This window comes from Pacificibacter marinus (genome assembly GCF_018860505.1).
In the GTDB taxonomy this organism is placed as follows: domain Bacteria; phylum Pseudomonadota; class Alphaproteobacteria; order Rhodobacterales; family Rhodobacteraceae; genus Celeribacter; species Celeribacter marinus_B.
On the sequence record NZ_JAHKPU010000013.1, the window covers coordinates 1 to 115343 of the forward strand.

Genomic DNA, 115343 nt, shown 5'->3' on the forward strand with positions numbered 1-115343 from the left:
AGGGACAGTCCCTCATCGCGACAGGTCCATTACCATTCCAATTCCAGAGCTGAATCTTCACGGCATAGAACTCGACTAAAGCAGATTGATACTGAGGTTAGTTCGTTGGTCGAAAAAGTTGCTCGAACTCAGCTCGAGGAGGCAGCTCAAGCTATTGAAACAAGGATCGTGGAGCTGCGCTCTGAAACCGCCCTTATGGAGGAGAAATTGTCCAATCGGATCATTCCAGAGGGGAATTTCGAGAAAATGTTCGAACTTTCCATGAAATACCACTCAAGCCCTCGGGAAATATGGGAAAACGGTTCCTACGAACTCAAGAGAACAGTACTTCGGTTAGCATTTTCAGCACCCCTGACGGAATCGCGAGAAATAGGACTTCGAACTACAGAAACCACCTTACCGTTCAAGGCGTTACACTTTCTGTCAAAGTCTGAAAGTAATATGGTGCACCCAGATGGATTCGAACCATCGGCCTCTGCCTTCGGAGGGCAGCGCTCTATCCAGCTGAGCTATGGGTGCCTTGGAAATCGGTATAGGCGAAGGGTTTGGGGGGTGCAAACGGTTTTCGCACAGCCCCCTGAAATCATATTTAAGCAAACAAATCGTGGCACAGTTCAAGCGCTGAAACCAAGGTGTCGACATCGTCTTTGCTGTTGTACATCGCAAAGGACGCGCGACAAGTCGCAGTGACCCCCAAGTGTTCCATCAATGGCATAGCGCAATGTGACCCTGCGCGCACGGCAACGCCGCGTTTGTCCAGCACCGTTGACAGATCATGCGCATGAGCACCCTGCATGGTGAAGGAAAAGATTGCGCCTTTGTCTGGCGTTGTGCCTTGAACCTGCAACCAATTGAGGCTTTGCAATTTTGCGCTGGCATATGTGGCAATTTCGGCTTCGTGTTTGGCAATATTATCCATGCCAATCCCCATCAGCCAATCCAAGGCCACCCCCATGCCAATGGTTTGCACGATCCCAGGCGTGCCCGCTTCGAACTTCATCGGCGGTTTGTTGTAGGTAACAGTGTCGCGCGCAACCACATCGATCATATCACCACCGCCCATAAAAGGGCGCATCTCGGCTTGGCGATCAGGATGCACATAGATGGCACCTGATCCAGAGGGGCCGTAAAGCTTATGGCCTGTAATGGGATAAAAATCACAACCGATGTCTTGGACATCAACAGGGCCATGCACAGAGCCTTGCGAACCGTCCACCAGCGAGGCGATGCCTCTCGCGCGCGCGGCTGCACAGATGGTTTTCACATCGACCCGCGTGCCAGTGACATTGGACATCTGCGTGATGGCGACCAATTTGGTTTTTGGTCCCATCGCATTGATCACCGCTTGGGCATCCAAGCTGCCATCCATGTCGCAATCGACCCATTTGATCACAACGCCAAGACGTTCGCGCAAGAAATGCCACGGTACTATGTTCGCGTGATGTTCAAGCACAGAAATCAGGATTTCGTCACCCGCTTGCAGGCGCGGCATGGCCCAGCTGTAGGCGATCATATTGATGCCCTCAGTGGTGCCTGAGGTAAAGATGATATCGTCTTCGTGCGGCGCGTTCAAAAAGGTCTTAACAACGTCGCGCACGCCTTCGTATTTGTCGGTCGCAAGGTTCGACAAAAAGTGCAACCCACGGTGAACATTGGAATATTCTTCCGCATAAGCCCGGGTGATCGCGTCAATCACAACCTGCGGTTTTTGCGCCGATGCCCCGCTATCGAGATAGGTCAAAGGCTTGCCGTTGATCTTGCGTGACAGGATCGGAAACTGTGCGCGGATGGCATTTACGTCATACATGAGGGGCCTCTTTCGGGAAGGCAACTTCGACAAGTCCCAAGCCCCAGAATAATGTAAAAGCAGTAAAGGCAATCAGGCCGACAAGCGTCACGCCAGCCCCTGCCCCAAGAAATCCAACGCACAACCCGTAAAGCAACCACAGTGGCGAGGCCGCCAAAAGCGCCCAAAATGTCGCCATGCGGGCCTCGTAAGCAGATTGTTTTCCACCAACAAGACGCAAGACAAAATGCAGAGCAATCGCCAAAGCATAAAGCACCAAAGGCATGATAAAGACCCATGCCAAAAGCGCGCCTCCGACCATCATGTCCAAGTCTTGGCCTTGCTCAAAAGCCTCACGAGACAAACGCGGCCATTGCGCCACAAAGATGAGGCCGCAAGCCAACACCACTGTGATCAATGCACCGCCTTCATTGACCTCAGGGCCAATGCGATGGCGCAACACCGCGCGCGGGGCGCGGTAATTGCGTAAGATATCAGAGACGACGCCCATAGACTTATCCTTTGCGGCGTGCGAGCCATGCCTCAAGACGTTCTAAAACGTTTGCTGCAATGTCTTCACGTGCGATTTCGTCGATGGCTTCGGCCAAAAAGGCCAAGGTCAACAGATCTGTGGCCTCTTGGGTGCCAACGCCGCGTGATTTGAGGTAAAACAGCGCCTCTTCATCAATCGCGCCAGTTGTGGACCCGTGCGAACACACAACATCATCGGCGTAGATTTCAAGTTCAGGTTTTGCCAAGAACTGACTGTCATTATCCAACAAAAGCGATTGTGAAATCTGATAACCGTCTGTTTTTTGCGCGCCGTCTTTGACCAAAATCTTGCCTTGGAACACGCCCGTTGCACCGTTGCGTAGCACTTTTTTGAACACCTGACGGGACTCGCAGCGTTCTGCATCATGGGTGATAAACACCGTGTCATCGTGCAAAAATGCGCCATCGCCCATGCAAACACCGCCGACATGTGCCTGTGAATCGTCGCCCAAAAGTTCAAGTACAACTTCGTTGCGCGTTAAAATACCATTGGCTGTCATGGTGAAGGATTTGAACAAAGCGTTGGCGCCAACGCGGCCAAAGATATGCGTCGCGGCACGGCGTTCATGATCACGCCCTTGCGCACGCACATGGTGGAAAGACGCGCCATCAGCAACGTCGACCTCAAGCACTTTGTTGAAACGCGCAGCCGCTGGACCGTTTTCCAACAAGGTCAATTCAGCGCCTTCTTCGAGTTTCACAAGGTTATGCAAAATCGCGTCCGAAGTCTCATTGGTATGTGTATAGATGATCGAAATCGGCTTAGCGACTTTACCAGTGACACGGATAACAACGCCATCGGTCGCAAAAGCCGTATTCATTGCCGCCATTGGACGCTCGACCGGTGTTTGACCCGCCGCTTCAAGAACGCCGTAGCTGTCCTTGGCCCAATGGATATCAGCGTTTAACGCGTCTTTAAGCAATGACACCTCAACACCTTCGCCTGCCAGCTCATCCGATGCCGTAGCGTCAAACACACCGTCGACGAAGACGATTTTCAAACGATCAATAACGTCAAAGATCGGCGCCTCGGTGGTGTTAAAAACCTCTGCTGGTGTTGGTACAGCCGAGGTCAAGGTCGCAGGATCGGTCCATTTCCAATATTCATCGCGTTTGGTGGGCAAGCCCATGTCAAGCAAGCGTGCCAACGATTGTTGGCGCAAATCAGTGGCCCAAGCCGCGCTCGCAGGAAGCGCTTTGCCGTCAAGACGGGCCGCCGTGTCATCGCATTTGCGTTGTTTCATTTGTGCGCGTGTCATTATGAATTCTCCTGCTCCGCAAGCAGATCAGCATAGCCATTGTTCTCGACTTCCAAGGCCAATTCAGGGCCTCCAGATTTGATGATACGGCCATTGGACATGATGTGCACGTAGTCTGGTTTGATGTGATCCAACAGGCGTTGGTAGTGTGTGATCACCACGAAAGAGCGTGTGCCATCGCGCAACGCGTTCACGCCTTCGGCCACCAATTTCATCGCATCAACGTCCAAACCGGAATCGGTTTCATCCAAGATGCAAACCTTTGGCTCAAGCATCGCCATTTGCAAAATCTCGTTGCGCTTTTTCTCACCGCCGGAAAAGCCGACATTGACAGGACGTTTGAGCATATCCGCGTCGATTTTCAACGCTTTGGCTTTCTCGCGCACGATTTTAAGAAACTCACCCGCGCTCAGTTCTTCTTCGCCGCGTAATTTGCGTTGCGAATTCACTGCGGTGCGCAAAAAGGTCATGTTACCAACGCCCGGGATTTCCACAGGGTATTGGAATGCCAAGAAAAGGCCAGCCGCCGCGCGCTCTTCTGGTTCCATGTCAAACAGGTCTTCACCGTTAAGTGTGGCAGAGCCTTTGGTCACTTCATAACCATCACGGCCTGACAGGACATAAGAAGTCGTAGATTTACCAGAGCCGTTCGGCCCCATGATCGCATGTACTTTGCCGGGCTCGACCGTCAGATTCACGCCTTTGAGGATTTGCTTTTCTTCTTCTTCAAGTTTGACGTGTAGGTTTTTGATTTCTAACATTTATCTATCCTTCATACGGAAAGGCCCGCACGACAGTATCCAGTCGGCAGGCTCAGTTGTGCGTTGTGGGTGAAAGCGTGATCTTGTGCGACGTCAGTCGCAGGTGAACACGCGAAATAAGCGGGACTGTAAGCTGTTACAGACCGATGTGACGAATATACAGAGCCAGACAGGTGCCAACGACCATAACCTGTATCACGGCTGAGCGCAGTCCTTTGGACATCAATGCTGCGCACGAAGGTGCGGCCATCGCGTTCTTTGGCGTTATTTTGCGGGATGTCGCTGCGTTGGAGGTCTCGCCCACATGAACAACGCCACAAGTGTTTGCGCCCTTTGAATCGATCCGAGACAGGCGATCCGCGAAGGCTTGTTTTTGCTCTGGCTGCATCTGTGGTCTTTCCTCGGCTGTTCCGTAACACGTTACAGTTGACAGGTTGCGAAGAAATTAAGGATAGAACGCGGCAGTCATCGGGCAAACTCGTGTCGGCAAACCTTGACGTTGCGTTAGTGTCTGCCGGCACATGTGTTGTTAGATATGAATTTCGCGACCACGGAAAACCAAAGTCCCCGGCTCGGTCGTTTCGGTCACATGTCGAACCCATTCGCTTGAAAACAGGCGCGTAAACGGCCCCGGAAATTCGTGCACGATGTTGTGCATCGTTATCAAAGCCAACAAAATGCCCGCGCATTGCGCGCCCATTTGCCGAATGGCGGACAAAGACACCAGCTCGCGCAGCAAAAAGGCGATTGCGATGGCCAATAGCGCATCCACGGTGACATCTAAATTCGCGGACAGGTTGACGCCGATGGCCCCTGTCATCTGAAAATGTATGTAACGGGCGATCATCGCGGACAGCGCGCCCATGGCAACAGCCAAGATCACCGATAGAAACGGCGTCCATGGCGCTGGTTTGTCCAAATTGGCCCCGTAAAATTCCTGACCTTTGTCCGACGCATCTTGGCGCTCCAACATCGTTTGGATGCGTTCGTTGCGCTCCATGCGCGGGGACTTCGACGGTCCAACTCCGGCACGCTGAACGCGTGTAACCTGAGCAACGCGGGCGATGCGTCGTTGAAAATCTATTTTCTGGTCCATAAACATGACCTCTCCCATACAGTAACGAACATATGGTTACTGAAAGATTATGGCGAGAGGTGGGCGCGACCATTACATTTTTATGGGATTGCGAGAACATGTCTGAGACTTAGCCAATCACGAGCCGCAAAATCACGACAAAGGCCCAAGAGGCCATGGAGGCAAGGAAAGCTGTCGCGAAAACAGAATCACGAAATAATCCATCGCGATTGCCCTTGTTGGCACGAATGCTCAACCCGATGACGACACCAAGAAACACGCCAATCGCGACGCCAGACGATTTCATCGCAACAAGAGACAGAAGTTCAGGGGACATATTCATAGCCTCACTTTAATTGACGTTGCCAACGGATTGCGTGGTGGTGATGATCATTTAGAAGTCTCACTCTTTGACGAAACAACATCGCGGCGGTGTTTGAACACAGCAAAAACCGAGACGATAACAAAATAGATGGCCGCAAATTTAAAGGCTGTTGGCAAAAAACCATCGTTCACACGCGCAAGATAAGATTGCTCAGAGCCGTTCAGCGAAATAGCTTCTAAAAATGGAAATAAGCACCCCAAAATCAGGGAGCCCATCCACGCTTCACGAAACCGTTTGCTTTGGAAAAACGACATCTCAGTATCTTCCTTTGCCAAAGAGACAAAACAGGCCCGTGACAATCACCGAAAGCAACGTGGTTTTCATCATGCCTTGGGCCTTTCAATCCAGTTTTTACCCTACAGAACCTTCAAGAGAAATCGCGACCAAGGCCTGCGCTTCCATCGCAAATTCCATCGGCAAAGCTTGCAAGACTTCTTTACAGAACCCGTTGACAACCAAGGCCACAGCCTCTTCTTCGCCCATGCCACGTGCGCGGCAGTAGAACAGTTGATCGTCATCCACTTTCGATGTCGTCGCCTCATGTTCAACGCGTGACGAATTGTTGCGCACTTCGATGTAGGGCACTGTGTGCGCACCACAATTGGACCCGATCAGCAAGCTGTCACATTGGGTGTAATTGCGCGAATTTTTCGCCCGCGGGTGCATGGTGACCTGACCACGGTAAGTATTTTGCGCTTTGCCCGCAGAAATACCCTTGGACACGATCCGCGACTTGGTGTTTTTGCCAAGATGGATCATTTTTGTGCCAGTATCCGCCTGCTGCATATTGTTTGCGATGGCGATGGAATAAAATTCGCCCTGAGACTCATCGCCGCGCAAAATGCAGGACGGGTATTTCCACGTCACGGCTGATCCGGTTTCCACTTGGGTCCACATCACTTTGGACCGTGCGCCACGACAATCAGCGCGTTTGGTCACAAAGTTATAGATGCCGCCTTTGCCCTCTTCATCGCCAGGGAACCAGTTTTGCACTGTCGAGTATTTGATCTCGGAGTCTTCCAACAAAACCAATTCCACCACAGCCGCGTGCAATTGCGCGACGTCGCGTTTTGGCGCGGTACAGCCCTCAAGGTAGGACACGTATGATTTCTCATCCGCGATGATCAATGTGCGTTCGAACTGGCCAGTGTTTTCCGCATTGATACGGAAATACGTGGACAGCTCCATCGGGCAGCGGGTGTTTGGCGGGATGTAAACAAAAGACCCATCCGAGAACACAGCAGAGTTAAGCGTCGCATAATAGTTGTCGGACACGGGCACAACCGTGCCGAGGTATTTTTTAACCAGTTCAGGGTGCTCTTGGATCGCCTCAGAAATGGAACAGAAAATCACACCCGCCGCTTCGAGTTCTTTTTTGAACGTCGTGCCAACAGACACAGAATCCATTACAGCATCAACAGCCACGCGGCGCTCGCCATCCGCAGGCACGTCGCCTGCGCCTTCTACGCCTGCCAAAATGGCTTGTTCTTTCAACGAAATCCCAAGTTTTTCGTAGGTGGCCAAAATCTTTGGATCGACCTCGTCCAACGACTTTGGCTTTTCGGTCATTGATTTCGGACGTGCGTAGTAATACTGATCCTGAAAATCAATCTCGGGATAATCCACCATCGCCCAATCGGGTTCTTCCAAGGTCAACCAACGGCGATAGGCCTCAAGACGCCACTCCAGCATCCATTCAGGTTCGTTGTTTTTCTCGGAAATCAACCGCACGATATCCTCGGACAGGCCTTTGGGGGCATATTCCATCTCGATATCGGTTTCCCAGCCGTACTTGTAAGCGCCGCCAAGCGCTTGCACCGCATCAACTGTGTCTTGCTCAACGCCGTCTTTGACTTGGACTTTGTCTTTTACCGATGTGTCATCCATGCGGATCACTCCTTCAAGTGCGTATCTATCGGGCTCTGATGGCCCATTTTATCTGTGCGGCACCGCAAGCGGGCCATATTATTCTCAAGCTGCGCGCTGTTTCCAGCGGTCATAGGCGTTCAGCCATGCATTGGCAAACCGCTCGATCTCATCTGTTGTGGTCTCAGGTCCCAAAGACACCCGCATTGCGCAAGAGGCCTCCAAGTCCGAGTATCCCATTGCACGTAAAACGCGGCTGGATTTCACCTTGCCACTGGAACAGGCTGATCCTGCCGACACGGCAAATCCTGCCAGATCCATTTGCATCACTTGGGTTTCGCCTTTCCAATTGGGCGTGATGACGCTCAATGTATTGGGCAGACGTTTTACATCTTTCCCAACACATGTGATGCCGTCGGCGCCATCTTCAAGCCGCGCTTGCAGCAGATCGCGCCGCGTGGCCACCTGATCCCAAACACCATCTGCGATCAGTTTCGCGCTGGCCTCAGCCGCAGCACCAAACCCGACGATCCCAAGCAGGTTTTCAGTGCCAGAGCGACGCCCCATTTCTTGGCCTCCGCCCAAAATCTGCGCTTTAACATCCAGACCTTGTTTGAGCACCAAAGCGCCAATACCTTTGGGACCACCGATTTTATGCGCCGAGATCAGCGCCATGTCGCAGCCCAACCAGTTGAACGCAATGGGCAGCTTTCCAAACCCTTGGGTCGCATCCACCACCGCAAGGCCCTCAGGTAGGTTTTGTACAATTCCACTTTCAGAATTGGCCAGTTGCAATGCAGTTTCTGTTCGATTTGTGCAAGTTACTGCACCATTTGCATCAACAGCTAAGTCCGTTTCACACCAAGACGACACCGCCTCATGTTCCACATCAGCGCAGTGCATCGCGCGACCAGCGAGCGCCAAAGCCGCAGCCTCAGTCGCGCCTGATGTGAACACGATATCAGCAGAACTGGCCCCGAAAGCGTCAGAGACTTGTCCACGCGCCTTTTCAATCAAGCCCTTGGCAAGGCGTCCTTCGCCATGCACAGACGACGGATTGCCCACCACATCCATGGCGGCAATCATCGCCTCGCGAGCGGCCAGACAGAGTGGCGCAGTGGCGTTGTAATCCAAATATATGCGAGGCGCGCGCGCCATTATTTGCTCAGGTCCTCTGATACCAATTCTTGAGCTTGCGCCTCGACCGCAGCCTTGCTGTCATCCACCACTTCGACAAAGTTCGGCACCGCAGGGCATGGGCGCAAACCGTTGCCAGTGATGTCGGACAAACGGGTTTGATGCAAAAAGACATAAACATGTGCTGAAAGCCCTTCCCACAACCTGTTGGTTACCGATTGGGCACGACTGCCAGACACGCCACCTGACGCCCCTGCCCCTGTGTGCATTGCAGATACGGTTTCATCCACAGCCTCAAGTATGTCCGAGACGCGAATATCAGACGGCGATTTCGCCAGCTTATAGCCGCCACCAGGCCCACGCACAGAAATGACAAGTTCGGCGCGGCGCAGTTTGACAAACAACTGCTCTAGATAGGGCAAAGATATATCTTGGCGTTTTGAGATCTCGGACAAAGACAGCAACGCGCCATCATTTTGAAGCGCCAGATCAGCCAAGGCGACCATCGCGTAACGGCCTTTTGTGGATAACTTCATATCTCGATCTCCCAATCAAAGGTGTCGCAAAACGCGATTCACCCGCTCCAGCTCAGTACCTTGCCCCATATTTGCGGTGATTCCCCCGCAAAACGGGTAATTCTTGAGCAAAATCATTGACGTTAGCGCTTTGGAGCCTTAACTCCAATGCAACTCGTATGCCCTAAAAGAGCAGTTAGTTTAGAATGCTTCTAAAGTTCCTGATCTTATTCGTCAACTATAGCTGGACAGAGCATTTAACACGAGCACAAAACGACACCCCATAATGGATGTCCCAGCCCGTTCCACATATGAGTGGTGGCGCAGCTGACAAGACATCTAAGGAGACAGGGACCTCAATGCCCGAAGTGATTTTTCCCGGCCCAGAAGGCCGCCTCGAAGGCCGCTACCACCCACAACGCGCCAAAGATGCCCCCATCGCGATCATCTTGCACCCGCACCCCCAGTTTGGCGGCACGATGAACAACCGCGTCGTGTACAACATGCATTACGCCTTTCACAAAATGGGCTTTACTGTATTGCGATTCAACTTTCGCGGCGTTGGCCGGTCGCAAGGTGAATACGATCAAGGCATCGGCGAATTGTCTGATGCGGCCTCTGCGCTCGATTACCTGCAGTCGTTGAACCCGAATGCGAAACATTGCTGGGTCGCGGGCTTTAGCTTTGGTGCTTGGATCGGTATGCAATTGTTGATGCGCCGCCCCGAGATCACCGGCTTTATCTCTGTGTCGCCCCCCGCCAATATGTATGATTTCTCGTTCTTGGCCCCGTGCCCAGCTTCAGGTTTGATCATCAACGGCACAGCCGACCGCGTGGCGCCCCCCAAAGACACCCATACGCTTGTGAATAAATTGCACGAGCAAAAAGGCATCACCATCACCCATCAAGAACTTGAAGGGGCTGGCCACTTCTTTGAAGACCCGCATATGGAAGAGATGATTGGCAACGTTGACACATACGTGCGCCGCCGTTTGACCGAAAATACACGTTAAGGACTACTGCTATGGGGATCATGGACGACCTATCGGACGATCTTGCAAAAGACGCTATCAAAGCGATGGATGTGATCGGCGATGAACAGTTTATCCAGCAGGTGTCCCAAGTGATTGGCGCGACATCGACCACCACACAAGAGGCGTTTAACACCGCCGCGCGTGTGCGTTTGGCCGAACGTCGCGCCCGTGACTATATTTTGCAACGTGTGAAAGAACATAAAGCGGGACAGGCCCCAACCGCCCCGCCCCCAAGTGCGGAAGATGACTTTGAAGTCTAACCTAAAAGATCTGGCGCGTCTCAATGCGCAATTCGCGTTTTTGTTAGAAGCCGACAAACTCAAAACAGTAGACCGCGCCAATCAAGTGATGGATCGGTCTCGGTTTGAAAACTCTGCTGAACATTCATGGCACGCGGCCCTTTTGGCGGTGCTCTGCGCGCCTTTGGCGGGTGCAGATGTTGATTTGGCGCGCGTGATTGACATGTTGATCTTGCACGATATCGTGGAAATCGACGCAGGCGATCATCCAATTCATATCACCCACAACCCCAAAGATATTGAGCTGGCCGAACAGGCTGCCGCTGCCCGCATTTACGGGCTGTTGCCAAAGGATATCGCAGATCACTATCTCGCGACTTGGCGCGAATTTGAGACCATGCAGACGCCAACTGCGCGCTTTGCCAAATCCATCGATTTCCTCGCGCCAGCTTTGCAATGCCTCGGTGCGCAGGTGCAACTGGATGAAGAACGCGAGATTGTGGAGCACAATCTCTATCATGGCCGAGCGTCCAAAATCAAAGATCTCTTTCCTGCGCTTTATGAATTTACATTGGCCCTGTTTGAAACCCGTGCGACCGATCCAGTGATGGACCAGCGTTACGCATTTTGGTGTGAAGCAGACCGCCTGAAAAAAGTACTGCGCGCCACGCCGATTTTGGATGGGACACGCCCTGAAAACTCAGGCGAACATTCTTGGCATGTGATGCTTTACGCACTGACCTTGACCGATCAAGCCCATGGTACGATTGATGCATCACGCGCGATTATGATGATGCTTTTGCATGATATCGTCGAAGTGGACGCAGGCGACACGCCTATCCATGGTGCCGTGACAGCAGAGGCGCAACAGGCGCAAGAAGTCGCAGAAATCAAAGCCGCAGATCGCCTATTTGGGCTATTGCCAAGCGATCAAGGTCAAAACCTGCGCGGCATTTGGGAAGAGTTTGAAGCGGCACAGACGCCAACGGCGCTCTACGCCAAATCCATTGATCGCGCGCAGCCCGTTTTGCACAATTTGGCAAATGATGGCGGGTCTTGGCGCGATTACGATGTGAAACTGAGTCAACTAGATACTCGTGTTGGCGATAAAATCACCCGTGGTTGCCCAGCCCTTTGGCCCTTCATTCGCGCCCGTGTGGAACCTTGGTTTACCGCCCAAAACGCACTTTAATACAGTGCGTTTTAGACTTGTTTTAGCGCAGCCTTAAAGGCCGTAGATACCGCTGAATTTCTCTTCTAGATAATCCAACAATGGCACTTCCGTGGGCTCGCCCCCGCAGGCATGCACAATCGTGTCATGTGGTGTGCGCAGGCCCCCATATTGCTGCACGTTTTCGCGCAACCAATCTGTCGCAAGAGACGTGTCCCCTTTGGCCAAAGCCGCATCGATGCCAGAAACCTCATCACGCATGGCTTTGTTCAAACAGCCCGCATAGACGTTGCCCAATGAGTACGTGGGAAAGTAACCAAACAGCCCCACAGGCCAATGCACATCTTGCAAACAGCCATTCGACACTTTGTCGACCTTGACGCCAAAATCGGCTTCGAACCGCGCGTTCCAAGCCTCAGGCAGGTCTTTGATCTCCAAAGCGCCAGAGATGATGGCGCGTTCCAGATCAAAACGCAAAAGCACATGCAGGTTGTACTGAATTTCGTCGCTCTCGGTGCGGATATAGCCTTGGGTGACGCGGTTCACAGCGGCGTAAAACTCTTCGGCACTGTCGATCCCGAAATCACCAAAACTGTCGCGCATTTTGCCATACAGGTATTCCGTATATGCCCTTGAGCGGCCCAACTGGTTCTCGTAAATCCGCGATTGGCTTTCATGCACGCCCATCGACACGCCTGCGCCAAGCGGCGTGAACAGATGCGCATCATCAATGCCTAGCTCGTAACAGGCATGGCCGACTTCGTGGATTGTCGAATACAAACAGTTGAACGGATCATCGTGAGATGTACGCGTGGTGATGCGCGAATCCGAACCAGAGCCGCTTGAAAACGGATGCACGGCTTTGTCGATACGACCGCGATTGAAGTCATAGCCAAAGCTTTTCGCGACCTCATGGGTCAGCGCCATTTGCGCCGCTTCATCGAAGGTACCGCTGACGCCCTTGGGTTGATCAGCGCCCAAAACCTTATCACGTAGCGCGCTGAGACGCGGGCGCAAAGCACCAAACATTGCAGACAATTCTGCCGCTGTCGCGCCTGGTTCATAGTCTTGCAGCATCGCGTCATACAGATCGCCGCCATCGGCTAAAGCCGCCGATTCTTCGCGTTTGAGCGCCACAACGCGTTCAAATGTCGGGGCAAAATGGGCGAAATCGTCATTGGCGCGCGCCTCTGCCCAGATGCCTTGGGACAGAGATGTGACCTTAGCAATTTCAGTGGCCAAATCGGCAGGCACCTTGGTGTTGCGCGCATAAGACCGCTTGATATGGCGCAGGTTTGCAGCTTGCACCGCGTCCAATGTCACGACATCAATCGCCGCCAGCCAATCACCAACACGTGGATCAGTGCGCCGTGCATGCAACACTGTTTCCATGGCAGACAGTTCTTCGCTGCGTTGGGCTGCGGCACCTTCGGGCATAATGGTTTCTTGATCCCAGTTGAGCCGCCCAGCAACAGAACCAAGCGCCTCTGTGGTTTTTTGAAACGCCATTAAGTCAGTATATGCGGTCATAATCAGGATCCTCGAACAGATTGGGTTTTAGGGTATTGGCTCAAGAACCGCGCCCGCAAGACTGATACAAACAAGGCCACGGCCCCGATTTGATGCGCAAGGCCCAGATGCATTGGCGCGCCATGCAGAACTGTGACGATGCCCAAAGCCACCTGCAAGAACAGGATGGCAGCCATCATATTAAAGGCCGCAGCCGTGCTGCGATTGGCTGATTTACGCGCGTGCAACCAAACGGTCAGCCCATAAATGAACACGACATATCCCATCATCCGATGCATGAATTGCACAAGACCGGCATCTTCAAAGAAATTGCGCCACATCGGCGTCAAGCTTAGCGGATCAGGTGGCAAAAACTGCCCGCCCATCAATGGCCAATCGGTAAACCCGCGCCCAGCATCAATACCCGCGACCAAAGCCCCCAGCAGAATTTGCAAAAACACCATATGCAGCATCCCTGTGCCTTTGGTGAACAGCTTGGCATCACGGTTGCGTCGCGCTTGCATGAGTTCGCCCTCAGACTGGCTGAGTTGGAACACGTACCACGCGATGAACCCAAGAATCACAAAGGCCAGCCCAAGATGGGTTGCCAGCCTGTAGGACGCCACATCCAAACGATCACCGGTCAAACCAGAGGACACCATCCACCAGCCAATCGCGCCCTGAAGTCCGCCCAAAGCGCCGATAAACAGCAGTTTTTTTGTCCAACCCGTGGGGATTTTACGCGCGAGCGCAAAGCCTGCAAAGCCGAGGAACCAGACAAGTCCAATGGAGCGGCCCAATTGGCGATGCCCCCATTCCCACCAATAGATCGCTTTGAATTCGGACAAAGACATACCAGCATTTTGCAATTGATATTCTGGGATTTGTTTGTATTTCTCGAATTCTGTACCCCAAGCCTGCGCATTCATCGGCGGCATAGCACCCGTGACGGGTTTCCATTCGGTGATCGACAGACCGGAATCCGTCAAACGCGTCATGCCCCCCACGGCGATCATCACCATGACCATCGCAAACAAAATCAACAGCCAAGCGCGGATGCCTTTGCGTGCGCCGGATTTTCCTGTATCGATCAGGCCACCTTTGGGGGGTGAGACAGGCTTTGTATCTGCGCCGACCTCTTCAAAAATGCTGCGTTTCGATGTTGGTTTTTGAGCCATGCGATGCGCCCCTATATGTGCGGTGTTTGCATGGGAAACTAGGCAGCACCCCGCCCAAGGGCAAGCACATCCAGACGTCAAAAGACGCTTTGACGCGCTTAAATTTGAAAAACTATCCCTTGAACGCGCATATCGCGGGTCTAGCGACCCGAACCACGCTCTTTCCAGCGCTTCATTTGGCGCATCATCCCATGCATCATCTGCACATCCATCTTGGTCATCGGCATCCGCGACCACAGATTGCGCAGGTTCAGCTTCATGCTGGTGGCTTTGTCTTCGGGGAAAAAGAACCCTGCTTGATCCAGCGTGTCCTCGTAATGATCGCCGAGCTTTTCCATCTCGACATGCCCTGCCCATTCGGTGCCCGCCATTTCCACCACTTCAGGGACGATGTCAGCGGTTTGGCGACGCCATTCATAGGCCGTCAACAAGACACATTGCGCGAGGTTCAAAGACGGAAATTCAGGATTGATCGGCACGGTGATCAGCGCATTGGCATGGACCACGTCCTCGTTTTCCAATCCTGCCCGCTCAGGCCCAAACATCACGCCAACCTTGCCCCCGTTGGCCATAATGGCGCGGGCGTGTTCCATGGCGCGTTCAGGCGACATCACAGGTTTGGTGATGTCGCGCATCCGCGCAGTGGTCGCAAAAACATAATCACAGTCAGCCAAAGCATCTGGCACGGTGTCAAACATGCCCGCCTCGTCCAACAGACGCCCCGCGCCAGAGGCCATGGCCACGGCTTTTTGATTGGGCCAGCCATCACGCGGATCAACGATGCGCATCCGGTCCAAACCGAAATTCCACATTGCGCGCGCAGCCCCGCCGATGTTTTCGCCCATCTGTGGGCGCACCAGAATGAATGCAGGTGTGGGACCGGACAGATCGAAGTCTTGGGGCGTATCGGACATGAGTTGAACTTTCTTGGTCGTAGCTTGATTGCGGCATGAGATTACAGCAAAGGGGCCTGCGCGTGATAGGCGCAGATCGCCAAATGCGCAAGGGACAGTGACTGTGCTCGGTGAGCGGTATACGACACGTGCAAAGCCTTCCACACAAAGACTAAAGCCGCTATATCAAAACAAACGTCAAAGGAGTCGCCCATGTCCGATCACTCAGATCAATCCGAAGTGCCACAAATCTATCTGCTGACTCCCGCCGCTTTTGATGTGCAGACATTTCCTGCGCTTTTGGCGCAAGTTCTGGATGATCATGATGTTGCTTGTGTGCGTTTGGCTTTGGCCAGTAAAGATGAAGTTGAACTTGGCCGCGCCGCTGATGCTCTGCGCGAAGTTTGTCATGCGCGCGATGTGGCGATTGTCATCGATTCTCACGTGGCTTTGGCCGAAAAGCACGGACTTGACGGGGTGCATTTGCTCGATGGTGCGCGCTCGGTGCGTGATGTGCGTAAAACGCTTGGGACCGATGCTATTGTCGGCGCCTTTTGTGGCGCCACGCGTCATGATGGCATGACGGCTGGCGAAATTGGCGCGGATTACGTGGCCTTTGGTCCGGCAGGCACCAGCGGCCTTGGCACAGGTGTGCAAGCAGAAAAAGAGCTGTTTGAATGGTGGTCTTTGATGATTGAAGTGCCGGTTGTCGCCGAAGGCGCTTTGGACATAGATACGATCAAAGCCTTGACGCCACACACTGATTTCTTTGCCATCGGCGATGAAATTTGGACGAAAGACGATCCAAGTGCGACATTGGGTACATTGATCGCAGCTATGAGCTAAACGATCGAACCGCTTAATTTTCAAGATATTTTTATATAAAGGCCCCTTTAACGGGGTCTTTTTCGTGTCAGCTATCGCTTTAGACGTCTTTAAACTTTTCAGCTATTTCAGGCAGACCTGAGCGCACAGCTTTTTCGCATAGAAACGCCATGTCTTTGCGATTTGGCACGTCTTTCACGGCGATAGGCTCATGAAACGTGACCATGATCGCCCCCTGTTTGCGGGCTTTCAAAAACTTAATCAAAGACGGCGCAAATTCCATTTCGCCCCACCAGCCGTAAAAGCGTGGATCGGCCCCCGCAGGCGCAATGTATTGTACGGTGACCGGCTGGATAGAGACCTCATCACGCAGCTCTGGCGCAAAAAAGGCCGCAAACAACGTGGGTTTAAACGGCAAAACCCGCAAACCATCGGTTGAAGTGCCTTCGGGGAAAAACAACAATTTATGCCCCATGTGCAAACGTTTCTCGAACAGTATCTTTTGACGCCCTGCCTCTTTGCGATCACGCGCAATAAACACAGTGCCACAGGCACGTGCCAAAGGACCAATACCGGCCCAATTGGCCACTTCGTCTTTCGAGACAAAAAATACATCTTGGCAGGCATTCAGCGTAAAAATATCCAACCAAGAGGAATGGTTTGCCACCACTGCGCCTGGGGCAGACATAGGCGTACCGCGCGTCTGCAATGGGATTCCCATTATCTTTAGAGCTGCGTATGACACAAAGCGCGGGAAAACCGACGACCAAGGTCTACGCGCGCCCACGATCAAGCGCTCGATGCCTCTTGTGAGCATCATCAACGGTAGGCATACCAATATTAACAAGACGATCGGCGCACCGCGCAACACAGCCCGCAGCCCATCGAAGCGCTCACATGGCGGTTCAACAGGCGGCACGGAACTGTTCCAAAGTGGTGATGTCATCGAATGCGCTCGCGGGTGTACATGTCTTTTTGGCGTGGCGACACCTGCGCGATATCCAAGATCAAACACACATCGATGGTGTTAAACGCATGATCAATAAAGGCGCCCTCGCCCACCGTACCGCCCAAACGCAGATAAGCTTTGATCAGCGCAGGCACCTGTAGCATGGCAGATCGTCGGTCGATTTTATCTTCAGGGATCAGATCCATGTTCTCAAAGGCGCCCTCGACGGTGCGCACGCGCAAGTCTTGCGGCGCAAGGTGGCGATGATGCAGCAAGGACAGGGGTTCTGCCAGCTTCGCCATATCTGTGCCATGAAAGGATGCCACGCCGAACAACACATCAAACCCACCTTCAAAGACGTATTTCGCGAGGCCCGCCCACATGTGGTACAACGCTGTGCCACCACGATATTCTGGGGCCACACAAGAGCGACCAAGTTCCAACAGACGTTTGCCTGAGGCTTTGAGCACGCTCAGATCATATTCAGACTCTGTATAGAACCCACCGATTTCAATAGATTTTTCATCAGTTAAAAGACGATAAACCCCTACGCATTGCTCAAGCGGATCATCAGAGCGCGATTTATCGATCAACATCAAATGATCATAAACAGGATCAAACTTATCCGCCTCAAGCTGAGCCTCATGATCGACCATTGCGCCGTCAGAGCCAAGCTCTTCGACAAACACCCTATAACGCAGGCGTTGCGCCGCGCGTATATCTTGTGTGCAGGTTGCAAAGCGCAGTTCGAACTTGTGATCGAGTTCACTCATTTGGGGTCTTTTTTAAAAGGAAGAGGTGGGCGGTTTCTACGGCGTTCGCGGTATCAATGCAACACAGCTTGCCCAAGGAACGCCCCTATACACCTTTAGGTTGCAAAAAATTTCAACACAACGCCCAATAAGTGTCAGCCTGTATCAACGAAACCTTAACCATGACGAGATTAATTAAACACCGGAAGGAGAGCGACGCGACGACTATCAATAACAACTTTGCCAACCTGTGCGAACATCACTGTCAGTTTGCCATTGATATTGGATTGAACCTGCCCCTCGCCCCAATCCTCACAGTTCGGATGGCGCACGATCTGACCTGGTTCAAGCATAGCATTTAAATCGTCCATCGCAGTACTTTCCTATGTTAGCCCCACTTTTGGAGACACAATGACCAAAAAATTGACCCGCGACATCGCCGCCATGATCGGTTCTCGAATCTGCCATGATCTTATCAGCCCTGTCGGCGCGATTTCCAATGGCGTTGAATTGCTTGGCATGTCTAGCGGCCCCACCAATCCCGAACTCAGCCTTATCGCGGAAAGCGTCGACAATGCAAACGCACGTGTAAAGTTTTTTCGGATCGCTTTTGGCATGGCGTCTTCTGGCCAAGTGACCGGTCGTATGGAAATGGTGTCGATCTTGCAAGCTTTGGAAACCGCGCGTTTAAAATACGAGTGGCATCCAGAAACCGATATCTCGCGCGACGAAGTTAAACTCGCGTGTTTGATGGTACTTTGCATTGAAACCGCGATGCCGCGTGGCGGGGTGATCAAAATCGGCAATGATAATGGCCAATGGTGCATCGATGCGCGCGCCGACCGTCTGGACCCCTCTCCTGACTTGTGGGCTCGATTGGGTGCCACCGCCACCGCAGATGGTTTAAAACCATCAGAAGTTCAGTTTATTTTGGCCCCACTGCAGGCAGAGCTGCTCAACAGACACATCACGGCCCAAAGCCAAGAAGGTATGTTGCGCCTCATGGCCTAACCCCGTTTGTGTCCCGTGATCTTGTCCTCCCCAAGGTCACACAAAAGGCGCGCCCTCCAGCGCGCCTTTTTATATTCAGAAAAGACAGGGGTTTGTCAGATCATTTGCGCGTTGCGCCGTCCGAGGTCACCAAATATTTGAACGAAGTCAATTGCTCAGCGCCCACAGGGCCGCGCGCGTGCATCTTACCTGTTGAAATACCGATCTCGCCGCCCATCCCAAACTCACCGCCATCCGCGAATTGCGTCGAAGAGTTGTGCATCAAAATCGCGCTATCAATCCGCTCAAAGAACTTGGCAACATTGTCAGCCGTCTCGGAAATGATGCAGTCGGTGTGAGATGACGAATACTGATGGATATGCGCAATAGCGCCGTTGATATCGTCAACAACCTTGGCCGCAATGATGGCATCAGCGTATTCACAGCCCCAGTCGTCTTGGGTTGCAGGCACAACGCCCGCAATGGATTGCAAGGTCTCGTCACCACGCACTTCGATGCCAGCTTTCATCAATGCTTGGATCACATCCACACCAAGAGTATCCGCTAAGTCTTTATGAATAAGCAAACATTCTGCTGCACCACAAATACCTGTGCGGCGCGCTTTAGCGTTGACCACGACGTCCATCGCTTTTTTGGGATCGCTTGAGGCATCCATGAACACATGCACGATGCCCTCTAGATGCGCAAACACCGGCACACGCGCTTCGCGTTGCACAAGACCCACAAGCCCTTTACCGCCGCGTGGCACGATCACGTCGATATAATCTGTCATCGACAGCATTTCACTGACCGCCGCACGATCACGGGTCGGCACACGTTGGATGGAATCGGCAGGCAGGCCTGCTTTGACCAACCCATCGACGAGACAGTCGTGGATCAAGCCTGAGGAATGAAAACTTTCAGATCCACCGCGCAAAATCACCGCATTGCCCGCTTTCAAACATAAAGCCCCTGCATCGGCAGTCACATTGGGGCGCGATTCATAGATCACACCGATAACGCCCAAAGGCGTGCGCGTACGTTTGATGTGCAAACCAGAGGGCATATCCCATTCAGCAATCACATCGCCGACAGGGTCTTTTTGCTCTGCTATGGTGCACAAAGCCTCTTTGATCCCAGCAATGCGATCTTCGGTCAGCAACAACCGATCCAACATCGCATCACTCAGGCCCTTGTCCCGACCAAAGACCATGTCTTTTTCGTTTGCAGCAAGGATTTCATCACGGCGGGCCCAAATGGCCTCTGCCGCGCCGATCAAGGCCGCGTGTTTGGTTTCGGCTGTTGCATAAGCCAATGTCGATGAAGCCGCTTTGGCCCGTTTGCCGATGTCTTGCATCAGTTCGGTTATGTTAACGTCTTTAGTCATAACACCATATCATCCCTATGAATCATTGCGGCTCGGCCTGAGTGACCAAGGATCGCTTGAATATCTTGTGTCTTGGCCCCTTTGATGGCCTGGGCTTCGTCAGATGTATACCGCGTCAGTCCAAGTCCGACACGAACCGCATCTGGCCCCACAATCTCAACAGGTTCACCACGGCCAAATTGGCCCGACACCTCAGTGACACCTGCAGGCAACAAAGAGTTGCCCTTGTTCAACGCATGGATCGCGCCAGCGTCCACTACCAAAGTCCCTTTGGGTTTCATCGCGCCAATCCAGTTTTTGCGCGCCCTTTTGGGATCAACAGACGGTAAGAACCATGTTGCCGTCGCCCCATTGTCCAATGCCTGAAGCGGACGGTCAACAGCCCCTTGGGTGATGGCCATCGCACAACCGCCCGCCATCGCCGTTTTGGCAGCTAAAATCTTGGTTTTCATCCCGCCCTTGGACAGACCTGAAACGGGATCGCCAGCCATATTTTCGATTTCAGGCGTAATTTCAGAAACCTGCGCGATGTGTTTTGCCGTTGGGTCTGTATTCGGATTGGCGGTGTATAGCCCGTCGATATCAGACAAAAGCACCAAGGTATCAGCGTCGACAGTGACCGCGATTTGCGCTGCCAAACGATCATTGTCGCCATAGCGAATTTCATCGGTGGCAATCGTGTCGTTTTCATTCACGACCGGTACAACACCAAGCGCCAAAAGCGCCTCAAGAGACGCACGGGCGTTCAAATAGCGGCGGCGATCTTCGGTGTCGTCCAATGTTAAAAGCACCTGTGACGCGATGATGCCATGCGCATCAAACGAATCTTGATACGCCCGCGCAAGACGAATTTGCCCCACTGAAGCGCAGGCCTGTGATTGCTCAAGCGGCAGGTCTTTGACGGGCAATTTCAGCACGCCACGCCCCAAAGCGATAGAGCCAGAAGACACGATGATCACATCCATGCCACGGGCCTTAAGCATCGCCACATCTTTGGCCAAGCCCGTCAGCCAAGCTTTGCGAAGATCACCGGATTCGACCAGTAAGGCCGATCCGATTTTTATGACAACGCGTTTTGCATCTTTTAAGGTCGCCACGATGTTTCTTCCTCATCGCCTCCGTCGGCTTGTTTGGTGCGCAAACGGTCCATCGAAATCTCAGCCTTTAATGCCCGCAACACTGTATCCACCCCGTCACGACTGACGCCGGACATGGTATACACGCGTCCGCCTGACGCTTTTTCAAGTGCTGCTGTTTTCTCGGCAATTTCTTCTTCGGTCAAGCTGTCAACTTTATTGAGCACCGTGATGCGCGGCTTGTCACCCAGCTCATCGGCGTAATTCGAAATCTCGCCAATGATCACGTTGTAATCATGGGCCACATCCTCAGATGTGCCATCCACAAGATGCAACAGCACAGCGCAGCGCTCAACGTGACCAAGGAACAGATCGCCAAGTCCACGCCCCTCAGAGGCGCCTTCGATCAGCCCCGGAATATCGGCGACCACAAATTCTGTATTGTCGATCCCCACAACACCCAAATTCGGGTGCATGGTCGTGAACGGGTAATCGGCCACTTTGGGACGTGCATTTGATGTCACTGACAAAAACGTCGATTTACCGGCATTTGGCATGCCCAAAAGCCCCGCATCCGCGATCAATTTCAGGCGCAACCAGATCGTGCGATCGATACCCTCTTGCCCCGGATTTGCGGTTCGCGGCGCTTGGTTGGTCGAAGATTTAAAGTGCAAGTTGCCCCAACCGCCGTTGCCGCCTTTGATCAAAACGATCTTTTGGCCAACTTCGGTGATGTCAAACAAAACAGTTTCTTGGTCTTCATCCATGATTTCAGTGCCCGCAGGCACCCGCAGATAGATGTCTTTACCGTCTTTACCGGTGCGATTGCTGCCCATGCCGCCCTGCCCGTTTTGGGCAAAGAAATGCTGCTGGTAGCGAAAATCAATGAGGGTGTTGAGACCGTCAACGGCTTCAACAATAACGCTGCCGCCGCGTCCGCCATCACCGCCATTTGGACCACCATATTCGATGTATTTCTCACGCCGAAACGATACACAGCCGTTGCCGCCTGAGCCGGATCGAATGTAAACTTTGCAAAGATCGAGAAATTTCATGTGGTGATCCTTTCAGATCGAAGACTTAGCCTGCGTTGGCGGCAAATTCAATGTGCCTTATGCGCGTGATAGCGCGTGGGCGTAAGGGTTAAAATGCGCGTTTTCACCTCTTTATCCCGTGCTTTCGAGAATTTACAGGTGATTTCGCGCGGCTCAAAGCCCAAGGCGGTCAGAATGGCCTTTGAACCCGTGTTGCCCAAAAAATACGATGAGGTCAGCGTGTCGCCATATTGCCCCATCCAATGATCAACGACCGCATTGGCCGCCTCAGACATGTATCCCTGACGCCAAAACGGTTGCCCAAGCCAATAGCCGAACTCGGTACCGACTTCGACACAGCCCATAAATGCACCAGTGTCGCGCGAAGTAATCGCAAAGCGCCATGGGTTGCTCAGCGCGCCGATATACCAATGTGCCTCGACAATCGAATAGGGAAAGCTGACGCGCGTCAACCAGCTGCTCACGTCAAGATTGTTGAGCAGGCGCACAAGATCAAGCGCATCATCGCCCCGTAAAGGGCGCAGGATCAGTCGTTTGGTGGTTAATATTTGGGTCATCGGGGTCGTCCTTGGTTTTGGCGACCCCGTTTTGGCTCAAGGGGTCAGTCGAGCTTGCACACATAGGTCCATGTCGGGACCCGCGCGCCGCGTGAGACACTGAAGGTTTCAGCATCTCCAAGGTATTCAAAGCCTGCATTTGTTACAACGCGGGCCGAGGCTTGGTTGTCTTGGAAAATCTCGGCGAACATGGTTTTGTCCCCCAAAGGATTTGCTGCAACCAGTGCCTTTAGCGCCGATGACGCAATGCCAGTGCCCCAAAACGACGGAGCGACCCAAAAGCTGACCTCGGATTGGTCGCGCTCAAGCGGCTTCAACTGCATCACGCCCAGAACTTCGGACAGGCCCGCGGCCTCGCCATCGATGATAAAGGTGTGCAATGGCACAGCCGGATCAAGAGATCGCGCGATGAAGGCCTCAGTCGCCCCTGGTGGCAATGGGTGCGGTAAAGACCGTGACGCGTTCGCCACGCGCTTGTCGCTGGCATAGAGTGACAACAGCCCCACATCAGAGGACTTCGGGCCACGTAAAGTAAACCGGTCAGCCTCAATAGTGTCTTGTGTCACTTTCAAATCGCGAACGATGGTGTGATCTAATTTCATATCTCTCCTCCTCGAAGAGTACCTCAAAACAACGCCACCCCTCCCAAGGGGCGCCTGCGGCGAAGGACGTTTTCACATAGCCGTATAGCTAAGCAATTTTAACATTCGTTAACGTACTTGGTGTGGCAGGTAAAAAATCACAAGCCCCACACAGAAAAAGGGACCGGCCCGAAGGCCGATCCCTTGAATTTTAAACCATCAAGGTCGGCTTATTCAGCGGCCTCTGCCACTGGAAGCACAGAGATGAAAGTCCGTTTTTTCAAGCCCTTGTGAAATTTCACAGCGCCGTCAGTCGTTGCAAAGATTGTGTGATCTTTGCCAAGGCCAACGCCTTCACCTGGGTAGAATTTCGTACCGCGTTGACGCACGATGATGTTGCCTGCGATTGCAGCCTGACCACCGTAGAGTTTAACGCCGAGACGACGACCAGCTGAGTCGCGACCGTTGCGGGATGAACCGCCTGCTTTTTTATGTGCCATGGTGTGCTCTCCTTAACTCTACTTACTTCGCCAAAGCTTTGGCTTGATCAATCCAACCTTCGCGCTCGATACGGCCTTTGAAAGACAGTTTCTCGCCGAATTCTTCAACGTCCGCTTCAGTCCAAGCTGCAACTTGAGCAAAGCTTGTCACGCCAGCAGCGTGCAATTTTTTCTCAAGAGCAGGACCAACGCCTGACAGTTGTTTCAGATCGTCTGCGCCAGCGGCCGCAGGGGCAGCTTTCGGAGCAGATTTTTTAGCAGCCGCAGCTTTTGGAGCAGCAGGTGCGCCAGAACCGTGGGCTTCTTTACGAGCAAGGCTTGCACCGATTGCCGCTTTCACGCCAGATGCGTCCGCACCTGTTTCAAGGATATCCGTGATGCGCAACAATGTAAGCTGCTGACGGTGACCCTTGGTACGCTTGGAAGAGTGCTTACGACGACGCTTAACGAAGTTGATAAGCTTTTCGCCTTTGATCTGGTCGATCACTTCAGCTTGGACGCCAGCGCCCTCTACCAAAGGGGCACCAACAGTGGAACCCACCATGAGAATCTCGTTGAACTGGATTTTTTCACCAGCTGCGACAGCAAGCTTTTCTACACGCAAAACGTCACCGCTTTGGACTTTGTATTGCTTACCGCCAGTTTTCAGAACTGCGAACATGCAGTCGTCCTTTCAATATACCCGCGTTTTTTGGTCCCTTTGCCAATCAGTTGCCCGATAAGCGCCAGCGTTTGTTACCTCAAACAGCGCGTCCCTCTGTGGGGACGAGATTATCTAAACCCATTGACTGGGGCCTATCTTGCGACAGGGTTTTCCCAAAACAATAGCGCTCGGTCGTACCTATGGCACGCCAAGTGGCGCGTGTATCAAGAATCTCATACTATAAGTCAAGCTGCGATTGGGTTTATTGCCGTGCTTATTGCTTAAAACCGTACAAAGCGCCTTAGATCACAATTCTTGCCCATCAAACGTCTGGATCAACAGCGCTGTCCCTGCGCCAAGCCCGCGCGCAAGATCGGCATAGACATTGTCGAAAGCCGTAAAGACAGCCGTGTTCAACGCCCGCCCAGCATCCGATTTGCCAAAGTCGATGTAGGCATCAAATTCGTCTTCATCAAGTGGCTGATAGGCCAAGGCGGAAAACCCGTAGACCCATTCCATCACCTGCGCGCGAGCTTCTGGTTCGCCAGCCCAAACCTCGCGCATGATATCTGCCTCACTCAACCCCATACCCTCTTGGGCCCCAGCGCTGAAACCTCGAAAATAGGCGATATCAGAATTCATCGCACCAACGACATTCAACTCGATCAAATCATTGGAGGTCACATAATCTTCGATCAATTGCGCGCGCTGACTTTGGGGGTCCAGCTCTTCCCACATATCGCCAGCGGCACTCAGCACCGCATCATCTGTGATCGCCTTGCGTGCATCCAGCTCAAGATCAGCAATTTCGCGCCCCAGATCGCTTTCATAAAATGCTACGATAGGATCCAAATCGGTGCGACCAAAAGCTGTTTCCAACTCAATACGAAAGGCCTCATGCATCGCTTCCTCGTTATACAGCTTGGAGATCATACTGTCCCAAGCATAGCGCGGCATACCGAGATCGATATCGGGGGTGTCGTCAGCCATACTGCGCCCCTCGTCCGCCAAAAGCGCGATCACTTCGGGAAACTTCATCAAATTCATCAAGCGATCAATCGGCGCGGCAGCCAAGGGCGCGCTTGTTATACACCAAAGAACAACCGCCCCCCCAAGAGACCGCACAGAGATATCGCTAAGCTTCGCAGCGTTAAGATTGAGCATGTCCGCCCCTTCTAAAATGAATTTATGACCAATAGGTAAGCAAGCTCGGGCTCTTTTCCAAGGGTCGTGGCCATTTCTTACAAGAGCACACAATATAGTGAAACTCTTCTATGTGATTGATGCAAACAAGTCCTGAACAACGCCAATTCGCGAAAACCTCTTGCACCGGCATCACAGCAGCGCTAATCACCCGCCACCACACCACCGCGGAGAGGTGCCGGAGTGGTCGAACGGGCCGGTTTCGAAAGCCGTTGTGCCTTTACGGGTACCCAGGGTTCGAATCCCTGTCTCTCCGCCATTAACTTCTAAATCAATGACTTAAGGATTCGAACAGCAAGTGTGAGACAAAGTTGAACACACGTTCATGAAGCTGTCAGCCTACCTTTTCCATCAAGACACAGCGTCTGCTATTTCAGGTGGCCATTGCCTATAGCTGTGGATACCTCTCGTAGGTCTCTCAAGGTATCGCTAAGAACCAAATGTCCTGATAATGCTAACGATCTCGCCCGAGATATTGCAACCTGCGGGTGATTGGTTCGGGATAACAAGACGCTGGCAAGGCTCAGGCAAGATCAGATGCGGTTGATCTAAAGAAAGTCTTGCTCGCCCTACCCGCCATCCGCAGCACGAGACCTGAAACCCGTGACCTGTCGCGCACAGAAGCCATAGCAGTAACGGGTGTTAAGAAGATCACAGGTAAGACTGTCAGCAACTATATCGGCACATACCGTCGTTTTTGGCACTGGGCTAGAAAAGTCTCGTCGCATTCGAGCGAAAGGTGGCTTAAACGAGAATTTGGAGCAGCACTAAAACGCAACAGGTCCAATACCCGCAACGACAGTCGTTCGGCGCAGGTTTTGGCCTTCGGCGAAAGACGGGAATGTGAAAAAGGCCTTAAATGGCAGTTGTGCTGACATGAGAGCACTGCCATTCTTATAGACATAGCTATGAGGAATAATGATGCTCATTAAAGTTGGTGATGCCCGCACCTCAACGATCGATCTGGTTCTGGCAGGCCTTTTGTCGTCGGTCGCCGGCGCCCTGAACGCCGTTGGCTTCCTGATCGCGGGGTCGTTCACCGCAAACATGACAGGAAACATCTCGGCATTTGCTGACCACATTGCGAATGGCGCGGTCTCTGTTGCGTTTTCTTTTTTGGGGCTGGTTGTCGCCTTTATCTGCGGCGCAGCTATGGCAGCCCTAGCAATTCAAGCTGGCGAAAGACGGCATGTCCGCTCAGTCTATGCGTTCGCAATTGCCGCAGAGGCCATCATACTTGTGCTGGTCGGCGCCACACTTATTCTGTCATCGACCGCAAGGCCCGAAATCTTTCTGGTCATTGCTCTCAGCTTTGTTATGGGGCTTCAAAACGCTGTGACGACGATGATTTCGCGGGCACGGGTCCGAACGACCCATGTGTCGGGAATGGCGACAGATATCGGAATAGAATTGGCGGCCTTGGTCGGAGGGGAAGCATCGCGGCGCGAAGCTGCGCCAAAGCTCTGGCTGCACAGCCTGACCCTTGCCTGTTTTGCCGGCGGCGGTTTTTGCGGCGCGCTCTTGTTTCAATTTATCGGAAGCTGGCTTTTTATATTGGCCGCACTCCTATTACTGATCATCGCCCTGCCAGAAGCCTTTCGCGCACACCGGACCTGAGCATTCCAACAGGGCCGTTTGTTGCCCGTGGACAAACGATTGGTTCAGGCCTTTGATGCGCTGGTTTTATAGGTAAGAGACGGCATCGAGATATCAATTCGTCGCCCTAAGGCTTGAACAGCTGACGTCAAATGCGTGGCAATATCCGGAACCGTGTTGGGCCGCACTGCCGTCTCAAACAGCGCGAGGGTTATTGCAGCGATCGGGATGCGCGGCTCACTTATGCACACAGGCGCAGAGAGTTCCAAAACCGAATGCACATTGGGGTTGGGCGACAAGATATAACCCTGAGTGTTAAACTGCCCCTCAAGCGTTTTCAGTTGTTTCAAATCAGCCTGTTGCAGGGTCTCGGTTGATTTGTCCTGTTGCCCTGCCAGCAAGCAAGCTGCGGTTCCCGACCCTGCGAGATCGGTTCGAAAGCCGACTTGCAAAGACAGACCATAACTTTTTTCTGCATCGTTATTTGCGATCACCAACATCTGATTTTCATCCAAAACGGATAAATGGGTTGAAAGGCCTGTGTCGCTGGAAAGCTGTTTCAAATAGGGGCTGGCAATCTCTGCCAATCGGCTATTGAAAGACCGCGGTGAGCCAATGACGGACATTCTGTCGGTCAACGTAAAGGTGTCACGATCAAATCGTTGGATATACCCGCGCTCTTCCAAAACAATCATCATTCGAAAAATTTCGCTCTTGGATCTATCTATCCCTGCCGCAACTTCAGACAGTGTCGGCTTGAAATCAATGAGCGACAGGAACTCAAGAATATCCAACCCTTTTTCTAGGGCAGGAGCAGAGTATTTCTGGAGTTTTCCATCATTTTTAGTCACGCGCCGCTTTAACCACTCTTGTCGTTTATCTTGCCGTCTATCGCCAAATAAAATAACCGAGATGGCCAGAAAAACCTCCAGCCATCTCAAAAGGCCTATTACTTCAGACCGTTACGCACAAGTATTTCATCCGCGTTCTCAGGCGTAATCGCCTCAGTTCCCATAACGATTTTAGCGGGCACCTCTTCGCCAGCGAGATGTTTCAACGCTTGACGCAACCCTTCTGCACCCGGTGTCGGATACAAGAATGTTGCAGCCAATTCGCCATTTGAAACCCAAGTCACGCCCTCGCCTGGCAGACCGTCAACACCTAGGAAGATGATATCATCGGCACGTCCTGCATCTTTTGCCGCAAGATAAGCACCGTATGCCATCGGATCGTTATGACCATACACCATATCGATGTCTTCGTAATTGCGCAGGGCCGTTGACATGATGTCATAGGCTTGGTCCTGTTTCCAATCACCAGACTGACGATCCAGCAAGAAGGTCACGCCCTCCTCGCCCTCAAAGGCGGCATGGAAAGGATCCGAACGCTCGAACGTTGCCTGAACACCAAGCCCTCCGAAAATTTCGACGATATTGCCTTGTGCCTTGCCTGCGCCGCCAAGAAGTTCCAGCGCGTATTCGCCAGCCGCCACACCAATCAGCGAGTTGTCACCACCGATCCACTGCACAAATTTGTCAGTGTCAACGTTGCGATCCAAGACAAACACAGGAATACCCGCGTCGGTCGCTTGCTCAACGATACCTGTTAGGCCCGCAGATTCCTTTGGTGAAATCAGAATCGCGTCAACTTCTTGACGGATAAAGTTTTCCATATCTGCGACCTGCTTGTCAGTCCGGTCATTTGCATCTGCAATTAACAACTCGACATTGTCGTGCAACTCAGCTTCGGCGCGCAGGTCTTTATTGAACTGGACGCGCCAAGGTTCAGCTGTCGTGACCTGACTGAAGCCAATCACATAGTCTTGTGCGACTGTGGCTGTTGCGGTGAGTGTGGTTGTCGCCAACAGGCTTGCGGCCAGTATGGCCTTGCCAAAAGATCTTCTTTCCACGAGGTTCCTCCCTATCATGGATGCAGCACGATTGCTGCGTTTGGTGATTGCTCCGATCCCTGATGCCGTCCAAATGCAAAGGGATCGGGGCGCTTTATTGCTTGCTCAATTTATGTTTGAACCAAGCGAACGTCCCATCAATGCGGCCTTCTTGCAGCAAAACGGCCGCCACGATGATGATCCCTTTCAGGATAAGTTGTGTGTTACTGTCGATGTTATTGAGTTGCAGAACATTGCTCAGGAACCCGAAGATCAACACACCGACAAGCGTGCCTAAAATCGCGCCGCGCCCCCCCATCAGGCTTGTCCCCCCAATGACAACCGCCGCAATCGCGTCCAGCTCTAAGCCGATACCCGCATCCGGTTTCCCTTGCCGAAATTGTGCAACGTAAAGCACGCCAGCGAGTGTCGCCAAGGCACCGGCAATGGAATAGGTCGCAATCTTGATCCGCCCCACATCAATACCAGCAAGCCGCGCAGCTTCTTCGTTGCCCCCGATGGCCAACAAGTAACTCCCGAATGTCGTCAATCGGGTTAACATGAAAAAGAACAGTAATACGCCCAAGAATATGACACCTGGGACTGGTAAGAACCCCCAAAGCAAAGTGCGTAACACCTCAAAGCTCTCAGTTGCGTTGCTGCCTGTATACACGGGATGTACTGCGGTATCTTGACCTGCGACAACCCGCGCCAAGCCCAAGGCGCCGACCATCATCGCCAAGGTGACGATGAACGGTTGCAAGCGTCCGTAGACGATGATTGCCCCATTCATTGCCCCCATGATTGCGCCCACACAAGGGACAGCGATCAAAACAGCAAGGACACCAAATTTCGGCGCCATTTGCCCCGCAAGCCAAATCATAACAAGCGCGCCAATGGCGGCAGCGATGCCGATAGATGTGATTTTAGTGGCCTGTGACGGCGCGTACTCTTGTGATCCCTTACCTTTGTGTTTCAGAATAAAAAAGATCAACGAAAAGGCACAAAATGCTATGACAACACCAGTCGCGGGGATAGCAAACGTACTGGCAGCCGTCCAACCAGATTGCGTCAGAAGCATCGCGCAGATAACTGTTCCAAGCGCCATGAGCGACCCCACGGATAGGTCGATACCTGCGATAAAGATGACCATCGTCATCCCAACCGCAACAATACCAGTGACAGAAACCTGACGCAGAACATCCGTCAAATTGCCGATCGATAGAAAAATATTGTTGCCCTTTGACGTCATGGGCGATGTCATTGCCCCAAAGGCAAGCAAAACGATAAGACCCCAGTATAATTTTGTGCGGGCCAATACCTTTAACAGCACACCCGCTAGGGATGACGACTTCATGTTTTCGGTTTCGGAGGCGTTTGTTATGCTCATTTTATTCATCTCTTTCACTCAAACCGCATCGCAAGTTCTTTGATGGACTCCACAGACATTTCGTCGGCGGTCAGTTCACCTGTTATGCGCCCCTCGCAGAGCACAATCATTCGATCACAAACGGCGAGGTATTCAGGGATTTCAGAACTCACAAAAAGCACCGACAATCCGCTATCCGCCAATTTTCCAATCAAGTCGTAGATTTCTTCTTTGGCCCCAATATCAATGCCGCGCGTCGGCTCATCCAGCAGCAGGACATTTGGATTGGTCGCAAGCCACTTGCCCAAGACAACCTTTTGCTGATTGCCGCCGCTCAAACGCCCAACAATATGATCGGGTCCCTGCGCGGCAATCCGTAATTTTTCAATCGCCGATTTTGCCTCGACTGCTTCCATGCTGGGGGACTTCAATCCAAAGCGTGTTTTAAGTGGCAAGAGTGGCAAGGCTATGTTGTCGCGAATATTGCGTTCCAACAAAAGCCCGTTTCCCTTTCGATCTTCCGTGATTAAGGCAAGACCTGCCGCGACGCCTGCCGCAGGTGTACTGGGCCAGACATGGTTGCCGTTGATTGTGATCTGCCCTGACGCTGGCAGCCCGCGTGCCCCGAACAGCGTTTCAAGCAACTCTGTCCGGCCAGCTCCAAGCAATCCCCCAATCCCAAGAACTTCACCTTTGCGAAGCGAGAACGAGACATCCTCTAAAAGGATGCGGTCGCCTTGTTTCAACATCATATCTTCGACTTGCAAAACCACCTGAGCACTTGGGAGTGTCTTGCGCTCAACCGATACGATTTCAACCGACCGGCCGACCATCATTTCCACCAGTTCAGCGGGGGTTGTTTCAGAGACACTCTTTGAGCTGATCATGTCACCATCACGCAAAACGGTCACCTTGTCAGAGATTTCAAAAACTTCATCCATGCGATGCGAGATATAAATAACGGCCACGCCCTCAAGCGCCAAGTCGCGCACGACCTCCATCAAAATGTCCGCTTCGGTTTGAGACAGCGCCGATGTCGGCTCATCCATGATCAGAACCCGCGCATCCATAAGCAAGGCGCGAGCGATCTCGACGAGTTGCTGTTCGCCCACCCGCAAATCTTTGACCGGCTTGTCCACATCAAGGGTAAAACCGAACCGCGCCAGAGCAGATTTCGCTTTCTCGCGCAAACTTTTGCGATCAATGAAAATGGAATTACGGACAGGCTCATGCCCTAACATCACATTTTCTGCGACGGTCATTTCAGGCACGAGGCTCAATTCTTGATGCATGATCACAATGCCGTGCGCTTCAGCCTCGCGCGGCGACATCAGTGTCAAAGCCTCACCGTCGATTGTCATCGTGCCACTGGTTGGCTGTTGGACGCCACTGATAATCTTAACAAGCGTGCTTTTGCCCGCGCCATTTTCGCCCATCAATGTATGGATTTCGCCGCCGACGATCTTGACCGAGACGTCGCGCAGAACAGACACATCGGAAAACGTCATTCCGATGTTAAACAACTCCATCTCAACCTTGCTTTCAGCAGGCTCTGCCGCTGCCCGAACAGCGGTTGTCGAGTCTAACATTTTCCCTCCCAAAGCGCTCTCCCTGCGCCTCCGTTTCATATACAAAACAATTTCACATACAAAGCGCTCCTGTCAAGAGAGGATAAAAAAACAAAAAGAACCGCACGCCTTTTAAGCCTACACCAAGGGATGGAATGACAATTAAGAGCTTGATAAGTATAAGTTATATGTCAGAATATCGAAATTAGATTTACATCCAAAAAGCGTTAACTTCTGAAATATCAAGGCACATTCATGCACAGTTACATATTTCACCACAACTAAAGTTCGTTGATACAAAATGTAAAACAAGCGCGAGCCAAACATCTATTTCTACGACGATTTGCTCATAATTCCCGTAGCAGCTCGGCATCACCTATATTAATATCGCTAAAATATCCGTTTAAATCAGGGTCTCGTTGGCAATAAAAAAGGCCGCAGAAACCTGCGACCTTTTCATTTAAGCATTGCTGAAAAACTAGATATCTTTGACACACACTTGTTTTTGCGTGCCCAGTTTTTCGATCCCAAGCTCAACAACATCACCTTCTTTCAGGTATTTCGGCGGGTTGAAGCCCAGGCCAACACCAGGAGGTGTACCTGTAGAAATGATGTCACCAGGGTGCAACGTAAAGAATTGCGACAGGTAAGAGACCAAGAACGGCACACGGTAAACCATCGTGGACGACGAACCATCTTGCATACGTTCGCCGTTAACATCCAACCACATGTGTAGATTGTCAAAATCGCCAACCTCGTCAGGCGTGACCAACCAAGGGCCAGTTGGGCCGAAATTATCTGACGATTTGCCCTTGGACCACTGACCGGAACGCTCAATTTGATATTCGCGTTCGGACACATCATTGATCAAGCAGAAACCTGCAACGTGGTCCATCGCATCGGCCTCGTCCACGTATTTGGCTTTTTTACCGATCACAAAGCCCAACTCGACTTCCCAATCCGTTTTGGTCGAGGCGCGCGGAATGATGATGTCATCGTTCGGGCCACAAATCGCTGAGGTGTATTTCGCGAAAATCACTGGCTCAGGCGGCACTTCCAGACCAGATTCAGCAGCATGATCGGCATAGTTCAGACCGATACAGATGAACTTGCCAGTGCCACCAACACAAGCGCCATAACGCGGATTGCCTTCAACAAGCGGCAATGTGGTTGGGTCGATGTCTTTGAGCGCGCTCAGATTCACCAAAACGTCACCCGCGATATCAGCCACATGTGCCGACAAATCACGCAACGCGCCGTCTGCGTCAATCATCCCAGGTTTTTCAGAACCGAGGTCCCCGTAACGTACAAGTTTCATAGTTTTTCTTCCTCAAATAGTCGTCTTTTAAGCGGTCCAGCCGCCATCGATGATGTGCTCTTGGCCCGTGGTGAAATTCGAATCGTCCGATGCGAGATAGGCCACAAGGGCTGCGATTTCTTCAGGTTTGCCGATGCGCCCCATAGGTTGGCGTCCGATAAAGGCGGCCAGTGCGCCCTCATAATCGCCGGTATCTTTCAGGCGTTGGTGCAAAGACGGGCTGTCCACTGTACCGGGGCAAATCGAATTACAGCGAATGCCTTGTGTCACGTAATCCGTGGCAATCGCGCGTGTCATGCCTGCAACTGCTGCTTTTGACGCGCTATAGGCCAAACGGTTTGCGGGGCCAGTGATCGGGCCCGCGACCGAAGACATATTGATAATTGATCCGCCGCCGTTCTCCAACATCGCAGGCAAAAAGGCTTTAATCATGCGAAACTGGGCTTTGGCATTCAATTCGAATGCAAAGTCCCATTCATCTTCGGGTGTGTTCAAAATATCGCCAGAATGCACGATGCCGGCACAGTTGAACAACACGTCAACCGCGCCCAAGTCCTGCGCCAAAGCCGTAACGGCATCACCATCCAAGACATTCAAAACACGCGCATCGATTCCATCAACGGTGTTTAGATCTGCCACAAGATCTGCGTTGATATCGGTGGCAATCACTGTCGCCCCCTCAGCGGCCATGCGTTCAGCCGAAGCCCGCCCGATCCCTTGGCCAGCAGCAGTCATGATCACGCGCTTGCCGCCTAAACGGTGTTGTAAATTCATAGAAATCTCCCTTTTCAAAACGCACAACAGACGTCAACCTGTGATGCATCACTTTGGTATACCATTTTGAAGGCGAGATAATCAGATCGCCGCAATCTTGTCCATGCAAAGCGAAAGAAATCATCAAAAATGGCGAAACTAAAAGGAATGACCCTAGGACAAGACTTACAGGTCAAAGAACCCCAGATCGAAAGGCACATCCAGTACAGCGCCATCCAAAGATGTCAGCTGCAGCCCCGTCTTGGACGGCGACACCTTACCAACGCCAGCCCATCCAACGGGACGCGGCACAACAGCAATCGCATGACGGACTTGGGTGCGCAAATCTGGGCGCAGTGTCAAAGTGGTCGCTGCGCCCTCACGTGCAATCGGATTGTCACTTGCGGCTTCATCAAGCGTTGCAGCCCCAGCGCAACAGCCGTCTTCAATCCCCAGAACGCCCGTGTGCCGTCCGCTCCACGGCGCGTAATCGCGCCCGCCGTTGGATTGCCACATCATTGTCACAGGCATCACGCGGGGGTCTTTGATGAACAGCACGATGTCATCTTCGGCAAAACGCGTCACTGCGGTCCAGCCAAAATGCGCGTTATCCGCCTCAACCAGCGTCACGAAATCCTCATGACCTGTCTCAGACGGGTAGCGATGCAAATCGATATAGCCACCATCCGCGCTTGGAAATGCGGACAGATCCGTGGCGCGTGCGGGATACCCGAACCGATGCGCCTCCTCCAACGGGGCTTGCGGTGTGATCGCAGCCTTCTTGGGCGAAAATCCGATATGCCCACCCGCCACCAGATGCAGCATGGGATGATGCGAAAACGTCAAAGCCCCCTGCCCGCCAGTGATGACATGTGCTTGATATAAAACAGAATGTCCTGCAATCACACGTAATTCTTTGGTGACACGCGCCCCAAAAACATCGCGGTTCAGCGCAAGCTTTAGCACCGCCATATCATCGTTTTCAGCGCGTAACACTGGTGACCATTCGGAATTTGCCGTCCAGCCGTGGGGCGGAATATCTGCGATCCCTGAACCACCAAAAGGCGCACAAAAGAAATCGCCCGCCAGATGCGCGTCTACTGGGGCTTCGGCCTTGTGCGCGGCATCCGTGCCGACCCAATGCGCAGTGTGCAAAATATCGCGCCCAGACACTGAAAGCGTGCGAATATTGCCAATAGAAGCGTCCAGTGCGACAGAGACGTCACCTGCCCCGATGCGCACCCAATCATCCATGCCCTCAGCCCTTAAACCCAGTTGCAACAACAAATTTTTCAGAACTGTCCGACCGTGATGCTGGCGGTTTGACATGCATCACTTTGGTAAAACGCTGTTTGAGAACCCTTTGCAAATCGCCCTCAGCCCCGCCCGCAAGCACCTTAGCCACGAACGTTCCACCCTCTTCCAACACGTCGAACGCAAAATAGGCAGCAGCTTCGCACAGCGCCATGATGCGGTTGTGATCGGTTTGTTTGTGACCAGATGCAGAAGCCGCCATATCGGACATCACAACATCTGCCGCGCCGCCAAGCCATTTTTTGGTTTTAATATCGGCATCATCTTCCATGAAATCGAGCTGGTGGATTTCTGCGCCCGCAATCGGTTCGACCTGTTGCAAATCGACCCCCAAAACAAAGCCGATGCGTTTGCCTGACTTTTCACCCAAAGCGTTCACACGTTTGACAGCGACCTGACACCAGCCTCCCGGCGCACAACCCAAATCCACCACCCGCGCGCCTGGCACGAGAAAGCGGAATTTGTCGTCCAGCTCAAGGATCTTATAGGCCGCACGGCCACGATAGCCATCGGTCTGGGCGCGTTTCACGTATGGATCGTTCAACTGGCGCTCAAGCCAAAGCGTAGACGACAGCTTGCGCCCGCGTGCGGATTTCACTTTCACCCGCAGGTCACGTTGGCCGCGCCCAGATGATTTCTTGTCAGCCATGTTCATAAATTCCCGTATTTGGAGGCCTTATAGCAGCAACGCATACCAATAGGAAAGCACAGGGTTTGGCCCAAAGATCACGTTTTGGGGCATAAATGTCGATTTTGTCGCCGGTTCAACACTGATGAACCCAATTAAATAGCTTTAACGGGCCAGCGTAAAAGCCTAGCCACGCGCAGCGACTTGCAACTCTTTAGCACGCTTAGGCGAGACACCAAGGACGGCTTCGATCTGATGCAACAGCTCGTCTTCCTCATCGTGTTTAACACCATCGGCATAAACCACGGCCCAAAGCGCGCTCAATGTGGCTTCTTTTTCATGCGCACTGATTGCGTCTTTGACGATCTCTGTCATCTCGGCCGTGTCTGGCATCTGGGATTCCAACTTTTCGCAGGACGCCCGCAGTTTAGCAGCCTCGATCGGGTTCAAACCAAAACGCTGCGCCAAGACCTTATCGATCACTTGAATTTCTTCGAATAGAATCTTTTTATCAGCCTTGGCCGCCCGCACCAAAAGCGCCCCCATAGCGTGCTGGGCATCTGCCTCTGGCAGTGGTGTTTGATAGGTTTTCGCATGACCAAGAAGCGAGAGCAGGTTTTCGAACATAGTGCGTCTTCCAATTCAATGATGATGCCACGCTAACAGCGCGCCGCAGATCATGCGAGCAAAATGTCGCGCATGTGATGTTGCGTCACCCACGTCTCGATACCGAACAGGCCCGAAAGCGAATAAAGGTGACGCAGATCAGTTAATCAAAGGCTTTGAGACGTTTGAGTAAGCTTGAGGTGTCCCAACGACCACCGCCCATTTTCTGCACGTCTTTGTAGAACTGATCAACCAAAGCCGTAACCGGTAGGCTTGCACCTACGTCATCGCCTGCTTCCAAACAGATCGCCAAATCTTTGCGCATCCAATCGACAGCAAAGCCGTGTTCATAGTGATCGGCCAGCATGGTTTTGTGACGGTTGACCATCTGCCAGCTGCCAGCCGCGCCACCAGAAATCACATCGACCAAAGCCTCACCATCAAGACCGGATTTTTCCGCCAAATGCAGCGCCTCGGACAGACCTTGAACCAAGCCAGCGATGGCGATTTGATTGCACATCTTGGCGGTTTGTCCTGCGCCAACCTCGCCCAAACGCTTAACAATTTTGCCGTAGGCTTGCATCACAGGTTCTGCGGCAGCGTAATCAGCATCCGAGCCGCCACACATCACAGACAAGACACCATTTTCAGCCCCAGCTTGGCCACCAGAAACGGGCGCATCGACATAACCAATGCCCATCTCAGCTGCCACGGCTGCCAATTCACGGGTCACCTTGGCGGAAACTGTCGTGTGATCCACAAAAATCGATCCTTTGGACATGCCAGAAAAAGCCCCATCTTCCCCTAAGCAAACAGAGCGCAGATCCTCGTCATTGCCCACGCAGGCCATCACAAAATCGCAACCTGCTGCTGCTTCGCGTGGCGTCGGTTGTGCGGCCCCTTTATGGGTGTCCGCCCATGTTTGCGCTTTTGCGGGGGTGCGGTTGAAGACGGTCACGGAATGATTGGCGGCGACCAAGTGCCCCGCCATCGGAAATCCCATAACCCCAAGTCCCAAAAATGCTACAGTCGCCATGGCTTTTTTCCTCTGACTATATGTGGTTTAACGCGTCACGAGTCCTAAACCACAGGACCGCCGCGTTCACAATAAGCAGGTCTGCACAGCCCATGGCACTTTTCTTCAAATGGCTTTTTCGCATCGTCACAGGCGTCACTATTCTGGCCCTGCTCGGCGGATATATGGCCTATTATCTCGGGTCGCGGTCCCTGCCCGATTACAGCGCCCCATATCAGGTCAGCGGCATCACGGGGCCAATCGAAATTGCCCGCGACACTGCCAATGTACCGCATATCTTTGGCGAAAACGACGCGGATGTATTTTACGGTCTTGGCTTTGCCCATGCCCAAGACCGTTTGTTTCAGATGATGTTGTTGCGCCGCACAGCCCAGGGCAAACTGTCCGAAGTTTTTGGCGAGCGGACAAAAAACACCGATATTTTGATGCGTCGCTTAGGGGTTTATGACGCGGCCATAGCCTCTGCGCCCCTGCAAACGCCAGAAACCACAGCCGCACTCACAGCCTACGCGCGTGGCGTGAATGCGTGGATCGGCGAAGTGAACAAAGGCGCGATGGGGCGCGGCGCACCTGAATTTTTCCTGTTTCCATCTGAAATATCATATTGGCGTCCCGAGGATTCCATCGCTTTGTTGAAACTTGTGGCGCTTCGGTTGTCGGATCATATTCCTACCGAAGTTCTGCGTGCGCGCACGTCTTTGATGCTGCCGGCTGAGCGCGTCAAAGACATCTTGCCCGATGCCCCCGGTGCGCCAACGGCACTGCTGGACAATTTTGCCAGCCTTTTCCCCGATGTGTCACCATTTACGCCTGAAGCGGGCGTTGATTACGCCATGGCAGGGTTCAATGCATCCCCTCTTGGCGGCGCATCAAACGTCTGGGCGGCTTCCCCAGACCGTGCAGCCTCTGGCGCATCTTTGATGGCCAATGATCCGCATCTTGGGTTCAGCGCCCCCGGCGCATGGTATTTGGCCCGTGTTGAATTGCAAACAGGCGGTGTCATCGGCGCGACCATTCCTGGCATTCCCTTTGTTGTGGCTGGGCGCAAAGAGGCGCTGTCATGGGGCATCACTTCGGCCTATACCGATGACGCTGATCTGTTCATCGAACAGGTGAACCCGAGCGCACCAAACGAAGTTATGACGCCTCAGGGTTACAAAAAGATGATCAGCAAACAATCGATTTTGCGGATCAAAGACCAAGCGCCCGAAACCTTGACGCTACAATGGACAGACAACGGACCGGTGCTGCCACAGACGGCCTTTGATCTGAACACGATCACTCCGAATGGCTATGTCGTGTCAGTGTCATGGACGCCTTTGGCCCATGACGACACCTCACTGTCTGCCTTGATGCAATTGATGCAATCAGACACCGTGACCCAAGGGATCGAAGCGGGTCGTGGCTTTGTCGCACCAGCTCTCAATCTGGCATTAGCCGACCCCGATCACATCGCGCAAAAAACCATTGGCCGTGCACCCATTCGGGATGTGTCGCACCAAAGCCAAGGCCGCATTCCGTCACAAGGATGGGTCGCGACCAACCAATGGCAAGGGTTTCGTCCCTATGACGATCTGCCGTTGTTCTCTCCGACCTCTGGCGGGATCATTGGCAATACAAATAACAAAACCACCGACGCGGCCTTTCCTGATCATTTGAGTTTTCACTGGGGCGACACGCAGCGCATCGAACGCTGGAAACGTTTGATGCAAAACCGCGAAGTCCATACCCGCGAAAGCTTTATTGAGGCGCAAAACGACATCGTGTCTTATTCTGCGCGCTCTTTATTGCCACTGGTCGCTGCGGATTTATGGTTCACCGGCGAAGCTGCGCCTGAGGGCACGCCAGAACGCCAACGCCAACGCGCCTTGAGCCTCTTGGCAGAATGGAACGGCGAAATGAACGAACATTTGCCCGAACCCTTGATCTATTACGCGTGGATGCGTGCGCTCCAAGATCGCCTGATCCGCGACGAGCTTGGCCCGCTTGCTCATGCCTATACCCATATCGAACCTTTGTTTATCGAGCGCGTTTACCGCGATATTGGCGGGGCCTCAGTTTGGTGTGATGTCTTGCAATCGGCCGCCACAGAAACCTGCGCCAATATCGCCAGCCTTGCCTTGGATGACGCTTTGCTTTGGGTTGGCGAGACCTATGGCACGGCCTTGGAATCGCTGCGCTGGGGCGATGCACACACGGCTCAGCACACACATCCCGTGCTTGGCAAAGTGCCCTTCGTCAAATGGTTCGTCAACATTCGCCAATCCACGTCGGGTGGCGACAACACGCTGATGCGCGGCGTCACCGCAGGCATAGGCGATCAACCTTTTGCCAATGTCCATGGGGCAGCTTACCGTGGCGTGTATGACTTCGCCGACCCCGACAGTTCTGTGTTTATCACCGCAACAGGTCAATCGGGGCATCCGCTATCGCGTCACTATGATGATCTGGGCGAACTGTGGCGGCGCGGGGAATATGTGCCTATGACGTTGGACCCGACACTCGCCCGCGCCGCAGGGGTCGGCATCACGCATATTTTGCCCGAAGATACCGTCAATCCGTAAAGAACGCCAACCGGCACGCTTTTTCAAAGTCTGGAACCGCTCATGACACACACCTCACCCAAGGTGCAGCTTTTTGCCCTAGATGGTCACGGCGCCGCGCGCGCGGCTGATTTGCAAGAATTTTCTGTCACGCCAGAGTCCACTGATGCAGGCGTATTTGGGTTTGCATGGGTGTATTGCGGGACAGATCGTGACGCCGCGGCGGCTGAGTTGGCGCTGTTTCATCTGGACCATTTTGTCATCGATGCTTTGACCGCTGATGAGACCCGCCCACGCTGCACGGTCCACGGGGACGGCGTCATCATCAACCTGCGCGGCGTGAATCTGAATGACGGGGCAGACCCAGAAGACATGATTTCTGTGCGTCTTTGGGTCGAAAAAGGCCGTATCATCAGTGTTTGGAAACGCCCATTGAAAGCCATCGCCGATATGTTTGACGCCATGGAGCGCGGCAAAGCGCCAGAGACGCCGGGGGATTTCATCGCCAAACTGTCGTTGCGCCTGTCTGATCGCGCCGAACCGATCGTTGCAGCATTGAATGAAGAAATCGACACTTTAGAAGACACGCTCGCGGATGGACCCCTGTCTGAAGCGCGCCGTACGCTGGCCGATATTCGCCATACGGCAACGGTGCTTAGGCGCTATATGTTCCCGCAGCGCGATGCCCTGACCACGCTTGAGATCGAAGATGTCTCGTGGCTTTTGCCGCAAGATCGCAGCCGTATCCGCGAGGCCGCAGACCGCGTAACACGCATGGCTGAGGAATTGGACGCCATTCGAGACCGCGCGCAAATCGTGCAAGATCAGATCATGGATCAACGCGCCGAAGCCATGAACAGGCAGATGTTGTTGCTATCGATCGTGGCGGCAATTTTCTTGCCGCTGGGGTTGCTTACGGGTCTTTTGGGCGTCAATGTTGGTGGAATTCCCTTGGCGAAAAACCCTTGGGGCTTTGCCATTGTCTGCGTCATCTTGGGCGTGGTCTGCGCGGGGCAAATTTGGTTGTTCAAACGGATGAAGATGTTTGACAGCTGACCTATGCGTTATAAAAATCGCCACCAATTACACGAAAGAGACTGCGATGTTCGACAGTGCTTGGAGCAAACTCAGATACTATGCCAGCACTTTCATATCCATCTGTCTGCTGTTTGGTTTTATTGGCTATTGGGGCTATGACATTCGCGCGGGCGGTTCCATCGGATCTTCCAGTCGCTTTATTCTATTCCGCTGGACGGCAGAGGGCGCGCAACTGCTGTCGGACAGTTATGGCCACCTGTTTGTGGAACATGGTATTATGGGCTTGGCTTTGGCTCTATGGGGCGGCGCCTGCGCCTATGTATGGTGCACGGGTTTCTTTTAAAACACGTCCATTACAATTTCTCAACGCCACCCCAAAAAATCCGCGAGCTACTTACAGCTCGCGATATTCTTTTTCTTGGCGAGGCGTCCATAGAACCACGACTTCATAGCCGTTCTCTGTCGCCTCTTCGGATTCCAGAATTTGCTGTTCAAACAGCCAAGCGCGTTTTTTGCCCTCAGAGTATGGGATCGTGAATTCGCGGCGGATTTTTTCTTCTTCAAAAAACCTCGAAATCGCAGCCAAAAGTTCGGGCACGCCCTCGCCTGTAATCGCAGAGATCGCAAATTTGTCGTCCTCAACTTCTGCACGGGCCAAACGCGCCTCACGCGATTCAGCGTCCAACAGATCGATTTTGTTCCAAACCTCAAACATCGGCGCATCTTCTTTGATGCCCAGATCGTTCAAAATCGTACGCACATCTAAAGCCTGCTCATGGGTCTTTTCATGCGCAATATCACGCACGTGGATGATCAAATCAGCGTCGAGCACTTCCTCAAGCGTCGCACGGAACGAGGCCACAAGCTGTGTCGGCAATGACGAGATGAATCCCACAGTGTCTGACAGAATGATCTCGCGATCTGTGCCGCCTTGTGGGGCGTCCAAAACAACGGAGCGCATGGTCGGGTCAAGCGTGGCGAATAACATGTCTTTGACAAAGACATCTGCGCCCGTGACCTTATTGAAAAAAGTCGATTTTCCAGCATTGGTATAGCCCACTAAGGCAACAATCGGAAACGGCACTTTGGCACGCGAGGCGCGGTGCAATTCGCGGGTTTTGACAACCTTTTCAAGCTGCTTGCGCAACCGGTTCAAGTGGTCATCAATGGCACGTCTGTCGGCCTCGATCTGGGTTTCCCCCGGACCGCCGACAAAACCAAGTCCACCACGTTGACGCTCCAAGTGGGTCCAAGCGCGCACCAGACGCGTGCGCTGATAGCTTAACGCCGCCATTTCGACCTGTAACACACCCTCACGGGTGCGGGCACGATCAGAGAAGATCTCAAGGATCAGGCCGGTGCGATCCAGAAGCTTGACGCCCCACTCTTTTTCAAGATTGCGCTGCTGGGCTGGACTAACAGGCCCATCCACAAGCACGAGGTCGATTTCGTTTTTTTCCAAACGCAGGCGCAATTCTTCGATCTTGCCTTTGCCAAACAACCAACCGGGTTGCAACTTGGGCAGGCGCACAATCTCCCCCCCGATGGTCTCAAGAGACGGCAAAGCAGCGGCCAAGGAAACAGCTTCGGCGAGACCCGATGCAGGATCACGCCGATTGCGGTCGGATTGAATGTCTGGGTGGATCACCCAAGCCCGCGTGAGCGGCTTATCATGTTCTTGCAAGGTTTACTCTTCGCCGTCGTACAGGTTGATGGGCGTTGATGGCATGATCGTCGAAATGGCGTGTTTGTAAACAAGCTGAGACTGGCCATCACGGCGCAAAAGTACACAGAAATTGTCGAACCAAGTGATGACACCTTGAAGTTTCACACCGTTGATTAAAAAAATTGTAACTGGTACTTTAGCTTTACGAACATTGTTTAGAAATGCGTCTTGCAGGTTTTGCTTATCGGCGGCCATGTCTATTTGCCTTTTTTCTTGCGCTTTTGTTGCGAACTACCTCTCTGACGGCAGCACTTTGGCCTACGTTCGCAACATGTTGAGCCGAATGTCAAGATTTCACCCCTCCTAAATCGTTAACCTGTTCCCAAATCGTCGCAATTATTGTCCACTTGGAACAAATCATGAAGATTTCAAAGCTTAGCGTCGCCAAAATTCGGGGTTTAGCAAGGCAACAATCGCCAACATTTCAAGCCGTCCCAGCACCATAGTGGCGGCCAAAATAGCTTTTGGGATCGTGCCCAAGTCTGCATAGCTTAGGGGAGCTTCGGCAGCAAAATAGACAAGCGGTCCAGTGGTCGTCAGCGCGGACACAGTGAACACAGCCGCGGCTTCGAAATGCAAACCAAACAATGACAGCGCCATCATCACAACGGCAATCGTCAGGGCAAAGAGCATGAAATAGACCCAAGCCACATAGGCACCTTGACGGCGCAATCGACGCGCAGTGGCGCCCGCACCGCCAACAGAGTTCGGCGAGATCATCTTTTCAATCTCACGTTCACCGTGACGTACCAAAGCATACAGGCGCAACAATTTCACGCCGCCCGCCGTGGTGGCGACACCGCCGCCAAACACAGCCAAGCCGAACAGCAATACCCCAGGGGCTTGCAGCCCAGACCACAACCGCGCGGCATCCCAACTGCTGCTTTCAAATCCAGTGGTGGTCAAAAATGACATCACCATAAAGGCGCTGCCCCACAAAGCTTGCAACGAGGCAATCACATTGCTTTGCTCGGACACGCCCAAAGCACCGCTCCAGTGGCGCAAGAACAAAACAATCGGCAAACCGACCAGTAACACCAAAGCGATTTTCATTTCTGAATCGCGTAACAACGGTTTTACGTCATTGCCAACTTGATCAACGGTGAAGGTTTTACGCGACAAGGCCAGACTTAAAAAAGCAAAGACGAGAAGCTCGGCGCCAAAATTAGAGTGACCTTCGACAAAGCCGCCGACGGGCGAAATACCAGAGGTCGCCATTGTAGACATCGCGTGACACAGTGCGACAAAAGGCGTGGCTCCCGTCATCGCCAAAGCGAACCACAACACCAAAGTCAGGCCTAAATAGACGGGAAAAAGGCGTTGTGTATACCGCGACAACCGCTCAGGTCCAGCAGCCACACGCACTATTTGCGAGGCCCCTGATGTGACCACATTGCCTGTGGCCGGCGCACGTGCAGAAATGACTTCGAAACCACCCAAATTGAGTGGCGCCAGCACGGCGATGGCCGTCACCCAAGCGAACAATCCCCCAAGCCAGCCCACAATTGCAATCCAAAGATGCACCGTTGTCGGCAGGCGATTGGGATCTTCAAACACGGTGGCCCCTGTTGTGGTCAACGCGGACACCATTTCAAAATAGGCGTTGAAAAAGGTGGTGTTGGGAATGGCTTCTGAGAATGGCACGGCCAACATCACGGGGAGCACAGTGTAGGCTGCCAAAAGCACCAAAAGCTGGTTGCGCCCTTCGCGGTCTCGATCCTTGCGGGTGTCACGATCTTCTGTGTCCTCGCCGCGAAACCGCGCTATCGCGACCAAACAGGCCAAAGTGCCAAATAAAATGCCGGAGTAAAAGAACGACCGCGAGGCCAAAAACTGTGACACCAGCCCACCATAAATGGCAGGCAGCATCATCGCGCCAGAGCAGATCAACATCAGTTGAACAAAGAACGGCATACGCGAGAAACGGTTCATTAGAAGTAATCAATCGAAACTTGCAAAAGGCGTTCCACTTCTGGGACATCTGCGACCAAAGAGAATAATGTAATCACATCGCCCTCTTCGATACGGGTCTCTGCTGAAGGCTTCATGTATTTGTCGCCACGCATAACAGCCCCGATCAAAACGCCCTCTGGGAAATCGATATCGCGAATGTGACGGCCAGACAAAGGCGAGGTTGACAAGACTTGTGCCTCGATCACCTCAGCTTCGCCATCGCCGATGGAATAGACGTTGCGCACACGGCCGTGACGGATGTGGCGCAAAATCGACGACACAGTTGTCGCACGCGGGTTGATATATGCGTCAATGTCGAGCGCCGTCAAAACCGGCACCAAAGACGGATCATTCACTAGACAAATCGCCATGGCACAGCCCGCTTGTTTGGCGCGCACAGCCGACAACATGTTCACTTTATCATCGTCGGTCACACATAAAACAGCATCAGCACGTGCGATACCTGCTTCGGTCAAAACCTCGTTGTCCAAAGCGTCCCCGTGCAACACAATCGTGCGCTCAAGGGCATCGGCGGCTTTTTCTGCTATGATGCGGTTTTTCTCAATCACCTTCGCGCGTACACGTTCAGTACGCGCCTCAAGCGCTTGAGCGACCCCCAGACCAACGTTGCCACCGCCCAAAATCACCACGCGCTCTTGTTTGCGATTGGTCTTGCCGAAAATTTCCAAGGACCGTTTCAGATCCTCGGAATGGGCAAACAAATAGACATCGTCGCCTGCATAGAGCTGATCGTCGGCGTCGGGCGAAAACAAAGAGCCTTCACGCCGCACGCCGACCACGATGGCCCGCAGGGTCGAAAACAGATCGGTCAATTCACGCAAAGAGGTGTTGAGAACGGGACAGCTTTCATCGAGCGAAATCCCTATCAACTGTGCCACGCCGCCAAAGAACGCTTGTGTGTCAAAGGCGGCAGGTGCTGCTAGGCGACGCAAGGCGGCTTCGGCCACTTCTTTTTCAGGTGAAATCACCACATCGATAGGCATGTGATCACGGCGATACAGATCAGAATAGATCGCGGTCAAATAAGATTGCGCCCGCAATCGTGCGATTTTGCGCGGCACGTTGAACACCGAATGCGCCACCTGACAGGTGACCATATTAACCTCATCCGAATGGGTGGCAGCGATGATCATATCCGCATCGCGCGCCCCTGCTTTGTCAAGCACATCTGGGTAAGACGCAAAGCCCTCGATCCCTTGGACGTCCAGCGTATCCGTGGCACGGCGCACCAAGTCGGGATTGTTATCCACAACCGTAACATCGTTCTTTTCGCCAGACAGCTGGCGTGCGATTTGCCAGCCGACTTGGCCAGCGCCGCAAATGATGACTTTCATCGCATCATCCCTTGTTGTTCACGCCTTGGTTCTCACACCTGTCGCGCATGGTCAACGCTTGTCCGGTCCCCGTAACGCGTTCCAATCGAACCTGAGGGTTATTCGACCTCTTCAGGTACATAAGCGACACGACCGCCTGATTTATTGCCAGTGACCACACCCAAGGATTTCAACTTGCGGTGCAACGCAGAGCGTTCCATGCCAACAAAGGTCGCTGTGCGTGAAATATTTCCACCGAAGCGATTGATTTGAGTCAGCAAATATTCGCGCTCAAACAATTCACGCGCTTCGCGCAGCGGTAGGGTGGCGATGCTTGGTGACAAGATAGACCGCCCGTCGTCTTCGCCTTGGGCCGCTTGTTCCGGCAGCTCGTCCGCTGAAATGTCTTCGGTGCTGTCGCCCAAGATCAACACACGCTCGATCACGTTTTTCAACTGACGCACATTGCCAGGCCAAGCCAATGTTTGCAGCATCGCTGTGGCATCGCTGGACAATTTGCGTAAAGGCAGGCCTTGGAATTTATTGAACTGCTCGATAAAGGCTTCGGCCAGAACGGGAATATCTTCGCGGCGTTTTTCCAGCGCGGGCACCTCGATCGGGACCACATTCAAACGGTGAAACAGTTCCTCGCGGAAATTACCCAAAGCGATTTCTTCGGCCAAATCGCGGCTGGTGGACGAAATAACCCGCAAATCGACTGAGACTTTTTCAGTCCCGCCAACACGCGTGAACCGTTGATCCACCAAAACCCGCAGTATTTTGGATTGGGTGCCCGCAGGCATATCGGCCACTTCATCAAAATAGATAACGCCGCCATTGGCCTGTTCCAACAACCCTTTTTCAACACCTTTTTCGGGCGTTTCGCGCCCAAACAGAACATCTTCCATCCGGTCGGGTTCAATCGTGGCCGAGCTAACCGTGACAAAAGGGTAGCCCCCGCGATCAGAATGGGTGTGAATGAACCGTGCAGCCACTTCTTTACCAACGCCAGCAGGCCCTGTGAGCATAACGCGGCCATTGGATTTGGTGACTTTCTCAAGATTGGATTTCAGCTGTTTGAACGCAGCCGATCCTCCGATCATATCAACCTCGCCACCGTCTTTACGTTTGAGCGCGGTGTTTTCGCGGCGCAAGCGCGAGGTCTCCATCGCACGGCCAACAACAACCATCAACTGGTCGATGTTAAACGGCTTTTCGATGAAATCATACGCGCCTTGCTTGATCGCAGCGACTGCAATCTCGATATTGCCGTGGCCAGAGATGATAATGATCGGCACCTCAGGATGTTCGCGTTTGACATGTTTCAGGATATCGATCCCGTCCATGTGACTGTCTTTCAACCAGATGTCCAAGACCATCAATGACGGCACGGCTGCGTCGATTTCGGCCATACAGGCTTCTGCATTCGCGGCCAAACGGGTCTCGAACCCTTCATCACGCAAAATGTCCCCAATCAACTCACGAATATCGCGTTCATCGTCGACGATTAAAATATCAGACATGCCCTACTCCCACTCTACAATCACACTGCAAGCTTTTCTTTTACTTGATTTATCTCAGGAACCAACAAATCCAACTTTACGGTGGCGCAGGCTCCTATACGCCCCGATGGGTCCAAAGGCACGCCATCACTTAGCGTGAGCGCTCCCCCGTGTTCATCGATAATCTTTTTCACAATCGGCAATCCCAAACCTGTGCCCTTATCACGTGTGGTCACGTAAGGTTCGAACAGGCGAGATCGATCTTCAGGCAATCCAATACCGTTGTCGGTGATTGTGATGATTGCTTGGCCGTTATCCTCTGACATCGCCACGCGAATAACTGGCCTATACCCCATTGGCAGGCCGCGTTCGCCAAGACCTTCAATCGCTTCTCCTGCATTCTTGATCAGGTTCGTAAGCGCTTGTCCGATCATTGTGGCGTCCACTTCAGCCACGGCCATAGCGGGCACGATCTGGGTTTCAATGGAGACGCCAACTTGCGCATTGCGCTGCAACAGCACCGCGCCGTTGACCAGTTCCACCAAATCTTGCTCGCGCCGCTCCGGGCTTGGCATGCGGGCAAATTTCGAAAACTCATCAACAATACGGCGCAAATCACCAGTCTGGCGCACAATCACCGAGGTGTATTGCTCCAACGCCTCGCGATCCTCTTCGCCCATGCCCTTGCCAAATTTGCGCAAAATCCGTTCAGCCGACAATTGAATGGGCGTCAAAGGATTCTTGATCTCATGTGCGATGCGCCGCGCCACATCGGCCCAAGCCGCCATACGTTGCGCACTGACCAAATCAGTCACGTCATCGAAGGCCACAACATAGCCCTCAAGCGCGCCATCAACATCCCGCCTACGCGCAATCCGTACCAACAGGCTTTCTTGTGCCTCAGAGCGGATCAAACGAATTTCATCTTGCACAACTTCGCGTCCATGATCCTGCAAGGTTTGGAACAATGGTCCAAATTCTGGCACAGCAACGCTCAGCGGCGCCTCAATCACATCGCTGTCAACCACCGAGAGCAACCCTTCGGCGGAGGGGTTGAGCAATGAAATGCAGCCCTTGGAATCCAGTGCAATCACACCGGCAGTCACAGACCCCAAAACAGAATCAAACAGGCGGCGACGACGTTCAATTTGAACGTTGCGGTCCAGCAATGTGTCGTGCTGGACTTTCAATTCACGGGTCATTTGGTTGAACACGCGGCCGAGAATGGCAATCTCGTCATCGCCCTGCTCTTCTGAGACGCGAGCGGTCAAATCGCCCTCTTTCACACGATTGGACGCTTCAACAAGACGTCCGACAGGGCGCGCAAGCCGTTCAGCGAACCATAAGCCAACCCAAGTGGCAGCCAAAATCAAAATAAGTGCAAAGGCCAAATAAATAAGGCCAAATTCGAACAGCAACCGCCCTCGCTCGCTTTCAAGCTGATTGTATAGCGTGACTGTTTCTTGGGTTTCGTCCAGCAGGCTTAAAATCGCACCATCCACATCGCGGGTGACATAAAGATAGCGATCAGAAAACCCTGCCAAGCGCAGCAAAGCGCGGCTTTCATTGATGTCCCAGTCATCAATCAAAACCAATTCGCCCGCTTCAGCACGCAATAATTGTTCTGGCGTAGGTTGTTCATAGTCGAACAGATAAGACCGTTCTCCGCGCGCTTTAATATCGCCGTCACCGTTGATGACATAGGCCTCGCGTAAGCCGCGCTGAATCAGCCCCTGCCCTTGATTAAGCACTTCACGCAGCGCGCCATCAGGTAAAATCGTCACGGCACGGCGGCGTTCGGTGATGAAGACGGCCAAGCTGCGGGTGTCGGATGCCAGACCATCACGGTGTTCGCCCTCATAGGCTTCAGCCGCAGCCAAAGATGAGCCAACAACATTGCGCACACGATCCGAAAACCAGCCCTCAAGACCGAAATTCAACGAGACAACGGCAAAGACAGCGACTGTCACGGTGGGGATGAGCGCCAAAAGCACGAAGACGCCGGTCAAACGCAGGTGCAAGCGCGATCCTGCAGAATGCGCCCGCCGCGCGGCAATCATTTTCACAACGCGCTGGGCCACCAATCCGGCGACAACCAGCACATAGACCAGATCTGACAAAAGCACGCCACGTAAAGCGGTCGACGAGGCGTAAATATCAAGCGGACCGACAACCACGAATGTGGCAACAGCAAGGATAGGCCCTAGCGCAAACAGGGCGATGGTCGCCCAATTTTGGATACGACGCACCCGACGCAGACGCATCAGCTTGTTCAAGCTTGTTTTCGCTATAGGCTTGCGCAAAGCTGCCCCCACACTGATATCAAAACCGTGAGGCATTCCCCCACACCCCTGTATTTTTTCGAGCGCAAGAAGCGTGGCGATTCTGCCACTGCGCCCAAATCAACACGGGTGTGGCGGTTTTACATCAATTTACGACGGCGTGTCACCTGAATATCGAGGTCATTGATCTTTTTACGCAAGGTATTGCGGTTGATCCCTAGTAAATCAGCACATTTAGCCTGATTTCCCCCGACAGCATCCAAGGCGATTTCGATCAAAGGCCCCTCAACTTCCTTCAAAATGCGCTGATATAGACCGGGAGGTGGCAAAACACCTCCATGCAAATCGAAATAACGGCGCAGATGCTTGTTCACAGAGGCCGCCAGTTTTTCGCCATCGCCGCCGCCTTGCAGCGGTTCAATCGCAGGCTGATTGCCCAAGACAAGCTCGACCTCTGCACGGGTGATTTCTTCTTCTGGCGCTGTGACAATCAAGCGACGGATGGTGTTTTCAAGTTGGCGCACATTGCCCGGCCAGCTGTAAGCGCGCACCAATTCGGTGGCCTCTGCCGTAAAGCGTCGCAAGGCCATGCCATCTCTGTCGGCTTTGCCAAAGAAATATTCGGCTAATAAAGGAATGTCGTCCACACGTTCGCGCAGACTTGGCACAGACAAGGTCACGCCGCCAAGGCGATAGAACAGATCTTGGCGAAAGGCACCGCTTTCCATTTTTGCGCTCAAATCGGCCTGAGACGTCGCCATAATACGAGGCGAATGATCGGTGAAGCTGTCCAACATGCGCACAATGCGCGCTTGGGCTTCTTCGTCCAAATCGCCGACCTCATCAAACAAAATAGAGCCATTTTTAGCGCGTGAAATCACGGCAGCCGGCCCCTCCATTGTCGCCAGATCGGTAGCAGTGACCACCACCAGCGGCAAAGACCGTCGGTCGGAAAAGTCGTGAATAGCACGAGCGATCAGCGATTTACCTGTGCCACTCTCACCAGTGATCAAGACTGGCAAATCCGTGTTCATCACGCGGGCAACCAAACGGTACAGGGTCTGCATTGCGGGCGTGCGCCCAACCAAAGGCAAATCTTCTTGGATTTCGCTGGGGGCTTTTGCGGTTGAGGGCGCAGGATTGGCGCGGCGTTTGACTTCTAACGCTTTGGCGGCCCGCTTCATCAGGTCAGGCAGATCGAAAGGTTTGGGCAGATAGTCAAAGGCCTCAGCTTCGGCGGCTTGAATGGCTGTCATGATGGTATTTTGTGCTGAGATAACAATCACCGGCAGACCGGGACGTTCTTTGGCAATCTTAGGCAGCGCTTCCAAGCCATTGCCATCAGGCATCATCACATCAGAGATCACCAAATCTCCTTTGCCCTCTTCCACCCAACGCATCAATGTCACCAAGGACGAGGTTGCATGCACTTTACATCCAGCCCGCGTCAAAGCCTGCGTCAGCACCGTGCGAATTGTGCGGTCGTCATCTGCGACGAGGATTGTTCCGTCCATTTTAAACTCTCCTTAAGTACCCGTATCGATCTTTATACGGTGCCCGCAACGCGAGCCTTTTATTACGAAATAGTCACGTCCCTAAGACGGCTCTTTGGGAGCCACGGGAAGTGAAATGCGGAACACAGTCTTTCCAGGGTTAGACTCTACTGAAATCCAACCTTCGTGATCCGATATGATTTTTGACACCAGCGCCAAGCCCAGTCCGGTGCCGTTCTCACGCCCCGAAACAAAGGGTTCGAAAATATCGCTGGCGATTTCAGGCGGCAGTCCGGGGCCATCGTCGATGATTTCGACTTGCAAAGGCAAGGCCGCGCCAGAACCATCTTTGCGGCGCAACCTGAGCGACAGATCATAAAACGTCCGAATGCGGATCACGCCACCTTCTTTTTTGTCAGACGCTTCCGCCGCGTTTTTAAACAGGTTCAAAAACACCTGCATAAACTGATCGCCATCGACGAATGTGGGCGGCAATGACGGGTCAAACTCTTCGACAAATTTCATCGAAGCCGCATAGGATAGCTGCGCCGACTTGCGCGCGCGGTCGATCAGATCGTGCACATTGATGGCGCGTCGTGACGGCGGGCGCAGGTTGCCGAATTGTTCGACCTGTTCCAAAAGCGCGACGATGCGGCGGCTTTCCTCGACAATAAGATCGGTCAATTCTTGGTCTTCGGCTGAAATCCCCATGGACAACAATTGCGCCGCCCCTGTGATCCCTGCCAGCGGGTTTTTAATTTCATGCGCCAGCATTTCGGCCATGCCAATAGCAGAGCGTGCAGAAGATTTCACCGAATGCGACCGCCCCAATCGATCTGCGATTTGGCGTGGCTCCATCAACAACAAAACCCAACCTGTCTTTCCAGACAAAGGCGCGATTTGAATGTTACATTGCACAGGGGCCGCATTCCCGCCTGAGACATCGACATTGTTGATAAACATTGGCGCATCATCACGACGAACGCGCTCGAATGCTTCTTCCAAAGGTGCGTCAATCGCCAGCTTGTCCATCACAGGCACGCCGCGCATCGATTTGGCTGAGGCGTTGAGAAATCCTTCGGCAGCAGAATTTACTTCACAGATTTTATCGTCATCCGACACAATGATCGATGGCACTGGCAAGGACGGCCATAGTGTTTCAAATGAGGTCGCGCTCATGCGGCTCTCCCTTTCTCAGACAAAGCGTTCGGCAAGTGATCAAACACTTTGCGCGGGTCTTTGAGGGTCAAAATTTCTTTTCGTAATGCATTCGGCGTGTTGGCTGTATCCATGTACCAACCCAGATGTTTGCGCATCACACGCCCACCAATCTCGACACCATAAAACGACAGGCCTGCCTCAAAATGACCGGCAACCATGTCGGCGAATGCGTGTCCATCAGGCTCAACAGGTTTTGGTGCGCCCATAATATGCGCCGCAACTTGCGCCAAAATCCAAGGCCGCCCCTGCGCTCCCCGTCCGATCATCACGCCATCCGCGCCAGATTGATCCAATGCGTCTTTGGCCTTATCGGTCGAGGTGATATCACCATTAGCGATCACAGGAATACTCACAGCGTTTTTTACGGCACGGATCGCAGCCCAATCGGCTGATCCTTTATACATCTGACAGCGTGTGCGCCCGTGAATGGTGATCATTTGAATGCCAGCGGCTTCTGCGCGTCGGGCCAATTCAGGCGCGTTGAGCAATGCGTCATCCCAGCCCAAGCGCGTTTTCAATGTCACAGGCACATCGACAGCCGCCACGACAGATTCGATCAAGGTCAGTGCGTGATCCAGATCGCGCATCAACGCGGAACCCGAATAGCCGCTCACAACTTTTTTCGCAGGGCAGCCCATATTAATATCGATGATGCGTGCGCCGTTGGCTGCAACCATCTTCGCGGCCTCGCCCATCCAATGTGCCTCGCGTCCCGCCAATTGCACGGCTGTGTTTTCGACGCCAAACCCAAGCTCGGCTTTTTCGCGCGATCCTGGGCGGGCATTCAACATGTCATGGCTTGCCACCATTTCGGACACAACGAGCCCCGCGCCAAAAGACGCGACCAAATCGCGAAACGGCAAATCTGTAATCCCCGCCATAGGGGCGAGAAAGATCGGTGGGTCTAGCGTTATATCTGCCAAATGAACGGGCAAGCGATTAATCCTTGTGCATATTGATCATGGGTATCTGTGTATTGTCAGAGTCGCAAAGGGTTGAGCGCAAAAAAATGGCTTAAAAGTGCATTTGCACATTTTTTAAGCACATCTTTGGCCTGAGGCGACCATTGCGTTGGGCCTCACCACATATTATCCACGCGATATGACAGTGATAGCTTTGATCGTTGCCGCAGGACGCGGCACCCGTGCGGGCGGCGATACCCCCAAACAGTGGCGCCCTCTTGGTGGGGATGCGTCATGCCCACGGGTCATCGATCATACAATCGCGGCCTTTCGCCCCTTTGTGGATCACATCGTGGTGGTGCATCACAAAGATGACGCTGACCTCATGCAGACCCTCAACGATGTCACGCCCGTTGTAGGTGGTGCGACACGCAGTACTTCGGTCAAAGCAGGCCTCAAAGCCATCAAAGGGTCAGGCGTCACGCACGTGTTAATTCATGACGCAGCCCGCGCCTTGGTGCCCGCTTCAGTGATCAAAGATGTTTTGGCCGCCCTTGCAAACGGACCCGCAGCCGCCCCAGCCTTGCAAGTCACCGATGCGCTTTGGCGTGGCGATACAACTGTTGAGGGCACCCAAGATCGCACAGGATTATGGCGCGCACAGACGCCGCAAGGGTTTGACTTTGAAACTATTTTACAGGCTCATCACGCCTACGCTGTTGAAGCCGCCGACGATGTCGAAGTGGCGCGTGCTGCAGGCATTCAAGTTGCCATCACCCTTGGCGATGAAGACAATTTCAAGATAACCCACCCCGATGATTTCGCTCGCGCCGAACATGTTTTGGCCGCGCGCCTGAGACAAGATAAGGACAAGCATCAAATGGATATTCGCCTTGGCAACGGCTATGATGTGCACCGATTTGGTGTGGGCGACCATGTGTGGCTCTGCGGTATTAAAGTCCCCCATAACAGAGGCTTGCAAGGGCATTCTGATGCAGATGTGGGTATGCACGCGCTGACAGATGCCATTTACGGCGCCTTGGCCGAAGGCGACATAGGTCGCCATTTTCCACCCTCAGACATGCAATGGAAAGGTGCGGCCAGCCATATATTCTTGCGCCATGCCATCGATTTGGCCCGCTCGCGTGGCTATGAGATGTCCAATTGCGACGTGACATTGGTCTGTGAACAGCCCAAAATCGGCCCACATGCGGATGCAATGCGCGCCGCCCTTTCCGACATCCTGTCTGTGGATTTAGGCCGTATTTCGGTCAAAGCCACCACCTCGGAACGTCTTGGGTTCACGGGGCGCGAAGAAGGCATCGCCTCGCTCGCCACCGCAACCTTGATCAAACGCTAGGACACGCCATGAAAGATATCGCTGAAATCATCGCCACCTTTGCCCGCATAGGCTATTTAAAGCCTGCCCCTGGCACTTGGGGCTCTGCTGCGGCCGTGCCTGTGTTTTGGGCCCTCAATGAGGTCGGCGGATTTGCCCTGTGCATTGCTGCCACCATTATAGTGTTTGTTGTCGGTCTTTGGGCAACGCAAATCATGACCAAGGACGCCACCGCTGGCACCGAAGAACATGACCCCTCCGAGATCGTGATCGACGAAGTGGCGGGGCAATGGATCGCGCTTTGGCCTGTAGCCTTTGGCGCACAAATGATGGGCGTGGAAAGTGCGCGACTTTGGCCCGGCTATTTGGCGGCCTTTGTGCTGTTTCGCCTATTCGACATCTGGAAACCCAGCCTTGTGGGCAAAGCGGATCGTCGCGGAGACGCAATGGGTGTGATGCTGGACGATGTGATCGCTGGCGTTTTTGCCGCCATTTGCGTGATAGCCCTTGCGAGCCTCGCACATGGAGTGTTGATGTGAGCACTGATCTGACGGCTTTGGCCACCGAGGTCCTTGCCTTGGCGCGTGCGAAATCCGTGAAAATCGCCACTGCAGAAAGCTGCACTGGCGGGTTGATCATCGGTGCGCTGACGGAAATTGCGGGATCATCCGATGTGGTAGACCGTGGATTCATCACCTATTCCAATGAGGCAAAGATCGAAATGCTGGGCATTGACCCAGACACGCTTGATCTTCATGGCGCGGTGTCTGAACAAATCGCACAGCAAATGGCCGATGGCGCGCTTGAGCGATCACGCGCGGGTCTGACGGTGTCCGTGACTGGTATTGCTGGCCCTGGCGGGTCTGCGTTCAAACCTGAAGGCCGCGTTTGCTTTGGATTGGCGCAAACAGGGCTGACAACGCGTGTTAAAACCGTCGAATTTGGTGCGCTGGGGCGGTCGAATGTGCGGATAGCAACGATACGAACAGCACTAGAATGGCTGCGCGAGGCGCTGTAACGCTGTAAATACGGCAAGAGATTCATTTTAGATTAAATTTTAAACTCAATACGTAAATTCAGCATAATTACGCGCCACTTTCACAATTGCCCTATATTTAACCGACCAAAATCAGACAAAGCCCCTTTCCTGATCACGTTTAAGCCGCTTTACGCGCCGCTAACGCTTAAAAAAACATCCTGAGGAGGGGAAGATGGTCGGAGCTGATACCGCGTGGATCATGGTTGCAACCGCATTGGTCCTATTCATGTCGCTGCCAGGCTTGGCATTGTTCTACGGCGGGCTTGTACGCGCCCGCAATGTGCTGAGTGTCTTTATGCATGTCTACGCCATTGCCTGCGTGATGAGCATTCTGTGGCTGGCCTTTGGCTATTCCATCGCTTTTGGCAACGGCGGTCCAATTTGGGGCGGTTTGGGCAAGATGTTCTTGACGGGCGTTGACGCCAATTCTGTGTCTGGCACCATCCCTGAAGTGCTGTTTTTTGCCTTTCAGATGACCTTTGCGATCATCACCCCTGCGCTTATTGTGGGCGCTTATGTCGAGCGGATCAATTTTGCCTTTGTGATCTTGTTTTCATCCTTGTGGATGCTGGCCTGCTACGCGCCTGTCACCCATTGGATTTGGGGCGGCGGCTTCTTGGCGGACGGCGGCATTTTCGGCGACACAGGCACAATGGATTTCGCGGGCGGCATCGTCGTGCATGAAACCGCTGGCATCGCGGCTTTGATTTTGGCCGTGATGCTTGGACGGCGTAAAGTGGACAACAAGCCCCCGCACAACCCCGGTTACGTGATGATCGGCGCTTCTATGCTGTGGGTCGGCTGGTTCGGCTTTAACGGCGGGTCGCAATTGGCAGCCGACGGCGGTGCAGCCATGGCAATCACTGTGACGCATATCTCTGCGGCGGCGGCCTCAATCACTTGGGCGATTTGGGAAAAGGTCAAATACGGCAAAGCCTCTCTCGTGGGCATCGTCACTGGCACCATCGCGGGCCTTGCTTCGATCACACCGGCCTCTGGTTTTGTTGGTCCAGTGGCAGCTTTGATTATCGGCAGCGTTGCTGGGATTTTATGCCAAGAGATGGTCAACGTGATCCGCAACAAGTTGAACATAGACGACACATTGGACGTCTTCGCGGTCCACGGTGTGGGCGGTATTTTTGGCACGATCATGATCATCTTTTTTGCTGACGGCGCAAATGCCATCGCACAATTCGGCGCGTTGGGCATCGTTGGGGTGTTCACCTTTATTGTGACTGTCGCCTTGATCAAACTCTGTCAGCTTGTCACACCTTTGCGCGTTGATGCGGAAGTCGAACAACAAGGCTTGGACTTGGCCCAACACGGTGAAAGCGCCTACGACCACAATTCGTAAGCGTCACGTTTTGTTCCATGAAAAAGGCACCGAGGCGGATCGAAAGGTCTGCCTTGGCGCGCGAATAAGAACAGCGGCAAACGATGCGTTTGGTCGCATTAAGCCAGTCCTTTACCCGTAAAGATCAGCCGCGCGTTTTTCAAAAGCACTGACAACGCGGCGCATAGCTTCATTAAAGACCACGCCGATCACCGATTGCAGGATCGCATTTTTAAACTCGAAATCGACGAAAAATTCGACCTCGCAGGTGCCATCCTCAAGATCGCGGAACTGCCACCAACTTTTCATATATTTGAACGGACCATCCAGATATTCGGTGTCGATTTTTTTATCCACAGGCCAAAGCACCACTTTAGAGCCAAACTTTTCGCGAAACACTTTGAACGAGATCACCAGATCGGCCAGCATGATTTCGTGATCCCCCATATCGTCACGCGACCTGATGCGTGCGGCGGCGTTCCATGGCAGGAATTTTGGGTAGCTTTGAACATCCCCCACCAGATCGTACATCTGCTGGGCGGTGTAGGGCATGATTTTGATTTCGCGGTGCGTCGGCATAGTCTCTGGTCTAATTATTTCAGGGTGATATGTCTTACCTAAGCGCGCAAATTGCAAGAGGTTACCATGACGCAGGCCCCCTATCACATCGATGTTATGATTTCGGCCAAGACCATCGCCGCACGGATCGAAGATTTGGCACTCACCATTCGCAAAGAATACGCCAACACCGACAAGCTTGTGGTGATCGGGCTATTGCGCGGATCATTCGTGTTTATCGCCGATCTGGTGCGCGAATTGGACATGAATGTCGAGGTGGATTTTCTTGAGGTGTCATCTTACGGCGACGGCATGGAAAGCTCTAGAAATGTAAAAATATACAAAGACTTGCGCGGGGACATTGAAGGGCGTGATGTCTTGGTTGTCGAAGATATCGTCGACACAGGGCACACGATGACATCCGTTATGGAATTGCTGCAATCACGTCATCCGCGTAAGATCGAAACCATTGCATTGCTTGATAAACCCGTACGCCGCGAGGTCGCGTTTAAAACCACATGGACAGGATTCGAAATTCCCGATGCTTTTGTTGTCGGCTACGGCATCGATTTTGCCCAAGCCAATCGCAACCTGCCCTATATCGGCACAGTGGTGTTTGAGGATGATGGCCCAGTGGAGGCCTCCGCATGAATTTGATGTGGTTCGTGCGCGCCAAACGCTGGGCCAAAAAACCGCCAAGTCCTCAGCGGATCAAGCTGGTGTTTGGGGTGGTGTTGCTCTGCTTGGTTTTGGTGGGAATTGAGAAATTCATTGGCGTTCCAGAATGGATGCAATTGGAACGCTCTGGCCGCAATGGATTGAACGTTGGCTTACCACGTTAATTTGATTCACGCTCGACGGACACTGTGCTAGGCTGCCCCCAAACACGTCATACAATGCCGGAGACACAGATGTTAAAGCTCGCAACCTATTCTGCTGGAACAGTTATTCTTGGCGTCGCTGTCGCTTGGGTTTTGACCGAGCCGCGCCATGCGGACTTGGAAGAGATCGCGAGCTTCACGCCTGATCTGGCACGCGGAGAATATGTTTATACAGCCGGCGGATGTGCCTCGTGCCATGCGGGCGATGATGGCAATGGCGAATCCTTAACTGGCGGCATGGCGTTTGAGTCTGCTTTTGGCACATTCTATGCGCCCAATATTTCGCCTGATCCTGATCAGGGCATTGGCACGTGGTCGGCGCTCAATTTAGCTGACGCGATGCTGCACGGCACCTCCCCCGAAGGCGAACACTTATACCCCGCCTTTCCCTATACCTCTTACGCCAAAATGGACCCCGCAGACGTTGTCTCTTTGCACGCCTATCTGATGACCCTGCCCGCATCAACTGTGCCGAGCAAAGCCCATGATGTTGGCTTTCCATTCAACATCCGCCGCAGTTTGGGCGGATGGAAGCTGTTGTTTGGCACCAGCGCGGGGGATTGGGTCGTGAACGATCCGAACATGACAGAGCAAGACCTACAGGGGCGTTATTTGGTCGAAGCGCTTGCCCATTGCGCTGAATGTCACACGCCACGCAACGCCTTGGGCGGCATGGAAACCGCGAAATGGCTTGGCGGCGCGCCCAACCCATCTGGCAATGGCACGATCCCCAATATCACCCCCGGCACGCTGACATGGTCCGAAGAAGATATCGCCTATTATCTGGAAAGCGGCTTCACACCTGAGTATGATTCCGTCGGCGGACACATGGCGCATGTGGTTGATAATTTTGCCGCATTAGACGCCAGCGATCGCGAAGCTGTCGCAAGCTATCTGAAACGTGTGGCCCCTGTTGAATAGCGGCACAGATAGAACAGGGCGCTTTAAATATCTAGCGCAAGATATCGGTTTTAAATAGCTTTACCTTAAGGCCACCATGGGCGATGGGGGCCTCTGTTGGCAACCACGGCAGTTTCGTCGCCTCGGCCAATTGCGTGTCAGAGGTGATCATGCCCACCCGCCAGCCTTTGAATTTGCTCCGCATCACATCACCGAATGATCCGTAAAGCGCAAAGAGGTCTTTTTTCTTGCCGATCCGTGCACCATATGGCGGATTGACGATCACAAGACCCGCAGGGCCATCCGGGCGTTCCAAGCTGGACACTTGCGTTGGCGTAAAGTGACACAAGGCGTCGACCCCTGCCCGCGTGGCATTGTCTTTGGCGAAACCAATCACATTGACGTTGCGGTCTGAGCCGTAAAACTGTTGTTCACTGGGCCTGATTTTCCACGCCTCCCGCATGCGCTGCACCGCAACCTCATCATAGGTCGCAAGTTTTTCAAACGCGAAACTGCGCGCGCGCCCAGCCATGAAGTTTCGAGATATTTCAGCGGCTTCTATCAAAAACGTGCCAGAACCACACATGGGATCAAGCACAGGTTCTTGACCCGTATACCCACAAGCCCGCAGCGCCAAAGCCGCCATTGTTTCACGCATCGGCGCTTTGCCCATGGCTTGTTTGTGACCGCGTTTGTGCAGGCCTTCGCCTGAGGTATCGATGGAAAAATGAAGATTGTTATCATCGATGCGCACTTTGATGACGATATCGGCGTCTTCTAAGCCTTCGGCGATTTTCGCACCGAATTCTTCATGAATGGCCCGCTCAATACGTTCGACAGCGGCACCTGCGTGATAGATTTTGGATTTTTTGTTGGTGTTTACCTCGGCTTTGATGCTGAGATTTTCATCCAAAATCGCTTGGCCTAAAATATCACCCCAAGGGAATTTACGCGCGCGTTTGTCGAGTTGCGCCAAATGAAAGGCACGAAATTCGCCGATACGCGCCAAGACCTTAGACGGGCCGCGCAGGGTCAGATTGGCCCGCCACACATCGGTCCAATTGCCGTGAATCGTCACACCGCCGCCCGTAGCAACTGGGTTACGGAACCCCGCCTCGCTCACTTCTTCAAGCAAGACCTGCTCAAGTCCGGGTACGGTCGACAGGAAAATGTCGAAAGTGGCATTGGCTGGCGTGGAATTGGACATGCTGGGCCTCAATGTGGAACGGATCGCGTTGACGGCTTGTGTCACGCGCAGCGCGCTATGATCAAGGCAAAAGAAAACCGGCAAGTTGCCCCGCCGGTTTGAATGTTAGATTTTTAAACGCTTTACGCTGTGCCAATTTTTTTCAAACGCGCCTCACGCAGACGTGCGAAATCATCACCGGCGTGATAACTGGAGCGCGTCAAAGGCGTGGCCGAGACCATTAAGAACCCTTTGTTAAATGCGGTTTTCTCATAGGTTTTGAACTCTTCAGGCGTCACAAAACGATCCACGGCATGGTGTTTCGGCGTTGGCTGCAAGTACTGCCCAATGGTCAAGAAATCGATGTCAGCGGCGCGCATGTCTTCCATCACTTGCGTGACAGATTGTTTGTCTTCGCCGAGGCCAACCATGATGCCCGATTTGGTGAACATCGTTGGATCAAGTTCTTTCACGCGCTGCAACAGACGCAAAGAATGGAAATACCGCGCGCCAGGGCGCACTTCAGGATACAAGCCAGGCACGGTTTCCAGATTGTGATTGAACACATCGGGGCGCGCCTCGACCACGACTTCCAACACTTTCGGATCACAGCGAATGAAATCAGGTGTGAGGATTTCGATGGTCGTAGAGGGTGACTTTTTACGAATGGCGCGGATGGTCATCGCGAAATGCTCTGCCCCGCCGTCCTCAACGTCATCGCGGTCCACAGAGGTGATCACAACGTGGTTGAGACCCAATTTGGCCACGGCATCCGCCACACGCCCCGGTTCAAAGACATCTAAATCCTCAGGCGGCTTACCTGTGGCGATGTTGCAAAAGGTGCAAGCGCGGGTGCAGACTTCACCCATGATCATCATCGTAGCGTGGCCTTGCGACCAACATTCGCCCACGTTGGGACAGCCCGCTTCTTCGCAGACTGTCACAAGTTTGTTTTCACGCATGATCTCGCGTGTTTCTTTATAGCCTTCGGATGTGGGCGCTTTGACGCGAATCCAATCGGGCTTTTTAGGCTGCGCATTATCGGGGCGCTTTTGCTTTTCAGGGTGTCGCTGAGCTGGAATTTTGAGATCGCGCACGATATGCCCCCATAGTGAAATTGATTTTCTAGGTTATATCCCAGACAGACTTCGGGGCAAGTGGATACGTGGCATTGCTGCCATGTTCCCTGCTCAACACATATAGCCACATACACAGGCATGGTGTTTGCATCGCGAACATCTCATCTGCTACGGCAAAGATTTTGCCCAATTTTACGACGAAATGCCAGCTTATACTATTCCGACCATTTTTGTCGCATGCCAGCAATTGAACCTAAACTAGAATCGTTCTAGATATCGCCCAATAGCATTTGAATCTGCGATCCCATCGCAAGAAGATCCTTAGGAGTGATGATATGCAAGCTGGACATAAACTTCCAAACGTAACGTTCAAAACCCGCGTGCGCGATGAATCTATCGGCGGCGACAATCCTTTCCGTTGGGAAGATAAGACAACATCTGATTACTTTGGCGGCAAACGTGTTGTGTTGTTTTCGCTCCCCGGTGCTTTCACGCCAACATGTTCCACATACCAATTGCCAGGATTTGAAAACGGCTTTGACGATTTCAAAGCGGCTGGCATCGACGCGATCTATTGCATGTCTGTGAACGACAGCTTTGTGATGAACAAATGGGCGCAATCGCAAGACCTGAAAAACGTCGGCGTGATCCCTGATGGTTCTGGCGAATTCACCCGCCGCATGGGCATGTTGGTGAACAAAGACAACCTCGGTTTTGGTGTGCGTTCATGGCGCTATGCGGCTGTGGTCAAAGACGGTGTTATCGAGGCTTGGTTCGAAGAGCCAGGTCTGTGCGACAACCACGGCGAAGACCCTTACGGCGTGTCTTCACCAGAAACCGTTTTGGAATACCTCAAAACAGCAGCACAGGATGTTGCGGCTGAATAATCACAGCCACTTGTGACTAATAATCAGCCCGCCTCAGCCTTGAGCGCGGGCTTTTTCTTTGTCGAATATTCTTTGTGCCAAACGGGTTTAGCCGCGCATCCGTGCTTCATACAACAATTCACTGCCCGCTTCGGCCAAAAGCGCTGCCAAATCCGTAAACCATGAGGCGTCAGGCGTGCTGGCGCGGCGTATCAATGCGATGGTGCGCGCAGGCTGTGGGTCTGGAAAGCGCATCACCGCCAAGTCTGGACTGGACGCATGTTCGGTTTTCAGCGCGATTTCTGGCACAAAGGTCATACCAAACCCCTGCGCCACCAGCCCACATAGTGTTGACAAAGATGACGCACCAAGATCGACAGTTTGCTCTGCACGTGTCAATTGGCACATATCCAAGGCTTGGTCTGCTAGGCAATGCCCCTCATCCAGCAGCAACAGCCCATCGGGCGGCACATCTGTCGGGCGCATGGGCACCATTTGTTGGCTCAAATGCGCAAGCCGCGCCTTGGACCCTGCCAGCAAAAAACAATCGGTGAACAAAGGCTCGGCAATCAGACCATCAATATTATAAGGCAACGCGATGATCGCAGCATCAAGCCGTCCTGCAGAAACGTCTTTGAGCAGATCAGCCGTTTGCGCCTCACGCACGCGTATATCTAAGTTAAGCTGCGCCGATTTGATCCGTGTCAGCGCGCGCGGCAACATATAAGGTGCAATTGTGGGGATCACCCCAAGCGACAATCGCCCCGATAGCCCATCTTGCAGACGCACTTCCGATTCCATCTCTCGCATCATCGCTAAAAGAACAAGAGCGCGCTCATAAACCATCTGCCCCGCGCGTGTCAGGCGAATATCACGAGGCAAACGCTCCACAAGCTGCGTATCAAGGCTTAGCTCCATCTCTTTGATTTGTTGTGATAAAGCGGGCTGGGTGACGTGCACGCGTTCAGCCGCAGCCGAAAAAGAGCGTTCTTCGGCCAGCGCCACAAAGTAACGCATCTGTTTCAGTGTCAGCATTTTGAACTGCCTTTGCTATTGTTCAACCTCGAGGCATTAGAAAATCTAATACATGACATCGATTTATACAATTTTATTTTATTCAAAAGGTCTGCCATGTTGGTCACATCAACAAACGAACCGATTTCAAACCTATAGGGAGACGACAATGACCAAACGTTTGACCACCACAGCGGGCGCGCCCGTTTCACACAATGACACATCCAAAACAGCAGGCCCACGCGGCCCAGTGATGCTTGATGATTATCAGTTGATCGAAAAGCTGGCCCATCAAAACCGTGAACGCATTCCTGAACGTGTGGTTCACGCCAAAGGTTGGGGCGCGCAAGGCACATTCACTGTCACCCATGATATTTCGAACTACACCACAGCGAAGCTGTTTTCAAAAGTGGGCAACACCTGTGAAATCCTGTCACGTTGGTCCACAGTTGCGGGCGAACTTGGCGCGGCAGATGCCGAACGCGATGTGCGTGGCTTTTCGGTGAAATTCTACACCGAAGAAGGCAACTGGGACGTGGTTGGCAACAACACACCAATCTTCTTTATCCGCGATGCGTTCAAATTCCCTGACTTCATCCGCACACAAAAACGTCACCCGAAAAGCAATCTGCGTTCTCCTGAAGCGATGTTTGATTTCTGGGCCGCTCACCCTGAATCCGTGCACCAAGTGACCATTTTGATGTCTGACCGTGGAATCCCCGTGAACCCGATGCACATGCATGGCTATGGCTCGCACACCTATTCCATGTGGAATGCCGATGGGGCACGCGTTTGGGTGAAATTCCACTTCCGCAATCAGCAAGGCATCAAGAACTACATGAACGATGAGGCAGAAAACTTGATCGCTAAGACACGCGAAAGCTACCAAGAAGACCTCTTTGGCGCGATTGAAGCTGGCAATTTCCCGAAATGGGAACTCAACATTCAAGTGATGAACGAAGAAGATGCCGAAAAGCAGGACTTTAACCCGTTTGATCTGACCAAAGTCTGGCCGCATGATGACTTCCCATTGATCCCTGTGGGCATGTTGGAATTCAATAAAAACCCAGACAACTACTTCCAAATGGTTGAAAATGCCGCCTATTCACCATCAAATAAAATTCCAGGCATCGGCTTTAGCCCTGACAAAATGTTGCAAGCGCGTGTGTTTTCTTACGCGGATGCGCATCGTTACCGCCTTGGCACGCATTACGAATCTTTGCCAGCCAATGCGCCCAAATGCCCTGTGCATCACTACCATAAAGACGGCGCGATGAACTTTAACGCGCCAAGCACAGGCCACCCAGAGGCCTATTATGAGCCGAACCAATATGAAGCCAGCGCCAAAGCAGACCCAAGCGTCGCCGAGCCGCCGCTGAAAATCTCAGGCGACGCCGATAAATATGTGGTTGAAATGGAAGATGCGGATTACGTACAGCCGCGCAAACTCTACGCCGAAGTGATCGGCGATGATGAACGCTCGCGTCTTCACATGACCATGGCTGGCGCTATGGCTCCATGTTCCACATCCGTGCGTGAGCGTTGGTTCGAAGTGCTTGGCAAAGTTCACCCGAGCTATGAAGCTGGCGTGCGCGGCGCGCTGGATGAAATCGACGACGCGTAATTTGCGCCCGACCTAAAACATTTAAACGCCCCTCCCGCGCAAGCGAGGGGCGTTTTTCGTTTTTCTCAGGCTTCAGACAGATCGCATTCGCCCATAAGGCCATTAACCAATAAGGTTTGAATAACCAGCTTCGTCAAAATGTCGTTTAAGACGTTGCAATGCAATGCGCAGCACCACTTTGCCAGAACGCGCAGACCAACCCATGCGCTTTTCGGCCTGCTCCATACCTTGCAAATAGCAACAACAGCGCAGCGCCACATCGCCAAGTCCAGGGCCAAGATCCATCAAAGCCGCAGCCACACGGGCTTTGGCCGCATCAGGGCCAAAACCTGACGCATCGCCATCAAAGGTGCTGCGCGAACCTTCCGCTAAAAACTGGTCCCAGTTTTTCGTCACACAGGGGCTCATCTGCGCCAATTCGAAATCTTCGCGCAAACGCTCGGAGGCGGCCACAAGTTCAGGACCAAGGAACATTTCACCATCTTTATCGCGACGTCGCGACAGCGTCATCACAGGGCTCTCAGCCGCATTGTAGCGCATACGTTTTGGCTTATCTGTCTGCGTGCCAGCCATATCTTTGGCAGCCCAAACACGCTGTGTCGCGCCAAAACTGGCCTGTGCTTCGGCAAATCCTGCCCGTGCGCTTTCATCTGCAGCGATAAGTCGCTTGAGCGCCGCACGCCCCGCAGAGGTAATCGTATAACGGGTGATTTTGCCCTTTTCTTGCGCCGAGATCCAATCTTTAAGGGCCATAGCTTGCGCGATAGGTCGATCCAAAACAGCAGTACGTGTGGTGCGCCCGTCGGGCAAATCACGAACAACAACGGCCTTTTCCATATCTTTAGCCACGGCCAAACAAGCCCCCGGTTCGCTTAAACGGCGCAAAATACGGCGCGCCTCGCGGTCAATCGTCGCGTCATCGAGAGGCGTCGCTGCGTCAGTGTCAGAAAAGTTTGTAAATTTGCTCATGGCTGATGTGTCCTTCGATCTAATGAGAGGCCGCACTGGGATGTCGGATGACAAGGGCATCGTGGTGTACTGACTGAGCGCGTTTAGAGCTTCATCAATCAGTGGATCATCGCGCTTCAACTCGACTTTGCGCACTTGACGCATGACTGTAGAGGGCGCGCAGCCGTCGTTACGTGCCAAAGCGCGAATGGTTCGACCATGCTCGGTATGCTCCAGATACCGCTTGGCTTCTTGTGGCACCCAATTGGGCAATGCACCCTTTGTTTTGCCTATGCTGTTACCGTAATTCAACGTTCTCTCCCCGCAAGCCTTACGCTTGATGTGTCTACTCCAGACTTGGCAGATCGCGATCCGGAGTTTCTATTATGGAAACAATTTAAAATTATATTTAAAATTGTATCGAATCTAACAACAACCTTGGGTTGCATTAATTACCTAAAGGTTAATTGCCGCGCCTTAGACTAACTTTCGCCACAATTCATAAACGGCACAGGAACAGACCGTTCGCATTTCGGAAACAATACGCAATACACGCATAGGTTGTGCTTCTCTCTCTTCATACGGCACGAAGCTCAGCAGGAACGCCACAGTCAATGCTGCGCCCAGAGCCCAGCCTTATAAATACCAGTCTTATAAATAACGGAGAGACCCATGACCGATATCAACACAGTTCTCGCATCCCTACGCCGCCCAAGCTTGTTGATCCGCGCCGCTCGGTTCGGCTTGACCGACTACAATCGCACCCGTGATCTTAAACGCGTCATGGGCGCGTCCCAAGATCTCTCTCCAGCCCGCGTCATTGACGGGTTGATCGAAAAAGAAGCCCACTTCGAAGAAACCCGCAAAAAGGGCGATGCCGCCTACAGCGTCGCGCGTCATATCGAAGTGTTGATTGCCCTGATGGCAGAGGCCCGCTTGCTGCCGCGTGGCCCTCAAGAGGTGTAATCCCTAGACAAAATAGCACAGCATATACAGCTTTGCTCCCTCAAACGCAGTGTTTGGGGGATTTTTTGTGCCGCCGAGGCCAAAACTCGCGCTTGGATGTTCAAACCATCTTGCCTCAAAGCGTAACTGAGCCTAAACGCTGATCTATGACCAGCACATCCCATGACCGCCTCCTCATCATCGACTTTGGCTCCCAAGTGACGCAGCTGATTGCGCGTCGTTTGCGTGAATCCAATGTCTATTGCGAAATTCACCCCTATCAGAATGTCACAGACACATTTTTGGCCGATTTCGCGCCAAAAGCCGTGATCCTGTCGGGTGGCCCAGACAGCGTGACACGCGAAGGTTCGCCCCGCGCGCCGCAAAGCGTGTTCGACATGGGCGTGCCGATCTTGGGCATCTGCTATGGTCAGCAAACCATGATGGAACAGCTCGGCGGCAAGGTCGAAAGCGGCCATGGCACTGCGGAATTTGGTCGTGCTTTTGTCACGCCAAATGATCACAAACTTGATCTTTTGGACGGCTGGTTTGCAGATGGCAAAGAGCAGGTCTGGATGTCTCACGGCGATCACGTGTCACAAATTGCCCCCGGTTTCGAGGTCTATGGCACCTCGCCAAACGCGCCTTGCGCCATCATTGCCGATGCCAGCCGCCATTTCTATGCCGTGCAATTCCACCCCGAAGTGCATCACACGCCCAATGGCGCGAAACTTTATGAAAACTTCGTCAAACTCGCGGGCTTCACCGGCGATTGGACGATGGCCGGCTATAAAGACCAAGCCATCGCGGCCATTCGCGAACAAGTTGGCGACAAACAAGTTATTTGTGGTCTTTCCGGTGGTGTTGACAGCTCGGTCACTGCGATTTTGCTGCACGAAGCCATTGGCGAACAACTGACATGTGTGTTCGTGGACCACGGCTTGCTGCGTCTGAATGAGGCGGCAGAAGTCGTGAAAATGTTCCGCGATAATTACAACATCAAACTGATCCACGCGGATGAATCCGATCTTTTCCTTGGCGAATTGGATGGCGTCTCTGATCCTGAAACCAAACGCAAAATTATCGGCAAGCTGTTCATTGACGTGTTCCAAAAATACGCCAATGGCATCGAGGGTGCGGAATTCTTAGCTCAAGGCACGCTTTACCCTGATGTAATCGAATCTGTATCTTTCTCTGGCGGCCCAAGTGTGACCATCAAATCACACCACAATGTTGGCGGTTTGCCAGAAAAAATGGGCCTCAAACTGGTTGAGCCACTGCGCGAATTGTTCAAAGACGAAGTGCGCGCATTGGGTCTTGAGCTTGGTCTGCCTGCATCCTTTATCGGGCGTCACCCTTTCCCTGGTCCGGGCCTTGCGATCCGCTGCCCTGGTGAAATCACCCACGAAAAACTTGCGATCCTGCAGCAAGCGGATGCGGTCTACATCGACCAAATCCGCAAACATGGGCTGTATGACGAAATCTGGCAGGCTTTTGCCGCGATTTTGCCGATGAAAACCGTGGGCGTGATGGGCGATGGGCGCACTTACGATTATGCTGTTGCGATCCGTGCTGTGACTTCTGTTGATGGCATGACTGCTGACACCTACCCGTTCACCCATGAATTTATGGGCGAGACGATGACCCGCATTATCAATGAGGTCAAAGGCGTGAACCGCGTGTTCTACGATTTGACGTCTAAACCTCCGGGCACGATCGAGCTTGAGTGATTTGATTTCAGGAAGGCGCCCTTTGGGGCGTCTTTTTTTGCCACCTGCTCAGATTTCCCACAGGCGGTATGAGCCTTTGCGCATAGATTGAGATTGCAGCAGCCCACCTGCGTCATTAGCAAGGACGTCATGGGAAAAGTATTACTCACAGGTACGATGCGTTGCGACGCGAATGAGATTGAGACCGTTTTGGCGCTCATGGAAAAACACATGCGCCTATCGCAAGCCGAACCCGGATGTTTGCAGTTTGAACTGTGGCAAGATGAACTTGACCCTCGCAGCTTTCACGTCAGTGAAGTCTTTCGCTCTGAATGCGATTTTGAAGCTCATCAAGACCGCGCGTATTCCTCCGATTGGGGCCGCGTCACACGGCATATGCCCCGCGATTTCACCAAGAGTTCCGCATGACAGCACAAGCGCATCCACTCAAAGCCGCCGCATGGATGATGGGCGCCGTGTTTGGGTTTTCGCTGCTAGCCGTGGCGGGGCGTCAACTTGCTCTCGGGCTTGATACCTTTGAAATCATGACCTATCGGTCGTTGGTTGGCGTCATAACAGTCACTGGCATCGCGTTGTTGTCTGGGCGTGGCGATCACATCAAGGCCAATGCGCTGCATTTGCACTTTGCGCGCAACCTCAGTCATTTTGCTGGGCAAAATCTGTGGCTCTTTGCCTTGACGCTCATTCCATTGGCGCAATTGTTTGCCTTGGAATTCGCCTATCCGATACTTGTCGCGATTGGTGCAGTGTTGTTCTTAGGCGAACGCGTCAATGGTCTGCGAGCATTGTCCTTTGGCATCGGGTTTATCGGCATTTTGATTGTCGCGCGCCCCTTTGGGTCTGGCGGATTATCCATCGGATTGCTCAGCGCCATGGCTTGTGCCTTGGGGTTTGCAGGGTCTGCGCTGTTCACCAAAAAGCTAACGCAAACTGCCAATGTCACGCTGACTTCAATCATGTTTTGGTTGTCCTTGATGCAAATGGGCATGGGATTGATCTGCGCAGGCTTTGATGGCGATATGGTTTTACCATCCGCGCAACACTGGCCTTGGATTGTCGTCATTTCCTTGTCTGGTCTAGGCGCACATATGTGTTTGACCCAAGCACTGTCTTTGGCCCCTGCCTCCATCGTCACGCCCATCGATTTTCTACGACTTCCGCTGATCGCGGTGATTGGCATGATGTTTTATGGTGAAGAGCTTGATGTCTACGTATTTGTCGGCGCAGCCATTATATTTGGGGCTAATTACATGAATATATTGACGGAATCGCGCAAAAGGGTCTAAGAAACCTCTCCTCAAAGCCCCATCTGCTACATTATGACGCGGCGTTAGAATTGCGCGAAATTCAGCCGACGTTTAGCCTTGATCCATAATAACAAATAAGAGATTCGAGCATTTGACTCGATGGGAGGGATATTATGAAGCACACGACACTTTTTGCTTTGGGTCTTGTTGCGTCTGCAACAGGCGCAAGCGCAGGCGGCATGGATCGCTCGGGCCAATCCATTGCGCCTATTTTTGAAGACGGAACTTATGTTGAGCTGACCTATGGGTCCGTCACGCCAAGCGTGTCAGGGACACTTGGCGTCAGTTCTGGGTCAATGGCCCCCTCCTACAACCTTTTTTCTGGCGCCTATAAACGCGACCTTTCAGATGTGCTGTCTATGGCACTTATTATTGATCAACCTTTTGGGGCCGATGTGGATTACCCGACAGGCACAGGCTATGCCTTGGCTGGATCAAACGCGAAGGTGACAACAACAGGTGTCACAGCCTTGCTGCGGTATAAGCTGAGTGATCGTTTTTCTGTTCATGGTGGAATTAAACATCTGACCTCTCACGGCGAAGTCGAATTGCCATTTGCGGGTTACACCATGTCGACCACCACAGAGTCTGATTGGGGTTATCTTGTTGGGGCGGCTTACGAAATTCCCGATATCGCTTTGCGCGCATCGCTGACCTATAGTTCCGCAACTGATATCAATTTCACGGCTTCAGAAACACTGTTGGGGGTTGGCTCTGCGGATTCAGCACTGGACGTCACGCTGCCCCAATCGGTGAACTTCGATTTTCAAACGGGGATCGCTGCAGATACCCTTTTGATGTTTTCGGCCCGCTGGGCTGAATGGACAAGCACCACAATCACGCCTGCTCTATACACAACCTATGTTGATCCAGGTGAAAATTTGGTGGACCATGATAATGACACCATATCCTATAGTCTTGGCATAGGGCGTCGGTTCAATGACAAACTATCTGGGTCTTTGTCCGTGGGCTATGAAAAGACTCACGGCGGGGTGTCCGGAAACCTGTCACCAACAGATGGCTATACCTCTCTCACTGCGGGCCTCAAATACCAAATCAATGCGCAAACTGCCCTATCTGGCGGCGCTTCATATGTTTGGATCGGCGATACAACCACAAATATCTTAGGCAACACGTCGGATTTCTCGGACAACACGGCCTTTGGGTTTGGCTTTAAGCTGTCTCACACATTCTAAACACACCCGAACACAAAGACATGAGGCCCTGCGCGATGCGGGGCCTTTTCGCATTTGACAGACATATGTATCAATTTTTGTGATGGCAATTTGCACAATTTCCGGTTTGCCAATGCGGCCTGTCAAAGCCACTGTCGCGCAATACATTCAAAGGACAGGCCAATGGCTCCACAAAAAGTAATTTCTCTGTCGGCATGGATCGGTCTTGGACTTATGGGGCTGTTTTGGGGCGGGTCATTTTTGTCGATTGAATTGATGTTGCGTCAAATGCCTTTCGAAACGTTGGTCGCTCTGCGCATTTCTGGCGGCGCAGTGGCGCTTTGGACCTATGTGTTGATACGTGGTTATGACATACCGCGCGCCCCGCGCATTTGGATATCCTTTTTGCTCATCGGATTCATCAACGTGGCCATGCCATTTGGTCTGATCACTTGGGGACAGCAATATATTCCTTCGGGGCTTGCAGGGATTTTGAATGCCTCAACAGCCCTGTTTGGCCCTATTGTGGCGACACTTGTCTTTGCGGATGAACGGCTTGGCATGCGCAAAGCCGTCGGAGTGTTGTTTGGCTTTTTCGGCGTTGCCACTGTGATCGGGCTGAATGCGATCCTCAGTTTTGATCTAACATCCGCAGGCCAACTTGCGCTGCTAGGCGCGGGCATTTGCTACGCCATTGGCGCCAGTTCAGTGCGTGTCCATTTAACGGGCATCCCCCTAGAGGTTTCAGCGGCAGGTATGATCGGCGGCGGTGCGATGTGGATGGTTCCAGTGGCGCTTTACATGCACGGAATACCTGAGTTTGCCAGTTTCAACAGCACCACCTTAGGCGCTTGGGCTTATGTTTCGCTGATTTCCACTGGGCTTGCCTATTTGATTTTGTTCTATGTGATCAAATCAGCAGGTTCAGGAAACGCCACGCTGGTCACTTTGGTCGCCGCCCCTGTATCGGTGATTTTGGGCGCTGTGGTGCTGAACGAAACCCTACATTTCGAAGCCTACATCGGCTTTACGCTGATCGCCTTGGGGCTTTTGATCATCGATGGGCGTCTTATTCGGCGATTGGGATTTAAAAGCCTCGCATAACTGAGGTCTGTATCCGCCGCCCTCTTGATCCTCTGAGCTCTGCGTGGCACTCAAGACAAAGCTAAGCGTTGCGCGAAAAGGACAGCTGATGATCTATGAAAACAGTGAGGCTTGGTTTGCCAGCCCGCACAAACGTGTGGTGTTTTTCGCCATGTCTGGCTTGGGCAAAACCCACATGTCCAGTATGTTGCGCGCCACAGGTCAGTGGTATCACTATTCCATCGATTACCGGATCGGCACGCGCTATTTGAATGAGGCGATTGACGACAATCTCAAACGACTGGCGATGAAAGAACCCTATTTGCGCGAGTTGATTTTGTCTGACAGCATCCGCATCAAAGCCAATTTGAGCTTTGAAAACCTTTCGCCTGTTTCAGGGTATTTGGGCCAGCCGGGGAACGAGACTTTAGGCGGCTTGCCTATTTCCGAATATCGCCGCCGCCAAGAACAGTTCCGCGTTGCCGAAATAGCCGCATTGATGGACACTGGTGTGTTTCTGGAAAAATCGCAAAACCTATACGATTACCCTAACTTTGTCTGCGATACAGGCGGGTCTATCGTTGAATGGGCGGACCCTAATAACCCAGACGATCCGATCTTAAAAACGCTGTCCGAGCAGGCCTTGCTGGTCTGGATCAAAGGCGCAGACGCGCATACGGACGAATTGATCCGCCGTTTCAACACCGCACCCAAACCTATGGCTTACCGGCCAGAGTTTTTGACCGACTGTTGGGAAGACTTCATCGAAGAAAATGGCGTGACAGAAGATCGCGTAAACCCCTATGATTTCATTCGATATTCATACAAACGGTCGATGATTTCGCGTCAGCCGCGTTATGCCAAAATGGCCGAATGGGGCGTGACTGTTGATGCTGGCGTTATGGGGGCAGCGAAAACTGCAGACGATTTTGCCGCGATCATTGGCACTGCGCTTGATGAAAAAGCCGCGAACACCTAAATACACAGGCCCACTCTTTGCGCCTCACCTGTACAGAAAGCCGATCCAATGCCCATCACCTTGCCAGAAACCCTACCCGCCTTTGATGTCCTGTCGGCAGAGGGCGTTATGGTTATGGGGCTTGGGCGCGCTCAGACGCAAGAAATTCGCCCATTGCGCATTGCTTTGCTCAACCTGATGCCGAAGAAAATTCAAACTGAAAACCAATTTGCACGTCTGATCGGTGCGACACCGTTACAGATTGATTTTCAACTGATCCGGATGAGTGAACACCAAACCAAAAACACCGCCGCGGAACATATGGCGCAGTTTTATCGCCCTTTTGATGAGGTCAAAGCCTCAGGCGAAAAATTTGACGGCCTGATCATCACTGGCGCCCCGATTGAACATCTGACCTTTGACGACGTGACCTATTGGGGGGAACTCCAAGAGGTGTTCGACTGGACCCAAACCCATGTGCATTCCACATTTGGCGTGTGCTGGGGCGGCATGGCGATGATCAATTACTTCCATGGCGTCAAAAAACACATCTTAGACACCAAAGCCTTTGGCCTGTTTAGACAAAACAACCTCGCCCCCTCCTCACCGTATTTACGTGGATTTTCGGACGAATGCTTTATTCCAGTCAGCCGCTGGACCGAAATGCGTATGTCAGAGATTGAAGCCGTCCCCGGCTTGGTGCCTTTGCTCGGCTCAGATGAAACTGGGCCATGTCTTGTCCAAGACACCGATCACCGTGCGCTCTATATCTTCAATCACTTCGAATATGACACAGACACGCTGCACGAAGAGCTGATGCGCGATAAGCAATCCGGCAAGCCCATACTTTTGCCGCAAAATTATTATCATAATGATGACCCGAGCCAACGGCCTGTGAACAGATGGCGGTCTCACGCGCATTTGCTTTACGGCAATTGGATCAATGAAATTTATCAATCGACTCATTATGATTTGGAAAAAATAGGTGCTTAGCACAGTCATCATTCTTATTTTGACCACTGCTGTAACACTAACTCTCGCGCAATACCGTCGGCGGCATGCAGAACGTCTTGCCCCTATGCGCGGGCAGTTGGTGACTGGCCGTGGCGGCGCAACCATTCACGTGGAAACATATGGTCCTTCGCGCGCGCAGCCTTTGATCTTGATCCATGGCATGTCTGGGTCAACCTACGATATGACCCACAGCTTGCTGCCAGAGATTGAAAACGAGTTTCGTGTCTATGTTATTGACCGCCCAGGGTTTGGGCATTCTCCAATGCTTGAACATGGTGAAGACCTGATTTCACAAGCCCGTGCCATACGCGAGGCTGTGTTTGCCCTCGACAGTCGTAAACCGATTGTTTTGGGCCATTCTTATGGTGGAGCCGTGGCACTTGCGATGGCACTTGATGCGCCTGAATCTCTCGCAGCGCTTGTGCTTTTGTCCTCCCCCAGTCAACACTGGGACGCTGCGCCAGAAATGTTATATCGCCTTTTGACAACGCCTGTCATCGGCCCCATTGCCGCTTGGTTGATCGCAGCTTACGTGCCCAATTCCTATATCCACGCGCAAGTGAAAGATGTTTTCGCCCCGCAACCTATGCCTGACGGGTATATAAAGACCTACCAACCGCTCATCGCGCTACGCCCAAGCACGTTTTTGCTAAACGCGCGTCAACGGCTTGCCCTGAAAGCACAGCTGACCGACATGGCATTGCGCTACCCAACAATAGGTCTGCCCGTTGAAAGCCTACACGGCACAGCCGACCTCACAGTACCGCACCTCATCCATGCCATTCCTTTGGACACTCAAATGCAGGTCAACCACTTGGTGGAGCTTGGCGGCATCGGCCATATGCCACATCATTGCGCCTTAGAGGATGTAGAAAATGCCATCCATCGGGCTGCATCGCGCGCCGCATTGAATTCATAGGATAGCTTCTTTTGGCTGCGGCTCATTGCGCTGCCCACTCAAACGTCCCATATTAAGAAAAACAAAGCCAAAATCATACGTATGAGGCAATCTATGACCGAGTTACCTTTTGAAGGCGGCATCTCTAAATTCTACACCACCGAAGCCCCTGCTGACATTCGCAAAGCAGTCGAACAGGGTGGTAAAAAAGACATTTTGTCCCCAAGCTACCCTTACGACAAATGGATGAAAAAATCCAAATACGAAGACGAAATCAATGCGCTGCAACGCGAGTTGGTAAAGTTTTTAAGCGATGTGAACACCACAGGTAAACGCGTGGTTGTGGTTTTTGAAGGCCGTGATGCGGCGGGCAAAGGCGGCACGATCAAGCGGTTCCGCGAAAACCTGAACCCGCGTTCAACGCGGGTCGTGGCCTTGCCAAAACCCTCGGATCGCGAAAGTGGTGAATGGTATTTTCAGCGCTATATCAAACACCTACCGACGCAAGGTGAAGTGGTTTTATTTGATCGCTCTTGGTACAATCGCGGCGTTGTGGAAAAGGTGTTTGGCTTTTGCAGTGATGCCGAACGCAGGCATTTTTTCAATCAAGTGCCCGCGTTCGAACAGATGCTCATCGATGATGGAATTCTGCTGTTCAAAGTCTGGTTGAACGTTGGGCGTGCAGAACAATTGCGCCGTTTTCTAGACCGAGAAAAAGATGAGCTGAAGCAATGGAAGCTGTCTGGCATTGACGTCAAAGGCTTGTCCAAATGGGACGCCTATACGGACGCAATCACTGAAACGTTAAAGCGCACGCACAGCGATACAGCCCCTTGGACGGTTGTGCGCTCTGACGATAAATACCGCGCGCGCCTGAACGCCATTCGCGCAGTGTTGAGCCAAATTGAATATAAGGACAAAGATGTCGACGTCGCCCATGCGCCGGACGCGAAAATCACTGGTGGGCCTGAGATGTTGGACACGGGATCCGAAACCTAATGGCAAAGCGTGGCTACCATCACGGCAATCTACGCCAAGCGCTTGTGGATGCGGCCTTGACCTTGATCGAGGCCAAAGGCCCGACAGGATTTACCCTGTCCGAGGCTGCGAAAACGGCGGGCGTAACCCCCGCTGCGGTCTATCGCCATTTTGAGGGCCGCGAGGATTTGATCGCTGAAATCGCCCGCCAAGGCTATGAAGTTTTCGCCGATTTGCTTGAATACGCGTATGAAAAAGGCCTGCCGTCGGATCGTGAGGCATTTGAAGCAACGGGACGCGCCTATTTGGCTTTTGCCCGCAAATATCCCGGTCACTATGTGGCGATGTTTGAAAGTGGCGTTTCGATCCAACGCACGCCTGAACTCTATCAAGTGTCATCACGTGCATTGGGTGTATTGGAAAAATCTGCTGCGAAATTATCAGAACATATTCCAGCGGACAGGCGCCCGCCTCCGCAGATGTTTGCCGCGCATATTTGGGCAATGAGCCACGGCGTGGTGGAACTGTTTGCCCGCAATTCACCAGGCAGCAAAAGCCCCTTCCCGCCTGAAGATTTACTAGAGACAGGCATCGGAATTTATCTGCGCGGGCTTGGACTTATTCCAGCCGACGAGTGAGACTTAACCTCACCCATCTGCATTTTATCACAGCCTTAGGTGAGGTTATATGCGCTCAAAAACACAGACATGACACGATCCACCATCTGTGGTGCCACGCTGCGCAAATTAGCCTCAAAGGCAGGAATATCTTGCGCCCATGTGGTGACCAATTCATAGGATGGAAAATAGTCTATCGCACTGTTTTCATTGGTCATTTCGCCCGCCGCAGCACGCAAAACCGCTTTGGAATAGGTCGTCGCCGCCAAGACATGCTCATTTGATGCCGTAGCCGTCAAGGGTACGGGCGAGACGGTAAAAAGCAATTTCATATGGGGGTTTACCGCAGTGAGCGCGCTGTAGATCGCTTCTAAATCCCCCACGAGTTCATCAAAAGCAAAGTTGTGAAAACGGTAGCGTGCGGAGTCATAATCCCCCGCAATCACACCGGGCGCCAGCGCCATCACACGCCCCGCTTGGTCATCTATCCACGCCTCGGTTAACCCTAAGGTGAACACGAAGATATCAGTATCCACCAGCATTTGCCGCACACAAGCCAAATGCGCGCGGCGTTGATCCATCGCGGCACTCAGGCTTACAAATCCGTCGGGCTCGATCCCAGGGCGCAGCGCATCGAAAAAGCGATCTTCTTTTTGCCAAAACAGATCTTCATGCACTCTGTCTTGCGCCGCATCACCCAGCAATTCACGCAACTGACGCGGCGTATAAATATTGCCGTAACGCGCAGAATAGATGCCATAGCCAAGGCGTTTCGCATCATCTGCGCTCAGGCTCGCCGGTGCAGGCTCGGCATCAAGCACCGTCATGCCCTGCCCTTTGAGCTTGCAGCCAATATGCTGTGCAAAACAGCTGCCTGCTGTTGCGATAGTCGTCTTATCCGAGATTTCAAATTTCGGTGTGAACACGTCAGGCCAGAGCGTTTTGTCTGTTTCCACAACACCGCTGCGCCAATAGGCCTCATCAGACAGATTTGAATAATGGGATGTCACTGCCAAATTGCTCCGGTTCGATTGTAACGACTATGCAACGCATCATTGATCATGCCAAGAGGCGGTTCTTGTTTGCCACCAAAGCACCAATAGAAAAAGGCCGCCCAAAGGCGACCTTTTGAAACTTTATATAGCCAAGGACATAAGGCCCAAGACCAAAAGCGATTAACGCTTTGAGAACTGGAAAGAACGACGCGCTTTGCGCTTACCGAATTTCTTACGCTCAACAACACGCGAGTCACGTGTCAAGAAGCCAGCCGCTTTCAAAGCACCGCGCAACTCAGGTGTGTAGAGTTGCAAAGCTTTGGAAATACCGTGCTTAACCGCACCAGCTTGACCAGACAAACCGCCACCTTTGACAGTTGCGAAAACGTCGAATTCGCCTTCAACACCAGCAACGGTAAATGGCTGACGCAAGATCATTTGCAACACAGGGCGCGCAAAGTATTTGTCTTGGTCTTTACCGTTCACGACAACTTTGCCGGAACCCGCTTTGATCCAAACGCGTGCAACCGCATCTTTACGTTTGCCAGTGGCGTAAGCACGACCAAGCGCGTCACGAACAGGCTCGCGTGGGGCTGCAACTTCTACAACTGCTTCACCAGCAACGTCGTTAAGCTCTTCCAATGATTTGATTTCATCAGTCATGATTATGCGCTCCGAGTGTTTTTAGAGTTCATGGACTTAACGTCTAGAACTTCTGGGTTCTGAGCTTCATGTGGGTGCTCTGTGCCAGCGTAAACACGCAGGTTCGTCATTTGCTGACGAGACAGTTTACCACCTGGAAGCATACGCTGAACAGCTTTGGTCACAACACGCTCTGGGTGTTTGCCATCAAGGATTTGTTCCATAGAACGCTGCTTGATGCCACCTGGGTGACCTGTGTGCCAGTAGAACAATTTGTCGGTGCGTTTTTTACCGGTGAGCTGGATTTTGTCAGCGTTCACGATAATAACGTTATCACCCATGTCCATGGACGGTGTGAAAGATGGCTTGTGTTTGCCACGAAGACGCATAGCGACGATAGATGCAAGACGGCCAAGAACAACGCCTTCAGCGTCGATGATGATCCATTTTTTGTCTATGTCCGCAGGCGTAGCGGAGAAAGTTTTCATAGGACTACCCTTAAAAGGTCGAGAATTCAGATTGGGGTGTTCTATAGGTTTGGCGAACGCAGTCAAGGGGCACAAAATCAAATTAATCATTACAAAACAAGATGTTATAAAATAGGTATTATTTTACCCCACATAACCTCAACTAATTTCAACATCAAATCGGCCCAAAACGTTACTAAACGACATTTGTGCGCCAAAAAGTCAAAATCATTTCTTTACAATCATAGATTAGCACCGAAACACAACCAATGCACAATAGAGTGGCACAAGGTGAATAGATTTGGTATACAAAGGTATACACCATTCACTTTCCACTCAAAACGGTCTACGAATATTACAAATGACCCCAGACCTTTCAGGAGCCTGTCGATGAAAAAGATCAAGGTAGACAACCCAATCGTAGAGATGGACGGCGACGAGATGACACGGATCATCTGGCAGTTCATCAAGGACAAGCTGATCCTGCCCTATCTCGATCTAGATCTGCTGTATTATGACCTCGGTATGGAAGAACGCGATCGCACCGAAGATCAGGTCACTATTGATGCCGCAATGAAGACCAAAGAGGTCGGCGTCGCTGTGAAATGTGCCACGATCACGCCAGATGAGGAGCGCGTCAAAGAATTCGGCCTGAAAAAGATGTGGAAGTCACCCAATGGCACCATTCGCAACATCTTGGGCGGCGTTGTATTTCGTCAACCTATCATCTGCCAAAACGTGCCGCGCCTTGTGCCAGGGTGGTCTGATCCCATCGTAATCGGGCGTCATGCTTTTGGTGACCAATATAAAGCCACAGATTTTCAATTTCCGAGCGCTGGCAAGCTGACGATGAAATTTGAAGGCGAAGACGGAACTATCATTGAACGTGAGGTCTATGACGCGCCTTCGGCTGGTGTGTATCAGGCGATGTACAACCTCGACAGCTCGATCCGCGACTTTGCGCGCGCCTCGCTGAACTATGGGTTGAACCTTGGCTGGCCTGTGTACCTGTCCACCAAAAACACGATCCTCAAAGCTTATGACGGACGCTTTAAGGATCTGTTCCAAGAAATCTATGAAGCTGAATTTGAAGAGAAATTCAAAGAGGCCGGCATTTGGTACGAACACCGTTTGATCGACGATATGGTCGCATGTTGTATGAAATGGAACGGAAAATTCGTTTGGGCCTGTAAAAACTACGACGGCGACGTCCAATCTGACACAGTGGCCCAAGGCTTTGGCTCGCTGGGCTTGATGACATCGCAATTGATGACGCCAGATGGCAAAATTGTCGAGGCCGAAGCTGCCCACGGCACCGTGACGCGTCACTACCGCCAGCACCAAAAAGGCGAAGCAACGTCAACCAACTCCATCGCGTCGATCTATGCATGGACAGGTGGTTTGAAACATCGCGCCAAGCTTGATGACAATGCCGCGCTGCTCAACTTCGCGGAGACCCTTGAACGCGTGATCGTGGACACTGTCGAAAGCGGCTTTATGACCAAAGACCTCGCCTTGCTGGTCGGCCCCGATCAAAAATGGCTCACCACCATGGGATTCTTGGAAAAAATCGAAGAAAATCTCAACGCAGCGCTCGACGCTTAAACAACTGACTAAAAATATAAAATCGGGCTGTAGTTTACTCTGCGGCCCTTTTTCATGCGCAGGTTCAGACTTGTTTATCTACACATAGACAAGATAGACACACCACAGGCGCGACCCATGTCGGGGCGCTTTGTTTATCTTAGAAAAGAGACAGCTATGACCACGACCTTTTTCGATTCCTTTATGTCCGGTGCCCAACATCCAATATATGGGCTGGACCACATCCTTGCCATGCTAGTGGTTGGCGTTTGGGCGCTGCAAATTGGCGGACGGGCCATTTGGGCTGTGCCGCTTGGGTTTGTTGGCACGATGGCTGTCGGATTTATCGCCGCCCGCGCTGGCCTGTCCCTACTCTTAGTAGAGCCAATTATCGTCGCCTCAAGCATCGCGCTTGGTCTATGCGCTTTGTTTGCCCTGCGCCCATCGGTGCCGATTGCAGTCGCACTTACCAGCTTTTTTGGCCTGTTTCACGGTCATGCCCACGGGGTTGAACTTGGTGAGGCTGCACCGCTCGCGTTTGGTCTTGGGTTCGTTTTGGTCACGGCGGCGCTACACGCCTCTGGCATAGTGTTGGCGGGCTTTATGCGCCAAGCGCATAGACTTGCCCCCCGTGCCCTTGGCGCAGCTTCGGCACTCGTTGGACTATCCTTGGTGTTTGGATAAAAAAACGGCGATAGAGCGCAAATGCTATTCAAATTTTCTGAAAAATGTCTGCGTGACCTGCCTTGTTTTTGCCATAATATTTAGGTCCAATTTTATCTGTTAGCTTGGATTTAAGGCTGCAAACCCCATGTTCCGTTTATCACCACGGAAAACAGAAGGTTTCCCGCCATGCAGATTTCCAATGCCTATTCTCAGGCTGCACAAACCGCATCATATCTCGCTGCCAATCGCAGCGACGCCATCAATGGCGAAACAGAACGCGCATCCCCAATGGGTGCGAAATCTGATGATGCACCGAAAAAACGTCCATCGGCTGATGCCGTTTTTGCCAAATACGATTTAAACGATATTTCACCACGCGACATTGATAAAATGGCTGCCGAACTGCGCGCATCAGATTTTGATGATGTGGGTTTTATTCTTGGCCTTGAAACGCGTGGTGAAAAATGGCGGTCCCATATGATGGACTCGCTCAACACTGCGGGCTATGATTTTGAGCCCAATTTTGACCCGACCGCTTCGACAGATGTGATTGCATCGATCAAAGAACAAATCAATTTGTCTATGCGGTCCGGCAATTCGACAGAGTTTTTGAATGAACAGCTGTCGAAAATGGAAGATCGGAACGCAAAAGCGCATCCGCAGACGGCCCTTGAAGGGGCTTCATCGCAATTGGCGCAAACCTTGGTGCTGTTCCAAGCACAGCGTGTCTGGGTCGAATAACCCGCGCCAAAATTGTTTGCAGTTGATCTAGAACGGATCAACTTACCTCACGAGACACTAGACAGGTCAATATTGCTGCCATATAATGACCCTATGCCAGCGCCACACCCCCTGCCCCAAAATCCCCCCAAACACAGCTTGCTTGAAGACATTCAAGGCTTGGCCATTGGTTTGGTCACCACAGCGATCGGATTAAGCTTCATCGCGCAGCTTGGGTTCATAACGGGCCAAACGGCAGGACTGGCCTTGGTGATTTCATACCTGACACATATGTCATTTTCATGGGTCTTTTGGTTGATAAACATCCCGTTCTACATCTTGGCCTATTTTCGAATGGGCAAAGAGTTCACCATAAAATCAGCCATATCCGTTACGCTTCTGTCCATATTGATGGCCTATATTCCACCGTTGATGACATTTGAGACCTTAAATCCAATTTTCGGGACCATCGCCTTCGGCGTGCTAACAGGCTTTGGTTTGCTTGGTGTTTTCCGCCATAAATCCTCGCTTGGTGGGCTGGGTGTGTTGGCGTTGATTGCTCAAGATCACTTTGGCATCCGCGCAGGCGTGGTTCAAATCGCTTTTGACGCGGTGCTTTTCGCGGTTGCGTTCTTTCTGTTTGATGGGCATGTGGTTATATATTCTTTGCTCGGTGCTTTGATCTTGAACGGCGTGATCGCCTTTAATCATCGCCGCGACATCTATATTGCCAACTAAGCCCTAGAAACGAGCCTGATACCTCATGTCCAAATCCGATTTGAATCCCACCAAACACACTAATTTTGAGGACGCACAGGCTTTTGTTTATGGTACCGCAATCTGCGCGTTGTCGTTGATGATGCTCAAGACGCTTGGGTTGATCACGGGACAGACAGCCGGCTTGGCGCTGTTGATATCTTATCTGATTGAAGCTCCATTTGGCGTGGTCTTTTTCCTCGTCAACCTGCCGTTCTACTGGTTTGGATACAAACGCATGGGGGTGAAATTTGTCATCAAAACGCTGATCTGCGTCGCGCTGATCTCAGTGTTCACCGAAATATTTCCGCGCTTCATATCATTTGAAACACTCAACCCAATCTTTGGGGCCATCATGATCGGATTTATGACAGCCTCTGGCCTCATGGCGATCATCCGTCATGGCGGGTCTTTGGGCGGGATCGGCATTATGGCGCTGTATATTCAAGACGCGTTTGGCTTTAAAGCAGGATATGTGCAATTGGGCTTTGATGCGGTTTTGTTTGCCGTGGCAGCGTTTATTTTACCGCTCGACTTGGTGGCATATTCTTTGCTCGGCGCTGTCGTCGCCAACGTGGTGATCGCCATCAACCACCGCCGCGACCGCTACATCGCCACATAAACCAGACCTGCTTATGAGACATATGGAGGCCAAGCTATTGCTCGGCCGCCAATTTTTTGATGGTTTCAATCCGGTCGGCGTTGGACGGATGGGTTGAACGCCATTCGGGACCACCATCGCCATGATCATGGGACAAGGCCTCAAAAAAGTCAGCCAAAGCCGCCGGATCGTATCCCGCTGCAAAGGCTGTTTTAACCCCAATGATATCAGCAGAGGCTTCGTGTTCACGCGAATAGGCAAGAGAAGCCAAGGCGCTGCCCTCAAGCAGAACATCCTCAAGAATGGGCCCCACATCCCCTGCCACCAGCGCCACAAGTACATAAATCGACAAAGACCGATAGAGCTGATGCAGACTGTGCCGCTCTGAAACATGGGCCAACTCATGCCCCAAGATGCCAGCGAGAATGTCAGGATCGCCGAACTCCTCAACCAAAGCATCTGTCACCACGACCGTCCCCCCGGGCAAGGCAAAGGCGTTTGGTCCGATTTGATCGGCCTTGCGAAACAGCAAAGTATAGTCGCCATAAGGCGCATCTGGCGCGTGGGCTTTGATGTTTTCAAACACATCGCGGACCATGATTTGATCGGTTTGGGACAATTCTGTCGGATCGGCAAACAACCGGTCCATTGCGGCCATATTGCCTGTGTCCATCGACGACACCAAAGCCGCGGGCGTCAACGCGATGGCAACGGCCACCAAAAGGCCCAAGCCCCATTGCCAAACGGCAAAAACGCCAAGACAGCATAACGCGAGTACAGCAATCAGCCTTGGGTGCCAGACCTCAAGGTTTGACAACCAACTGTCACTTGAAGGCCCAAGCAACAGATTGGCACCTTTCACGTCGTCAGTGTCAAAGGTCCAATCCTCGCCAAAACGCATCAATATAGGTCCGCCAGAGACATGTTCGCGGCTTGTCGGAGACCCCGCATACAAAACATCACCATTATCTGCCAAAAGCCGCACCCCTGCGCCATCACGCACCAAACGCGCATTAACCCGCGTCGAACTTTGCGCCGCATAGGCATGGCCTGTGACCTCTCCCGATGATGTTTGGCCGTAAAAGTCAGAGGGCGAAGTCAACGTCTATCCCTTCAAAATCGGTGAAGGCATCGCCAAGCGCGCTGACCTCTTCTTCTTGTGCGCCAACAAAGGCGTCCAATGTTCCGTTGACCGTAATATAAGTGTTGCGCGCCAGATAGCGCGACATGCGCACATGGGTCCATGGCAACATCAACCCTAAGGACAGCATAACAGCCAGCGCATTGGTGATCGCGATTCCAACCAAGGCCAAAGGTTTGACGGTCGAGGTAAATTCATGTCCACCTTGAACGCTTGCAGCCGCATAGACGGCGTTGCGAATATAGGCGCGGTAGATAAAACCGGCGGGTAACACTGCAATGACAATAATGAGAACAGGCACAACTGTCATCAGATCAGAGGTCACCCAAATGGAGTCTTCGCCGAACAGCTGCCCTGCAGCCAATGCGGGGCCAAAAAAGACCGCAGTGATGGCAATCACAACGCCAACAGCCCAAAAGGCCGCAAAAACCAGCGCTTTGTAAAACGGGCCAACGCCACTTTCAAAATCAAATTGTGCTGTGCCGTAGCGATGATTTTTCACGTAATATCGTTGCTGGGCGCGTGCCACAAAGGGCCAAGCAAGATAAAGCGTAAAGAGGCACAAAACAGGGTAAAGCAAAAACACCTTAAGCGCATGCCAAAATGTACCATCAAAGCCAAAGCGCAGCCCCGAAAACGATGTCATCCGCGCATTGAATTTCAAAGATCTGTTGATCAGGTAAGGACCAACGCCAATAAACCCAAGCGCCAAGATGATCCCGACAACGGGAATAGCTGAAAGTACAGAATATAAGATAAGGGCTGCGACCACGATGACGCGCCCGATCAAAATCTGCTTGCCCGTGGCGTGATAATCAAACCGTCGCCCGTCGATGGTGGTGTTTTGCGCGAAGTATTTCTTGGTGCGCACCTTGGCCCAAGCCGAATAGATGCCAAGGGTCACAATCGACAACATCAAATTGACGATCCAGATGCCAAAATAGGTCTGAGCATCCCCTTTAAATTGAACTTGAAAGGTATCGCGCGTATCCATCAATCACTGCTTTCCGATAAAATTTAGGGCAATCTCTAGCACCTCATCCCGAAAAGCAATCACACATTGGGCAGTTTCAGCCCATTCACGTCAATTCAGGCTGGTCTTTTGATGGTACTCAGGCTATGCGCAGCGCAACCACATGGATTAAGAGAAAGACCAAGCATGGATCTTCGCAACATTGCTATCATTGCCCACGTTGACCACGGCAAAACAACACTCGTAGACGAGCTGCTCAAGCAGTCCGGCACATACCGCGCCAACCAAGCGACCACAGAGCGCGCTATGGACAGCAACGACCTAGAACGCGAGCGCGGGATCACCATCCTTGCCAAAGCAACCTCTGTCGAGTGGAAAGGCCACCGTATCAACATCGTTGACACGCCAGGTCACGCCGATTTTGGTGGCGAAGTGGAACGTATTTTGTCCATGGTGGACGGTGTTGTTCTGCTTGTGGATGCAGCCGAAGGCCCAATGCCACAAACAAAATTCGTAACATCAAAGGCGCTGGCTTTGGGTCTGCGCCCGATTGTTGTGGTGAATAAAGTCGACAAACCAGACGGAGAACCTGACCGCGCCTTGGATGAATGTTTTGATCTTTTCGCGACGCTTGAAGCTGACGACGATCAACTCGATTTCCCAACGCTTTACGCCTCAGGTCGTTCTGGCTGGTGTGACAATGAACTTGACGGTCCACGCAAAGACCTGTCCGCCTTGTTCGATATCATCCTCAACCACGTGCCCGCGCCTAAACAGCTCAAGAAACGCGACGAACCCTTCCGTATGCTTGCCACGACGCTTGGCGCCGACCCATTCTTGGGCCGTATGCTGACAGGCCGTGTTGAGACAGGCACGCTTAAAACAGGTGCTACGATCCAAGCCTTGAGTGTGCACGGTCAAAAAATCGAGCAATTCCAAGTCAAGAAAATCCAAGCTTTCCGTGGCCTTGGCATGCAAGACATCGACGAAGCCATTGCTGGCGACATCGTTTCCGTTGCAGGTATGACCAAAGCAACCGTTGCCGATACGCTCTGTGCACTTGAAATCGACGAAGCGCTTGAAGCCCAGCCGATCGATCCGCCAACCATCACTGTGACCTTTGGCATCAACGACAGCCCTCTTGCTGGCCGTGATGGTAAAAAAGTACAGTCGCGCATCATTCGCGATCGTTTGATGAAAGAAGCTGAAATCAACGTGGCGATTAAAGTCACCGACACCCCCGGCGGCGAAGCTTTTGAAGTTGCTGGTCGTGGCGAGCTTCAAATGGGTGTTCTGATCGAAAACATGCGTCGCGAAGGCTTTGAGCTGTCCATCTCGCGCCCACAGGTTTTGATCCGTGAAATCGACGGCGTCAAAATGGAGCCAGTCGAGGAAGTCACCATCGACGTGGATGACGAATACTCCGGTGCGGTGATTGAGAAACTCACAGGCGCGCGCAAAGGCGAGCTTGCTGAGATGAAACAACAAAGCGGCAAGACACGCATCATCGCCAATGTGCCCTCTCGTGGCCTCATCGGTTACCACGGCGAATTCTTGACGGATACCCGCGGCACAGGCGTTATGAACCGCGTCTTCCACGAGTGGGCCCCGCACAAAGGCCACATTCCCGGCCGCCGCGCTGGTGTTTTGATCTCTATGGATGCAGGTAAAGCCGTGTCCTACGCGTTGTGGAAACTTGAAGATCGCGGGCACTTCTTTATCAAAGCCCAAGACGACGTGTATCAAGGCATGATCATCGGCCAGCACACACGTGAAAACGACCTTGAAGTGAACCCCCTTAAAGGCAAGCAGTTGACCAACGTTCGTGCGTCAGGCACCGACGAAGCTGTGCGCTTGACCACGCCTGTAACATTGACGCTAGAACAAGCGATTGCCTACATCGATGACGACGAATTGGTTGAAGTCACGCCAAACGCGATCCGTCTGCGCAAACGCTTCCTCGATCCTGTCGATCGTAAGCGCATGGGTAAATCTGGCAAATAAGCCACTGATATAGGCATAAATGCTATAGATATTAAAAACGCCCGCTGATCACAGCGGGCGTTTTGCGTATTTAGCCATAAGATTTGGTTTTAGACTACGAGGTCGAACACCATTATCCCGTCACCGCCCCCATCACAGATCGCCACCAAAGCCCCGCCCGCAGCCTTATGCGCAGGATGCACAGTATAGGCCTCAAGCGCCGCTTGGCTTTCGAATGTCATGACAAAACCGTGGGTGAACTTTTGGGATTTTTGTTCCAAATCAATATTTGGCCCTGCTTGAAACGACAAAAGGCCATTACAGACAGGCACGAGTGCACTTAACTGAGCAAAGACCGCATCAATCTCCCCTGCAGAAGTTCCGGCACGTATCGCACAATAAACGGAATGAATGATCATGCTTTTCTGCCGTTTTGACGTGGAACGTGTTGATCCAACATGATGACATTGCCATCTGGATCGGAAAAAATGCAATGCCCCACGCCGTCGCCAGCCACACAAGACGTCGCCATGTCTACGCCCGCGGCGACCAATTTGGCCTCGATGTCACGGACATCGTCAAAATCATCAATCGGTTGTGCGGATTGATCCCATCCTGGGTTAAACGTCAGCATGTTGCCTTCAAACATCCCATGATACAGACCAATGAGATGCGCGCCGTTTTTCATCACCACATAGCCATGATCAGGATCACCGCCAAACTGCGTGAACCCCAAGGTTTCGTAAAATGCCTTGGACACCCCAAGATCTTTCACACTCAAACTGACGGAAAAAGTGCCTAACTCCATGTGTTGCTCCTGTTTTGGATCGCATGATCGGTATCAGGGTCCCATGAATGAGGTCACGCGCAAAGTAAAAAAGCGGGCAGATGATCCCTGCCCGCTCTAAAAATCTACTCCGAGGTTTCAATCACCATCAATTCGCGTTCCGACGCGCCGCGCGCAAAATTGAGTGCTTCTTGATACTCTGGTGAATGATAGCAAGCGACCGCCGTGTCCACATCTGGAAACTTGGCCACAACATTGCGGGGGCGTTCACGGCCCTCAAGCTGCACAAAACGCGCTGCACGGGCAATGAACTCACCACCGTGTTTGGCAATCGCCGGCCCTGCAAGCGCTGCATATTTGCCGTAAGCCTCTTCATCCGAGACCGTTACATTTGCAATCCAAAGTGCGCCCATCGTTTAGCCCTCCAAAACTTTTGTGGCGGCTGCAATGGCTGCATCCGCGCCGGAAATGTCTTTGCCGCCGCCTTGGGCCATGCTTGGGCGACCACCGCCGCCTTGGCCACCAAGTTCAACGACTGCCGCTTTCAAAATATCTACAGCCGACAAAGTGCTCGTCAGATCATCTGTGACACCTGTGGCCACGGCAACTTTGCCATCGTCATCAGAAATCAGCAGTACAGCGCCAGACCCAAGGTTGTCTTTATGCGCGTCAATCAGACCACGCAGGTCTTTACCACTCACACCAGACAAAACTTGCGCGATGAATTTAACGCCATTGATTTCAACAACATCCGCCGCAGCATCCCCAGACATGGCCAGTTCTTTTTTCAGATTTGCGACCTCTTGCTCAAGACGCTTACGCTCTTCAGACAAGGCTTTCACACGATCGACAACGCCCGCGATGGGGGTTTTCAACACTGCCGCAATCTGCACACTGCGATCGGCTTCAAGCGCCAAATGATCCAAAGCCGCTTGACCTGTCAGCGCCTCAATCCGGCGCACCCCCGCAGACGAGGCTTGATCGCCAAGAACGACACAAGCACCGATATCGCCCGTGCGCGTCACATGTGTGCCGCCACAAAGCTCAAGCGAATATGTTTTGCCGTTCTGGCCCTTTCCGGTGTCGGCCATGCCCATTGAAACCACACGCACTTCATCGCCGTATTTTTCACCAAACTGCGCCTGCGCGCCGATGGCGCGGGCATCGTCTGGGGTCATGATACGGGTTTCAACTGCGGTGTTTTGGCGGATGAAAGCATTGACGTCTTGTTCAACCTTGGCCAATTCTTGTGCTGTCAGGCCTTTGTTATGCGAGAAATCGAACCGCAAACGATCAGGCGCGTTCAAAGACCCGCGCTGTGCCACGTGATCGCCCAAGGCGACGCGCAGGGCTTCGTGCAACAAATGCGTCGCAGAGTGATTGGCACGGATGGCTGCACGACGCTCAGAATCGACGGTCAAAACCGCATTCGCGCCAGTTTCAATCGTGCCCTCAGTGACTTTGGCCATGTGAATGAACACACCAGCAACCTTTTTGGTATCTGTAATCTCGGCTGTACCTGTGGCTGTGCGGATCACGCCGCTATCGCCCACTTGACCGCCGCTTTCGCCATAGAACGGCGTTTGATTCACAACGATAGAGACTTCATCGCCAGCCTTCGCGGAAGGCGTTACAACTGAGTCCGCGACAAGCGCCAAAACTTGACCCTCTGCAGTTTCAGTATCGTAGCCCAAAAATTCGGTCACGCCGTGTTCTTCAGCAATCTCGAACCAAATGGTAGCGTCAGCTGTTGCACCAGATCCAGACCACGCCGCACGCGCTTTGGCTTTTTGCTCAGCCATTGCTGAATCAAACCCGTCGGTGTCGACCTCTAGGCCCTTTTCACGCAAAGCGTCTTGGGTCAGATCGAGAGGAAAACCATAGGTGTCGTAAAGTTTAAACGCAGAGGCACCAGGCAATTTCGCGCCATCAGGCAAGCCGCCAAGTTCGTCATCCAACAGGCGCAAGCCACGCTCAAGCGTTGTTTTAAAACGGGTTTCTTCCAGTTTCAGCGTTTCTTCGATCATCGCTTGGCCGTGACGCAACTCTGGGTAAGCCTCGCCCATTTGTTTGATCAAAGCTGGCACCAATTGGTGCATCACGGGATCTTTGGCCCCCAGCAAATGCGCATGACGCATCGCACGCCGCATGATGCGACGCAGTACATAACCGCGCCCTTCGTTGGATGGCATCACACCATCGGCAATCAAAAACGACGTCGACCGTAGGTGATCGGCGATCACGCGGTGATGCACATTTTTGTCGCCAAAAGGATCTGAATGCGTCGCATGAGCAGAGGCCTCAATCAACGCCTTCATCATGTCAGTGTCGTAATTGTCGTGACTGCCCTGCAAAAGTGCCGAAATACGCTCAAGGCCCATACCTGTATCGATGGACTGCATATCGAGGTCGATCATTGACCCATCGGCGAACCGTTCGTTTTGCATGAAAACGATGTTCCAGATTTCAATAAAGCGGTCACCGTCTTCTTCTGGTGAACCGGGTGGGCCGCCCCAAATATGTTCGCCGTGATCATAGAAAATTTCAGTGCAGGGTCCACAAGGCCCCGTATCACCCATCTGCCAAAAGTTGTCAGAGGTTGCGATGCGGATGATCCGATCTTCGGGCACGCCAAGCTTTTTCCAAATGCCATAAGATTCATCATCGGTATGATACACAGTGACCGAAAGTTTTTCTTTCGGGATTTGGTAGACCTCGGTGACCAGCGTCCAAGCATGGGAAATGGCTTGTTCTTTAAAGTAATCACCAAAGGAAAAGTTACCGAGCATCTCAAAAAACGTGTGGTGACGCGCAGTATATCCCACATTATCGAGGTCATTGTGTTTGCCGCCTGCGCGCACACATTTTTGCGCTGAAGTGGCGCGCACATAATCGCGCTTCTCAACACCGGTGAAACAGTTCTTAAACTGAACCATCCCCGAATTAACGAACATCAAGGTTGGATCATTGCGTGGAACCAGCGGAGAGCTGTCCACGATGGTGTGATCGTTCTTCTCGAAGTAATTGAGGAAGGTGGAGCGAATATCGTTGACGGTTGGCATATTGGGCTCTTCTCGCAGGCTGGATTGCGGTTGTTCCCAAAGGGTTTACCCAAGCCAGTGAGGGCTGTCCATGCCAAGCTGACTTGAACAAGGCAAAACCTAACAAACAAGGGCCACAGCATTTTTGCCATGGCCCTTTAATACATTAAAAGCAGAGATATCTTAAACGCTGTGCGACCTATTCGTCGTCAAGCACGTCGGATTTATCGCCTGCATTGCCGGCTGCGACATCCATATCAAAGTCTAACCCGTGCGCTGCGCGAATTTTATCTTCAATTTCAAGCGCCATTTGCGGATTATCCCGCAGATATTTCTTAGCGTTTTCGCGCCCTTGCCCGATACGTTCATCGCCGTAAGAATACCAAGAGCCTGATTTATCAACCACGCCAGCTTTGGCACCGAGATCCAACAGTTCGCCCCGTTTAGAAATGCCTTCGCCGTACATGATGTCAAATTCTACCACCTTAAACGGAGGAGCCACTTTGTTTTTGACAATCTTCACGCGGGTTTCATTGCCAACGATTTCATCACGATCTTTGATCGATCCGATACGGCGAATATCCATCCGCACTGAAGAATAGAACTTCAAAGCGTTGCCGCCAGATGTCGTCTCGGGTGAGCCAAACATCACACCGATTTTCATCCGAATTTGGTTGATGAAAATCACTGTACAGCCAGAGCGATTGATAGAACCGGTCAGTTTGCGCATGGCTTGCGACATCAAACGCGCTTGGACGCCAACAGAGCTGTCGCCCATGTCGCCTTCAAGTTCGGACTTTGGTGTCAGGGCCGCAACAGAGTCGACGACGACCATGGATACAGCACCAGATCGCACCAAGGTGTCAACAATTTCAAGACCTTGCTCACCAGTATCAGGTTGCGAGATCAACAACTCATCAAGATCAACCCCCAGCTTGCGGGCATAGATCGGATCAAGTGCGTGCTCGGCATCAACAAAGGCACAGACGCCGCCTTTTTTTTGTTCTTCTGCGATACAGTGCAATGTCAGCGTTGTTTTACCTGAACTTTCAGGGCCGTAGATTTCTACGATACGCCCTTTCGGAAGACCGCCAATGCCTAAGGCAATATCCAGCCCAATAGAACCTGTGGAGGTCGCTTCAATCTCTTGGGCTGGATTGTCCGCCCCCATTTTCATGATCGAGCCTTTGCCAAACTGCCGCTCAATCTGAGCCAGTGCACTGTCGAGCGCTTTTTGCTTGTCGCCGCTTTGTTTGTCGCCGTTTTTTTTCATGGTCTTGTCTGCCGCCGTAGCCATTGTTCAATTCCTTATCACACACCCCTGAACTGGCGGCAACGACTGCCTGCACAACGCACAAAGGATTTGCTTATGTTCGCCTCTTGTTCTTATTAACCTTTATGAGACCAAAAGGAGAACACATCAATCAATTTTTTTCATAAAACCAATGATCAAAGGTTATGGTTAATATTTAATTGAGATGTGACACATCTAATTCCATCTTGAGATATTACATAAGAAGATACATCTTAATGTATTGTTTAAAATGAACTATTGTGCATTAGAAATACAGAAAAACTTCGATTTATCTCACTGCAATTGCGTCTGTACCGTGGCAGTTAATTCCGACAAAGAAAACGGTTTGGGTAAAAATACAGAATTGGGAATGCGGGCCTGTTGCTCGGAAAAATGATCTTCGGCATAGCCGGACACAAACACGACTTTCACATTTGGACGCCTTTTGAGTGCCTCTGACACCCATGTAGGCCCATCCATCCCAGGCATGATTACATCGCTAACAAACAAATCCACATCAAGCTCTGGGTTTTCTAAGGTCTCAAGCGCCTCTTCCGCGCAATCCGCCTCGATCACTGTATATCCACGCATCCTTAGCGCACGAGATGCAAAAGCCCGCACAGGTGCTTCATCTTCAACCAACAAGATAACACCTGATCCACGCGCAGCTTGGTTTTCGATCACCTCAATAGCAGGGGGTTTTGTTTCAACGATGGCCTCAGCAAGCGCTGTATGCGCCGGCAAATAAATAGAGAACGACGTTCCAGTGCCAACGACCGAATCAACAAAGATAAACCCACCAGTCTGCTTGATAATCCCATAAGCCGTAGACAGCCCTAAACCGGTGCCTTCCCCCGTGCGTTTCGTGGTGAAAAAAGGTTCGAATATTTTCTGTAAACGCTCTGGTGGAATCCCGACACCTTGATCGGTGACCTTGACCAAAACATATTCCCCTTCAGGCACTGAGGCCCGATCACGCACCATAACTGACGTCAAAACTTCATTGCGTGTCTCAATTTTGATTTCTCCCCCTGCGGACATAGCATCACGCGCATTGACCACAAGATTCATGATCACCTGTTCAAGCTGGCGCTTATCCACACGGATCGGCAAAAGTCCCACGTCATGCGCCAAAGTCAGCGTGACCTTTTCACCAACAAGCCGATTCAAAAGATGGGTCAAATCGGCCAATGTATCGCGCAGATCGATCACTTCAGGTTTAAGTGTCTGTTTGCGTGAAAAAGCCAACAATTGCCCGACCAAAGAGGCTGCTCGATTGGCATTTTGATGGATTTGGACAAGATCTCCATAATCGGTATCGCTGCGATCATGACGTAAAAGTAACAAATCGCAGTGACCAGAAATCGCCGTTAACAGGTTGTTAAAGTCATGAGCAACACCGCCAGCAAGCTGGCCGATGGCTTGCATTTTTTGGCTTTGCACGAATTGCGCCTCAAGGGATTTCAACTCGGTCGCGTCAGATAAAACGGCAATAAGTTCGACTGCGTCCTTGCCTTCGATTCTATTCAAGGACACTTGCAAAAACGTATCGTTTTTGGATTGAGATGCGCGGACAAATTCAGGCTTGCGCGCCCGCCCCAAAGCCACTTCGGACACCCAATCCACAACAGAACGCCCCAGCCCCTTGACAACGTCGCCAAGGTTCAATTCATCAGTACCGTTGACTGACAAAATTTCACGTGCGGGTCGATTGGATTGCGTGATGGACCCATCCAGACCAACCCTCAACAGAGCAACGGGCAAAGCATCAAAGGCATCCCAATCGTTCACATTGGGAGCTTTTTCAGGTAAGAAATAGACTTCACGATGCCCTTTTGCGGTGTCAAAAATGGCCGTGCGCGCGTAGATACGTCCCTCTTTGCCCGCCAAAATATGTATATCACCCGCCCGTAAAGGCAAATCATTGACGATACGATCAAGCTGCGTATCCCGATGCCCAATCAAGCGTCGAAGTGCGTCATTAACGCACAAAACAGATCCCGATGTCGAAAGCGTTAGCATGGGCAAAGATATGGCATCTTTGGGCGCCCCATGGCCTCTATCCGCGATGTCTTCGAGACGCCATAAAAAGCCATCTTCGCCCAGCAAATGCACCGACAATCGTATATGCCCTTGGCGCATCACAACATCTTCGCGGGCTGCGCCTTTGGCCAAGGCCCGCGATTGCAGCCGCGCGAGCGTGGCACTTGGCGCAGCGAAAAGATTTTCAAGCGCCGCCAGCAAGGTTTGCCCCCCGTGCCCGCCGAACCGTTCAATAGCAGCTGCGTTTTCATACCCGATGACACCATCTATATCAGTGGTGAATGAGGGGGCTGCATCATGAGATACAAATTCAGAGATCAATCCATGAACGCGTTTACGTTTGGTGGAATGTCTGCGCGCCGCGATAGCGATGATTGCAGAGGACCACAGCAAAATCGCGCCGACAGAAAACCCCATAAGGCCGATTGGCGTCTGCGGTGCTAAAAGCGCAACCATACAACAGACCGCGCCACCGATAGCAATTTTGAGTGCATCTGGAAAAAGGCGCAGCGCCAGTTTTGTAAATTTACCAGCCGTCAATGCACCGCTCGTCATCAAGCCCCCCTCGACGCGCTTCGCGTGTCATACGTGTTTATCCTACTATGCCGCGAAAATGATTAACGGCATTTTAACAGTAGTAACCAACACGATAGACTTAAGAAATTAATCGGTAAAGTTGTATTGAGCAAAAATTAAACCGCAAAAGGAGAACAGATCAGGCTGCTTTGGTCAAAACCGCCACATAGAATCCGTCCCCGCCTTCAAGAGGCGTGATAAGGCGATCCGATTGCAACTCAAATTCAGGGTGGCGCTCAAGAAATTTTATAATCTGCACTTTGTTTTCCGCATCGAACACAGAACAGGTCGCATAGGCCAAAATCCCACCAACAGCGACACGTGGCACCACGTCATCAAGTATTTGGGCCTGCAAATTGGTCAGGGTATCCAGACGTGTGTCTTGTAGCGTCCATTTGGCTTGCGGCGCTCGGGCCCACGACCCCGAACCAGAACAGGGTGCGTCACATAGAACAAGATCATAGCTCTCGGCCAAATCCGCCAAACGCACTGTGGCAATTTCGACCCCCGCACGTGAGGCACGCGGGGCAATGTCCTGCATGCGGGCAGGATCGATATCGTGAGCGGTGACATCCATATCGGCACGGGCAGCCATCGCCAAGGCCTTGCCGCCACCGCCCGCGCAGTAATCCAAAACACGCAGACCATCTTTAAGCGGTAAAGCGTCGATAATTGCCTGCGACCCTGCATCTTGCAGCTCAACCAGACCCGTCAAATAGGCTTGAGACCGCGCAACACCGCGCGCCCCGACAGTGACTTTAAGGGCTGTCGGCGACAATGGATGAGGTTCTGTTTCAATATTATCCGCCAATAGCGCCTCTTGCGCTTCAACTAGGCTGGCTTTGCCTGTGTTCACGCGTAAAAACACCGGCGCGCGACTGCGAGAGGCATTGAGAACCGCATCAGCATCATCCTCCAAGACTTCATCATACAGTGGCAAGATCCAGTCTGGACAATCCAAACGCACAGCACGCGGCGCATCGTCTAGATCAGGCAGATCCATCTCATCCTCAGTGAGCGGCGCAGGTGCAAATCGCGCCTCTAGGAACATCGTATCAAGATCAACGCCCGCATCGCGTAGCATGCCGATCATCAGCTGACGCCCTGTTGGGCGCGGGCCGTCTTCACAATCACCAATGCGACCACCTGCGCCGCCAAGCCAAGCATAAGACCGTAAACAGCGCAGCGCATCGAACACATGATCGCGAATAGCCGCCCGATCTTTGGACCCCGCATAGCGGTGCCCGCGCGCCCAAGAGGTCAACACCCGCTCGGCGCTTTCGCCATCCATCACAGCATCGAGAATTTCAATCGCGGCAGAAATACGGGCAACAGGAGTCATGAGCGGTATCCGTCTATGGAAAGGGTCTGGAATGAGAAACGGGGGCCGAAGCCCCCGCTGTATTATGTTTAACCGATACGGTAATTCGGACTTTCGCGGGTGATTTGCACATCATGGACATGGCTTTCTTTCAGCCCTGCCCCCGTGATTTTCACGAAGGAACAATCCTTACGCATCTCTGCCACTGTGGCGCAGCCCGTGTAGCCCATAGCCGCGCGCAAACCGCCAACAAGTTGGTGGATCACAGCACCTGCTCCACCTTTGTAAGCGACTTGGCCCTCGATGCCTTCGGGTACCAATTTGTCAGAGGCTGCATCTTTTTGGAAATACCGATCCGCTGACCCACGTGCCATAGCGCCCAAAGAGCCCATGCCACGATAGGCTTTGAAAGAGCGGCCTTGGTACAAGATCACTTCGCCGGGAGACTCGTCTGTGCCCGCAAGCATAGAACCGACCATGGCGCACGAAGCACCAGCGGCGATGGCTTTGGCAAAATCGCCTGAGAACTTGATACCACCATCCGCGATGACCGGAATATCACCGGCGGCTTTGGCACAATCCATGATGGCTGTCAGTTGAGGCACGCCGACCCCTGCAACCATACGCGTTGTACAGATAGATCCAGGTCCGATACCGACCTTTACCGCATCAGCCCCCGCATTGATCAAGGCCGTTGTCGCAGCGCCCGTCGCCACATTACCAGCCACGATTTGAACGCTATCACCAAAGGCTTTTTTCGCGCGCGCAACCGCATCGATCACACCAGCCGAATGGCCATGCGCCGTGTCGATCACGATCATATCGACACCAGCATCGACCAAGGCTTCTGAGCGCTCGAACCCGCTGTCGCCAACAGATGTTGCCGCCGCCACGCGCAAACGACCCAGATCGTCTTTACAGGCTGCGGGGTTCAAAACTGTAGTTTCTGTGTCTTTCAACGTCAAAAGACCTGTAAGCTTACCGTCAGAATCTGTGACCAAGAGCTTTTCGATTCTGCGCGCTTTCATCAGCGATATCGCCTCACTGCGATCTGCAGGCTCATGTAGGATCGCGAGGTCTTTGGTGGTCATCACTTGCGACACAGGCATGTCGGGCGATGTGGCAAAGCGCATATCGCGGTTGGTCACGATGCCGACAACACGGCCAGATCCGTCCACGACAGGAAAGCCAGTGAAATTATACCGATCGCACAGCGCTTGGGCATCTGCGATGGTTTGATCCGCCGTCAAAGTGATCGGGTTGTAAACGATCCCACTCTCGAAGCGTTTGACGCGGCGCACCTCTGTGGCTTGTTCCAGCGCATTGAGGTTCTTGTGAATAACCCCCATGCCACCCATCTGCGCGATGGCTATGGCCATCCGCGCTTCGGTGACTGTGTCCATTGCGGACGACAAAAGCGGTATGTTCAGTTTGATCGATTTGGTCACATAAGTCGATGTGTCTGCAGTTGTCGGCATAACGCTGGACGCTGCCGGAACAAGCAAAACATCATCGAAAGTGAGGGCCTCACGAATCTCCATCGGGTCTCTCCACGGGTGATACGGTTTGGCACGTTTATCTGTCATGGAATGAAGTGAATGCAAAGTGGAAATTGCGGTTTAGGGCAAGGAAACCGCAAGATTTAGTTTTGACCGCGATAAGACCTTGATGTCATTGCACAAGAGTACGGCTTAATTTGAGGCTTGGTTTGGTTTAAACTGTCGAAGCATTCGTCAGCTTCGACAGCGTGCCCTTCATCCACATCTGCATGATCCGATACGCGATATAAGCAACGGCCAAAGTGGCCAGTGCCAGCTCAATCCCGCCGACATAGCGAAACGGCATAGGCATGATCAGGGCAACCATGAACATCATATTGGCAAAGGCTGCCATAGGGAACGTGAACGCACCCCACATTGGGGAAAAACCGCTTTTGGTGAGATAGCGCGCCCCTATCAAGCACACCACAAGCCCTGTCAAACCAATCCAGCCAAAGGCAATGCCAACCGCGTCATAGCCCAAAAGCACAGAGACGATGCCAAACAAAGACACAGGCGCCATGTGAATCGCCAGCAAAGGTCGCAAAGGGGCTGGCACGCCCGCGCGCATGAATTGCAGCGCAGAAATCAGCCAAATGGCCACCGCAATCGGCAAGGTGGTGGCATAGATCATCGCGGACAAAGCAACCCAGCCCAAAGGCACAGCTGCCACGGGCGCGATAATGAAGCCAACAAAGCTAAGGTGCCAAACTGGCGTGACGCGGCGTTGTTCGGCCGGTCCCAAAATCAGCGCCCGAATGATGATGATCGCACCGACAGCATGGGCAAAAAGTCCCGCGAACAGCACGATATTCGCACCTAAAGTCCAATACGGCACCAGCGTTGCAGCCAGCAAAAACATCGACGCGGTCATGGCTGACAGCCCCGCCCGCCCCGGCAGGATTTTAGCATCATCCAGCAAGGCAGTTGGACGACGCAGCACTTTGGCCTTAAAAGCAATGCCTGCAAAAATATAGAGCAGGCAGACCGCGCCAAGCCAAATCTCACCAATCCACGACGGCGCACCAAGATGCGCACTTGCAGCGCGCCACGCCAAGCCAATGCCAAACAGCCCCAAAATCGGCGGAAAAATCGCCAAGGGCGTTGCTCGCCACAGACCTTTGGGAGCCGCATTGAATGGTTTGGGGCTAAGGCGTTGGGATGGCGGTGTCGTGGTCATGAGCTTATCCTACATATTACAACTCGCGAATATCATTTGCGGTGTCGTGGCGCTAGGGGGCCTGTCGGTGATAGACTGCGCTGCGGTGTCACAGCGCAAGTATTCACGCACAACACCCCGTACAAAACAATAGGGCCACCCAAAGGCAGCCCTATATCAAATATCACATCACCCCCGCAGCGCTATTTGCGCATCGTCACGCCATCTGCAAACAAATGCACTTTGGCGGGATCTGCAGTGAGGCTGATCTGAGAGCCGCGCAGACCTTGGTGAATGCCAAGCAACTTAGCGATCACAGGGTCTTCATCGCGTTCGCCTTTGAAGTACACCAAAGTGACCTCACCCAAAGCTTCGGTGAAATTCACTGTGCCATTGACGATACCCGTGCCCTCGACCGTAATGAAATCTTCGGGACGCACGCCGACGTTAACCTGACGGCCCATGTCGCTATCTTGGGTCGCAATGGCAGAGATTGCAACACCGCCGCCCGCCAGTTTCACAGTTGTCTGCACGCCCGTTTCAACAATCTCACCGGGGATCAGGTTCATCGCAGGTGAGCCGATAAACTGCGCCACAAATTCATTATCGGGGCGCTCATACAGATCCAGCGGCGATCCCACCTGCGCGATGCCTTTGTTGGCCAAAACCACGATACGATCCGCCAAAGTCATGGCCTCGACTTGGTCGTGGGTCACATAAACCATGGTGGAGTTTGGCATGGATTCTTTGAGCTGAGCAATCTCGATCCGCGTGGCAACGCGCAAAGCGGCATCCAAGTTGGACAGGGGCTCATCAAACAAATAAACCTTCGGATCGCGCACAATCGCGCGGCCAATGGCAACCCTTTGACGTTGACCGCCTGATAGCGCTTTCGGCAAACGGTCTAAATACGCGTCAAGCTGCAAAATCTTAGCCGCATTGCTGACGGCCTCATCGATCTCAGCCTTGGATTTTTTGGCCAATTTCAGCGCGAATGCCATGTTATCGCGCACTGTCATATGCGGGTAAAGCGCATAGGATTGAAACACCATAGCGATGCCACGTTGTGCGGGCGGCACATCATTTACGACGACGCCATCGATCTCGAAGGTGCCACTTGATATTTTCTCAAGCCCCGCGATCATCCGCAGCAATGTGGATTTACCACATCCAGATGGCCCGACAAAGACCACCAATTCGCCGGTTTTAATATCGAGGTTGATATCTTTGAGGACCTCGATCTTGCCGCCATAGGTTTTTGCGACGTTTTTGAGTGTAAGCTCTGCCATTTTGATCCCCTGCCCTTAAGTCAATTTGCGTTGCAAAATGCAGGGCTGCCATGGCCCCAAATTTAATGTTCCGCCCTGTGGTGCCACATGGCTCACGGCGCTATCGATCGTCTGCCAATCACCGCGGGGCACCTCAAGCGTAGCGTTTTCATCCGTTAGGTTGAAAGCGCAGTATAATTCCTCATCACTGCCCGCGCGCGTAAAGACCAAACAGCCTTGATCAATGCTCATCGGGCTACATGTACCGGTTTTGAGCGCCTCATGGGCTTGGCGCAACGCGATGGCGTCACGATAATGGTGGATGATTGATCCTGCGTCGCCCTCAGACTGCGCGACGCTCTGGGTCAGATGATCCGCACTGACCGGCAACCATGTTTTATCAGCCTCTGAGAACCCACCGTTTTGGTTTGAATTTTCCCAGACCATCGGCGTACGACAGCCATCGCGACCTTTGAATTCAGGCCAAAACGCGATGCCGTAAGGGTCTTGCAGGTCTTCAAAGGCGACATCTGCCTCTTTCAAACCAAGTTCTTCGCCTTGATAAATACAAGCCGATCCCTTGAGACACATCATCAGCGTCGTAAACATGCGTTGCGCATCATCGGTCAAATTCCAACGCGTAGGATGACGCACGACGTCGTGGTTCGAAAACGCCCAGCAGGCCCAGCCGTCGGTTGCAACCTCATCGACATGATCCATCACGTCTTTGATATATTGCGCGGTTGGTTTATCACCGGACAACAATTCAAAAGCGTAACACATATGCATCAAATCATCGCCAGCGGTGTATTGGCCCAATATTTCAAGCCCCAGTTGCTCATCCCCAACTTCACCTACAGCTGCAGCATTATAAGGCTGCATCACGGCGCGCAGTTTGCGCAAAAAGCTCAGGTTTTCAGGGCGTGATTTGTCATAAATATGTTGCTGCCAATTATACGGGTTGACCGCAGGTGCCGTTTTGGCCGAACGCGCCTCGACAGGCAGTGCGGGGTTGTCGCGCAGCTCTGCATCATGGGTGTAAAAGTTGATCGTATCCAGACGGAACCCATCCACACCACGTTCAAGCCAAAAGCGCCCAACATCAAGCAAGGCCTCTTGCACCTGCGGTTCGTGAAAGTTCAAATCGGGCTGCGAGGTCAAGAAATTGTGCAAGAAATATTGCATTCGTCCCGCATCCCACTGCCAAGCTGAACCGCCGAAAATAGACAGCCAGTTGTTGGGCGGCGTGCCATCGGGTTTGGCGTCGGCCCAGACATACCAATTGGCCTTGTCGTTGTTATGCGACTTGCGGCTCTCAGCAAACCAAGGATGCTGATCAGAGGTGTGCGATAACACCAGATCGATCATGACTTTCACACCGTGGGCATGGGCCGTCTCGATGACAGCATCAAAATCGCTCAACTGACCAAACATCGGGTCGATGTCGCAGTAATCTGACACATCATAGCCGAAGTCTTTCATCGGCGAGGTAAAGAACGGTGAAATCCAAATCGCGTCCACCCCCAGTGAAGCAATATAGGGCAAGCGTTTGACGATGCCTGCAAGGTCGCCGATGCCATCGCCTGTACTGTCTTGATATGAGCGCGGATAGATTTGATAAATCACAGCCCCCCGCCACCAATCGGGGTCACGGGAAAAGGGCTGCGCAGTGTGAAGTGTTTGAACGGTCATGTTTAAGAGACTTTTCTTATTTAACGGAGCCAGCCAACAAGCCGCGCACCAGATATTTTTGCATAGCGAAGAAGACGCACAATGGCACAGAGATCGACACGAAAGCCGCCGTGGCCAAGATTTCCCAGTTGCCGCCTCTGGACCCCAAAAGCTCAACGATTTGACGGGTCATAACAGTGGTGTCGCCGGAACTGTCGATTAAGAACACAAGTGCCACAAGCAGATCATTCCATGTCCATAAGAACTGAAAAATCGCAAAAGACGCGAGCGCAGGAAAAGACAACGGCAAAATGATTTTGACGAAAATCTGAAACTCGGTCGCGCCATCAACGCGAGCATTTTCGATGATGTCTTTAGGTAAACCGACCATGTAGTTGCGCAACAGATAAATCGCCAAAGGCAAACCGAACCCTGTGTGCGCCAGCCAAACCCCCAAGTATCCTTTACCGATGCCAACTTGCAGATGCAGTTTGAGCAGCGGGATAAGCGCCAGTTGCAAGGGCACAACCAGTAGCCCCACCACAAAGGCAATCAAAAGAGCGCGGCCCGGAAAGTCCATCCACGCCAATGCGTAAGCCGCAAATGCCGCGATCAAAATCGGAATAATAGTCGATGGGATAGACACGGTGAGCGTGTTGAAAAACGCCTTTGACATCGATGATGTGCCTGAGTCTTTGCTCAACACATGTTTGTAGTTGGTGAAAGAAAAGCTGGGCGGTGTCGTGGCTGTCAAAAACACCCGTTGCCCCCGTGATCCCGCAAATTCTGTATCATTTACAAACCGATAATCCCCGTTAACCTCGACTGTCAAACGACCCTTTTCGCCCAAATCCGCAGTTTCGCCCGCAGCATAAGCCGAAATGTCTTTAGAAGACGTGCCCCAGACAGAGACATCACCTTCCACTGCACCGTCTTGAGCAAACAGATTGCCCTCGATGACATAAAGACCATCAATCAGCTTTTGCTGATCAGGCTTTTCTGCGCGAATAACGACATTTTGTTCCTGCGCGAACAGAGACTTCCACCATCCAGTTGAAGCGATTTGATCTGCAGAGCGAAAACTTGAGACGAACAACCCTAATGTCGGCAACAACCACAACAGCACCAACACAATCACCGAAAAGTGGACCGCCCAAGTGAGGGAAGACTTTTGACCTGCAATATTATCCATGTGTGGTCTCCCTTACTTCATTTCTTTGCGCGCGTTGCGCACGTTCCAGACCAAGATCGGCGAGACAAGCAACATAATAATCATCGCAGCCGCCGACCCGACACCCCAATCCGAGGCTCGGAACAATTTGTCGTACATGTAATTGGCCAAGACCTGCGTTTCCCACTGACCATTGGTCATTGCGAACACGATATCGAAGACCTTTAACACCGTGATCGTGATCGTGGTCCAAACCACAACAATCGTGCCGACAATCTGCGGCATTTTGATTTTAAAGAAAATTTGGAACGGATTGGCCCCATCCACAATGGCAGCTTCGATGGTCTCTTCTGGCACACCGCGCAAAGCGGCTGACAAAATTACCATGGCAAAACCTGTCTGAATCCAGATCAAAACAGCCATCAAAAAGAAGTTGTTCCAAAACGGTATCGTCAGCCAAGTGTGCGACGTGTCCCCACCCATGAAAATGTAAACTGCGTTCAGCATCCCGATCTGATCCGCGCCCTCTGGGCGCGCATCATAGACCAATTTCCAAATCACAGAGGCCCCTACAAAAGAGATCGCCATCGGCATGAAAATAATGGATTTTGCGACAGCCCCCCATTTGATCCGGTCCGTCAATTGCGCCACCAAAAGCCCAAAGGTCGTCGACAGAGCGGGCACAACCAACAACCATAAAAAGTTATTGCGCAAGGCCTCCCAGAACTTTTGCTCTGAGAACATCTGACGATAGTTGTCGAGCCCAACAAATGCGCCATCAAGCCTGCGATCTGTCAAAGACAGGCGCAGAGTTTCGAACACAGGGTACGCAAGGTAGAGCGACAAAGCGGCAAGCGCTGGGAACAAAAACAACCAAGGTCGGACCATATTGGCGCGGTTGATATTACGACCGGCATGACGACCACGCGCAGGAAACAACACCTTATCCAAGAAGATGTTCGAGAAGTAAAAGTAGCCAATACAAGCACTTACCCCAATGATGATAGTCAAAAGACCTTGAATGGCCGGATGCATACTATCCCCTCTCCATCGCGAATACGCGTTTTTTAAGCAAACCGTTTCTAAAACCCGGTTTTTAATTATTGTCCCAGAGATACAGTGGCGATCTCAATTGAGCGCGATACAGATGCATCAAAGCATCTTATCCTTGTTGCACGGCGATAGCTTAACATAGAAACGTTTTAAGCCATCAGCGAACATCAATAACATGCGGCTATCGTTCGTCATCGCACTTAATCTCATTACATAAAGGCGAAAAAGGGCAACCCAGCACAAACCGGATTGCCCATTAAGTCTTAGAGCCGACTTACTTAAGTGCGTCCCATGTGGACTGGATCTCAGTCGCAACTTCCATTGCGTCTTTTCCACCAGCGTAATCAACCATGCCGGTCCAGAAAGCCCCTGCACCAACGCCACCTGGCATCAGATCAGATCCATCGAACCGGAATGTCGTAGCATTCAAAAGAATGTCGTTCATTGAACGCGCAGAGTCTGTCGCAAATTTTGAGACATCGACGCCCTTGTGTGGTGTCAAGAAGCTGCCAACCGCCATCCACACTTCGTGTGCCGCTGGATCACGCAGAAATTCGACCAACGCTTGCGCCCCTTCAGATGGGTTGGTGATGGCAAACAATGTGCCTCCGCCCAAAACGGGGTTGCCCAATTCTTTTTCCGCGTAGGACGGGAAGTAGAAGAAATCAGCATCTTCGCCAACAACCGTACCCTCAGGGAAGAATGCCGGAACGAAGGACGCCTGACGGTGCATGTAACACTGTGGAGGCGACGCAAACATGCCTTTGGGGCTGTCACGGAAGTCAGTAGACGCCACGGCGCCAGCACCACCAGCAACATAGTCGTCGTTTCGCGCGAACGCACCAAATTCTTCGATGGCCGCCACAATGCGCGGGTCGTTAAATTTAATTTCATTTTTCACCCAAGCGTCATAAACGTCAGGTGTTTGAGTGCGCAACAGCAAGTCTTCGACCCAATCCGTCGCCGGCCAACCCGTAGCTGCCCCTGATCCTAGACCGATACACCAAGGTGTGCCGCCATCTGCAACGATTTGATCAGAAAGTGTTTTAAGCTCTTCCATCGATGTTGGCACTTCGTAACCAGCATCTTCGAAGTTTTCAGGTGAATACCATACCAAGGACTTCAAATCGACGCGGAAGAACATGCCGTAAAGCTCTTCATCGCCAGATTCATTAGCATAGGTTCCCAGATCGACCCAAGATTGCCCCGCCGCGTAATTGTCGCGCACCCATTCGGCTGTGCCCTCCTTCAACGGCGTCAAAAAACCGCGTGATGCAAGATCAGCGGCCAAACCAGGTTGCGGGAAAATCGCGATGTTTGGAGCCGAGCCAGCTTCAGAATCGATAAGAATTTGCTGTTCAAAGCTGTCAGACCCTACATACTTCACAGTCGCGCCAGTGCGCTCCTCGAAGATATCAAAGACGGCTTCGATAACTTCAGCCTCTTGGCTCAACCATGAGCCAGATACGGTAATTGTTTCGCCAGACAAATCTTGCGCGGATACGGAACCGGCAACAAGGGCAGCCATAGCCGCGCCAGTCATAAGTGTCTTTTTCATTTAAAACCTCCCAGTTTCAGTGCCCCGTTTGGGGATAAATATACCGACTCTCTTGCGATGCCGGCAGGCTTTCAAAGCGCTTTGGTGGATTGAACATCCTCGAAAGACCAAAACAAGTCAATCACCAACCTAACGAAAACCACCAGAAATCCAAGAAACAACCACCTAAGGTTGTAAAAGCAGATATGAAAAACATATTTTCAATGTTTGCCTCTGCTCAGAAACCTGACTAGTCTTCTTAGACGCTTCATAGCGTTTTGGAGGACGACACCCATGAATCTCAAAGAGCTTTCTGCACTTTTGAATCTGTCTCAAACCACGGTTAGCCGTGCGCTGAACGGCTATCCAGAGGTGTCAGAAGCCACGCGAGAACGCGTTGGCAAGGCCGCTCGTGAACATAACTATATTCCCAACACCCGCGCCCAAGGCTTGGCGACAGGGCGCACCCATGCTGTTGGTCACGTCATCCCCTTATCGACGAAACATGAGGTGGTGAATCCCGTTTTTACCGATTTTATTGCGGGCGCTTCAGAAATCTATGCGCAAGAAAACTACGACATGCATCTCACCGTAGTGCCCGACACCAACGAAGAAGCCGCCTATCGTAAAATCGCATCCAAAGGCTCTGTTGATGGCGTTATCGTACACGGGCCCGTAAAAAATGACCCTAGAATCAAACTATTACAAAGCATTGGCATGCCGTTTGTTGTGCATGGACGATCTAACACCGAGGTCGATCAAGACTATGCTTGGGTCGATATGAACAATAAACGCGCTTTTGAGCGCGCAACGAAGTTTCTGATCGATCTGGGACATACCCGCATAGGATTGCTAAACGGACTTGAAAGCATGGACTTTGCGATCCGCCGCCGCGCTGGCTATCAATCGGCACTCGACGCAGCCGGAATCGCCTCAGATGCATACCTGTGCCGATCCGAAGAAATGACAGAAGACTATGGATACGAGTCCACGATGGCCTTCTGCACGCGTGATACACCACCAACAGCGATCTTGGCGTCTTCGATTATCGTCGGAATCGGTGTGCGCCGTGCGTGCAGCGAATTGAATCTAACGCTTGGCAAAGACTTGTCTTTGATCATTCATGACGACGGCCTTTCTTATTTCCGCAATGGTGCTGCGGCATCGCAATATACCGCGACGCGGTCTTCTGTGCGTCAGGCGGGCTTAACCTGTGCCGAGCTGTTGATGGAGCAAATCGCCAACCCTGACGTGCCAAAACGCCATGTTTTAATGGAAGCAGAGCTGATTATCGGTAGCACCACAGGCCCTGCCCCACGGCCCTAAAACCGTTCACACGAGCACGACCGCCAGCATAGCATTCGCTTAAATTTACGAAAAATCGCGCCACAAGGCTTGAAATAACCTTGCTCAAATTTCCATTTTGTGAAATCCAAAGCGCTATGGAAGCTATTTTGGTCCCAACAACACCTTTAATGACCGCATTCTGACCTAAACGTCTCGTAAACCCCATTCGCTCGTGCTATTGCGATGTAGCCCATCATGTTAGCGCCAACATATCGCAATAATCTGCCTCTTTGGAGCTCCCGTATGACACTGACCCGCAAAGACTTTCCAAAAGACTTTATCTTCGGCGCCGCAACGGCAGCCTATCAAATTGAAGGCAGTCAATTCGGCGGCGCGGGTCCGTCGCATTGGGATACATTTTCAGCAACACCGGGCAATGTGGTCGGAGCGGAATCAGGTGCCATCGCTTGCGATCACTACCACCGCTATGAGCAAGATTTCGATCTGTTGAAGGCTGGAAATTTCGATTCTTACCGGTTCTCAACCTCTTGGTCGCGCGTTCTGCCTGAGGGTCGCGGACAGGTCAATCAACAAGGCTTGGACTATTATGACCGCTTGACAGACGCATTGCTGGAACGAGGCATAAAGCCGTTTCAGACGTTGTATCACTGGGAAATGCCCGCAGCCTTGTCCGATTTGGGCGGCTGGACCAATCCTGACGTACACAATTGGTTCGGCGATTTTGTCGATGTTATCGATGATCGCATCGGTGACCGTATGGAAGCTATTGCCACCATCAACGAGCCATGGTGCGCATCATTTCTATCGCATTTTCACGGCATTCATGCGCCGGGATTACGTGATATCCGCGCAGCTGCCCGTTCGATGCACTATGTCCTAAAAGCCCACGGTGAGGCGATGACCCGTCTGCGCGCCAAAGGTCGTAAAAACCTTGGGATCGCGCTAAATTTTGAATATGCGCAGCCCGCAACAGACGCGACAGAGGACCTTAAAGCCGCCGCAACAGAAGATGCCGTTTACAATAAGTGGTTCATCGAGGCGATGACGCAGGGCACCTACCCCGCCGAGGCGCTTGAGGGGCTTGAGGCACATTTGCCCAAAGGCTGGCAAGACGATCTTAAGACGCATATTCATCAGCCGCTTGATTGGCTGGGCGTCAATTATTACACGCGCAAAATTCATGCCCATGACCCGAATGCCACCGCATGGCCTCATACCAAACCCGTCGATGGCCACCGCGCCACGACGCAAATGGGATGGGAGGTCTACCCAGAAGGTTTGCATCATTTCCTAACGCGGATGAAAAACGATTATATCGGCGACCTGCCAATACTTGTGACTGAAAATGGCATGGCATGGGATGACCATCTCAAAGACGGTGCTGCCACCGACCCAGAACGGATCGCCTTTATCCAAGGCCATTTGGCCGCGATGAAACAGGCCATTGATGACGGTGTGAATCTTCAAGGGTTCATGTATTGGTCATTACTAGACAATTATGAATGGGCCGAAGGGTATGACAAACGCTTTGGCATCGTTCACGTCGATTTCGATACATTGAAGCGCACCCCGAAAGCGTCCTATCATATGCTCAAAGAAGCCCTGAAACGAGACTGACCCATGACCAAACACCCCTCCAACACCCTATCTCTTGTCGCAGATATCGGCGGTACAAACACACGCGTTGCCTTGGCCAATGGGACGACATTGTTGCCCGAAACCGTGCGGCGCTATCGCAATACAGGGTATCCGGGGTTGGAAAACGTTCTGCGCCAATACATATCCGACGAAGGCGACGTAGATTGCAAAGGCGCCTGCGTCGCTGTGGCAGGCCCTGTGCGCGATGGCGTCGGCACTTTGACCAATTTGGATTGGACGATCGACAAAGATACACTGTCGCGCGCCACCAAGGCCGAAACCGTTTCTATTTTGAATGACTTGCAAGCTCAAGGCCATGCTTTGGGGTATATTTCAGATGAAAATATCACCTGCGTCACCGAGGCACAGACGCCTGAGGCCCCTTCTCCCAATGCGGTGCGTTTGGTAATTGGCGTTGGCACTGGTTTCAATGCGGCTCCGGTTTTTGAAACCTACGCTGGCCGTTTTGTTGCTCCGTCAGAATGTGGGCATGCCAACCTGCCGATCCGCAACGCAGAAGAACTGGCCCTGTGCCAATTTGTTGAAAATGCACATGGATTTCCAGCCGTCGAAGATGTCTTGTCTGGCCGCGGATTGGAACGGGTTTATCTGTTCTTGGGCACCCAAGCAGGCGAGCCGCGCGAAAAATCTGCGGCAGACATCATGCAGTCATTGGAAAACGGTGATGATCCTCGCGCAGAAGATACAGTTCAAGTTTTTGTCAAAATTTTGGGCACAGTTGCAGGCAATCTGTCTTTGATCCAATTGCCTTTTGGCGGCGTCTTTTTGGTTGGCGGAGTGACACGCGCAATGACACCTTATCTCGACCGTTTTGGATTCGCCCATGCGTTCAGAGACAAAGGACGCTTTGCAGGTTTCATGCAAAACTTCTCAGTTTCCGTGATCGAGGACGACTATGCCGCGCTCACTGGCTGCGCGTCACACCTGACCAGCCTCACCAGCTAACACACTGACAAAATTACATTTTTATAACTCCGAAGCCGCAGCTTCGGAGTTTTTTTGTGCCAAAATGTTTTTTAGATCGGCGTAACCTGGTCTTAACCGTCTGCCCTTTAAACATAATCCAACGTTTGGTTCTGTAAGGGAATTTTAGATGACTCATAATCGCCTATTCATGGGGGGACGTGAATGACTGTTCATGTCCAGCTCCACGACAGATTAGATTACCAGTCCGTGCCACCACTTTTAAGCGAACTCAAAGCCATCGACGCTGATGAAGTCGTCATCGATGCCGGACAGGTCCGCCATTTGGGGGCTTTGTCACTGCAAGTCCTGCTCTCAACCATCAAAACACGCCATGAAGCAGGAAAATCCACCCGGATTACGAATGTCTCTGATAGCTGCGTCGATCTGCTCGGCCTTTTTGGATTTACGCCTGAAACCCTAACACAACCGGAGGATTGGACATGAGCCTTGAAGTCCTAGCTGTAGATGACAGCCGAACAATGCGCGATATGCTCAACCTTGCCCTTTCTTCAGCTGGGTTCACAACCCATTTGGCCGATGACGGCGTACATGGCCTCGAAGTGCTCGAAGGCATTGAACCTGATGTCATCATCACCGACATCAACATGCCCCGTATGGATGGATTTGGCTTCATGAACGCGGTCCGATCCGAAGAAAGATGGAGCCGTATTCCAATTCTGGTCCTAACGACCGAGAGCGCAGATGAACTCAAATCAAAAGCGCGTGCTGCAGGTGCAACGGGTTGGATCGTCAAACCATTTGATCCCGCAAAACTCGTCAAAGCTCTTCAAATGGTAGCTGGTTAAGAGGTCCTCCCCTATGTCCGATCCTATGGCAGAAATTCGCGCCTCGTTCTTTATTGAATGTGAAGAACTCCTGGAAAGCCTTCAGGACGGTCTCATATCAATGGAAAACGGCGACACAGACTCTGAAACAATCAACGTCGTGTTCAGGGCCGTGCACTCTATTAAAGGGGGGGCTGGTGCCTTCGGGTTGGATGACCTCGTCAAATTTGCACATCGATTTGAGACGGCAATGGACGAAGTCCGTGCGGGGCGCTTCACACCCGATTCAGATGCAATTCGACTGTTCTTTTGTTGCGCAGACTTGCTGGGTGATTTGGTGCGCGCCGCACGAGATGACATCACTATTCCGCACAACACAACAGCTCCCGTTCTCAATGAACTCGACAGATTGGTCGGCTGCGAAGATGATGTAGAAGAGGAACTCGACTTCACGCCCGCAATCCTTTCTTTGGATATGGGTGACACGCAGGGCCTGCCCGACATCACTGGCTTGCCTCCTTTGAGCGATGCCCCAATTCTTGAAACAGACGTTTCCGTGACGGCCCCTTTGCCCTCTGCACCCAAAGGGTTCAGCATACACTTCAAACCTGAAACCAGCCTTTACGCATCGGGAAATGAACCACTCTATCTTCTACGTGCTTTGCGCGACCTTGGTGATCTCGTGGTGACCTGCAATACGCAACGCGTCCCGACCCTAAATACACTAGATCCTGATGACGGATATTTGTCTTGGCACCTAAAGGTTCTCACTGAGGAACCTATCGAAGTTGTGCGAGAAGTATTTGAATTTGTCGACGGTCTCTGTGCGCTTGACATAACGCCTCTGAGCGCATCATCATATGATCCCATTTTTTCTGACAGTACGGATCAAGTGGACCTTCAAACAACCTTGATCGATGTGTCTGAGCCTCCTGTCGCCCCTCCGCAAATAGAGGCTCCTGTGGAAAACGCGGCTCAGGAAGCGGTGCAGCCTGAGCCACCCCAAAAAGATGATATTCCCCCGACTGAAACTCCAGAAATTACACAGGACACACAAAAAAAACAGCCGAGTGCGCCAGCCAAAACGACGTCAACCCCAACCCAGCCTCGTGCAACTGTACGCGTGGATCTAGAACGTGTTGACCGTCTCGTAAATTTGGTTGGGGAATTGGTGATCAACCAAGCAATGCTCAGTCAATCTGTCGCTGAAGCTGGCCTGCCGCCAAACTCACCCGTCTCAACGGGCTTAGAAGAATTTCTTCAACTGACTCGTGACATCCAAGAGTCGGTTATGATGATCAGAGCTCAACCGATCAAATCGCTGTTCCAGCGTATGGGCCGCATTGTTCGAGAATCTTCTGCCTCAGTTGGCAAGCAAGTGCGCCTCCATACTCTTGGTGAAAATACCGAAGTCGATAAAACAGTCATTGAGCGACTAGCAGACCCTCTTACACATATGATCCGAAATGCCGTTGATCATGGACTTGAATCTCCAGAAAAACGTGAAGCAGCTGGAAAAACGTGCGAAGGCAGCGTCACAATGACGGCGCAACATCGCTCAGGCCGTATCTTAATCGAAATTTCAGATGACGGTGCGGGCATCAATCGTGCACGCGTTCGAGAAAAAGCAATAGAAAAAAACTTAATCACTGAAGAGATGCAGCTTTCGGATTCAGACATTGATAGCCTTTTATTTATGCCTGGGTTTTCGACAGCATCAGAAATTTCCAACTTGTCAGGGCGCGGCGTTGGGATGGATGTTGTCAAGAGTTCAATACAATCTCTGGGTGGTCGAATTACCATTTCATCCGTAGAGGGAAAAGGCACCACTTTCTCAATTTCGCTCCCGCTCACCCTTGCGGTTCTTGATGGTATGGTTGTGCGCGTTGGCGGTGAAACGCTGGTCGTCCCTCTAAACGCGATTTTAGAAACGTTAACGTTAACAGATGACGATCTAAAGGCCCTTGGGCCAGAAACGCATGTTGTCCAAATACGGGGCGGATTTGTGCCCTTGTTGGATTTAGGGGCAGAACTTGGTTATCGCTCCCCCCAAGACAGTTATGTGGGGAGGACCGTTCTACTCATCGGCCAAGAGGACGGAAACAGGGCAGCACTTGCAGTCGACGCCATCGAAGATCAACGTCAAGTTGTGATCAAGGGACTTGAAGGCAGCTATGGCCGCGTTCCAGGCATAGCTGCGGCAACAATACTCGGCGATGGCCAAATCGCGCTCATTCTCGACCCTACTGATTTGGTAAGTCAGGCGACTGGTAAAACGAAAAAACGGAACGCCCCAGTTCCAATTGCAGGATAGAGTTATGACAAACAATGAAAAACTTGCGGATGCGTCATCCATCGAATTGTTGTCCTTCCGCGTGGGCGGACAAGACTATTCAGTAGACATAATGTCGGTTCGAGAGATCAGAGGATCAGCGAAAGCAACCTCACTTCCACACGCTCCTTCCTTCGTGAAAGGTGTCATCAACCTCAGGGGGACAGTCCTTCCAATCATTGATCTTTCTGCTCGTCTTGGACTGGAAACTGGCCAAGACACTGAGAGAAATGTAATTATTGTTGTAGACCTTGAAAGTCGGACAGCCGGGCTAATGGTCGATGCCGTATCAGATATTCTAGCCATTCCTGCAGAAGAAATGCAAACGCCACCAGACCTCGCAGCAGACGAGTCTCGTACCTTTGTCTCTGCACTTACGATAGTTGATGGCCGAATGATCAGAATTCTTGACTTGGAAGCGGTCATGCCCCCCCAAGGCGAAGAGGCCGCTTGAGTTTATGAATAGTTCCCAAAGAAAACTCACAATAGAAAACTTCTTGTCTGCCTCTGCGTTCGACAGGATTGCAAACCTTGCCCACAGCGAAGCTGGTATTGTGTTATCAAAATCTAAAGAATCAATGGTGAAGTCGAGATTAACTCGTCGCTTGCGCGCCTTGAAGATTGGGGATTTTGACACGTATTTAAATTTTTTAGAAAACGATACAAACGCTGATGAAATAAGCCATTTCATTTCTGCTTTGACTACAAACGTGTCACATTTTTTTCGCGAAGAACATCACTTTTCTGCACTAAGAAATGATATCCTACCCTTATTGTATACAAAGCTAAAAATGGGCCAGCCAGTAAGAATATGGTCGGCGGGCTGCTCAAATGGGCAAGAACCATATTCAATTGCTATGACCTTGTTAGAATTTGATTCCAACATTGGTAATTACGACATTAAAATTTTAGCAACGGATATTGACCCAGAGGTACTGACATATGCGATCCAAGGAAGTTACTCTGGGGCATTGACGTCAGGATTGCCTAAGAACTGCGAAAAATATTTCACATGTACTAAAATAATGAACGATGAAGTTTTACAGATCAAGCCGAATGTCAAAAATTTAGTATCATTTCGGCAGTTAAACCTTCACGCAAAATGGCCTATGGCTGGTTGCTTTGACGTTATTTTTTGTCGGAATGTCGTGATATATTTCGATGATGAAACACAATCTCAGTTATATAGGCGTTTTGCCAATTCCTTGAACGATGCAGGCTACCTATTACTAGGGCATTCCGAAAGGCTGGGAGAAGAAGTTTCCGATTTGTTCAAAAATATTGGCGTGACCATTTACCAATCAAATAAAAAAAGAGGCGAAGTGCCTTCTCAAAACCGAATGGAGAGACAATAATGGCGCTAAGAGATCAACTTCGAGTTTTAGTTGTCGATGACATGTCCACAAGCCGCGGTCTCATAACGAATGCATTGGATTCATTCGGAATAAGAAACGTTACAAGTGCATCTGATGGCCCAACAGCGCTGCAAAAGCTGGCGCAATCTCCCGTACATTTGGTTATTTCAGATTACAATATGCCTGGAATGGATGGCTTACAATTGCTGCATTCATTGCGTTCAAACGCGCCCACACGAGGGGTAGGCTTTCTTTTGATCACAGGTAGAGCCGATAGGGAGATAATTGATCTTGGTAAGAAGCTAGGTATGAATAATTTTCTTAAAAAACCTTTCGATGCCCCAAAACTCCGTGCGTCAATCGAGGCAATAGTAGGAAAGTTGTAATGAATTTTTCGATGGCCCAATCTCAAGCAAAACAAGACATGACCCATAAAGTGACTATTTCGGGAGAAACACTTCACAAGAGAATTCAAGACGAACTAATGGCGCTGGTTATACTGGCTGCAGAAGTGCAGATTGCACTTGGGCC

The 115343-nt window shown here is 52.2% G+C and carries 113 protein-coding genes and 2 tRNA genes (1 of these 115 running past the window's edge); 46 read left to right on the top strand and 69 right to left on the bottom strand.

The annotated features are described in order from the left end of the window. Positions 1-442: 442 nt before the first annotated feature. The 12 genes from KO503_RS02235 to KO503_RS02290 form a co-directional block, all read right to left on the bottom strand. A tRNA-Arg gene (locus KO503_RS02235) sits at positions 443-519 on the bottom strand. Positions 520-589: 70 nt separating this feature from the next. Beyond that, positions 590-1807, bottom strand: a complete 1218-nt coding sequence (locus KO503_RS02240) for a cysteine desulfurase (RefSeq protein ID WP_215989975.1) — start codon at positions 1805-1807, stop codon at positions 590-592. After that, entirely contained in the window at positions 1800-2297 is a 498-nt protein-coding gene (locus KO503_RS02245) for a YIP1 family protein (RefSeq protein ID WP_215989976.1), read from the bottom strand. Before KO503_RS02245 ends, KO503_RS02240 begins: the two co-directional genes overlap by 8 nt. A 4-nt stretch (positions 2298-2301) precedes the next feature. After that, positions 2302-3597, bottom strand: coding sequence for a SufB/SufD family protein (locus KO503_RS02250; RefSeq protein ID WP_215989977.1), 1296 nt, complete (start codon positions 3595-3597; stop codon positions 2302-2304). Continuing rightward, entirely contained in the window at positions 3597-4358 is a 762-nt protein-coding gene (gene sufC / locus KO503_RS02255; protein WP_215989978.1) for a Fe-S cluster assembly ATPase SufC, read from the bottom strand. Before sufC ends, KO503_RS02250 begins: the two co-directional genes overlap by 1 nt. Positions 4359-4494: 136 nt before the next feature. Next, positions 4495-4746, bottom strand: a complete 252-nt coding sequence (locus KO503_RS02260; RefSeq protein ID WP_215989979.1) for a hypothetical protein — start codon at positions 4744-4746, stop codon at positions 4495-4497. Between the two features lie 141 nt (positions 4747-4887). Further along, positions 4888-5454 carry a hypothetical protein gene (locus KO503_RS02265; protein ID WP_215989980.1) on the bottom strand — a complete coding sequence of 189 codons (567 nt, stop codon included), beginning with the start codon at positions 5452-5454 and terminating at the stop codon, positions 4888-4890. Positions 5455-5563: 109 nt separating this feature from the next. Continuing rightward, on the bottom strand, positions 5564-5770 hold the full coding sequence (locus KO503_RS02270) for a hypothetical protein (RefSeq protein ID WP_215989981.1): 207 nt from the start codon (positions 5768-5770) through the stop codon (positions 5564-5566). A 53-nt stretch (positions 5771-5823) separates the two neighbouring features. Further along, the gene (locus KO503_RS02275; RefSeq protein ID WP_215989982.1) at positions 5824-6072 is read right to left on the bottom strand and encodes a hypothetical protein; all 249 of its coding nucleotides are present in this window, start codon (positions 6070-6072) and stop codon (positions 5824-5826) included. A 97-nt stretch (positions 6073-6169) separates the two neighbouring features. Beyond that, on the bottom strand, positions 6170-7705 hold the full coding sequence (gene sufB / locus KO503_RS02280) for a Fe-S cluster assembly protein SufB (protein WP_215989983.1): 1536 nt from the start codon (positions 7703-7705) through the stop codon (positions 6170-6172). 84 nt (positions 7706-7789) lie between these two features. After that, positions 7790-8842: a cysteine desulfurase family protein gene (locus KO503_RS02285; protein ID WP_215989984.1), complete on the bottom strand. Its 1053-nt coding sequence runs from the start codon at positions 8840-8842 to the stop codon at positions 7790-7792. Next, positions 8842-9357 carry an Rrf2 family transcriptional regulator gene (locus KO503_RS02290; protein ID WP_215989985.1) on the bottom strand — a complete coding sequence of 172 codons (516 nt, stop codon included), beginning with the start codon at positions 9355-9357 and terminating at the stop codon, positions 8842-8844. Before KO503_RS02290 ends, KO503_RS02285 begins: the two co-directional genes overlap by 1 nt. A gap of 338 nt (positions 9358-9695) precedes the next feature. On the opposite strand from KO503_RS02290, the gene KO503_RS02295 reads away from it, so the two are divergent. The 3 genes from KO503_RS02295 to KO503_RS02305 are packed head-to-tail and all read left to right on the top strand — an operon-like array spanning position 9696 to position 11801. Next, positions 9696-10349: an alpha/beta hydrolase gene (locus KO503_RS02295; RefSeq protein ID WP_215942910.1), complete on the top strand. Its 654-nt coding sequence runs from the start codon at positions 9696-9698 to the stop codon at positions 10347-10349. A gap of 11 nt (positions 10350-10360) precedes the next feature. Further along, on the top strand, positions 10361-10630 hold the full coding sequence (locus KO503_RS02300) for a hypothetical protein (RefSeq protein WP_215989986.1): 270 nt from the start codon (positions 10361-10363) through the stop codon (positions 10628-10630). After that, complete coding sequence (locus KO503_RS02305) at positions 10614-11801, top strand: HD domain-containing protein (RefSeq protein ID WP_215989987.1); 1188 nt, start codon at positions 10614-10616, stop codon at positions 11799-11801. Before KO503_RS02300 ends, KO503_RS02305 begins: the two co-directional genes overlap by 17 nt. Positions 11802-11834: 33 nt before the next feature. Here KO503_RS02305 and KO503_RS02310 read toward each other — a convergent pair whose 3' ends face one another. The 3 genes from KO503_RS02310 to KO503_RS02320 form a co-directional block, all read right to left on the bottom strand. Next, positions 11835-13310 (bottom strand): carboxypeptidase M32, encoded by a 1476-nt coding sequence (locus tag KO503_RS02310; RefSeq protein WP_215989988.1) that lies wholly within the window; start codon positions 13308-13310, stop codon positions 11835-11837. Between the two features lie 2 nt (positions 13311-13312). Beyond that, on the bottom strand, positions 13313-14467 hold the full coding sequence (ctaA, locus tag KO503_RS02315) for a heme A synthase (RefSeq protein ID WP_215989989.1): 1155 nt from the start codon (positions 14465-14467) through the stop codon (positions 13313-13315). A gap of 140 nt (positions 14468-14607) precedes the next feature. Continuing rightward, positions 14608-15381, bottom strand: a complete 774-nt coding sequence (locus tag KO503_RS02320) for an RNA methyltransferase (RefSeq protein ID WP_215989990.1) — start codon at positions 15379-15381, stop codon at positions 14608-14610. Between the two features lie 192 nt (positions 15382-15573). On the opposite strand from KO503_RS02320, the gene KO503_RS02325 reads away from it, so the two are divergent. Then, the gene (locus KO503_RS02325; RefSeq protein WP_215989991.1) at positions 15574-16206 is read left to right on the top strand and encodes a thiamine phosphate synthase; all 633 of its coding nucleotides are present in this window, start codon (positions 15574-15576) and stop codon (positions 16204-16206) included. Between the two features lie 79 nt (positions 16207-16285). On the opposite strand, the gene KO503_RS02330 is transcribed toward KO503_RS02325, so the two are convergent. From KO503_RS02330 to KO503_RS02340, 3 genes are all read right to left on the bottom strand, one after another. Beyond that, complete coding sequence (locus KO503_RS02330) at positions 16286-17131, bottom strand: lysophospholipid acyltransferase family protein (RefSeq protein ID WP_215989992.1); 846 nt, start codon at positions 17129-17131, stop codon at positions 16286-16288. Then, the gene (locus KO503_RS02335; protein ID WP_215989993.1) at positions 17128-17907 is read right to left on the bottom strand and encodes a GNAT family N-acetyltransferase; all 780 of its coding nucleotides are present in this window, start codon (positions 17905-17907) and stop codon (positions 17128-17130) included. The genes KO503_RS02330 and KO503_RS02335 overlap by 4 nt, the downstream gene beginning before the upstream one ends. A 170-nt stretch (positions 17908-18077) precedes the next feature. Further along, positions 18078-18257 carry a DUF3553 domain-containing protein gene (locus KO503_RS02340; RefSeq protein ID WP_215989994.1) on the bottom strand — a complete coding sequence of 60 codons (180 nt, stop codon included), beginning with the start codon at positions 18255-18257 and terminating at the stop codon, positions 18078-18080. Positions 18258-18297: 40 nt separating this feature from the next. Here KO503_RS02340 and KO503_RS02345 point away from each other — a divergent pair, with 40 nt between their 5' ends. Continuing rightward, positions 18298-18897, top strand: a complete 600-nt coding sequence (locus tag KO503_RS02345) for a histidine phosphotransferase family protein (RefSeq protein ID WP_215989995.1) — start codon at positions 18298-18300, stop codon at positions 18895-18897. A 100-nt stretch (positions 18898-18997) separates the two neighbouring features. On the opposite strand, the gene KO503_RS02350 is transcribed toward KO503_RS02345, so the two are convergent. From KO503_RS02350 to KO503_RS02385, 8 genes are all read right to left on the bottom strand, one after another. Further along, entirely contained in the window at positions 18998-20263 is a 1266-nt protein-coding gene (locus KO503_RS02350; RefSeq protein WP_252730911.1) for a glutamate-5-semialdehyde dehydrogenase, read from the bottom strand. Then, complete coding sequence (proB, locus tag KO503_RS02355) at positions 20260-21360, bottom strand: glutamate 5-kinase (RefSeq protein WP_215989996.1); 1101 nt, start codon at positions 21358-21360, stop codon at positions 20260-20262. Before proB ends, KO503_RS02350 begins: the two co-directional genes overlap by 4 nt. After that, positions 21348-22394, bottom strand: a complete 1047-nt coding sequence (gene obgE, locus KO503_RS02360; protein ID WP_215942922.1) for a GTPase ObgE — start codon at positions 22392-22394, stop codon at positions 21348-21350. Before obgE ends, proB begins: the two co-directional genes overlap by 13 nt. A gap of 47 nt (positions 22395-22441) precedes the next feature. Beyond that, positions 22442-22951, bottom strand: coding sequence for a GNAT family N-acetyltransferase (locus KO503_RS02365; protein ID WP_215989997.1), 510 nt, complete (start codon positions 22949-22951; stop codon positions 22442-22444). 44 nt (positions 22952-22995) lie between these two features. Continuing rightward, on the bottom strand, positions 22996-23553 hold the full coding sequence (locus KO503_RS02370) for a GNAT family N-acetyltransferase (RefSeq protein WP_215989998.1): 558 nt from the start codon (positions 23551-23553) through the stop codon (positions 22996-22998). 209 nt (positions 23554-23762) lie between these two features. Further along, the gene (gene rpmA, locus KO503_RS02375; protein WP_215989999.1) at positions 23763-24032 is read right to left on the bottom strand and encodes a 50S ribosomal protein L27; all 270 of its coding nucleotides are present in this window, start codon (positions 24030-24032) and stop codon (positions 23763-23765) included. A 22-nt stretch (positions 24033-24054) separates the two neighbouring features. Beyond that, on the bottom strand, positions 24055-24693 hold the full coding sequence (locus tag KO503_RS02380; protein WP_215990000.1) for a 50S ribosomal protein L21: 639 nt from the start codon (positions 24691-24693) through the stop codon (positions 24055-24057). A 288-nt stretch (positions 24694-24981) separates the two neighbouring features. After that, a complete protein-coding gene (locus KO503_RS02385; RefSeq protein ID WP_215990001.1) occupies positions 24982-25839 on the bottom strand; it encodes a DUF2059 domain-containing protein in 858 nt (285 codons plus the stop codon). 208 nt (positions 25840-26047) lie between these two features. Here KO503_RS02385 and KO503_RS02390 point away from each other — a divergent pair. Beyond that, a tRNA-Ser gene (locus KO503_RS02390) sits at positions 26048-26137 on the top strand. A 659-nt stretch (positions 26138-26796) separates the two neighbouring features. Further along, positions 26797-27495, top strand: a complete 699-nt coding sequence (locus KO503_RS02395) for a YoaK family protein (RefSeq protein WP_252730912.1) — start codon at positions 26797-26799, stop codon at positions 27493-27495. Positions 27496-27539: 44 nt separating this feature from the next. Here KO503_RS02395 and KO503_RS02400 read toward each other — a convergent pair whose 3' ends face one another. The 10 genes from KO503_RS02400 to KO503_RS02445 all read right to left on the bottom strand — a co-directional run bounded on the left by KO503_RS02400 (position 27540) and on the right by KO503_RS02445 (position 37954). Further along, positions 27540-28325: an IclR family transcriptional regulator gene (locus KO503_RS02400; RefSeq protein ID WP_215990002.1), complete on the bottom strand. Its 786-nt coding sequence runs from the start codon at positions 28323-28325 to the stop codon at positions 27540-27542. Positions 28326-28423: 98 nt separating this feature from the next. Further along, complete coding sequence (locus KO503_RS02405) at positions 28424-29383, bottom strand: substrate-binding domain-containing protein (RefSeq protein ID WP_215990003.1); 960 nt, start codon at positions 29381-29383, stop codon at positions 28424-28426. A 94-nt stretch (positions 29384-29477) separates the two neighbouring features. After that, complete coding sequence (locus tag KO503_RS02410; protein ID WP_215990004.1) at positions 29478-30752, bottom strand: ABC transporter permease; 1275 nt, start codon at positions 30750-30752, stop codon at positions 29478-29480. Between the two features lie 14 nt (positions 30753-30766). After that, positions 30767-32320 (bottom strand): sugar ABC transporter ATP-binding protein, encoded by a 1554-nt coding sequence (locus KO503_RS02415; RefSeq protein WP_215990005.1) that lies wholly within the window; start codon positions 32318-32320, stop codon positions 30767-30769. 457 nt (positions 32321-32777) lie between these two features. After that, positions 32778-33617 (bottom strand): fumarylacetoacetate hydrolase family protein, encoded by an 840-nt coding sequence (locus KO503_RS02420; RefSeq protein ID WP_215990006.1) that lies wholly within the window; start codon positions 33615-33617, stop codon positions 32778-32780. Between the two features lie 27 nt (positions 33618-33644). After that, positions 33645-34391, bottom strand: a complete 747-nt coding sequence (locus KO503_RS02425; protein ID WP_215990007.1) for an SDR family oxidoreductase — start codon at positions 34389-34391, stop codon at positions 33645-33647. A 165-nt stretch (positions 34392-34556) separates the two neighbouring features. After that, positions 34557-35624 (bottom strand): hypothetical protein, encoded by a 1068-nt coding sequence (locus KO503_RS02430; protein WP_215990008.1) that lies wholly within the window; start codon positions 35622-35624, stop codon positions 34557-34559. A gap of 4 nt (positions 35625-35628) precedes the next feature. Then, the gene (locus KO503_RS02435; protein WP_215990009.1) at positions 35629-36333 is read right to left on the bottom strand and encodes an RlmE family RNA methyltransferase; all 705 of its coding nucleotides are present in this window, start codon (positions 36331-36333) and stop codon (positions 35629-35631) included. Between the two features lie 165 nt (positions 36334-36498). Next, positions 36499-36939, bottom strand: coding sequence for a TerB family tellurite resistance protein (locus tag KO503_RS02440; protein WP_215990010.1), 441 nt, complete (start codon positions 36937-36939; stop codon positions 36499-36501). 142 nt (positions 36940-37081) lie between these two features. Then, positions 37082-37954 carry an NAD(P)-dependent oxidoreductase gene (locus KO503_RS02445; RefSeq protein ID WP_215990011.1) on the bottom strand — a complete coding sequence of 291 codons (873 nt, stop codon included), beginning with the start codon at positions 37952-37954 and terminating at the stop codon, positions 37082-37084. Between the two features lie 92 nt (positions 37955-38046). On the opposite strand from KO503_RS02445, the gene KO503_RS02450 reads away from it, so the two are divergent. The 3 genes from KO503_RS02450 to KO503_RS02460 are packed head-to-tail and all read left to right on the top strand — an operon-like array spanning position 38047 to position 41878. Further along, positions 38047-40518, top strand: a complete 2472-nt coding sequence (locus KO503_RS02450) for a penicillin acylase family protein (RefSeq protein WP_215990012.1) — start codon at positions 38047-38049, stop codon at positions 40516-40518. A gap of 42 nt (positions 40519-40560) precedes the next feature. Next, on the top strand, positions 40561-41553 hold the full coding sequence (locus tag KO503_RS02455) for a zinc transporter ZntB (protein ID WP_215990013.1): 993 nt from the start codon (positions 40561-40563) through the stop codon (positions 41551-41553). Between the two features lie 46 nt (positions 41554-41599). Then, positions 41600-41878: a hypothetical protein gene (locus KO503_RS02460; RefSeq protein ID WP_215990014.1), complete on the top strand. Its 279-nt coding sequence runs from the start codon at positions 41600-41602 to the stop codon at positions 41876-41878. A 51-nt stretch (positions 41879-41929) separates the two neighbouring features. Here KO503_RS02460 and hflX read toward each other — a convergent pair whose 3' ends face one another. The 9 genes from hflX to dusB form a co-directional block, all read right to left on the bottom strand. After that, positions 41930-43219, bottom strand: a complete 1290-nt coding sequence (gene hflX / locus KO503_RS02465) for a GTPase HflX (RefSeq protein ID WP_215990015.1) — start codon at positions 43217-43219, stop codon at positions 41930-41932. A gap of 3 nt (positions 43220-43222) precedes the next feature. After that, positions 43223-43456 (bottom strand): RNA chaperone Hfq, encoded by a 234-nt coding sequence (hfq, locus tag KO503_RS02470; protein ID WP_215990016.1) that lies wholly within the window; start codon positions 43454-43456, stop codon positions 43223-43225. Positions 43457-43636: 180 nt separating this feature from the next. Continuing rightward, a complete protein-coding gene (locus KO503_RS02475; RefSeq protein ID WP_215990017.1) occupies positions 43637-45193 on the bottom strand; it encodes a TrkH family potassium uptake protein in 1557 nt (518 codons plus the stop codon). Next, positions 45193-46569, bottom strand: a complete 1377-nt coding sequence (trkA, locus tag KO503_RS02480; protein ID WP_215990018.1) for a Trk system potassium transporter TrkA — start codon at positions 46567-46569, stop codon at positions 45193-45195. The genes KO503_RS02475 and trkA overlap by 1 nt, the downstream gene beginning before the upstream one ends. A 98-nt stretch (positions 46570-46667) precedes the next feature. Next, positions 46668-48071 (bottom strand): nitrogen assimilation response regulator NtrX, encoded by a 1404-nt coding sequence (gene ntrX, locus KO503_RS02485; protein ID WP_215990019.1) that lies wholly within the window; start codon positions 48069-48071, stop codon positions 46668-46670. Between the two features lie 20 nt (positions 48072-48091). Further along, the gene (locus KO503_RS02490) at positions 48092-50314 is read right to left on the bottom strand and encodes a sensor histidine kinase NtrY-like (protein WP_215990082.1); all 2223 of its coding nucleotides are present in this window, start codon (positions 50312-50314) and stop codon (positions 48092-48094) included. A gap of 158 nt (positions 50315-50472) precedes the next feature. Next, positions 50473-51846 (bottom strand): response regulator, encoded by a 1374-nt coding sequence (locus KO503_RS02495; protein ID WP_215990020.1) that lies wholly within the window; start codon positions 51844-51846, stop codon positions 50473-50475. A gap of 81 nt (positions 51847-51927) precedes the next feature. Next, positions 51928-53004, bottom strand: coding sequence for a two-component system sensor histidine kinase NtrB (locus tag KO503_RS02500; RefSeq protein ID WP_215990021.1), 1077 nt, complete (start codon positions 53002-53004; stop codon positions 51928-51930). Then, positions 53001-53927, bottom strand: a complete 927-nt coding sequence (gene dusB, locus KO503_RS02505; protein WP_436836503.1) for a tRNA dihydrouridine synthase DusB — start codon at positions 53925-53927, stop codon at positions 53001-53003. The genes KO503_RS02500 and dusB overlap by 4 nt, the downstream gene beginning before the upstream one ends. 220 nt (positions 53928-54147) lie before the next feature. Between dusB and KO503_RS02510 the strand changes: the two genes are divergently transcribed. The 4 genes from KO503_RS02510 to KO503_RS02525 all read left to right on the top strand — a co-directional run bounded on the left by KO503_RS02510 (position 54148) and on the right by KO503_RS02525 (position 57680). Beyond that, complete coding sequence (locus KO503_RS02510; protein ID WP_215990023.1) at positions 54148-55308, top strand: bifunctional 2-C-methyl-D-erythritol 4-phosphate cytidylyltransferase/2-C-methyl-D-erythritol 2,4-cyclodiphosphate synthase; 1161 nt, start codon at positions 54148-54150, stop codon at positions 55306-55308. A gap of 8 nt (positions 55309-55316) precedes the next feature. After that, positions 55317-55826, top strand: a complete 510-nt coding sequence (locus KO503_RS02515; RefSeq protein WP_215990024.1) for a phosphatidylglycerophosphatase A family protein — start codon at positions 55317-55319, stop codon at positions 55824-55826. Next, entirely contained in the window at positions 55823-56305 is a 483-nt protein-coding gene (locus KO503_RS02520) for a CinA family protein (RefSeq protein WP_303506319.1), read from the top strand. Before KO503_RS02515 ends, KO503_RS02520 begins: the two co-directional genes overlap by 4 nt. Before the next feature lie 193 nt (positions 56306-56498). Beyond that, positions 56499-57680: an ammonium transporter gene (locus KO503_RS02525; RefSeq protein WP_215990025.1), complete on the top strand. Its 1182-nt coding sequence runs from the start codon at positions 56499-56501 to the stop codon at positions 57678-57680. A gap of 111 nt (positions 57681-57791) precedes the next feature. Here the strand turns inward: KO503_RS02525 and KO503_RS02530 are convergent, their stop codons facing one another. Further along, the gene (locus KO503_RS02530; RefSeq protein ID WP_215942973.1) at positions 57792-58238 is read right to left on the bottom strand and encodes a type II toxin-antitoxin system RatA family toxin; all 447 of its coding nucleotides are present in this window, start codon (positions 58236-58238) and stop codon (positions 57792-57794) included. A 66-nt stretch (positions 58239-58304) separates the two neighbouring features. Between KO503_RS02530 and hpt the strand changes: the two genes are divergently transcribed. The 3 genes from hpt (at position 58305) to KO503_RS02545 (ending at position 60019) form a co-directional block, all read left to right on the top strand. After that, on the top strand, positions 58305-58868 hold the full coding sequence (hpt, locus tag KO503_RS02535) for a hypoxanthine phosphoribosyltransferase (RefSeq protein ID WP_215990026.1): 564 nt from the start codon (positions 58305-58307) through the stop codon (positions 58866-58868). Then, the gene (locus KO503_RS02540) at positions 58865-59059 is read left to right on the top strand and encodes a hypothetical protein (protein WP_215990027.1); all 195 of its coding nucleotides are present in this window, start codon (positions 58865-58867) and stop codon (positions 59057-59059) included. The genes hpt and KO503_RS02540 overlap by 4 nt, the downstream gene beginning before the upstream one ends. A gap of 69 nt (positions 59060-59128) precedes the next feature. Then, positions 59129-60019: a cytochrome c gene (locus KO503_RS02545; RefSeq protein ID WP_215990028.1), complete on the top strand. Its 891-nt coding sequence runs from the start codon at positions 59129-59131 to the stop codon at positions 60017-60019. Between the two features lie 31 nt (positions 60020-60050). On the opposite strand, the gene KO503_RS02550 is transcribed toward KO503_RS02545, so the two are convergent. Both KO503_RS02550 and lipA read right to left on the bottom strand, forming a co-directional pair. Continuing rightward, a complete protein-coding gene (locus KO503_RS02550) occupies positions 60051-61205 on the bottom strand; it encodes a THUMP domain-containing class I SAM-dependent RNA methyltransferase (RefSeq protein WP_215990029.1) in 1155 nt (384 codons plus the stop codon). A 122-nt stretch (positions 61206-61327) separates the two neighbouring features. Next, positions 61328-62281, bottom strand: a complete 954-nt coding sequence (gene lipA / locus KO503_RS02555) for a lipoyl synthase (protein WP_215990030.1) — start codon at positions 62279-62281, stop codon at positions 61328-61330. 317 nt (positions 62282-62598) lie between these two features. Here lipA and KO503_RS02560 point away from each other — a divergent pair, with 317 nt between their 5' ends. Next, positions 62599-63150: a peroxiredoxin gene (locus KO503_RS02560; protein ID WP_215990031.1), complete on the top strand. Its 552-nt coding sequence runs from the start codon at positions 62599-62601 to the stop codon at positions 63148-63150. Between the two features lie 87 nt (positions 63151-63237). Here the strand turns inward: KO503_RS02560 and KO503_RS02565 are convergent, their stop codons facing one another. Beyond that, a complete protein-coding gene (locus tag KO503_RS02565; protein ID WP_215990032.1) occupies positions 63238-64164 on the bottom strand; it encodes a hydrogen peroxide-inducible genes activator in 927 nt (308 codons plus the stop codon). Positions 64165-64312: 148 nt separating this feature from the next. Here KO503_RS02565 and KO503_RS02570 point away from each other — a divergent pair, with 148 nt between their 5' ends. Beyond that, complete coding sequence (locus KO503_RS02570; protein WP_215990033.1) at positions 64313-65767, top strand: catalase; 1455 nt, start codon at positions 64313-64315, stop codon at positions 65765-65767. 102 nt (positions 65768-65869) lie between these two features. Here KO503_RS02570 and KO503_RS02575 read toward each other — a convergent pair whose 3' ends face one another. After that, a complete protein-coding gene (locus KO503_RS02575; protein WP_252730914.1) occupies positions 65870-67027 on the bottom strand; it encodes a DUF6456 domain-containing protein in 1158 nt (385 codons plus the stop codon). 360 nt (positions 67028-67387) lie between these two features. Between KO503_RS02575 and KO503_RS02580 the strand changes: the two genes are divergently transcribed. From KO503_RS02580 to KO503_RS02630, 11 genes are all read left to right on the top strand, one after another. Beyond that, positions 67388-67681 carry a DUF6477 family protein gene (locus KO503_RS02580; protein WP_215990034.1) on the top strand — a complete coding sequence of 98 codons (294 nt, stop codon included), beginning with the start codon at positions 67388-67390 and terminating at the stop codon, positions 67679-67681. Between the two features lie 146 nt (positions 67682-67827). Further along, positions 67828-69390 (top strand): glutamine-hydrolyzing GMP synthase, encoded by a 1563-nt coding sequence (gene guaA, locus KO503_RS02585; protein WP_215990035.1) that lies wholly within the window; start codon positions 67828-67830, stop codon positions 69388-69390. A gap of 129 nt (positions 69391-69519) precedes the next feature. Then, on the top strand, positions 69520-69798 hold the full coding sequence (locus KO503_RS02590; protein WP_215990036.1) for a putative quinol monooxygenase: 279 nt from the start codon (positions 69520-69522) through the stop codon (positions 69796-69798). Next, complete coding sequence (locus KO503_RS02595) at positions 69795-70676, top strand: DMT family transporter (RefSeq protein WP_215990037.1); 882 nt, start codon at positions 69795-69797, stop codon at positions 70674-70676. The genes KO503_RS02590 and KO503_RS02595 overlap by 4 nt, the downstream gene beginning before the upstream one ends. A gap of 134 nt (positions 70677-70810) precedes the next feature. Continuing rightward, on the top strand, positions 70811-71893 hold the full coding sequence (locus KO503_RS02600) for an OmpP1/FadL family transporter (protein ID WP_215990038.1): 1083 nt from the start codon (positions 70811-70813) through the stop codon (positions 71891-71893). Positions 71894-72055: 162 nt separating this feature from the next. Beyond that, positions 72056-72976: a DMT family transporter gene (locus KO503_RS02605; RefSeq protein WP_215990039.1), complete on the top strand. Its 921-nt coding sequence runs from the start codon at positions 72056-72058 to the stop codon at positions 72974-72976. Between the two features lie 88 nt (positions 72977-73064). Next, on the top strand, positions 73065-73934 hold the full coding sequence (locus tag KO503_RS02610) for an ATPase (RefSeq protein ID WP_215990040.1): 870 nt from the start codon (positions 73065-73067) through the stop codon (positions 73932-73934). A gap of 48 nt (positions 73935-73982) precedes the next feature. Continuing rightward, positions 73983-74906 (top strand): homoserine O-succinyltransferase, encoded by a 924-nt coding sequence (locus KO503_RS02615; protein ID WP_215990041.1) that lies wholly within the window; start codon positions 73983-73985, stop codon positions 74904-74906. Beyond that, complete coding sequence (locus KO503_RS02620; protein WP_215990042.1) at positions 74899-75846, top strand: alpha/beta fold hydrolase; 948 nt, start codon at positions 74899-74901, stop codon at positions 75844-75846. The genes KO503_RS02615 and KO503_RS02620 overlap by 8 nt, the downstream gene beginning before the upstream one ends. A gap of 93 nt (positions 75847-75939) precedes the next feature. Then, entirely contained in the window at positions 75940-76824 is an 885-nt protein-coding gene (gene ppk2 / locus KO503_RS02625) for a polyphosphate kinase 2 (protein WP_215990043.1), read from the top strand. Beyond that, positions 76824-77441, top strand: a complete 618-nt coding sequence (locus KO503_RS02630; RefSeq protein WP_215990044.1) for a TetR/AcrR family transcriptional regulator — start codon at positions 76824-76826, stop codon at positions 77439-77441. The genes ppk2 and KO503_RS02630 overlap by 1 nt, the downstream gene beginning before the upstream one ends. A gap of 35 nt (positions 77442-77476) precedes the next feature. Here the strand turns inward: KO503_RS02630 and KO503_RS02635 are convergent, their stop codons facing one another. The 3 genes from KO503_RS02635 to rplM form a co-directional block, all read right to left on the bottom strand. After that, a complete protein-coding gene (locus KO503_RS02635) occupies positions 77477-78430 on the bottom strand; it encodes a GSCFA domain-containing protein (protein WP_215990045.1) in 954 nt (317 codons plus the stop codon). A gap of 165 nt (positions 78431-78595) precedes the next feature. Further along, positions 78596-79078, bottom strand: coding sequence for a 30S ribosomal protein S9 (gene rpsI, locus KO503_RS02640; RefSeq protein WP_215990046.1), 483 nt, complete (start codon positions 79076-79078; stop codon positions 78596-78598). 2 nt (positions 79079-79080) lie between these two features. Next, complete coding sequence (rplM, locus tag KO503_RS02645) at positions 79081-79545, bottom strand: 50S ribosomal protein L13 (protein WP_215942995.1); 465 nt, start codon at positions 79543-79545, stop codon at positions 79081-79083. Positions 79546-79914: 369 nt separating this feature from the next. On the opposite strand from rplM, the gene KO503_RS02650 reads away from it, so the two are divergent. The 5 genes from KO503_RS02650 (at position 79915) to KO503_RS02670 (ending at position 83872) form a co-directional block, all read left to right on the top strand. Continuing rightward, positions 79915-81129: an NADP-dependent isocitrate dehydrogenase gene (locus KO503_RS02650; protein WP_215990047.1), complete on the top strand. Its 1215-nt coding sequence runs from the start codon at positions 79915-79917 to the stop codon at positions 81127-81129. A gap of 156 nt (positions 81130-81285) precedes the next feature. Continuing rightward, positions 81286-81792 (top strand): HupE/UreJ family protein, encoded by a 507-nt coding sequence (locus KO503_RS02655; protein WP_252730915.1) that lies wholly within the window; start codon positions 81286-81288, stop codon positions 81790-81792. Between the two features lie 168 nt (positions 81793-81960). Beyond that, positions 81961-82515 carry a hypothetical protein gene (locus tag KO503_RS02660; protein ID WP_215990049.1) on the top strand — a complete coding sequence of 185 codons (555 nt, stop codon included), beginning with the start codon at positions 81961-81963 and terminating at the stop codon, positions 82513-82515. Positions 82516-82608: 93 nt separating this feature from the next. Next, a complete protein-coding gene (locus tag KO503_RS02665) occupies positions 82609-83232 on the top strand; it encodes a YitT family protein (protein WP_215990050.1) in 624 nt (207 codons plus the stop codon). Positions 83233-83257: 25 nt separating this feature from the next. Continuing rightward, positions 83258-83872 (top strand): YitT family protein, encoded by a 615-nt coding sequence (locus KO503_RS02670; protein ID WP_215990051.1) that lies wholly within the window; start codon positions 83258-83260, stop codon positions 83870-83872. A gap of 34 nt (positions 83873-83906) precedes the next feature. Here KO503_RS02670 and KO503_RS02675 read toward each other — a convergent pair whose 3' ends face one another. Next, complete coding sequence (locus KO503_RS02675) at positions 83907-84953, bottom strand: M48 family metallopeptidase (RefSeq protein ID WP_215990052.1); 1047 nt, start codon at positions 84951-84953, stop codon at positions 83907-83909. Further along, positions 84937-85986: a YjgN family protein gene (locus KO503_RS02680; RefSeq protein WP_215990053.1), complete on the bottom strand. Its 1050-nt coding sequence runs from the start codon at positions 85984-85986 to the stop codon at positions 84937-84939. The genes KO503_RS02675 and KO503_RS02680 overlap by 17 nt, the downstream gene beginning before the upstream one ends. A gap of 165 nt (positions 85987-86151) precedes the next feature. On the opposite strand from KO503_RS02680, the gene typA reads away from it, so the two are divergent. After that, positions 86152-87969 (top strand): translational GTPase TypA, encoded by a 1818-nt coding sequence (typA, locus tag KO503_RS02685; RefSeq protein ID WP_215990054.1) that lies wholly within the window; start codon positions 86152-86154, stop codon positions 87967-87969. Positions 87970-88058: 89 nt separating this feature from the next. On the opposite strand, the gene KO503_RS02690 is transcribed toward typA, so the two are convergent. The 14 genes from KO503_RS02690 to KO503_RS02755 all read right to left on the bottom strand — a co-directional run bounded on the left by KO503_RS02690 (position 88059) and on the right by KO503_RS02755 (position 106428). After that, positions 88059-88367, bottom strand: a complete 309-nt coding sequence (locus KO503_RS02690) for a Dabb family protein (protein WP_215990055.1) — start codon at positions 88365-88367, stop codon at positions 88059-88061. Further along, complete coding sequence (locus KO503_RS02695) at positions 88364-88756, bottom strand: VOC family protein (protein WP_215990056.1); 393 nt, start codon at positions 88754-88756, stop codon at positions 88364-88366. The genes KO503_RS02690 and KO503_RS02695 overlap by 4 nt, the downstream gene beginning before the upstream one ends. A 104-nt stretch (positions 88757-88860) precedes the next feature. Further along, a complete protein-coding gene (locus tag KO503_RS02700; protein WP_215990057.1) occupies positions 88861-89148 on the bottom strand; it encodes a DUF1330 domain-containing protein in 288 nt (95 codons plus the stop codon). 3 nt (positions 89149-89151) lie between these two features. Next, the gene (alaS, locus tag KO503_RS02705) at positions 89152-91797 is read right to left on the bottom strand and encodes an alanine--tRNA ligase (protein WP_215990058.1); all 2646 of its coding nucleotides are present in this window, start codon (positions 91795-91797) and stop codon (positions 89152-89154) included. Between the two features lie 178 nt (positions 91798-91975). Next, the gene (recA, locus tag KO503_RS02710; protein ID WP_215990059.1) at positions 91976-93073 is read right to left on the bottom strand and encodes a recombinase RecA; all 1098 of its coding nucleotides are present in this window, start codon (positions 93071-93073) and stop codon (positions 91976-91978) included. 291 nt (positions 93074-93364) lie between these two features. After that, complete coding sequence (locus KO503_RS02715) at positions 93365-95668, bottom strand: hybrid sensor histidine kinase/response regulator (protein ID WP_215990060.1); 2304 nt, start codon at positions 95666-95668, stop codon at positions 93365-93367. Between the two features lie 160 nt (positions 95669-95828). Beyond that, positions 95829-97031, bottom strand: a complete 1203-nt coding sequence (locus KO503_RS02720) for an RsmB/NOP family class I SAM-dependent RNA methyltransferase (protein WP_215990061.1) — start codon at positions 97029-97031, stop codon at positions 95829-95831. 68 nt (positions 97032-97099) lie between these two features. After that, positions 97100-98551 carry an IMP dehydrogenase gene (gene guaB / locus KO503_RS02725; protein ID WP_215990062.1) on the bottom strand — a complete coding sequence of 484 codons (1452 nt, stop codon included), beginning with the start codon at positions 98549-98551 and terminating at the stop codon, positions 97100-97102. Between the two features lie 172 nt (positions 98552-98723). After that, complete coding sequence (locus tag KO503_RS02730) at positions 98724-99728, bottom strand: tellurium resistance protein (RefSeq protein WP_215990063.1); 1005 nt, start codon at positions 99726-99728, stop codon at positions 98724-98726. Positions 99729-99910: 182 nt separating this feature from the next. After that, on the bottom strand, positions 99911-100996 hold the full coding sequence (locus KO503_RS02735; RefSeq protein WP_215990064.1) for an ABC transporter ATP-binding protein: 1086 nt from the start codon (positions 100994-100996) through the stop codon (positions 99911-99913). A 15-nt stretch (positions 100997-101011) separates the two neighbouring features. After that, positions 101012-102667 carry an alpha-amylase family glycosyl hydrolase gene (locus KO503_RS02740; protein WP_215990065.1) on the bottom strand — a complete coding sequence of 552 codons (1656 nt, stop codon included), beginning with the start codon at positions 102665-102667 and terminating at the stop codon, positions 101012-101014. 16 nt (positions 102668-102683) lie between these two features. Further along, entirely contained in the window at positions 102684-103838 is a 1155-nt protein-coding gene (locus tag KO503_RS02745; RefSeq protein WP_215990066.1) for a carbohydrate ABC transporter permease, read from the bottom strand. A gap of 12 nt (positions 103839-103850) precedes the next feature. Continuing rightward, positions 103851-104852, bottom strand: a complete 1002-nt coding sequence (locus KO503_RS02750; protein WP_215990067.1) for a carbohydrate ABC transporter permease — start codon at positions 104850-104852, stop codon at positions 103851-103853. A 292-nt stretch (positions 104853-105144) separates the two neighbouring features. Beyond that, positions 105145-106428, bottom strand: a complete 1284-nt coding sequence (locus KO503_RS02755; protein WP_215990068.1) for an ABC transporter substrate-binding protein — start codon at positions 106426-106428, stop codon at positions 105145-105147. 273 nt (positions 106429-106701) lie between these two features. Here KO503_RS02755 and KO503_RS02760 point away from each other — a divergent pair, with 273 nt between their 5' ends. The 10 genes from KO503_RS02760 to KO503_RS02805 all read left to right on the top strand — a co-directional run. Next, complete coding sequence (locus tag KO503_RS02760) at positions 106702-107733, top strand: substrate-binding domain-containing protein (RefSeq protein ID WP_215990069.1); 1032 nt, start codon at positions 106702-106704, stop codon at positions 107731-107733. Positions 107734-107997: 264 nt separating this feature from the next. Then, positions 107998-109332, top strand: coding sequence for a GH1 family beta-glucosidase (locus tag KO503_RS02765; protein ID WP_215990070.1), 1335 nt, complete (start codon positions 107998-108000; stop codon positions 109330-109332). Between the two features lie 3 nt (positions 109333-109335). Continuing rightward, entirely contained in the window at positions 109336-110319 is a 984-nt protein-coding gene (locus KO503_RS02770; protein WP_215990071.1) for a glucokinase, read from the top strand. A gap of 183 nt (positions 110320-110502) precedes the next feature. Further along, complete coding sequence (locus KO503_RS02775) at positions 110503-110784, top strand: STAS domain-containing protein (RefSeq protein ID WP_215990072.1); 282 nt, start codon at positions 110503-110505, stop codon at positions 110782-110784. Beyond that, positions 110781-111146 (top strand): response regulator, encoded by a 366-nt coding sequence (locus tag KO503_RS02780; protein WP_215990073.1) that lies wholly within the window; start codon positions 110781-110783, stop codon positions 111144-111146. Before KO503_RS02775 ends, KO503_RS02780 begins: the two co-directional genes overlap by 4 nt. A gap of 13 nt (positions 111147-111159) precedes the next feature. Continuing rightward, positions 111160-113439: a chemotaxis protein CheA gene (locus KO503_RS02785; protein WP_215990074.1), complete on the top strand. Its 2280-nt coding sequence runs from the start codon at positions 111160-111162 to the stop codon at positions 113437-113439. Positions 113440-113443: 4 nt separating this feature from the next. Further along, positions 113444-113911, top strand: coding sequence for a chemotaxis protein CheW (locus tag KO503_RS02790; protein ID WP_215990075.1), 468 nt, complete (start codon positions 113444-113446; stop codon positions 113909-113911). Positions 113912-113915: 4 nt separating this feature from the next. Next, on the top strand, positions 113916-114812 hold the full coding sequence (locus KO503_RS02795) for a CheR family methyltransferase (RefSeq protein ID WP_215990076.1): 897 nt from the start codon (positions 113916-113918) through the stop codon (positions 114810-114812). Further along, positions 114812-115198, top strand: a complete 387-nt coding sequence (locus tag KO503_RS02800) for a response regulator (RefSeq protein ID WP_215990077.1) — start codon at positions 114812-114814, stop codon at positions 115196-115198. Before KO503_RS02795 ends, KO503_RS02800 begins: the two co-directional genes overlap by 1 nt. Beyond that, positions 115198-115343 carry the 5' portion of a hypothetical protein gene (locus KO503_RS02805; RefSeq protein WP_215990078.1) on the top strand. It continues 256 nt past the right edge of the window, so 146 of the gene's 402 nt are visible here — the first part of the coding sequence; its start codon is at positions 115198-115200; its stop codon lies off the right edge, out of view. Before KO503_RS02800 ends, KO503_RS02805 begins: the two co-directional genes overlap by 1 nt.

Bases quoted from the DNA above. Each gene is read 5' to 3' on its own strand.
- KO503_RS02240 (WP_215989975.1), bottom strand. From the start codon at position 1,807: ATGTATGACGTAAATGCCATCCGCGCACAGTTTCCGATCCTGTCACGC.
- KO503_RS02245 (WP_215989976.1), bottom strand. From the start codon at position 2,297: ATGGGCGTCGTCTCTGATATCTTACGCAATTACCGCGCCCCGCGCGCG.
- KO503_RS02250 (WP_215989977.1), bottom strand. From the start codon at position 3,597: ATGACACGCGCACAAATGAAACAACGCAAATGCGATGACACGGCGGCC.
- sufC (WP_215989978.1), bottom strand. From the start codon at position 4,358: ATGTTAGAAATCAAAAACCTACACGTCAAACTTGAAGAAGAAGAAAAG.
- KO503_RS02260 (WP_215989979.1), bottom strand. From the start codon at position 4,746: ATGCAGCCAGAGCAAAAACAAGCCTTCGCGGATCGCCTGTCTCGGATC.
- KO503_RS02265 (WP_215989980.1), bottom strand. From the start codon at position 5,454: ATGGACCAGAAAATAGATTTTCAACGACGCATCGCCCGCGTTGCTCAG.
- KO503_RS02270 (WP_215989981.1), bottom strand. From the start codon at position 5,770: ATGTCCCCTGAACTTCTGTCTCTTGTTGCGATGAAATCGTCTGGCGTC.
- KO503_RS02275 (WP_215989982.1), bottom strand. From the start codon at position 6,072: ATGTCGTTTTTCCAAAGCAAACGGTTTCGTGAAGCGTGGATGGGCTCC.
- sufB (WP_215989983.1), bottom strand. From the start codon at position 7,705: ATGGATGACACATCGGTAAAAGACAAAGTCCAAGTCAAAGACGGCGTT.
- KO503_RS02285 (WP_215989984.1), bottom strand. From the start codon at position 8,842: ATGGCGCGCGCGCCTCGCATATATTTGGATTACAACGCCACTGCGCCA.
- KO503_RS02290 (WP_215989985.1), bottom strand. From the start codon at position 9,357: ATGAAGTTATCCACAAAAGGCCGTTACGCGATGGTCGCCTTGGCTGAT.
- KO503_RS02295 (WP_215942910.1), top strand. From the start codon at position 9,696: ATGCCCGAAGTGATTTTTCCCGGCCCAGAAGGCCGCCTCGAAGGCCGC.
- KO503_RS02300 (WP_215989986.1), top strand. From the start codon at position 10,361: ATGGGGATCATGGACGACCTATCGGACGATCTTGCAAAAGACGCTATC.
- KO503_RS02305 (WP_215989987.1), top strand. From the start codon at position 10,614: ATGACTTTGAAGTCTAACCTAAAAGATCTGGCGCGTCTCAATGCGCAA.
- KO503_RS02310 (WP_215989988.1), bottom strand. From the start codon at position 13,310: ATGACCGCATATACTGACTTAATGGCGTTTCAAAAAACCACAGAGGCG.
- ctaA (WP_215989989.1), bottom strand. From the start codon at position 14,467: ATGGCTCAAAAACCAACATCGAAACGCAGCATTTTTGAAGAGGTCGGC.
- KO503_RS02320 (WP_215989990.1), bottom strand. From the start codon at position 15,381: ATGTCCGATACGCCCCAAGACTTCGATCTGTCCGGTCCCACACCTGCA.
- KO503_RS02325 (WP_215989991.1), top strand. From the start codon at position 15,574: ATGTCCGATCACTCAGATCAATCCGAAGTGCCACAAATCTATCTGCTG.
- KO503_RS02330 (WP_215989992.1), bottom strand. From the start codon at position 17,131: ATGACATCACCACTTTGGAACAGTTCCGTGCCGCCTGTTGAACCGCCA.
- KO503_RS02335 (WP_215989993.1), bottom strand. From the start codon at position 17,907: ATGAGTGAACTCGATCACAAGTTCGAACTGCGCTTTGCAACCTGCACA.
- KO503_RS02340 (WP_215989994.1), bottom strand. From the start codon at position 18,257: ATGGACGATTTAAATGCTATGCTTGAACCAGGTCAGATCGTGCGCCAT.
- KO503_RS02345 (WP_215989995.1), top strand. From the start codon at position 18,298: ATGACCAAAAAATTGACCCGCGACATCGCCGCCATGATCGGTTCTCGA.
- KO503_RS02350 (WP_252730911.1), bottom strand. From the start codon at position 20,263: ATGACTAAAGACGTTAACATAACCGAACTGATGCAAGACATCGGCAAA.
- obgE (WP_215942922.1), bottom strand. From the start codon at position 22,394: ATGAAATTTCTCGATCTTTGCAAAGTTTACATTCGATCCGGCTCAGGC.
- KO503_RS02365 (WP_215989997.1), bottom strand. From the start codon at position 22,951: ATGACCCAAATATTAACCACCAAACGACTGATCCTGCGCCCTTTACGG.
- KO503_RS02370 (WP_215989998.1), bottom strand. From the start codon at position 23,553: ATGAAATTAGATCACACCATCGTTCGCGATTTGAAAGTGACACAAGAC.
- rpmA (WP_215989999.1), bottom strand. From the start codon at position 24,032: ATGGCACATAAAAAAGCAGGCGGTTCATCCCGCAACGGTCGCGACTCA.
- KO503_RS02380 (WP_215990000.1), bottom strand. From the start codon at position 24,693: ATGTTCGCAGTTCTGAAAACTGGCGGTAAGCAATACAAAGTCCAAAGC.
- KO503_RS02385 (WP_215990001.1), bottom strand. From the start codon at position 25,839: ATGCTCAATCTTAACGCTGCGAAGCTTAGCGATATCTCTGTGCGGTCT.
- KO503_RS02395 (WP_252730912.1), top strand. From the start codon at position 26,797: ATGATGCTCATTAAAGTTGGTGATGCCCGCACCTCAACGATCGATCTG.
- KO503_RS02410 (WP_215990004.1), bottom strand. From the start codon at position 30,752: ATGAGCATAACAAACGCCTCCGAAACCGAAAACATGAAGTCGTCATCC.
- KO503_RS02415 (WP_215990005.1), bottom strand. From the start codon at position 32,320: ATGTTAGACTCGACAACCGCTGTTCGGGCAGCGGCAGAGCCTGCTGAA.
- KO503_RS02420 (WP_215990006.1), bottom strand. From the start codon at position 33,617: ATGAAACTTGTACGTTACGGGGACCTCGGTTCTGAAAAACCTGGGATG.
- KO503_RS02425 (WP_215990007.1), bottom strand. From the start codon at position 34,391: ATGAATTTACAACACCGTTTAGGCGGCAAGCGCGTGATCATGACTGCT.
- KO503_RS02430 (WP_215990008.1), bottom strand. From the start codon at position 35,624: ATGGATGATTGGGTGCGCATCGGGGCAGGTGACGTCTCTGTCGCACTG.
- KO503_RS02435 (WP_215990009.1), bottom strand. From the start codon at position 36,333: ATGGCTGACAAGAAATCATCTGGGCGCGGCCAACGTGACCTGCGGGTG.
- KO503_RS02440 (WP_215990010.1), bottom strand. From the start codon at position 36,939: ATGTTCGAAAACCTGCTCTCGCTTCTTGGTCATGCGAAAACCTATCAA.
- KO503_RS02445 (WP_215990011.1), bottom strand. From the start codon at position 37,954: ATGGCGACTGTAGCATTTTTGGGACTTGGGGTTATGGGATTTCCGATG.
- KO503_RS02450 (WP_215990012.1), top strand. From the start codon at position 38,047: ATGGCACTTTTCTTCAAATGGCTTTTTCGCATCGTCACAGGCGTCACT.
- KO503_RS02455 (WP_215990013.1), top strand. From the start codon at position 40,561: ATGACACACACCTCACCCAAGGTGCAGCTTTTTGCCCTAGATGGTCAC.
- KO503_RS02460 (WP_215990014.1), top strand. From the start codon at position 41,600: ATGTTCGACAGTGCTTGGAGCAAACTCAGATACTATGCCAGCACTTTC.
- hfq (WP_215990016.1), bottom strand. From the start codon at position 43,456: ATGGCCGCCGATAAGCAAAACCTGCAAGACGCATTTCTAAACAATGTT.
- KO503_RS02475 (WP_215990017.1), bottom strand. From the start codon at position 45,193: ATGAACCGTTTCTCGCGTATGCCGTTCTTTGTTCAACTGATGTTGATC.
- trkA (WP_215990018.1), bottom strand. From the start codon at position 46,569: ATGAAAGTCATCATTTGCGGCGCTGGCCAAGTCGGCTGGCAAATCGCA.
- ntrX (WP_215990019.1), bottom strand. From the start codon at position 48,071: ATGTCTGATATTTTAATCGTCGACGATGAACGCGATATTCGTGAGTTG.
- KO503_RS02490 (WP_215990082.1), bottom strand. From the start codon at position 50,314: ATGCGTCTGCGTCGGGTGCGTCGTATCCAAAATTGGGCGACCATCGCC.
- KO503_RS02495 (WP_215990020.1), bottom strand. From the start codon at position 51,846: ATGGACGGAACAATCCTCGTCGCAGATGACGACCGCACAATTCGCACG.
- KO503_RS02500 (WP_215990021.1), bottom strand. From the start codon at position 53,004: ATGAGCGCGACCTCATTTGAAACACTATGGCCGTCCTTGCCAGTGCCA.
- dusB (WP_436836503.1), bottom strand. From the start codon at position 53,927: ATGGCGGGGATTACAGATTTGCCGTTTCGCGATTTGGTCGCGTCTTTT.
- KO503_RS02510 (WP_215990023.1), top strand. From the start codon at position 54,148: ATGACAGTGATAGCTTTGATCGTTGCCGCAGGACGCGGCACCCGTGCG.
- KO503_RS02515 (WP_215990024.1), top strand. From the start codon at position 55,317: ATGAAAGATATCGCTGAAATCATCGCCACCTTTGCCCGCATAGGCTAT.
- KO503_RS02525 (WP_215990025.1), top strand. From the start codon at position 56,499: ATGGTCGGAGCTGATACCGCGTGGATCATGGTTGCAACCGCATTGGTC.
- KO503_RS02530 (WP_215942973.1), bottom strand. From the start codon at position 58,238: ATGCCGACGCACCGCGAAATCAAAATCATGCCCTACACCGCCCAGCAG.
- hpt (WP_215990026.1), top strand. From the start codon at position 58,305: ATGACGCAGGCCCCCTATCACATCGATGTTATGATTTCGGCCAAGACC.
- KO503_RS02540 (WP_215990027.1), top strand. From the start codon at position 58,865: ATGAATTTGATGTGGTTCGTGCGCGCCAAACGCTGGGCCAAAAAACCG.
- KO503_RS02545 (WP_215990028.1), top strand. From the start codon at position 59,129: ATGTTAAAGCTCGCAACCTATTCTGCTGGAACAGTTATTCTTGGCGTC.
- KO503_RS02550 (WP_215990029.1), bottom strand. From the start codon at position 61,205: ATGTCCAATTCCACGCCAGCCAATGCCACTTTCGACATTTTCCTGTCG.
- KO503_RS02560 (WP_215990031.1), top strand. From the start codon at position 62,599: ATGCAAGCTGGACATAAACTTCCAAACGTAACGTTCAAAACCCGCGTG.
- KO503_RS02565 (WP_215990032.1), bottom strand. From the start codon at position 64,164: ATGCTGACACTGAAACAGATGCGTTACTTTGTGGCGCTGGCCGAAGAA.
- KO503_RS02570 (WP_215990033.1), top strand. From the start codon at position 64,313: ATGACCAAACGTTTGACCACCACAGCGGGCGCGCCCGTTTCACACAAT.
- KO503_RS02580 (WP_215990034.1), top strand. From the start codon at position 67,388: ATGACCGATATCAACACAGTTCTCGCATCCCTACGCCGCCCAAGCTTG.
- guaA (WP_215990035.1), top strand. From the start codon at position 67,828: ATGACCAGCACATCCCATGACCGCCTCCTCATCATCGACTTTGGCTCC.
- KO503_RS02590 (WP_215990036.1), top strand. From the start codon at position 69,520: ATGGGAAAAGTATTACTCACAGGTACGATGCGTTGCGACGCGAATGAG.
- KO503_RS02595 (WP_215990037.1), top strand. From the start codon at position 69,795: ATGACAGCACAAGCGCATCCACTCAAAGCCGCCGCATGGATGATGGGC.
- KO503_RS02600 (WP_215990038.1), top strand. From the start codon at position 70,811: ATGAAGCACACGACACTTTTTGCTTTGGGTCTTGTTGCGTCTGCAACA.
- KO503_RS02605 (WP_215990039.1), top strand. From the start codon at position 72,056: ATGGCTCCACAAAAAGTAATTTCTCTGTCGGCATGGATCGGTCTTGGA.
- KO503_RS02610 (WP_215990040.1), top strand. From the start codon at position 73,065: ATGATCTATGAAAACAGTGAGGCTTGGTTTGCCAGCCCGCACAAACGT.
- KO503_RS02615 (WP_215990041.1), top strand. From the start codon at position 73,983: ATGCCCATCACCTTGCCAGAAACCCTACCCGCCTTTGATGTCCTGTCG.
- ppk2 (WP_215990043.1), top strand. From the start codon at position 75,940: ATGACCGAGTTACCTTTTGAAGGCGGCATCTCTAAATTCTACACCACC.
- KO503_RS02630 (WP_215990044.1), top strand. From the start codon at position 76,824: ATGGCAAAGCGTGGCTACCATCACGGCAATCTACGCCAAGCGCTTGTG.
- rpsI (WP_215990046.1), bottom strand. From the start codon at position 79,078: ATGACTGATGAAATCAAATCATTGGAAGAGCTTAACGACGTTGCTGGT.
- rplM (WP_215942995.1), bottom strand. From the start codon at position 79,545: ATGAAAACTTTCTCCGCTACGCCTGCGGACATAGACAAAAAATGGATC.
- KO503_RS02650 (WP_215990047.1), top strand. From the start codon at position 79,915: ATGAAAAAGATCAAGGTAGACAACCCAATCGTAGAGATGGACGGCGAC.
- KO503_RS02655 (WP_252730915.1), top strand. From the start codon at position 81,286: ATGACCACGACCTTTTTCGATTCCTTTATGTCCGGTGCCCAACATCCA.
- KO503_RS02660 (WP_215990049.1), top strand. From the start codon at position 81,961: ATGCAGATTTCCAATGCCTATTCTCAGGCTGCACAAACCGCATCATAT.
- KO503_RS02665 (WP_215990050.1), top strand. From the start codon at position 82,609: ATGCCAGCGCCACACCCCCTGCCCCAAAATCCCCCCAAACACAGCTTG.
- KO503_RS02670 (WP_215990051.1), top strand. From the start codon at position 83,258: ATGTCCAAATCCGATTTGAATCCCACCAAACACACTAATTTTGAGGAC.
- KO503_RS02680 (WP_215990053.1), bottom strand. From the start codon at position 85,986: ATGGATACGCGCGATACCTTTCAAGTTCAATTTAAAGGGGATGCTCAG.
- typA (WP_215990054.1), top strand. From the start codon at position 86,152: ATGGATCTTCGCAACATTGCTATCATTGCCCACGTTGACCACGGCAAA.
- KO503_RS02690 (WP_215990055.1), bottom strand. From the start codon at position 88,367: ATGATCATTCATTCCGTTTATTGTGCGATACGTGCCGGAACTTCTGCA.
- KO503_RS02695 (WP_215990056.1), bottom strand. From the start codon at position 88,756: ATGGAGTTAGGCACTTTTTCCGTCAGTTTGAGTGTGAAAGATCTTGGG.
- KO503_RS02700 (WP_215990057.1), bottom strand. From the start codon at position 89,148: ATGGGCGCACTTTGGATTGCAAATGTAACGGTCTCGGATGAAGAGGCT.
- alaS (WP_215990058.1), bottom strand. From the start codon at position 91,797: ATGCCAACCGTCAACGATATTCGCTCCACCTTCCTCAATTACTTCGAG.
- recA (WP_215990059.1), bottom strand. From the start codon at position 93,073: ATGGCTACGGCGGCAGACAAGACCATGAAAAAAAACGGCGACAAACAA.
- KO503_RS02715 (WP_215990060.1), bottom strand. From the start codon at position 95,668: ATGACGAGCGGTGCATTGACGGCTGGTAAATTTACAAAACTGGCGCTG.
- KO503_RS02720 (WP_215990061.1), bottom strand. From the start codon at position 97,031: ATGACTCCTGTTGCCCGTATTTCTGCCGCGATTGAAATTCTCGATGCT.
- guaB (WP_215990062.1), bottom strand. From the start codon at position 98,551: ATGGAGATTCGTGAGGCCCTCACTTTCGATGATGTTTTGCTTGTTCCG.
- KO503_RS02730 (WP_215990063.1), bottom strand. From the start codon at position 99,728: ATGACCACGACACCGCCATCCCAACGCCTTAGCCCCAAACCATTCAAT.
- KO503_RS02735 (WP_215990064.1), bottom strand. From the start codon at position 100,996: ATGGCAGAGCTTACACTCAAAAACGTCGCAAAAACCTATGGCGGCAAG.
- KO503_RS02740 (WP_215990065.1), bottom strand. From the start codon at position 102,667: ATGACCGTTCAAACACTTCACACTGCGCAGCCCTTTTCCCGTGACCCC.
- KO503_RS02745 (WP_215990066.1), bottom strand. From the start codon at position 103,838: ATGGATAATATTGCAGGTCAAAAGTCTTCCCTCACTTGGGCGGTCCAC.
- KO503_RS02750 (WP_215990067.1), bottom strand. From the start codon at position 104,852: ATGCATCCGGCCATTCAAGGTCTTTTGACTATCATCATTGGGGTAAGT.
- KO503_RS02755 (WP_215990068.1), bottom strand. From the start codon at position 106,428: ATGAAAAAGACACTTATGACTGGCGCGGCTATGGCTGCCCTTGTTGCC.
- KO503_RS02760 (WP_215990069.1), top strand. From the start codon at position 106,702: ATGAATCTCAAAGAGCTTTCTGCACTTTTGAATCTGTCTCAAACCACG.
- KO503_RS02765 (WP_215990070.1), top strand. From the start codon at position 107,998: ATGACACTGACCCGCAAAGACTTTCCAAAAGACTTTATCTTCGGCGCC.
- KO503_RS02770 (WP_215990071.1), top strand. From the start codon at position 109,336: ATGACCAAACACCCCTCCAACACCCTATCTCTTGTCGCAGATATCGGC.
- KO503_RS02775 (WP_215990072.1), top strand. From the start codon at position 110,503: ATGACTGTTCATGTCCAGCTCCACGACAGATTAGATTACCAGTCCGTG.
- KO503_RS02780 (WP_215990073.1), top strand. From the start codon at position 110,781: ATGAGCCTTGAAGTCCTAGCTGTAGATGACAGCCGAACAATGCGCGAT.
- KO503_RS02785 (WP_215990074.1), top strand. From the start codon at position 111,160: ATGTCCGATCCTATGGCAGAAATTCGCGCCTCGTTCTTTATTGAATGT.
- KO503_RS02790 (WP_215990075.1), top strand. From the start codon at position 113,444: ATGACAAACAATGAAAAACTTGCGGATGCGTCATCCATCGAATTGTTG.
- KO503_RS02795 (WP_215990076.1), top strand. From the start codon at position 113,916: ATGAATAGTTCCCAAAGAAAACTCACAATAGAAAACTTCTTGTCTGCC.
- KO503_RS02800 (WP_215990077.1), top strand. From the start codon at position 114,812: ATGGCGCTAAGAGATCAACTTCGAGTTTTAGTTGTCGATGACATGTCC.